The sequence below is a fragment of the Buttiauxella sp. AC142 genome (genome assembly GCF_979253435.1).
The window spans coordinates 4,254,908-4,370,250 of record NZ_CEEDCH010000001.1; the positions used below are offsets into that span (position 1 = coordinate 4,254,908).

Annotated in this window: 106 protein-coding genes (2 of these 106 running past the window's edge); 42 read left to right on the forward strand and 64 right to left on the reverse strand. The window is 50.6% G+C overall.

Features of this window, described 5'->3' with window-relative positions; translation table 11 throughout:
* The 8 genes from fucO to rhaB all read right to left on the reverse strand — a co-directional run.
* Positions 1-708, reverse strand: partial view of a lactaldehyde reductase gene (fucO, locus tag AC0IWZ_RS19865; RefSeq protein WP_471678640.1) — the 5' portion only. Its footprint begins 441 nt before the window's first position; 708 of the gene's 1,149 nt are visible here — the first part of the coding sequence; it begins with the start codon at positions 706-708; the stop codon falls past the left edge of the window.
* Positions 709-800: 92 nt separating this feature from the next.
* Positions 801-1,805 carry an ABC transporter permease gene (locus AC0IWZ_RS19870; RefSeq protein ID WP_034499319.1) on the reverse strand — a complete coding sequence of 335 codons (1,005 nt, stop codon included), beginning with the start codon at positions 1,803-1,805 and terminating at the stop codon, positions 801-803.
* The gene (locus AC0IWZ_RS19875) at positions 1,798-2,805 is read right to left on the reverse strand and encodes an ABC transporter permease (protein WP_034499321.1); all 1,008 of its coding nucleotides are present in this window, start codon (positions 2,803-2,805) and stop codon (positions 1,798-1,800) included. The genes AC0IWZ_RS19870 and AC0IWZ_RS19875 overlap by 8 nt, the downstream gene beginning before the upstream one ends.
* A complete protein-coding gene (locus AC0IWZ_RS19880; RefSeq protein ID WP_471678639.1) occupies positions 2,805-4,316 on the reverse strand; it encodes a sugar ABC transporter ATP-binding protein in 1,512 nt (503 codons plus the stop codon). The genes AC0IWZ_RS19875 and AC0IWZ_RS19880 overlap by 1 nt, the downstream gene beginning before the upstream one ends.
* Positions 4,317-4,411: 95 nt before the next feature.
* The gene (gene rhaS / locus AC0IWZ_RS19885; RefSeq protein WP_034499325.1) at positions 4,412-5,404 is read right to left on the reverse strand and encodes a rhamnose ABC transporter substrate-binding protein; all 993 of its coding nucleotides are present in this window, start codon (positions 5,402-5,404) and stop codon (positions 4,412-4,414) included.
* Between the two features lie 83 nt (positions 5,405-5,487).
* Positions 5,488-6,312: a rhamnulose-1-phosphate aldolase gene (gene rhaD, locus AC0IWZ_RS19890; RefSeq protein WP_034499326.1), complete on the reverse strand. Its 825-nt coding sequence runs from the start codon at positions 6,310-6,312 to the stop codon at positions 5,488-5,490.
* Between the two features lie 69 nt (positions 6,313-6,381).
* The gene (locus AC0IWZ_RS19895) at positions 6,382-7,641 is read right to left on the reverse strand and encodes an L-rhamnose isomerase (RefSeq protein WP_115626980.1); all 1,260 of its coding nucleotides are present in this window, start codon (positions 7,639-7,641) and stop codon (positions 6,382-6,384) included.
* Positions 7,638-9,110 carry a rhamnulokinase gene (rhaB, locus tag AC0IWZ_RS19900; protein ID WP_471678638.1) on the reverse strand — a complete coding sequence of 491 codons (1,473 nt, stop codon included), beginning with the start codon at positions 9,108-9,110 and terminating at the stop codon, positions 7,638-7,640. Before rhaB ends, AC0IWZ_RS19895 begins: the two co-directional genes overlap by 4 nt.
* A gap of 301 nt (positions 9,111-9,411) precedes the next feature.
* On the opposite strand from rhaB, the gene rhaS (AC0IWZ_RS19905) reads away from it, so the two are divergent.
* Both rhaS (AC0IWZ_RS19905) and rhaR read left to right on the forward strand, forming a co-directional pair.
* On the forward strand, positions 9,412-10,248 hold the full coding sequence (gene rhaS, locus AC0IWZ_RS19905; RefSeq protein WP_034499330.1) for an HTH-type transcriptional activator RhaS: 837 nt from the start codon (positions 9,412-9,414) through the stop codon (positions 10,246-10,248).
* Between the two features lie 75 nt (positions 10,249-10,323).
* Entirely contained in the window at positions 10,324-11,199 is an 876-nt protein-coding gene (rhaR, locus tag AC0IWZ_RS19910) for an HTH-type transcriptional activator RhaR (RefSeq protein ID WP_410373270.1), read from the forward strand.
* Between the two features lie 95 nt (positions 11,200-11,294).
* On the opposite strand, the gene rhaT is transcribed toward rhaR, so the two are convergent.
* Together rhaT and AC0IWZ_RS19920 are read right to left on the reverse strand one after the other, a co-directional pair.
* Complete coding sequence (gene rhaT / locus AC0IWZ_RS19915; protein WP_172892980.1) at positions 11,295-12,329, reverse strand: L-rhamnose/proton symporter RhaT; 1,035 nt, start codon at positions 12,327-12,329, stop codon at positions 11,295-11,297.
* Positions 12,330-12,520: 191 nt separating this feature from the next.
* Positions 12,521-13,942: an arabinose isomerase gene (locus AC0IWZ_RS19920; RefSeq protein WP_471678637.1), complete on the reverse strand. Its 1,422-nt coding sequence runs from the start codon at positions 13,940-13,942 to the stop codon at positions 12,521-12,523.
* A gap of 286 nt (positions 13,943-14,228) precedes the next feature.
* Here AC0IWZ_RS19920 and sodA point away from each other — a divergent pair, with 286 nt between their 5' ends.
* The gene (gene sodA, locus AC0IWZ_RS19925; protein ID WP_034460735.1) at positions 14,229-14,849 is read left to right on the forward strand and encodes a superoxide dismutase [Mn]; all 621 of its coding nucleotides are present in this window, start codon (positions 14,229-14,231) and stop codon (positions 14,847-14,849) included.
* A 70-nt stretch (positions 14,850-14,919) separates the two neighbouring features.
* Positions 14,920-15,594: a 6-hydroxyaminopurine reductase gene (gene yiiM, locus AC0IWZ_RS19930; RefSeq protein WP_471678636.1), complete on the forward strand. Its 675-nt coding sequence runs from the start codon at positions 14,920-14,922 to the stop codon at positions 15,592-15,594.
* 77 nt (positions 15,595-15,671) lie between these two features.
* Here the strand turns inward: yiiM and cspE are convergent, their stop codons facing one another.
* Together cspE and AC0IWZ_RS19940 are read right to left on the reverse strand one after the other, a co-directional pair.
* Entirely contained in the window at positions 15,672-15,884 is a 213-nt protein-coding gene (gene cspE / locus AC0IWZ_RS19935) for a transcription antiterminator/RNA stability regulator CspE (protein WP_034499351.1), read from the reverse strand.
* A 275-nt stretch (positions 15,885-16,159) separates the two neighbouring features.
* The gene (locus tag AC0IWZ_RS19940) at positions 16,160-16,870 is read right to left on the reverse strand and encodes a DUF3053 domain-containing protein (protein WP_034499352.1); all 711 of its coding nucleotides are present in this window, start codon (positions 16,868-16,870) and stop codon (positions 16,160-16,162) included.
* Between the two features lie 370 nt (positions 16,871-17,240).
* On the opposite strand from AC0IWZ_RS19940, the gene AC0IWZ_RS19945 reads away from it, so the two are divergent.
* The 3 genes from AC0IWZ_RS19945 to uspF all read left to right on the forward strand — a co-directional run bounded on the left by AC0IWZ_RS19945 (position 17,241) and on the right by uspF (position 19,791).
* The gene (locus tag AC0IWZ_RS19945; protein WP_471678635.1) at positions 17,241-18,623 is read left to right on the forward strand and encodes an aromatic acid/H+ symport family MFS transporter; all 1,383 of its coding nucleotides are present in this window, start codon (positions 17,241-17,243) and stop codon (positions 18,621-18,623) included.
* Positions 18,624-18,892: 269 nt separating this feature from the next.
* Positions 18,893-19,183: an HTH-type transcriptional regulator gene (locus AC0IWZ_RS19950; protein WP_034499356.1), complete on the forward strand. Its 291-nt coding sequence runs from the start codon at positions 18,893-18,895 to the stop codon at positions 19,181-19,183.
* Positions 19,184-19,356: 173 nt separating this feature from the next.
* Positions 19,357-19,791, forward strand: coding sequence for a universal stress protein UspF (gene uspF, locus AC0IWZ_RS19955; protein WP_034499358.1), 435 nt, complete (start codon positions 19,357-19,359; stop codon positions 19,789-19,791).
* A gap of 54 nt (positions 19,792-19,845) precedes the next feature.
* Here uspF and glyS read toward each other — a convergent pair whose 3' ends face one another.
* From glyS to AC0IWZ_RS19970, 3 genes are all read right to left on the reverse strand, one after another.
* Positions 19,846-21,915 (reverse strand): glycine--tRNA ligase subunit beta, encoded by a 2,070-nt coding sequence (gene glyS, locus AC0IWZ_RS19960; protein ID WP_034499361.1) that lies wholly within the window; start codon positions 21,913-21,915, stop codon positions 19,846-19,848.
* 9 nt (positions 21,916-21,924) lie between these two features.
* A complete protein-coding gene (gene glyQ, locus AC0IWZ_RS19965) occupies positions 21,925-22,836 on the reverse strand; it encodes a glycine--tRNA ligase subunit alpha (RefSeq protein WP_034499364.1) in 912 nt (303 codons plus the stop codon).
* A gap of 108 nt (positions 22,837-22,944) precedes the next feature.
* Positions 22,945-23,256 (reverse strand): YsaB family lipoprotein, encoded by a 312-nt coding sequence (locus AC0IWZ_RS19970; protein ID WP_471680519.1) that lies wholly within the window; start codon positions 23,254-23,256, stop codon positions 22,945-22,947.
* 144 nt (positions 23,257-23,400) lie between these two features.
* Here AC0IWZ_RS19970 and AC0IWZ_RS19975 point away from each other — a divergent pair, with 144 nt between their 5' ends.
* Both AC0IWZ_RS19975 and AC0IWZ_RS19980 read left to right on the forward strand, forming a co-directional pair.
* Entirely contained in the window at positions 23,401-24,399 is a 999-nt protein-coding gene (locus AC0IWZ_RS19975) for an acyltransferase (protein ID WP_034499366.1), read from the forward strand.
* Between the two features lie 57 nt (positions 24,400-24,456).
* The gene (locus AC0IWZ_RS19980) at positions 24,457-25,047 is read left to right on the forward strand and encodes a hypothetical protein (protein WP_471678633.1); all 591 of its coding nucleotides are present in this window, start codon (positions 24,457-24,459) and stop codon (positions 25,045-25,047) included.
* Here the strand turns inward: AC0IWZ_RS19980 and AC0IWZ_RS19985 are convergent.
* Together AC0IWZ_RS19985 and AC0IWZ_RS19990 are read right to left on the reverse strand one after the other, a co-directional pair.
* The gene (locus tag AC0IWZ_RS19985; RefSeq protein WP_471678632.1) at positions 25,044-25,964 is read right to left on the reverse strand and encodes a GlxA family transcriptional regulator; all 921 of its coding nucleotides are present in this window, start codon (positions 25,962-25,964) and stop codon (positions 25,044-25,046) included. The genes AC0IWZ_RS19980 and AC0IWZ_RS19985 overlap by 4 nt on opposite strands.
* Positions 25,961-26,503, reverse strand: a complete 543-nt coding sequence (locus AC0IWZ_RS19990) for an isochorismatase family protein (RefSeq protein ID WP_172892973.1) — start codon at positions 26,501-26,503, stop codon at positions 25,961-25,963. The genes AC0IWZ_RS19985 and AC0IWZ_RS19990 overlap by 4 nt, the downstream gene beginning before the upstream one ends.
* 246 nt (positions 26,504-26,749) lie before the next feature.
* Between AC0IWZ_RS19990 and AC0IWZ_RS19995 the strand changes: the two genes are divergently transcribed.
* The 5 genes from AC0IWZ_RS19995 (at position 26,750) to ghrB (ending at position 31,974) form a co-directional block, all read left to right on the forward strand.
* Positions 26,750-27,769 (forward strand): LacI family DNA-binding transcriptional regulator, encoded by a 1,020-nt coding sequence (locus AC0IWZ_RS19995; protein ID WP_410373261.1) that lies wholly within the window; start codon positions 26,750-26,752, stop codon positions 27,767-27,769.
* Between the two features lie 110 nt (positions 27,770-27,879).
* Positions 27,880-28,629: a sugar phosphate isomerase/epimerase family protein gene (locus AC0IWZ_RS20000; RefSeq protein ID WP_471678631.1), complete on the forward strand. Its 750-nt coding sequence runs from the start codon at positions 27,880-27,882 to the stop codon at positions 28,627-28,629.
* 3 nt (positions 28,630-28,632) lie between these two features.
* Positions 28,633-29,571: a sugar kinase gene (locus AC0IWZ_RS20005; protein WP_410373259.1), complete on the forward strand. Its 939-nt coding sequence runs from the start codon at positions 28,633-28,635 to the stop codon at positions 29,569-29,571.
* 68 nt (positions 29,572-29,639) lie between these two features.
* Positions 29,640-30,938: an MFS transporter gene (locus AC0IWZ_RS20010; RefSeq protein ID WP_034499379.1), complete on the forward strand. Its 1,299-nt coding sequence runs from the start codon at positions 29,640-29,642 to the stop codon at positions 30,936-30,938.
* A gap of 61 nt (positions 30,939-30,999) precedes the next feature.
* Entirely contained in the window at positions 31,000-31,974 is a 975-nt protein-coding gene (gene ghrB, locus AC0IWZ_RS20015) for a glyoxylate/hydroxypyruvate reductase GhrB (protein WP_471678630.1), read from the forward strand.
* Positions 31,975-32,073: 99 nt separating this feature from the next.
* Here ghrB and AC0IWZ_RS20020 read toward each other — a convergent pair whose 3' ends face one another.
* The 4 genes from AC0IWZ_RS20020 to AC0IWZ_RS20035 all read right to left on the reverse strand — a co-directional run bounded on the left by AC0IWZ_RS20020 (position 32,074) and on the right by AC0IWZ_RS20035 (position 36,353).
* Complete coding sequence (locus tag AC0IWZ_RS20020; RefSeq protein ID WP_034499383.1) at positions 32,074-32,436, reverse strand: YibL family ribosome-associated protein; 363 nt, start codon at positions 32,434-32,436, stop codon at positions 32,074-32,076.
* An 83-nt stretch (positions 32,437-32,519) separates the two neighbouring features.
* Positions 32,520-33,047, reverse strand: a complete 528-nt coding sequence (locus AC0IWZ_RS20025) for an MltR family transcriptional regulator (protein ID WP_034499385.1) — start codon at positions 33,045-33,047, stop codon at positions 32,520-32,522.
* A gap of 65 nt (positions 33,048-33,112) precedes the next feature.
* Positions 33,113-34,258, reverse strand: a complete 1,146-nt coding sequence (gene mtlD, locus AC0IWZ_RS20030; protein ID WP_471678629.1) for a mannitol-1-phosphate 5-dehydrogenase — start codon at positions 34,256-34,258, stop codon at positions 33,113-33,115.
* 175 nt (positions 34,259-34,433) lie between these two features.
* A complete protein-coding gene (locus tag AC0IWZ_RS20035; protein ID WP_034499395.1) occupies positions 34,434-36,353 on the reverse strand; it encodes a PTS mannitol transporter subunit IICBA in 1,920 nt (639 codons plus the stop codon).
* Between the two features lie 491 nt (positions 36,354-36,844).
* On the opposite strand from AC0IWZ_RS20035, the gene AC0IWZ_RS20040 reads away from it, so the two are divergent.
* The 3 genes from AC0IWZ_RS20040 (at position 36,845) to AC0IWZ_RS20050 (ending at position 38,945) form a co-directional block, all read left to right on the forward strand.
* A complete protein-coding gene (locus AC0IWZ_RS20040; RefSeq protein ID WP_471678628.1) occupies positions 36,845-37,453 on the forward strand; it encodes a glutathione S-transferase in 609 nt (202 codons plus the stop codon).
* Between the two features lie 171 nt (positions 37,454-37,624).
* Positions 37,625-38,104 carry an Hcp family type VI secretion system effector gene (locus tag AC0IWZ_RS20045; protein WP_471678627.1) on the forward strand — a complete coding sequence of 160 codons (480 nt, stop codon included), beginning with the start codon at positions 37,625-37,627 and terminating at the stop codon, positions 38,102-38,104.
* A gap of 1 nt (position 38,105) precedes the next feature.
* The gene (locus AC0IWZ_RS20050; RefSeq protein WP_034499401.1) at positions 38,106-38,945 is read left to right on the forward strand and encodes a DUF4225 domain-containing protein; all 840 of its coding nucleotides are present in this window, start codon (positions 38,106-38,108) and stop codon (positions 38,943-38,945) included.
* Positions 38,946-38,955: 10 nt separating this feature from the next.
* On the opposite strand, the gene AC0IWZ_RS20055 is transcribed toward AC0IWZ_RS20050, so the two are convergent.
* Together AC0IWZ_RS20055 and AC0IWZ_RS20060 are read right to left on the reverse strand one after the other, a co-directional pair.
* Positions 38,956-39,276 carry a hypothetical protein gene (locus tag AC0IWZ_RS20055; RefSeq protein WP_471678626.1) on the reverse strand — a complete coding sequence of 107 codons (321 nt, stop codon included), beginning with the start codon at positions 39,274-39,276 and terminating at the stop codon, positions 38,956-38,958.
* Positions 39,277-39,299: 23 nt separating this feature from the next.
* Positions 39,300-39,662 carry a hypothetical protein gene (locus AC0IWZ_RS20060; protein WP_471678625.1) on the reverse strand — a complete coding sequence of 121 codons (363 nt, stop codon included), beginning with the start codon at positions 39,660-39,662 and terminating at the stop codon, positions 39,300-39,302.
* 221 nt (positions 39,663-39,883) lie between these two features.
* On the opposite strand from AC0IWZ_RS20060, the gene selA reads away from it, so the two are divergent.
* The 3 genes from selA to AC0IWZ_RS20075 all read left to right on the forward strand — a co-directional run bounded on the left by selA (position 39,884) and on the right by AC0IWZ_RS20075 (position 44,430).
* Positions 39,884-41,272 carry an L-seryl-tRNA(Sec) selenium transferase gene (selA, locus tag AC0IWZ_RS20065; RefSeq protein ID WP_471678624.1) on the forward strand — a complete coding sequence of 463 codons (1,389 nt, stop codon included), beginning with the start codon at positions 39,884-39,886 and terminating at the stop codon, positions 41,270-41,272.
* Positions 41,269-43,116, forward strand: coding sequence for a selenocysteine-specific translation elongation factor (gene selB / locus AC0IWZ_RS20070; RefSeq protein ID WP_471678623.1), 1,848 nt, complete (start codon positions 41,269-41,271; stop codon positions 43,114-43,116). The genes selA and selB overlap by 4 nt, the downstream gene beginning before the upstream one ends.
* Before the next feature lie 234 nt (positions 43,117-43,350).
* On the forward strand, positions 43,351-44,430 hold the full coding sequence (locus tag AC0IWZ_RS20075; RefSeq protein WP_034499410.1) for a type I restriction endonuclease: 1,080 nt from the start codon (positions 43,351-43,353) through the stop codon (positions 44,428-44,430).
* Positions 44,431-44,485: 55 nt separating this feature from the next.
* On the opposite strand, the gene exaC is transcribed toward AC0IWZ_RS20075, so the two are convergent.
* Complete coding sequence (gene exaC / locus AC0IWZ_RS20080) at positions 44,486-46,024, reverse strand: acetaldehyde dehydrogenase ExaC (protein WP_034499412.1); 1,539 nt, start codon at positions 46,022-46,024, stop codon at positions 44,486-44,488.
* Positions 46,025-46,213: 189 nt separating this feature from the next.
* Between exaC and AC0IWZ_RS20085 the strand changes: the two genes are divergently transcribed.
* The gene (locus AC0IWZ_RS20085) at positions 46,214-47,083 is read left to right on the forward strand and encodes an ROK family protein (RefSeq protein ID WP_034499414.1); all 870 of its coding nucleotides are present in this window, start codon (positions 46,214-46,216) and stop codon (positions 47,081-47,083) included.
* 150 nt (positions 47,084-47,233) lie between these two features.
* Here the strand turns inward: AC0IWZ_RS20085 and ompA are convergent, their stop codons facing one another.
* Both ompA and AC0IWZ_RS20095 read right to left on the reverse strand, forming a co-directional pair.
* On the reverse strand, positions 47,234-48,280 hold the full coding sequence (gene ompA / locus AC0IWZ_RS20090; RefSeq protein ID WP_471678622.1) for a porin OmpA: 1,047 nt from the start codon (positions 48,278-48,280) through the stop codon (positions 47,234-47,236).
* Between the two features lie 223 nt (positions 48,281-48,503).
* A complete protein-coding gene (locus AC0IWZ_RS20095; RefSeq protein ID WP_034499418.1) occupies positions 48,504-49,133 on the reverse strand; it encodes a helix-turn-helix domain-containing protein in 630 nt (209 codons plus the stop codon).
* Between the two features lie 262 nt (positions 49,134-49,395).
* On the opposite strand from AC0IWZ_RS20095, the gene AC0IWZ_RS20100 reads away from it, so the two are divergent.
* Positions 49,396-49,740, forward strand: a complete 345-nt coding sequence (locus AC0IWZ_RS20100) for a DUF3302 domain-containing protein (RefSeq protein ID WP_172892958.1) — start codon at positions 49,396-49,398, stop codon at positions 49,738-49,740.
* Positions 49,741-49,760: 20 nt separating this feature from the next.
* Positions 49,761-50,900 (forward strand): HlyD family secretion protein, encoded by a 1,140-nt coding sequence (locus tag AC0IWZ_RS20105; protein WP_410373247.1) that lies wholly within the window; start codon positions 49,761-49,763, stop codon positions 50,898-50,900.
* A gap of 45 nt (positions 50,901-50,945) precedes the next feature.
* Here the strand turns inward: AC0IWZ_RS20105 and AC0IWZ_RS20110 are convergent, their stop codons facing one another.
* Entirely contained in the window at positions 50,946-52,913 is a 1,968-nt protein-coding gene (locus tag AC0IWZ_RS20110) for a glycoside hydrolase family 127 protein (protein ID WP_471678621.1), read from the reverse strand.
* Between the two features lie 9 nt (positions 52,914-52,922).
* A complete protein-coding gene (locus tag AC0IWZ_RS20115; protein WP_471678620.1) occupies positions 52,923-54,326 on the reverse strand; it encodes an MFS transporter in 1,404 nt (467 codons plus the stop codon).
* Between the two features lie 236 nt (positions 54,327-54,562).
* Here AC0IWZ_RS20115 and AC0IWZ_RS20120 point away from each other — a divergent pair, with 236 nt between their 5' ends.
* Positions 54,563-55,387, forward strand: a complete 825-nt coding sequence (locus AC0IWZ_RS20120) for an AraC family transcriptional regulator (protein ID WP_410373244.1) — start codon at positions 54,563-54,565, stop codon at positions 55,385-55,387.
* A gap of 57 nt (positions 55,388-55,444) precedes the next feature.
* Here the strand turns inward: AC0IWZ_RS20120 and AC0IWZ_RS20125 are convergent, their stop codons facing one another.
* From AC0IWZ_RS20125 to hypA, 17 genes are all read right to left on the reverse strand, one after another.
* Positions 55,445-56,884: a capsule assembly Wzi family protein gene (locus AC0IWZ_RS20125; RefSeq protein WP_471678619.1), complete on the reverse strand. Its 1,440-nt coding sequence runs from the start codon at positions 56,882-56,884 to the stop codon at positions 55,445-55,447.
* A 102-nt stretch (positions 56,885-56,986) separates the two neighbouring features.
* Positions 56,987-57,799, reverse strand: a complete 813-nt coding sequence (locus tag AC0IWZ_RS20130; RefSeq protein WP_471678618.1) for a glycosyltransferase — start codon at positions 57,797-57,799, stop codon at positions 56,987-56,989.
* 63 nt (positions 57,800-57,862) lie between these two features.
* Complete coding sequence (locus AC0IWZ_RS20135) at positions 57,863-58,915, reverse strand: glycosyltransferase family 4 protein (protein WP_471678617.1); 1,053 nt, start codon at positions 58,913-58,915, stop codon at positions 57,863-57,865.
* Entirely contained in the window at positions 58,908-59,825 is a 918-nt protein-coding gene (locus tag AC0IWZ_RS20140; RefSeq protein ID WP_410373240.1) for a polysaccharide pyruvyl transferase family protein, read from the reverse strand. The genes AC0IWZ_RS20135 and AC0IWZ_RS20140 overlap by 8 nt, the downstream gene beginning before the upstream one ends.
* A gap of 59 nt (positions 59,826-59,884) precedes the next feature.
* Positions 59,885-61,087 (reverse strand): hypothetical protein, encoded by a 1,203-nt coding sequence (locus tag AC0IWZ_RS20145; protein WP_471678616.1) that lies wholly within the window; start codon positions 61,085-61,087, stop codon positions 59,885-59,887.
* Positions 61,088-61,164: 77 nt separating this feature from the next.
* Complete coding sequence (locus AC0IWZ_RS20150) at positions 61,165-62,157, reverse strand: EpsG family protein (RefSeq protein ID WP_410373238.1); 993 nt, start codon at positions 62,155-62,157, stop codon at positions 61,165-61,167.
* Between the two features lie 22 nt (positions 62,158-62,179).
* On the reverse strand, positions 62,180-64,327 hold the full coding sequence (locus AC0IWZ_RS20155) for a polysaccharide biosynthesis tyrosine autokinase (RefSeq protein ID WP_471678615.1): 2,148 nt from the start codon (positions 64,325-64,327) through the stop codon (positions 62,180-62,182).
* A gap of 23 nt (positions 64,328-64,350) precedes the next feature.
* Complete coding sequence (locus AC0IWZ_RS20160) at positions 64,351-64,785, reverse strand: arsenate reductase/protein-tyrosine-phosphatase family protein (RefSeq protein ID WP_410373236.1); 435 nt, start codon at positions 64,783-64,785, stop codon at positions 64,351-64,353.
* Positions 64,786-64,787: 2 nt separating this feature from the next.
* A complete protein-coding gene (locus AC0IWZ_RS20165) occupies positions 64,788-65,921 on the reverse strand; it encodes a polysaccharide export protein (protein WP_471678614.1) in 1,134 nt (377 codons plus the stop codon).
* 74 nt (positions 65,922-65,995) lie between these two features.
* A complete protein-coding gene (gene wecA, locus AC0IWZ_RS20170; RefSeq protein ID WP_471678613.1) occupies positions 65,996-67,087 on the reverse strand; it encodes a UDP-N-acetylglucosamine--undecaprenyl-phosphate N-acetylglucosaminephosphotransferase in 1,092 nt (363 codons plus the stop codon).
* Positions 67,088-68,355: 1,268 nt separating this feature from the next.
* Entirely contained in the window at positions 68,356-68,703 is a 348-nt protein-coding gene (gene yajD, locus AC0IWZ_RS20175; protein WP_172892934.1) for an HNH nuclease YajD, read from the reverse strand.
* Between the two features lie 41 nt (positions 68,704-68,744).
* The gene (gene flhA / locus AC0IWZ_RS20180) at positions 68,745-70,829 is read right to left on the reverse strand and encodes a formate hydrogenlyase transcriptional activator FlhA (RefSeq protein ID WP_034499449.1); all 2,085 of its coding nucleotides are present in this window, start codon (positions 70,827-70,829) and stop codon (positions 68,745-68,747) included.
* 140 nt (positions 70,830-70,969) lie between these two features.
* The gene (gene hypE / locus AC0IWZ_RS20185) at positions 70,970-71,980 is read right to left on the reverse strand and encodes a hydrogenase expression/formation protein HypE (RefSeq protein ID WP_034499451.1); all 1,011 of its coding nucleotides are present in this window, start codon (positions 71,978-71,980) and stop codon (positions 70,970-70,972) included.
* Between the two features lie 99 nt (positions 71,981-72,079).
* Positions 72,080-73,201, reverse strand: coding sequence for a hydrogenase formation protein HypD (hypD, locus tag AC0IWZ_RS20190; protein ID WP_471679111.1), 1,122 nt, complete (start codon positions 73,199-73,201; stop codon positions 72,080-72,082).
* Complete coding sequence (locus AC0IWZ_RS20195; RefSeq protein WP_471678612.1) at positions 73,201-73,461, reverse strand: HypC/HybG/HupF family hydrogenase formation chaperone; 261 nt, start codon at positions 73,459-73,461, stop codon at positions 73,201-73,203. Before AC0IWZ_RS20195 ends, hypD begins: the two co-directional genes overlap by 1 nt.
* A complete protein-coding gene (hypB, locus tag AC0IWZ_RS20200; RefSeq protein ID WP_034499456.1) occupies positions 73,452-74,315 on the reverse strand; it encodes a hydrogenase nickel incorporation protein HypB in 864 nt (287 codons plus the stop codon). Before hypB ends, AC0IWZ_RS20195 begins: the two co-directional genes overlap by 10 nt.
* Positions 74,308-74,667, reverse strand: a complete 360-nt coding sequence (gene hypA / locus AC0IWZ_RS20205) for a hydrogenase maturation nickel metallochaperone HypA (protein ID WP_034499458.1) — start codon at positions 74,665-74,667, stop codon at positions 74,308-74,310. The genes hypB and hypA overlap by 8 nt, the downstream gene beginning before the upstream one ends.
* 319 nt (positions 74,668-74,986) lie before the next feature.
* Between hypA and hycA the strand changes: the two genes are divergently transcribed.
* The 9 genes from hycA (at position 74,987) to hycI (ending at position 82,804) form a co-directional block, all read left to right on the forward strand.
* The gene (hycA, locus tag AC0IWZ_RS20210; protein WP_034499460.1) at positions 74,987-75,442 is read left to right on the forward strand and encodes a formate hydrogenlyase regulator HycA; all 456 of its coding nucleotides are present in this window, start codon (positions 74,987-74,989) and stop codon (positions 75,440-75,442) included.
* An 87-nt stretch (positions 75,443-75,529) separates the two neighbouring features.
* Entirely contained in the window at positions 75,530-76,135 is a 606-nt protein-coding gene (locus AC0IWZ_RS20215; protein WP_034499462.1) for a 4Fe-4S dicluster domain-containing protein, read from the forward strand.
* Positions 76,132-77,940 carry a formate hydrogenlyase subunit 3 gene (gene hycC / locus AC0IWZ_RS20220; protein ID WP_471680520.1) on the forward strand — a complete coding sequence of 603 codons (1,809 nt, stop codon included), beginning with the start codon at positions 76,132-76,134 and terminating at the stop codon, positions 77,938-77,940. Before AC0IWZ_RS20215 ends, hycC begins: the two co-directional genes overlap by 4 nt.
* A 10-nt stretch (positions 77,941-77,950) precedes the next feature.
* On the forward strand, positions 77,951-78,877 hold the full coding sequence (locus AC0IWZ_RS20225) for a respiratory chain complex I subunit 1 family protein (RefSeq protein WP_034499466.1): 927 nt from the start codon (positions 77,951-77,953) through the stop codon (positions 78,875-78,877).
* Positions 78,878-78,894: 17 nt separating this feature from the next.
* Positions 78,895-80,604 carry a hydrogenase large subunit gene (locus tag AC0IWZ_RS20230; RefSeq protein ID WP_471678610.1) on the forward strand — a complete coding sequence of 570 codons (1,710 nt, stop codon included), beginning with the start codon at positions 78,895-78,897 and terminating at the stop codon, positions 80,602-80,604.
* An 11-nt stretch (positions 80,605-80,615) separates the two neighbouring features.
* Positions 80,616-81,158, forward strand: coding sequence for a formate hydrogenlyase complex iron-sulfur subunit (locus AC0IWZ_RS20235; protein WP_034499470.1), 543 nt, complete (start codon positions 80,616-80,618; stop codon positions 81,156-81,158).
* Complete coding sequence (locus AC0IWZ_RS20240) at positions 81,158-81,922, forward strand: NADH-quinone oxidoreductase subunit B family protein (protein ID WP_034499472.1); 765 nt, start codon at positions 81,158-81,160, stop codon at positions 81,920-81,922. The genes AC0IWZ_RS20235 and AC0IWZ_RS20240 overlap by 1 nt, the downstream gene beginning before the upstream one ends.
* The gene (locus AC0IWZ_RS20245; protein WP_471678609.1) at positions 81,922-82,332 is read left to right on the forward strand and encodes a formate hydrogenlyase maturation HycH family protein; all 411 of its coding nucleotides are present in this window, start codon (positions 81,922-81,924) and stop codon (positions 82,330-82,332) included. Before AC0IWZ_RS20240 ends, AC0IWZ_RS20245 begins: the two co-directional genes overlap by 1 nt.
* The gene (hycI, locus tag AC0IWZ_RS20250) at positions 82,325-82,804 is read left to right on the forward strand and encodes a hydrogenase maturation peptidase HycI (RefSeq protein WP_471678608.1); all 480 of its coding nucleotides are present in this window, start codon (positions 82,325-82,327) and stop codon (positions 82,802-82,804) included. Before AC0IWZ_RS20245 ends, hycI begins: the two co-directional genes overlap by 8 nt.
* A 63-nt stretch (positions 82,805-82,867) precedes the next feature.
* On the opposite strand, the gene AC0IWZ_RS20255 is transcribed toward hycI, so the two are convergent.
* Positions 82,868-83,152 carry a helix-turn-helix domain-containing protein gene (locus AC0IWZ_RS20255; RefSeq protein ID WP_034499474.1) on the reverse strand — a complete coding sequence of 95 codons (285 nt, stop codon included), beginning with the start codon at positions 83,150-83,152 and terminating at the stop codon, positions 82,868-82,870.
* Positions 83,149-83,463, reverse strand: coding sequence for a type II toxin-antitoxin system RelE/ParE family toxin (locus AC0IWZ_RS20260; RefSeq protein ID WP_034499476.1), 315 nt, complete (start codon positions 83,461-83,463; stop codon positions 83,149-83,151). The genes AC0IWZ_RS20255 and AC0IWZ_RS20260 overlap by 4 nt, the downstream gene beginning before the upstream one ends.
* A 250-nt stretch (positions 83,464-83,713) precedes the next feature.
* On the opposite strand from AC0IWZ_RS20260, the gene hydN reads away from it, so the two are divergent.
* The 4 genes from hydN (at position 83,714) to AC0IWZ_RS20280 (ending at position 89,810) form a co-directional block, all read left to right on the forward strand.
* Complete coding sequence (hydN, locus tag AC0IWZ_RS20265; RefSeq protein WP_034499478.1) at positions 83,714-84,259, forward strand: electron transport protein HydN; 546 nt, start codon at positions 83,714-83,716, stop codon at positions 84,257-84,259.
* Between the two features lie 35 nt (positions 84,260-84,294).
* Positions 84,295-86,445, forward strand: coding sequence for a formate dehydrogenase subunit alpha (fdhF, locus tag AC0IWZ_RS20270; protein ID WP_471678607.1), 2,151 nt, complete (start codon positions 84,295-84,297; stop codon positions 86,443-86,445).
* 118 nt (positions 86,446-86,563) lie between these two features.
* Positions 86,564-88,783 carry a carbamoyltransferase HypF gene (gene hypF / locus AC0IWZ_RS20275; RefSeq protein ID WP_471679110.1) on the forward strand — a complete coding sequence of 740 codons (2,220 nt, stop codon included), beginning with the start codon at positions 86,564-86,566 and terminating at the stop codon, positions 88,781-88,783.
* A 4-nt stretch (positions 88,784-88,787) separates the two neighbouring features.
* Positions 88,788-89,810, forward strand: coding sequence for a HoxN/HupN/NixA family nickel/cobalt transporter (locus tag AC0IWZ_RS20280; RefSeq protein ID WP_034499624.1), 1,023 nt, complete (start codon positions 88,788-88,790; stop codon positions 89,808-89,810).
* A gap of 81 nt (positions 89,811-89,891) precedes the next feature.
* Here AC0IWZ_RS20280 and avtA read toward each other — a convergent pair whose 3' ends face one another.
* Both avtA and AC0IWZ_RS20290 read right to left on the reverse strand, forming a co-directional pair.
* Positions 89,892-91,145 carry a valine--pyruvate transaminase gene (gene avtA / locus AC0IWZ_RS20285; RefSeq protein ID WP_034499481.1) on the reverse strand — a complete coding sequence of 418 codons (1,254 nt, stop codon included), beginning with the start codon at positions 91,143-91,145 and terminating at the stop codon, positions 89,892-89,894.
* A gap of 203 nt (positions 91,146-91,348) precedes the next feature.
* Positions 91,349-93,367, reverse strand: a complete 2,019-nt coding sequence (locus AC0IWZ_RS20290) for an alpha-amylase (protein WP_471678606.1) — start codon at positions 93,365-93,367, stop codon at positions 91,349-91,351.
* A gap of 314 nt (positions 93,368-93,681) precedes the next feature.
* Here AC0IWZ_RS20290 and AC0IWZ_RS20295 point away from each other — a divergent pair, with 314 nt between their 5' ends.
* Positions 93,682-94,515 carry a protein bax gene (locus AC0IWZ_RS20295; RefSeq protein ID WP_034499485.1) on the forward strand — a complete coding sequence of 278 codons (834 nt, stop codon included), beginning with the start codon at positions 93,682-93,684 and terminating at the stop codon, positions 94,513-94,515.
* An 80-nt stretch (positions 94,516-94,595) separates the two neighbouring features.
* On the opposite strand, the gene xylR is transcribed toward AC0IWZ_RS20295, so the two are convergent.
* The 4 genes from xylR to xylF all read right to left on the reverse strand — a co-directional run bounded on the left by xylR (position 94,596) and on the right by xylF (position 99,616).
* Positions 94,596-95,774 (reverse strand): D-xylose utilization transcriptional activator XylR, encoded by a 1,179-nt coding sequence (gene xylR, locus AC0IWZ_RS20300; protein ID WP_034499487.1) that lies wholly within the window; start codon positions 95,772-95,774, stop codon positions 94,596-94,598.
* A 93-nt stretch (positions 95,775-95,867) separates the two neighbouring features.
* Positions 95,868-97,049 carry a xylose ABC transporter permease XylH gene (gene xylH, locus AC0IWZ_RS20305; protein ID WP_471678605.1) on the reverse strand — a complete coding sequence of 394 codons (1,182 nt, stop codon included), beginning with the start codon at positions 97,047-97,049 and terminating at the stop codon, positions 95,868-95,870.
* Positions 97,027-98,568, reverse strand: a complete 1,542-nt coding sequence (locus tag AC0IWZ_RS20310) for a xylose ABC transporter ATP-binding protein (RefSeq protein ID WP_471678604.1) — start codon at positions 98,566-98,568, stop codon at positions 97,027-97,029. Before AC0IWZ_RS20310 ends, xylH begins: the two co-directional genes overlap by 23 nt.
* Before the next feature lie 55 nt (positions 98,569-98,623).
* The gene (xylF, locus tag AC0IWZ_RS20315) at positions 98,624-99,616 is read right to left on the reverse strand and encodes a D-xylose ABC transporter substrate-binding protein (RefSeq protein ID WP_034499627.1); all 993 of its coding nucleotides are present in this window, start codon (positions 99,614-99,616) and stop codon (positions 98,624-98,626) included.
* Between the two features lie 382 nt (positions 99,617-99,998).
* On the opposite strand from xylF, the gene xylA reads away from it, so the two are divergent.
* Together xylA and xylB are read left to right on the forward strand one after the other, a co-directional pair.
* Positions 99,999-101,321, forward strand: coding sequence for a xylose isomerase (gene xylA, locus AC0IWZ_RS20320; protein ID WP_034499493.1), 1,323 nt, complete (start codon positions 99,999-100,001; stop codon positions 101,319-101,321).
* A 96-nt stretch (positions 101,322-101,417) separates the two neighbouring features.
* Positions 101,418-102,872 carry a xylulokinase gene (gene xylB, locus AC0IWZ_RS20325; protein ID WP_471678603.1) on the forward strand — a complete coding sequence of 485 codons (1,455 nt, stop codon included), beginning with the start codon at positions 101,418-101,420 and terminating at the stop codon, positions 102,870-102,872.
* A 52-nt stretch (positions 102,873-102,924) separates the two neighbouring features.
* On the opposite strand, the gene gntU is transcribed toward xylB, so the two are convergent.
* From gntU to AC0IWZ_RS20350, 5 genes are all read right to left on the reverse strand, one after another.
* A complete protein-coding gene (gene gntU, locus AC0IWZ_RS20330; RefSeq protein ID WP_034499497.1) occupies positions 102,925-104,265 on the reverse strand; it encodes a gluconate transporter in 1,341 nt (446 codons plus the stop codon).
* Positions 104,262-104,795 carry a gluconokinase gene (gene gntK / locus AC0IWZ_RS20335; protein ID WP_471678602.1) on the reverse strand — a complete coding sequence of 178 codons (534 nt, stop codon included), beginning with the start codon at positions 104,793-104,795 and terminating at the stop codon, positions 104,262-104,264. The genes gntU and gntK overlap by 4 nt, the downstream gene beginning before the upstream one ends.
* 149 nt (positions 104,796-104,944) lie before the next feature.
* Positions 104,945-105,940 carry a gluconate operon transcriptional repressor GntR gene (gene gntR, locus AC0IWZ_RS20340; RefSeq protein WP_034499500.1) on the reverse strand — a complete coding sequence of 332 codons (996 nt, stop codon included), beginning with the start codon at positions 105,938-105,940 and terminating at the stop codon, positions 104,945-104,947.
* Between the two features lie 105 nt (positions 105,941-106,045).
* The gene (locus AC0IWZ_RS20345; RefSeq protein WP_034499502.1) at positions 106,046-106,741 is read right to left on the reverse strand and encodes a pirin family protein; all 696 of its coding nucleotides are present in this window, start codon (positions 106,739-106,741) and stop codon (positions 106,046-106,048) included.
* A gap of 124 nt (positions 106,742-106,865) precedes the next feature.
* A complete protein-coding gene (locus AC0IWZ_RS20350) occupies positions 106,866-107,903 on the reverse strand; it encodes an oxidoreductase (protein WP_471678601.1) in 1,038 nt (345 codons plus the stop codon).
* Between the two features lie 416 nt (positions 107,904-108,319).
* On the opposite strand from AC0IWZ_RS20350, the gene AC0IWZ_RS20355 reads away from it, so the two are divergent.
* Positions 108,320-108,817 (forward strand): GNAT family N-acetyltransferase, encoded by a 498-nt coding sequence (locus AC0IWZ_RS20355; protein ID WP_034499507.1) that lies wholly within the window; start codon positions 108,320-108,322, stop codon positions 108,815-108,817.
* A gap of 89 nt (positions 108,818-108,906) precedes the next feature.
* On the opposite strand, the gene ggt is transcribed toward AC0IWZ_RS20355, so the two are convergent.
* Entirely contained in the window at positions 108,907-110,673 is a 1,767-nt protein-coding gene (gene ggt / locus AC0IWZ_RS20360; protein WP_471678600.1) for a gamma-glutamyltransferase, read from the reverse strand.
* 123 nt (positions 110,674-110,796) lie between these two features.
* Between ggt and AC0IWZ_RS20365 the strand changes: the two genes are divergently transcribed.
* Positions 110,797-111,249 (forward strand): DUF2756 family protein, encoded by a 453-nt coding sequence (locus tag AC0IWZ_RS20365; protein ID WP_471678599.1) that lies wholly within the window; start codon positions 110,797-110,799, stop codon positions 111,247-111,249.
* Between the two features lie 91 nt (positions 111,250-111,340).
* Here AC0IWZ_RS20365 and ugpQ read toward each other — a convergent pair whose 3' ends face one another.
* The 5 genes from ugpQ to ugpB all read right to left on the reverse strand — a co-directional run.
* On the reverse strand, positions 111,341-112,081 hold the full coding sequence (gene ugpQ, locus AC0IWZ_RS20370; RefSeq protein WP_471678598.1) for a glycerophosphodiester phosphodiesterase: 741 nt from the start codon (positions 112,079-112,081) through the stop codon (positions 111,341-111,343).
* A complete protein-coding gene (locus AC0IWZ_RS20375; RefSeq protein WP_471678597.1) occupies positions 112,078-113,148 on the reverse strand; it encodes a sn-glycerol-3-phosphate import ATP-binding protein UgpC in 1,071 nt (356 codons plus the stop codon). Before AC0IWZ_RS20375 ends, ugpQ begins: the two co-directional genes overlap by 4 nt.
* A gap of 5 nt (positions 113,149-113,153) precedes the next feature.
* The gene (gene ugpE / locus AC0IWZ_RS20380) at positions 113,154-113,999 is read right to left on the reverse strand and encodes a sn-glycerol-3-phosphate ABC transporter permease UgpE (protein ID WP_034499515.1); all 846 of its coding nucleotides are present in this window, start codon (positions 113,997-113,999) and stop codon (positions 113,154-113,156) included.
* Positions 113,996-114,883, reverse strand: a complete 888-nt coding sequence (gene ugpA / locus AC0IWZ_RS20385) for a sn-glycerol-3-phosphate ABC transporter permease UgpA (protein ID WP_034499517.1) — start codon at positions 114,881-114,883, stop codon at positions 113,996-113,998. Before ugpA ends, ugpE begins: the two co-directional genes overlap by 4 nt.
* A gap of 107 nt (positions 114,884-114,990) precedes the next feature.
* Positions 114,991-115,343 carry the final stretch of a sn-glycerol-3-phosphate ABC transporter substrate-binding protein UgpB gene (ugpB, locus tag AC0IWZ_RS20390; protein WP_034499520.1) on the reverse strand. It continues 967 nt past the right edge of the window, so only the last 353 of its 1,320 coding nucleotides appear in the window; the start codon falls outside the window, past its right edge; the stop codon is at positions 114,991-114,993.

Here is a 115,343-nt window from a genome sequence, read left to right on the forward strand (position 1 = left end):
GAGGTTGTGCCCTTCGTCGACTGCTTTTGGCAACCACTGGCTAATCAGGCGGATAGACTCCAGTGCGTTAGCATCAGTTAACGGATGAGCTGCAACGGAAACATAGGCTTCAATGGCGTGAGTCAGCGCATCCATGCCGGTTGCGGCGGTCACGCTTGCCGGGATATCGAGCATCACGCTGGCGTCATCCACGGCGATATCCGGGATCAGATTGGTGTCGATAATCACTTCTTTCACGTGGCGCAAAGAATCAATGATTACCGCATTGCTGGTCATCTCCGCTGCGGTGCCTGCGGTGGTGTTAATCGCCACCAGCGGTACGCCAGGGTTGGCGACTTTGCCTACGCCAGAATATGCGGTGGATGGGCCAGGGTTTGCCGTCAGGATTTTCACCGCTTTGGCGGTATCAATCGGACTGCCGCCACCGAAGGCAATCAGGTAATCGCAACTTGCCGCCTGGTACGCGGCAAAACCTTTCTGCACCAGTTCTTCGGTCGGGTTCGGGAACACTTCGTCGAAAAGTTCGTAAGAAAGTTGATGTTCATCGAGCGCACTAAACAGGCTGTCGAGCAGGCCCATTTTCACCAGTTGCCCGTCGGTAATAATCAGGGCTTTTCCCCAGGGTTTAGCGGCAATTAATTTCACCATATCGCCGATGGCACCTGCGCCGTGAAGGCTGATTTTTGGTAAAGCCAACATAAAGCTCATTACTATTCTCCTTAATATTGATGTTTTATAAATCCATACCCTCACCCCGGCCCTCTCCCCCAGGAGAGGGGGAGAACCAGGGAGGGAAAAAATCAAACTCGCCGACGACCTAAAAAACGCCGGGTAATAATCGGTAGTGAAATCACGGTAATCAGCATCGCGCCGACAATAATCGACATCACGATGCCCGGCACATTCAAAAGACTGAGCCCGAAGGTGACGAGGCCCATCAGGAACGCGGCAATGATCACGCCCGCCATGCTGCCAGAGCCGCCCAGAATATTGACGCCGCCCAGCACCGCCATGGTCACCACGCTTAACTCCCAACCCATAGCAATAGTCGGGCGTGTGCTGCCAAGACGCGAGGTCAGCAACACGGAGGCAAGCCCTGCCATCACGCCCACCAGCACAAACAACATCAGGTTGTGGCGTTTCACGTTGATGCCGGAATACCACGCGCCGGTAGGGTTATTGCCGATGGCGTAAGTCCGGCGGCCAAAGTTAGTTTTATGCAGCAGGAAGGCGAAAACCGCCCCCAGCACAATGAAGAGCGCAAATTCAAACGACAATGCCCCCCAGACATAGCCCTGCCCAAACCAGGCAAAACTTTCGGGGTAGTGGTTTAGCGCCTGGTCGCCCAGCAAAATGTAGGTAATGCCGCGATACAGACTCATGGTGCCGATGGTGATAACAATTGATGAAAGGTTAAAACGCGTGACCAGCAGGCCATTGAACAAACCGCACAACAACCCGACGCCAAGCCCGATGCACACCAGCCCTGCGGTATCGACACCTGCCTGAGCGCAAAAGCCCATGGCCGTTGAACTGAGCGCAATGGTTGACGCTACAGACAAATCGATTTCACGGGCGATAATCAACATCGCCATCGGCAAAACGATGATCGCTTTTTCCGTGAAGTTAAAGGTGGCATCTGACAGGTTCCAGATGTTGAGGAAATACGGTGAAGCCAGCGCATTTACCACAAAGACAGCCAGCGTTACCGCCAGTAAAAATGACTCCCAGCACAGCAAACGGCGCAACAGCGGAGCCGCTCCAGCCTGCGATGGCACAGATTCAGAGATCAGCGTTTTATTCATGGCTCGCTCCCGAAGTTTGTCGCGCAAGCGCTGCGTCGCGCAGAATCAGCCGCCCTTTGCGTTTATTGCCGCGTTCGTTAAGCAGCACCGCAATCACAATCACCGCACCCGATATCGCCATTTGCCAGAATGGCGATACGCCAATCACCGGCAGCGCGTTGTTGATCACGCCGAGGAACAGAGCACCCAGCAGGCATCCAAGCACACGCCCGATTCCACCCATGGTGCTAATTCCACCAATCACACAGGCTGCGACGATTTGCAGTTCAAAACCGTTAGCGACATCGACATACGCAACGGCAAATCGAGAAATCCACAAATAGCCGCAAAAACCGGCCAGCGCTCCCGAGAGGCTAAAACTGATGAACTGCATTTTCCCGGCATTGATTCCGGTGTAATACGCCGCCGTCGCGTTGCCGCCCGCGGTGTACATCGCCCGCCCGGTGCGGCTGTAACGCAAGAAATACCCCACCAGCAAAAGGGCCGCGACCGCACACCAACTGAGCAACGGCATGCCCAGCACTACCGCTCGCGGCAATCCGAGAAAATCGCTACTCATCTGATGCGCATTAATCCAGCCGCCGTTTGAGAGCAGGAAGATAATGCCGCGATAAATACTCATGGTGCCAAGCGTGACGACAATCGCCGGAATGCCGAGCTTCCAGACCAGCAAACCGTTAATCACCCCCATCACCAGGCCAAGAACGGTCGCCAGGGATAGCAGCGCCCAGACCGGGATTTGCGGATAGTGGAAGTTAAGCAAGGCGACAATCATGCCGGTGAGCGCCAGGTTCGCCGCCATCGACAAATCAATGCCTTTGGTCAGCAGCACCATCATCTGGCCGAGGGCGAGAATGATCAGAATCGAGGTGTCATTGAACATTTCTACGAGGTTGCCGGGCGCCAGGAACGACGGCACGCGGCTGCCAATCCCCAGAATCATCAGCAAGATGACGCCCGCCAGCAGGAATTCGCGATGTTTGAGAAGAGATTGCCACATTATGCTGCCTCCTCATGGGAACCGCTGGCGGCGCTAACAATCATCTCAGCACTCGCTTCACCTGCCTCAAATTGCGCCACCATCAGCCCCTCGTGCATCACGATAATTCGGTCGGCCATGCCCATCACTTCCGGCAATTCTGACGACACCATGATCACCGCCAGACCGTGGCCAACCAGCTCGGACATAAACTGGTGCACCGCCGCTTTCGAGCCGATGTCGATACCTTTGGTCGGTTCGTCGAGAATGATGACTTCCGGCTGAGTTGCCAGCCATTTGCCGATCACCACCTTCTGCTGGTTGCCGCCGGAAAGCGTTTCAACCGGCTGTTTCCAGCTAAAGGCTTTTACCTGTAAACGTTTGGCGTATTCGTCCGCCAACGCCCATTCGCGCGCATCGTTTAAGATACCGCGCGGGTTAAGGCGGCTCAGTTGGGGCAGGCTAATGTTTTGATAAATCGGCAGTTCGATAATCGCGCCCTGCTTCTGACGCTCTTCCGGCACGCAGACAATCCCGGCTTTGATCGCGTCCGCTGGCTGGCGGAACTGCATCGCCTGGCCGTTGAGCAAGATTTCGCCGTGGGACGGGCGCGAAATACCCGATAGCGCCTGCATTAATTCGGTACGCCCGGCACCGACTAAACCGTAGAAACCAAGGATTTCCCCTTTGCGTAACTGGAAGTCAATATGGGCAAATTCGGTTGGATGGCAGAGGTCTTTCACCTCCAGCACCACCTCGCCTGGCTCGCAATTCACTTTCGGGAAGGCGTGAGTGATTTCGCGCCCGACCATCATGGTGACCATCCGCTCTTCGGTTATCTCGCTGATTTGCCCGGAACTGATATAGATACCGTCGCGCAAAATGGTGTAGTGATCGGCGATGGCAAAAATCTCGTCGAACTTGTGCGAGATAAACAGTATCGCTTTCCCCTCGGCTTTCAGGCGCTCAACGATTTGATAGAACTCGACGATTTCATGCTGCGAAAGTGCGGCGGTTGGCTCATCGAGAATCACGACCTGCGCTTCAAACGACAGCGCGCGGGCAATCGCCACCATGTGACGTTGGGCAATACTCAGCGTTTTGAGTGTGGCGCGAGGGTTAATTTGCACTTCCAGGCGAGTGAGGATGTCTTGCGCTTGTTGGTGCATGGCGGGCCAGTCGAGCTTCTTGAAGAAGCCGCGATAAATATAGTGGCCGACAAAAATGTTTTCGGTGACGGTCAGTTCATCGAACAGCACCGTTTCCTGATGAATCGCCGTGATGCCGACTTTGTGCGCCGCTTCCGGGTTTGGCAGCGTTATCGGTATCGCTTTATAAAGCAGTTCGCCCTCTTCCGGCTGATAAATCCCGGTCATGACTTTAACCAGTGTGGATTTACCTGCGCCGTTTTCACCGATTAGCGCCGTGACTTTTCCTGGCCACAAATCGAGGTGGACGTTTTCAAGCGCGCGCACACCGGGGAAGACTTTCGTTATCCCCTTCAGGGACAGCAATGGTGTAGTGAGTGTCATGGTAAATTCCCCATTAAATCAGATCGCCCTCACCCCGACCCTCTCCCCCAGGAGAGGGGGAAAACAGGTTAGGGTGAGGGTTGTTTAATAGCCAATCAGAATATTTTGGAGAATTTATCGATGTTGCTGGCATCGTAAACAAACGGTTCAGCCATCGCGCCGCTACCGTCTGCATCCAGTTTCACTTTGCCCAATTTGCCCATGCTGGCTTCATCTTTGGTGGCGGTTCCTTTGACTAAATCATCCGCCAGATAAGTTGCGGCGTAGCCCAAATCAATAGGGTTCCAGATAGCGAAGCTTTTCGACGCACCAGATTTCACCGCACCCGCCATTTCTGACGGTAAACCCAGGCCAGTCACATAAACTTTGCCGATTTTGCCCTGGTCTTTCACCGCTTGCGCCGCGGCAACAATCCCGACGGACGACGGCGAGACTATCACTTTCAAATCCGGGTAGGATTTCAACAGGCCGACGGTTTCGCGGTAGCTTTTATCAGACAGATCATCGCCATAAGCGACTGTCACCAGGTTCACGGAAGGATATTTCGGCAGCACCTTTTTCATCTCAGCAATCCAGATATTCTGGTTAGTTGAGGTGGGTGTGGCGCTCAGAATCGCGACGTCGCCCTTTTCCAGGTTCATCGCTTTTAATGCATCAGCCGCCAGCTTGACGTTGGTTTCGCCAATCAATGCGTTATTGGAAGGATTAAGGTGAATCTGGCGGCCCTCTTTTGCCACGCCGGAATCCCAAGAAACCACTTTAATGCCGCGCTGCATGGCCTTTTTCAGCACCGGAACCAGCGCGTCTGGGTCATTGGCAGAAATAGCAATGGCATCAACACCCTGAGCGATCAAGCCGTTGAGAACTTCAATTTGTGCTTCGGCGGTTGTCGTGGTTGGGCCGGTATAAATAACTTTTACATCCCCCAACTCTTTGGCGGCTTCCTGCGCCCCGACGTTTGCGGCTTCAAAGAAACCATTCCCGAGGGATTTCGCCACCAGCGCGATTTTCACTTCAGCAAGGGCAGAGCTGGACAGAGCCAGTGCGACAACGGTGAGCGTACAACCTAATATTGCTTTAGTTTTCATTGCTTGTACTCCGATGTATGTAGGGTTTGCAGGTGTTTTTTATTTTTGTCATAGAGCGGGTTAACCCGCTCTATGTTTACGACTTAAAGCTCTAAAGCACTGGCTAATGGGGTGACGCCAAAACGCTTGCCCAGCGCGATAAGCTCATCACGAGAAATGGTTTGTTTCATGCCACCCATCGAAATGACTTTTACCAATACTTCGGCAGACTTCTCAGCGGTATCAATCAGACCAAACGCTTCATCAAGCGTTGGGCCACTACCAAATACCCCGTGGAACGGCCACAACACCAGCGAGTGTTTTGTCATCTCGCCCGCGGTCGCCGTGCCAATTTCATCGGTACCCGGCACCATCCACGGCAGAATGCCCACGCCGTCCGGGAACACTACCAGGCACTCGGTGCTGCCTTCCCACAATTTGCGGGTAATCACGTCGGTCGTGTTTTCCAGCACGTAAGTCAGGGCAATCAGGTTGGTGGCGTGGCAATGCATAATGACGCGATCTTTTCCGCCGGTGGTTTTGATACGCACGATATGTGACTGGAAATGCGAAGCCAGTTCAGACGTCGGCACCGCTTCGTTCTCCAGCCCCCACAAAATGTGGTAGCCCGTACCGCGATTGTCCACTTTCACCACGCCAATATTTGCCGCCGGGTCGAGCTGCACGTTACGGAAGAATTTTCCGGAACCGGTCACGATGAACGGCGTGTTCGCCAGTTCAGGCATCGGCTGGCTTAGGGCGATATAACGCGGAGCGGCATGGAATTCAGCCTGGAATGGCGTGATATCCGCTTCATCCAGACGCATGGTGATGTTACCGCCATTGCGCTCGTCCCAGCCTTTCAGCCAAGCGTCGCTCGTTGCTTTGATCATGCCTTCTACAAACCAGGCGTTAAGGATGTTCTGCATAGTCTTGTGGTTCCTGTTGTGTTCGTTTTTCCCCTTCTCCCTCTTAGGAGAAGGCCGGGATGAGGGTGGTTAAGCGCGTTGACTCAACACGTCTTTTTCATAAGTCCGCACTGTTTTCAGCCACTGGGCATCAACCGGCGTGTCGTTGCGCTGGCAATACATTTCCCAGACCGCCGCCCACGGCAGCGATTTTTGCTCTTCGAGCAATGCCAGACGCGCGGTGTAATCGCCTTCCAGCTCCAGCTGACGCAGAGTTTCGGTAGGTTCGAGCAATGCACGCAATAGCGCTTTCTTCATGTTGCGGGTGCCGATAACCCATGCGGCGATGCGGTTAATGGAGGCGTCAAAGAAATCCAGGCCGATGTGCACGCGATCGAACAGATCGTGGCGAATAATCTCGCTGGCAATCGCCTGAGTTTCATCATCCAACAGCACCACGTGGTCGCTGTCCCAACGCACCGGGCGGCTCACGTGCAGCAGCAGGCGCGGCACATACAACATCGCGCTGGAGATTTTGTCGGAGATAACTTCGGTCGGGTGGAAGTGGCCGGCATCCAGACACAGTGCGGTCTGGCGGCTGGTCGCGTAACCAAAATAGAATTCGTTGGAGCCGACGGTATAGCTTTCTGCACCAATGCCGAACAGTTTGCTTTCTACCGCGTCGATGTGATGCTGCGGATTGAGTTTTTCGCTCATCGCTTCATCAAGTGCGGCGACTAAACGCTGGCGCGGGGCCAATCGATCAACGGTGATATCTTTCATGCCATCCGGGATCCAGATGTTCATGACTGACGGCGTGCCCAATTGTTCACCGAAGTACGCGGACACTTTGCGGCTGGCCTTAACGTGGTCAATCCAGAACTGGCGGATTTCATCGTTAGCGTGCGAAAGCGTAAAACCGTCGGCGCTTAACGGGTGCGAGAAGCAAGACGGGTTAAAATCCAGCCCTAATTTGTTGGTTTTCGCCCACTCAACCCAGTTTTTAAAATGTTCTGGTTTGATTTTGTCGCGGGAAACCGGCTGTTCAGACTCCAGATAAATCGCGTGCAGATTCAGGCGTTTTGGCCCAGGGATCAGGCTTAATGCGCGTTCCAGATCCGAGCGTAATTCAGCGGCGTTGCGCGCTTTACCGGGGTAATTACCCGTCGCCTGAATCCCGCCGCTCAACGCGCCTTCCGGGTTTTCAAATCCGGCAACGTCATCGCCCTGCCAGCAGTGCATAGAAACCGGTAAACGGTCGAGCTGTTGCAGTGCGGCTTCAACATCAACACCGACCGCAGCAAAGCGCTGTTTCGCCAGTTCCCAGGCTGTTTCAAGAGATGTGGTCATGCGCAAAACTCCTTTCGTGTTTGAATGTTCAGCGGAAACCGCGCGATATAACGGGCAATTTCGCTTTCTGTTTCGGGGGAAAAAGATTTCAGTTCATAGTTGGCGGCGACTACTTTGCGGAAGTCATCGACATCAGTGATTTCGTCCAGCGCCATTAACTGGCAGCCGATATTGCCGAGCGTTGAGGCTTCAATCGGCCCGGCGAACACCGGAATACCGCAGGCATCGGCGCATAGCTGATTGAGTAAGGCATTCTGGCTGCCGCCACCGACAATGTGCAGGCAGCTAAACGGGCGGCCACGGACGGAGGCGAGTTCTGACAGCGTTTTGGCATACAGCAGCGCCAGGCTGTCGAAAATGCAGCGCGCCAGTTCGTTGTCGGTGAACGGCACCGGCTGGTTGCTTTCGCGACACGCCGCCTGAATCTCGCGGCTCATGCTTTCCGGATTAATAAAACGATCGTCATTCGGGTTGATCACAAAACGGCAGGCCGGTGTTTGTCTGGTGCGATCGATAAGATCAGCCAGATCGGTGATGTCCAGTTCGCGTGTCACGCGCTGCAACAACCACAGTCCCATAATGTTTTTGAGCACCCGATAGCGCCCTTCCGCACCACCTTCGTTGGTGATATTGGCGGCCAGCGCCGCGCTATTGGCATAAGGCGTTTTGCTCTCAAAACCCATCAGCGACCAGGTGCCGGAAGAGAGATACGCGGCATCTTTGTCTTTCAGCGGTGCACCAATCACCGCGCTGGCGGTGTCATGCGTGGCAACCGAAACCACCGGGATTTTGTTGCCTTCACGGCAAATCCACTGCCCGATAACGTTGCCCGGATGCGTCGGTGTGCCGAACCATTTATGCGGCACGCCCGCCCAGTCGAGCAGCGTTTCATCCCAGTTGTCGCTGTTGATATTCACCAGTTGCGTGGTGGTTGCGTTGGTGTATTCCCAGTTCAGTGCGCCAGTCAGGCGGAAGCAGAAATAGTCCGGGATCAACAGGGCGTGCTCGACGTTATCGATCAGTTCCGGCTGCTGTTCCACCAGCGCACGGAACTGATAGAGCGTGTTAAATGGCAGGAATTGAATGCCGGTGCGGCGGTAAATATCTTCACGGCCCAGTTGCTTGAGCGCGATGTCCATCACGCCATCGGTACGGCTATCGCGGTAGGAAATAGGCTGCCCGACGCGCTTGCCTTCGCGGTCAATCAGCACGTAATCCACACCCCAGGTGTCGATGCCGATGCTGTCGATAGCAATGCCTTCGTCGCAGGCTTTTTGCAGGCCGATACGGATTTCATCTTCCAGCGCGTCGACATCCCAGATGGTGGAAGTTTCGGCCAGTTTTAAGCAGTTAGTGAAACGATGAATTTCGCGCAGGCAGATACTGCGAGTGTCGCTATCAAAACGCGCCAGCATGACACGGCCGCTTGATGCGCCCAGGTCTACCGCAACACTATGGCGTAGAGTCATTTTGGGGGTCCTTGCTAAATTAATTGCCCCCACTCTAAAAAGTAACGCCGTCGTCCACCTTCTCGACACTGACAGTGCCTATCAGCCATTGGCAAAAAGGCAAAGGTGAACGTGAGTGATGTCACAGATTCATGTTTATCCCCCATAAAGCTGCCCTGTGACGCTCTCCGCATTTCCTGATAATTCCCGTCCGTTCTTAAAAAACGAGCAAGTTTTAACTGATTTCGTGTCGAAACTTTAAGGTGCAGATGAGAATCGTTACCTACTATCTGCCCATGTTAAAAAAAGCTTGGGGGTAATGATGACGGTATTACATGGTTTTGACTTTTTCCCATCTGGACATTCATCCGTGGCGATTGAGCCGCGTTTACCCCAGGCTGCATTCCCTGAACATCATCATGATTTTTATGAAATTGTCATTGTGGAACATGGCACTGGAACGCACGTTTTTAACGGCCAGCCCTACACATTGAGTGGCGGTTCGGTCTGCTTTGTACGTGACCACGACCGCCATTTGTACGAGCACACCGAAAATCTGTGCCTGACCAATATTCTGTATCGCGCCCCGGATGCGTTTTGCTTTTTGTCCGGCCTCGATAAGCTGCTGCCGCAGGAACTAGACGGCAATTATCCGTCGCACTGGCGTGTAAACCAGCCGGTGCTGCAACAGGTACGCGGCCTGATCGATCAGTTTGAGCAAATTGGCGAAGCGGCGGACACGCACGCCGTCGCCAATCGTGAAATTCTGTTTATGCAGCTTCTGGTGTTGCTGCGTAAAGGCAGCATGATGGAAGGCGTAAGCAACTCGGAAGGCCGCTTAAATCAACTGATGGCGTGGCTGGAAGACCATTTTGCCGAGGAGATTTGTTGGGAACAGTTAGCCTCACAATTCACTCTTTCCTTGCGCACGTTGCATCGGCAGCTTAAACAGCAAACCGGCATGACCCCGCAGCGTTATCTCAACCGTTTGCGCCTGATGAAAGCGCGTCATTTGCTGCGTCATGGCGAGGAGAGCGTGACGGAAATCGCCTTCCAGTGCGGTTTTGGCGACAGTAACCATTTTTCGACACTTTTTAAGCGTGAGTTTTCCTGGTCCCCGCGTGAGATTCGCCAGGGGCGCGACACGCAACTTCAGTAATCGCGAAGGCAGTCACCGTTTTTTTAGCCAAAAAAGCCAATACTTTCTGATTCTTTCGGTTTTTGAGGCATCACGGTGGCGGGTCATTTAGTTCTCAAGAAAGCAGATTTTTTCGCCTCTGCCACGCAGCCCGTGGCGGTGGCTGACCGCTATCCGCAAAACGTCTTTGCCGAACATACCCATGATTTCTGCGAGCTGGTTCTGGTGTGGCGCGGCAACGGCCTGCATATTCTCAATGACCGCCCTTATCGCATTACCTGCGGCGACCTGTTTTACATTCGTGCCGAAGACCGCCACAGCTACGAATCCGTCAACGGCCTGGTACTGCATAATATTATTTACTGCCCGGAACGGCTGAAACTGAACGTCGACTGGAAGGATTTGCTGCAAAACACCACGGTGGCAGGGAAGGACCCGCGCTGGCGACTGAGCAGCCACGGTATGGCGCAAGCAAGGCAGTTAATCGCCCAACTGGAACACGAAAGCGTGAAGCCCGATGCGCTATCGTTATGTTTGACGGAAAGCCTGTTTCTGCAACTGTGTATTTTGCTGCGTCGCCACCGTTATCAATCCCAGGACTCCGCCGGGCCTGACAGCAACGAAACCCTCGATTTACTGATGGCAGCCCTGGGAAAAAGTCTCGATGTGCCTTTTGAGCTGTCGCAGTTTTGCCAGCAGCATCAGGTGGCAGAGCGCCAATTACGCCAGTTCTTTCGCCAACAAACCGGCATGACGATTAGCCAGTATTTGCGTCAGTTAAAGATTTGCCAGGCCCAGGATTTGCTGCGTCATAGTGAACTGTTGATTGGGGATATCGCCACGCGCTGCGGCTTTGAGGACAGCAATTACTTTTCGGTGGTGTTTACGAAAGAAACGGGGATGACGCCACGGATGTGGCGCCAACGATATACCCTTCAATTGGATACCCTAAATAATTCAAGTTGCAGGTAGGAGGCAAAAGAACTTATCCCCAGGAGCTTACTGAAGTAAGTGACTGGGGTAAGTGAGTGCAGCCAACGCCCCTGCGGCTTGAAGTATGACGGGTATTACGCAGCCATGCCCAAACCGACGATATTCGCAGCAATAATAATCACCACGCAACCGATGCTCAACACACCAACCGGCCTTCTGCCTGCTGATTTCCACTCTTTCATGATCAAGCCAACCAATCCGCCGCACAACACGTAGAAGCTCATGTGCAACATCCAGCTCATGTAGTCGTATTGTGCCGGGATTTTGGCGTGGCCCCAGGCGTAAAAGAAGAATTGCAGATACCACATCAAACCGGCAAGGGCTGCGAACAGCACGTTGCTGATGATCAGCGGTTTTGCCAGCGAGAAGTCGGCTTTTATCGACAAACTCTTCATGTTTGCCAGACGAATGAAGCAATAACCGAGGTTAATCACCGCCCCCCCGCCCATGATGATTACGTAGCTTGGCAGCGCGACATACAACGGGTCAACGCCTAACGCGGCAGCAGCTTCATGCATTGGTTTTGCTGCGTCCATCGCAAAAGACATACCCGCCGAGAAGATGCCGCACATCACCGCCAGAACCAGCCCTTTTTTCAGGTTGAACTCTTCGGCTTTGATACCCATTTTGCGTTCTTTGAGTTGGCCTGCGCGGGTCACAATCGCCACACCAACCAATGCCACCAGCACGCCCAGCAGGGTCATGCGCCCGCCAGGTGTTCCCACTAAGACATCAAATTTACCGGCAATAATGGGTGTCATTAACGTGCCGACAATCAGCGTGATACCAATCGCAATACCGATGCCCATCGACATGCCGAGATAGCGCATCGTCAGGCCGTAGTTGATGTTACCAATGCCCCACATCGCGCCGAACAGGAATACCGGCAGCAGCGTGGAAGCATTGAATGAACCGTAATAAGCCCAAAAATCAGGAAGCAGAATGTAACTGACCAGCCATGGCAAAATTATCCACGAGACGAAACCGCCAATTGCCCACATGGTTTCCCAGGACCAGTGCTGAACTTTCTTAAAAGGGGCGTAAAAACAGGCGGCGCTTGCAGCACCCACCAGATGCCAAATTATCCCCATTGTTATTGCATTACTCATTATCCATCCCTCTGTTTTAACTAAAAAACGCAGGGGTGACAGCGCATTACCCCATTGCGAGTAAGTCTAAAGAGTGAGCAACTTGCGAACCTTCTATGTGCTGCCGTAACGGGGGGGAAACTGGCAAAATTCAGGGGGTACGATTGACGGCGGTCACAGTTCTTTATACCCGCCGTCGCTCGTTTTTCGGGTTAACAGATTTTCACGCTTTGCACATCCAGGAGCCAGGCGAGCTTTTCCAGAACCTCGCCCTGATGGCCAAGCCCGATCGCGCAATGATGCGCAGGCCCGCCGAGGCACCATTGTGTGGTGAAATCACGCGCGGATAACGGGAAGCGATAGCGGCTGTTGGTGTTGCCGATATCCAGCACTTCCCCTGCAACAGCTTGCCCTTCGGCATACTGCAAACGCACGCCGTTTTTCGCATCCTCCACAATAGACAGGAAAGTGACCGGGCCGGGTTTTACCGTCATCTGAATCGACACGCCTTTGCCCGGTTTGCCGTGATAAACCGGCAGCGGGACGAGGCGCACGTCACCTTGCGCCATCAATGGATGCGCCGGGCCATCATGCCCCCAGAGCACGACATCGTCGGCAAATTCAATGCCGTAGGGTTCTGAAAACGAGCCACCCGCCCCCAGCAACTGCTGGATTTTCATCGCCAGCACGTTTTTGATTTCATACTCTCCGGCGACCGGCATACCGCGCTGGGTCAGCAGCGTGTTGCCGAGAATAATCGAAGTAATAATATTTTCGTAGGCGTTGCCGTTGCGCCCTTCGTAATAGTAAGCCAGCGCCCCGAGGTGATTGTTTTCGATGAGTTTGTCCATGGCGCAGGCGGTTTGTACGGCACGCTCCAGTTCGGCTTTTTCACAAGCCGGGTCGATTTGCAGTGAGGCTTCCACCTCCTGCCATTTTTGCGTGCTGGTGTCCGCCGCCACCTGTTCGCGATATTCCGCCAGTTCGCACATTTCCAGCGGTTTGAAGCGCACGCCGAGTCTGGCGCTCAGGTTAGTCATGTTGCTGTAAACATCGACCATACCGTCGTAATAGTGGCCAAGCACACCCACCTGGCAGGCCGCTAACCCCTTCTGCACCTCCAGCGCTTGCAGCCACTGTTCCGTTTGCTGCCAGACGTATTCATCGCCCTGCAATGCGCCCACAAGCAGCTGGTAGCGAATCCCCGCCCGATTAAACACGTTCGCCAGTTCAGGTGCGCTACACGCCTGGCAATGGGCCAGCCATTCGCCGGTGCGTTCGCCACGATCGGCCATGTCGCGGATTTTCCCGTACGGCAAACCCAGCTCGGGTTGCAGGGCGAGGATAATCACCGGCTTGTTGATCTTTTGTACCAGCGGCAGAACCGTGGAACTCAGCGCGTAGGTGCTGATATAAAGCACAATGGCATCGACCGGTTGGCTTTGCAGGTGCGTGGCAAAAGTATCGGCTTTGGTCACGCTATCAATCAGGCCGCCGTTGATCACCGTGGCATTCAGCTTCGTGAGGCGTTGGTCGATGTGCTGCAAGTAACCCGTCAGACGTTGTTCCAGACCAGAAAACTGCGGCCAGTAAGTATCAAGGCCAATACCAAAAAGGGCGACATTAAGCGACATGATGGTGCTCCAGGATTCAAAGAAACGCCGACTATCACCCTAATTTTGCTGCACTGCCTTTGCCGTAATGCCAGTTTCTGAACAGCGTGGCAAAAAACGATTTATCCGCCTGACAATGCTCACATTTTCGCCAACATGCCGAAAAGCGATAACCTTATAAAAAGTACGGCATTGATAATCATTTTCAATATCATTTAATTAACTATAATGAACCAACTGATTACGCGGCGTTAACAGGTTGTTCGCCGCTCATTTATCTATCCACCCCTTCGAGGAGATAATGAATATGAGCTATACCCTGCCATCCCTGCCTTACGCTTACGACGCCCTGGAACCTCATTTCGACAAGCAAACGATGGAAATCCATCACAGCAAACACCACCAGGCGTATGTTAATAACGCGAATGCAGCGCTGGAATCTCTGCCAGAGTTCGCAAGCCTGCCAGTTGAAGAGCTGATCGCTAAACTGGATCAACTGCCAGCTGACAAAAAAACCGTTCTGCGTAACAACGCGGGCGGCCACGCTAACCACAGCTTCTTCTGGAAAGGCCTGAAAACTGGCACCACCCTGCAAGGTGACCTGAAGGCGGCAATCGAGCGTGATTTCGGTAGCGTTGACAACTTCAAAGCAGAATTTGAGAAAGCAGCAGCAACTCGCTTCGGCTCCGGCTGGGCGTGGCTGGTTCTGAAAGGTGACAAACTGGCTGTCGTTTCTACTGCAAACCAGGACAGCCCGTTGATGGGCGAAGCAGTTTCTGGCGTTTCCGGCTTCCCAATCGTGGGCCTGGACGTTTGGGAACACGCTTACTACCTGAAATTCCAAAACCGTCGCCCTGACTACATCAAAGCATTCTGGGATGTCGTGAACTGGGACGAAGCAGCAGCACGTTTTGCCGCTAAAAAATAAGTTGCATTGCAGCTGACGAGAGGCGAGCCTGATGGCTCGCTTTTTTTATGTCTGTTGCAGGGAGGTTCAGATGCACTATCCGCTAAACATTTATCTTGGCAAAGTCCGCGAATACGAAGGCAGCAAACCCAGCGCTATCGCCAAATATGAGGTGGACGGTGAACTTAAACTCACCGAACTGGGGCTGGAAGGCAATCAGCAGGCTGAAAAAGTTGTTCACGGTGGGCCAGATCGCGCGTTGTGCCACTATCCACGTGAGCATTACATCTATTGGGCACGTGAATTCCCTGAGCAGGCAGAACTATTTACAGCTCCGGCCTATGGTGAAAATTTATCGACCGAAGGCCTGACCGAGAAAGATGTTTATATCGGCGATATTTTCCGTTGGGGCGACGCACTGATTCAGGTCACGCAGCCGCGTTCGCCGTGCTACAAGCTGAATTACCATTTTGGCATTCATGATATGTCGTCCTTGATGCAGGAAACGGGTTATTGCGGTTGGCTGTATCGGGTGGTTTTGGCGGGAAATGTATCGACGGAATCACCGCTGGAGCTGGTTTCTCGTCTGAGTGATGTGACGGTGGCAGAAGCGATTGCTACGGCATGGCATATGCCGTTTGATGATGAGCAGTATCACCGATTGCTGTCGGCGGCGGGGTTGTCCGTTAGCTGGACGCGCACCATGCAGAAACGGCGCATTTCCGGGAAGATCGAGGATAATTCGCGGCGTTTATTTGGTAAGTAAGTTGGGTAAGTAAACCCCAGATACGAAAAAACCCGCCGAGGCGGGTTTTTAAATTCTTAGCTTTGCTAACGCTAACCTTACAGGCTAGTTACGTTACCAGCAGCTGGGCCTTTAGCACCACTTTCGATGGTGAAAGACACTTTCTGGCCTTCGTCCAGAGACTTGTAGCCATCGTTCTGGATAGCAGAGAAGTGTACGAACACGTCTTTTGAGCCATCGTCAGGAGTGATGAAGCCGAAGCCTTTGTCAGAGTTGAACCATTTTACGAGACCAGTCATTTTGTTAGACATAGATATTACCTTTTAAATTAAATTTGCCTTCCGGCGCAATTGGAATGTTTTACAGATTTTTAAAGCGATAAAGGAAGGTAGATCACGTCGAAGGGTATCTATGATAACTCTTTGAGGACTGCGCTACTAAACTGCTTAAAGGTTCTGTGCTTCAAACCGATGGATGTATTAACTCATATAAGCAGGGTGAATAACAAGGTTTATTTTAGCCGTCCACAGGGCTGGAGCTCAAGCCACCTCTGGGATCCCCCGCAATTAAGCGGGGGAAATCGCCATTACTGCATGGAGTTTTTTGCCGTTGAATATGCCTGCATAAACGCCTGATGCTGTGACGCCAGCGGCGCAATCAGCGAATTGTACTGGCTGGCTTGCTGTGACGTTGGGAACTGAATGCCACCCGCGGTGAAACCAACTTGAGTCCCCTGCTGCTGGATGAAATCACCCACTTGCACCAGTTGCGCAGTAAAGGTTTGTGCCGCTGGGATCAACGGAGCCATGGCTTCTGCCGGAGCAATAACCACTTTCTCATAAACCTTGTCGTACACCACTTTCAGATCGTCTGGTTGTTTCAACGTGGAACGTGCGCTGTCAGCCTGCATTTTTGCATTCTGGACTTGCTGGCCTAACACATTCAGAGAACCGTTCGCCTGACGCAGTGGACCGCTCTGGGTCATGTAATCCTGCGGTACACGAATGCTGTTTACGCTGTCGGCTACCGGACGCATGCCATCGTCCATCGCCTGGTTCACCTGCTGGGAGAAACCATACAGAATCGCGTAATCAGAAACCAACGGGCCAAACTGCTTTTTCTGGTCGGTTGTCAGCGTCGGCAAACGTTCACCGCTGCGCATCGCCGTATTTTGCAGGAAATCGATAAATGCCTTGCGCTGATCGCCTTCTTTATCGAAGCAACCGCTCAAGCTCACTACCATTAAAATTGCCGCAAGCGGCGCAAACCAGCGTGACCAGGACTTACCTGTCGCCATCTTTTCTACTCCTTTCACCATTCAGTGCCAAAGCACAAATGCGTACCCAATAATGCTGCTAAGGATAGTCCAACCTGACTTTGCAAGATACCCTTTCGCATTAATCTCTTAAGGCGAATTGATGTTGCATGATTGTTATCTTTCTCACAAATTCGGCGTCGCTTTGTCGCCGAGAAATCACTACCAAGCTATTAATATTAAAAGATTAATTCCAATATTTCCGTCAACACTCACGTAATCAGTACGATAATCGCACACTAACACTGGAGGGATGATTGCCCAATAGCCTGCTGAGTGGTTTGATTTAACGAACGATTAACGAATTATTGTTCGATAATCGAACATCTCTGTATCCTACAGGACATGCCTTATGACAAAGACAACAACGACTGATATTCAGGCATTTATAAACAACAATCGCTTTTCCAGATACCAATGGATGATCCTCGTTCTCTGTTTTATTACCGTAGCACTGGACGGCTTCGATACCGCAATCATCGGTTTTATCGCCTCTGATCTGGTGCAGGAATGGGGTGTGCAGAAATCCGATCTTGGCCCGGTAATGAGTGCGGCTCTGGTTGGGCTGGCGGTGGGCGCGTTAACCGCCGGGCCAATGGCTGACCGCATCGGGCGCAAAAAAGTGTTAGTGCTCTCGATTCTGGTTTTCGGCGGATTTAGCTTGCTGACCGCCTTTGCCACCAGCCTGACGTCCCTCGCCCTGCTGCGTTTTTTAACCGGTCTGGGTCTTGGTGCCGCCATGCCCAATGCCGCAACATTGATGTCTGAATACGCACCCGAGCGTAAACGTGCGCTGTTGGTGAACCTGATGTTCGTCGGCTTCCCGATTGGGTCATCAATGGGCGGTTTTGTCTCCGCGTGGATGATTCCCCACTACGGTTGGCAGAGCGTTTTAGTGCTCGGCGGTGTGATGCCGCTGATTCTGTCCGTGGTGCTAATGATTTGGCTTCCTGAATCAGCCCGCTATCTGGTGGTAAAAAACAAGCCGCAAAAAGATATCGCCACGATTATGCGGCGTATCGCCCCGTTACCGTCGGGTGAAAATCTGCGCTTCGTGCTGAACGAAGTGGGTGGTCATATCAAAGATAAAACCGCGCTTGGCGTGATTTTCTCACCGCGTTATCTGGTGGGAACATTAATGCTGTGCATCACCTACTTCATGGGCTTGCTGATTTTCTATCTCCTGACCAGTTGGCTGCCGCTGTTGATTCGTGAAACCGGAGCAACACTGAGCCAGGCGTCAATTATCACCGCGCTGTTCCCGCTGGGCGGTGGCATTGGCGTGCTCATTATTGGTGCGCTGATGGACAAGCTAAACCCGAACAAAGTGGTCGCGATGGGTTATTTGCTGACAGGCGTGTTCGTCTGCCTGGTCGGTTTCTCGACCTCAAGCCTGGTGTTAATGGGTGTGATGGTGTTTATCGCAGGCACCATTATGAATGGCGCACAATCGTCGATGCCTGCGCTGGCAGCGGGCTTTTATCCAACGCAAGGGCGTGCAACCGGCGTGGCGTGGATGTTAGGGCTTGGGCGTTTCGGCGGTATTCTGGGGGCATTTAGTGGTGCATTCCTGATGCAGGCCGAGCTGTCATTCAAAACTATTTTCATGTTACTGGCGATTCCGGCAGTGCTTTCTGCCACTGCGCTGATGGTGAAATCCTGGGCGGGCCTGCGAGCGCAGGGAGCAAATCGCGTAGAAAATCACGAGCTGGAAAAAGCTACGCAAAAAGCATGATGGCAAATTTTTTTACTTAAACAGGTACACGGCGGGCTAGCCCCGCCGTTTTGCATAATTTGCATATCTATTTACAAATTTATACTGACTCCCCAACTCCACCGAGTTTTCAATTCGTTATGCCGCTTAGTTTTTTTGCTGAAACGCATAAGCCGCTGCCAGTAAAAAAATAGTTAGCCTGAAAATCATCGGCCCGCTTTTTTTCGAACTACTCTTAATGAGCTTCTTACGTGTTCACTGTCCATTGTGTGATTTATGAGGAGTACTCGATGGAATATAAAGATCCAATGATTGAGCTGCTGAGCAACCTTGAGCAGATTGTGTTTAAAGACAGGCCACAAATGATGGCTCTTAGTGATAAGCCCAATGCATTTTCTGAATTTGAACAACTAAGAAAAAGTACCGGACTTAAGATTGATGATTTTGCCCGCGCAATGGGTGTTAGCGTGACGATGGTACAGGAGTGGGAATCAAAACGACTCAGACCCTCCAATACCGAACTGAAGTTGATGCGCTTGATACAAGCGAATCCAACCATCAGTAAGCAGTTGATGGAATAATTTGATCATTTGTACCCTGATTGCCTTAACCAAAACCCCGCCTGATGCGGGGTTTGTTGTTTTTGCATGAGCGCCGCGACAATTTCCCAAATTTAGACCCAGGTCACTACAGAAATCGCAAATATTAACCATAAATTAAAGAGGGTTATCACAAGCAATCAACAGGAGGTTGTATGTCTAAGAAAATCCTCGTTCCTATCGATATCTCTGAAATGGAACTGACCAAACAGGTCATTCCGCATGTTGAAAACTATGCAAAGCTCGACGATGCCACAATCCACTTCCTGGCCGTTATCCCCGACTATACCTATTTTGCCTCTTACGGCCTGGGTTATGCTTCGATTGCGCCGGATGCCAGAGAAAGGGAGGCGGCTGCCCTGGAAACACTGAGCGATATCATCGCTAAGTTTAAGATTCCGGACGACCGTATCGAAAAGCATGTTCTGAGCGGTACACCAAAAGATCATATCCTCGGGCTTGCCGAAGATATTGATGCCGATGTGATTATTCTCGCCTCTCACCGACCTAGCATGTCGACTTATTTACTTGGTTCAAACGCTGCAGCCGTGGTTCGCCACGCGAGGTGTTCTGTGCTGGTTGTTCGCTGAGTTTTAGCCATAAAAAAACCCGCCGAGGCGGGTTTTTTATTCAACGCTATACCGTCACTGAAGCAACGAAATATCTGCAACCTGCAAGAACAGCTCGCGCAGTTTAGCCAGCAGCGTCAGACGGTTGATACGCAGCTCTTTATCTTCTGCGTTCACCATCACTTTGTCGAAGAACTTATCGACTGGCTCACGCAACGCGGCCAGTTCGACTAACGCTTCCTGATAGCGGCCTTCAGCGAAGAACGGCTCCAGTTTATCGCGCAGGATAACCAACTGACGGGCGAGATCCATTTCTTCCGCTTCTTTCAGAACAGAAGCGCGTACGTGGTCTTGCAGCGTTTCGTCTGACTTCGCCAGAATGTTAGATACACGCTTGTTCGCAGCCGCCAAAGCTGACGCCGCTTCCAGGGTACGGAAGTGCGAAACCGCTTTCATGCGCGCATCGAAATCAGCAGGTTTGGTTGGACGACGCGCCAGTACGGCCTGGATAGTATCCACGCTGTGGCCTTCTTCCTGATACCAGGCGCGGAAACGGCCCAGCATAAAGTCGATGACTTCGTCGACAACCTTCTGGTTAGTCAGCTTCTCGCCGTAAAGGCGCACGGCCTCTTCGGTCAGAGTTTGCAGATCCAGCGGCAGATTTTTCTCAACGATGATGCGCAGAACACCCAAGGCGGCACGACGCAGAGCAAACGGGTCTTTGTCGCCTTTTGGATGCTGACCGATACCGAAGATGCCCGCGAGGGTATCCATTTTATCGGCAATCGCAACTGAGCAAGCCACCAGGTTAGACGGCAGTTCGTCGCCCGCGAAACGCGGCTGATACTGCTCGTTGAGCGCAACAGCAACGTCTTCGGCTTCGCCGTCGTGACGCGCATAGTGCATGCCCATCACGCCCTGGGTGTCGGTAAACTCGAACACCATGTTGGTCATCAGGTCGCATTTAGACAGCAAACCGGCGCGAGTGGCGTGGTTAACATCAGCGCCAATCTGGCCAGCAATCCAGCCTGAAAGGGCTTCGATGCGGTTAGTTTTGTCACGCAGCGTACCGAGCTGTTGCTGGAACAGGACGGTTTCCAGACGCGGCAAGTTGTCTTCGAGGCGCTTTTTACGGTCGCTGTTGAAGAAGAACTCTGCATCTGCCAGACGCGGACGCACAACTTTCTCGTTACCAGAGATAATCTGAATCGGGTCTTTCGACTCGATGTTGGCAACAAAGATAAAGTTCGGCAGCAATTTGCCGTCGTTGGCGTACACCGGGAAGTACTTCTGGTCACCTTTCATGGTGTGAACCAGCGCTTCCGCAGGAACGGCGAGGAATTTCTCTTCGAATTTCGCGGTCAGAACAACTGGCCATTCCACCAGAGAAGTCACTTCTTCAAGCAGGCTTTCGCTCAGATCAGCATTACCGCCAATCTTGCGAGCCGCTTCTTCAGCGCCTTCTTTGATCACCGCTTTACGCTGTTCGTAGTCGGCAATAACTTTGCCGCGCGTGAACAGAATTTCAGGGTACTGGTCGGCGTTATCAATTGTGAATTCCGGCTCGCCCATAAAGCGGTGGCCGCGAATAACACGGTCAGATGCGATACCCAGAATAGTGGCTGGAATCACTTCATCGCCCAGAAGCAGAGTCACGGTGTGAACCGGACGCACGAATTGGGTGTTGTTATCGCCCCAGCGCATCAGTTTTGGAATCGGCAGTTTGGTCAGCGCGGTGGCAATCATCGCAGGCAGCAGGGCTTGCGCACTTTCGCCTTTAACATGGGCGCGGTACATCAACCACTCGCCTTTGTCCGTTGCCAGACGCTCTGCCTGTTCAACCGTAATGCCACAACCACGCGCCCAGCCTTCAGCGGCTTTGCTTGGCTTGCCTTCTGCGTCAAATGCCGCAGAAATTGCCGGACCACGTTTTTCAACTTCACGGTCAGGCTGAGACTCAGCCAGGTTGGAAATTTTCAGCGCCAGACGGCGTGGTGCCGCAAACCATTTTACTTCGCCGTGAGCGAGATTCGCCGCATCCAGTTCCGCTGTAACGTTCGCAGCGAAGGATTCAGCCAGGCTGCGCAGGGCTTTTGGTGGCAGCTCTTCAGTGCCAATCTCCACCAGAAAAGTTTTTTCAGACATGGCAGCCTCTTATTTATTCTTATTGCACATCGGGAAGCCAAGCGCTTCACGAGAAGCGTAATAGGCTTCGGCCACGGCTTTGGTCAGAGTACGAATACGCAGAATGTAGCGCTGGCGCTCGGTAACCGAGATGGCCTTGCGGGCATCAAGCAGGTTAAAGCTGTGCGCGGCTTTCAGAATGCGTTCGTAAGCAGGTAGTGGCAGCGGGTTTTCCAGCGCCAGCAGGTGCTGCGCTTCTTTCTCATACTGCTCGAAGCAGGAGAACAGGAATTCCACATCGGCGTGTTCGAAGTTGTAAGTTGATTGCTCAACTTCGTTCTGGTGGAACACGTCGCCATAAGTGGTTTTACCCAGCGGGCCATCGCTCCAGACCAGATCATAAACGCTGTCTACGCCCTGGATGTACATCGCCAGACGCTCTAAACCGTAAGTGATTTCACCGGTTACAGGCTTACATTCCAGGCCGCCAACTTGCTGGAAGTAAGTGAACTGCGTCACTTCCATGCCGTTAAGCCACACTTCCCAGCCCAGACCCCAGGCACCCAGCGTTGGGTTTTCCCAGTTGTCTTCTACGAAGCGAATGTCATGAATCGTTGGGTCCATACCCAGCTCTTTAAGCGACCCAAGGTACAGCTCCTGAATGTTGTCAGGAGAAGGCTTGATCACCACCTGGAACTGATAGTAGTGCTGTAAGCGGTTCGGGTTTTCACCGTAACGGCCATCGGTAGGACGGCGAGATGGCTGCACATAAGCAGTCGCCATCGGCTCTGGCCCTAAAGCCCGCAGGCAGGTCATTGGGTGAGAGGTGCCGGCGCCGACTTCCATGTCCAAAGGTTGAACAATGGTGCAGCCCTGGCGAGCCCAGTAGTCCTGTAAAGTCAGGATCAGGCCTTGAAAGGTCTTGGTATCAAACTTTTGCATGTTGATTTCGCACGCGTTCGAGAGGGTTAAAAAGAGAAGCGGTCAGTATACCTTTTGATGGCAAGATATACAGCCCGAATGCACGTGCGTTTGCCTTGCGTTGCGGCTTTATGTCGTCGAAAGGTGCAAGAATTGACCACTTTCGTCGAAGGAGCAGGTGAATCCTTCCCGGCGCGTGGTGCTGCCAAGAATCTCATAGCTCCCCTGATACTGTTTAAAATCCACCACGCTGATGCGATCGGCGCGCGTGTTGTAACGATGCGCCGCTTCTCCTTTGCAGGTTTCGATCATCGCTTCGCCCTGGATGGCCGGATGCTGAGCGACTTGCGCGTATTGTGGGTGTTGTTCCGAATGACTACAGGCACTGAGTAACACGGCGGCAAAAATCAGCAGCCAACGGCAATTTTTTATTTTTGGCATCATCATTAGTTATGTGTACGTTAAAATCGTTATTGTTATTCAATAATTAACAGGTATTCCGCATTCTGCAAATCCACTTTATATCTGGCAAGAGCACGAAGACAAAACTCAGATAAATCACCGTCAACAACACCAGAGGAACCCATGCAGCAGCAAAAAATTAACTGGATTGACAACCTGCGTGGGATTGCATGCCTGATGGTCGTCATGATTCATACCACGACCTGGTACATCACCAACGCAAATATCGTCAGTCCGTTTAGTTGGGATTTATCGAACGTACTGAATTCGGCATCCCGCGTCAGCGTCCCGCTGTTCTTCATGATTTCAGGTTATCTGTTTTTTGGAGAGCGCAGTGCGCAGCAGCGTCACTTTTTGCGCATCGTCACATGCTTGTTGTTTTACAGCGTGATTGCGCTTATCTACATCAAACTCTTCACGCCAATTAATGCCGGACTTTCCCTGCGCTATATCCTGCAAAAACCGGTGTTTTATCACCTGTGGTTCTTCTTTGCGATCATGGTCATCTACCTTCTTTCGCCTCTGATTCAGGTGAAGAAAGTCAACGCGACGGTGATTCTTGGGCTGATGGTGTTACTCGGCGTTGTCGCCAACCCCAACACCGTGCCGCAAACGCTCGACGGCTTTAAATGGCTGCCGATTAATTTATACATTCGCGGCGACACGTTTTATTACGTGCTGTATGGCCTGCTGGGGCGTGCGATAGGCATGTTTGAGACGGACAAACGCTGGATTAGCGGGCTGGCTGCCGGAATTTTTGTGCTGTGTATTTTTTCGATTTCGACGGGCACGCGCCACCAGTTAGAAGTGAACGGTAATTTTGCCGATACCTTTTATGTTTATTGCGGGCCGCTGGTGTTTATCGCCGCGATCGGTTTGCTGGTGCTGGTAAAAAATTGCCTGAACAGCCGCCCGTTGCCGGGACTGACATTAATCTCGCAACACTCGCTGGGAATTTACGGCTTCCATGCGCTGATAATTCACTTCCTGCGCACACACGGCTACCAAATCACAAGCTCTCCGGTGCTCGATATTCTGTGGATTTTCGGCGTCACGCTCGCCGGAAGTTTGTTACTTTCCATGGTATTGCAACGCATCGACACCCGAAAAATGGTGAGCTAAATAAAAGACGGGAGTAAAGTAAGCGCACACAAATTGTGGATATCAATGGATGAAGCAATGAATTATCAAGTGACGTCGCTTTACTTCTATTCCGTCAAATCTTTGCTGTGGGAAACTCTATGTTGTGGGCTGAATTTTTTCGGCTGCCAGGCACCGTTTCTTTACCTGATGGTTATCGGTATTGTTTTCCCGGTTTTAATTTCCATCCGGCTTAACACATTGACCGAACAGGGAGCAGTGCGCAGTAACCGTGAGACGCATGACTGGCTGGTTTTCGTGAGAGGCATCCCGGTTCAGGAAAAACGTCGGCACTTAAGCAACCCATTTTTCTACAGTACACAACGGGCAACGCAGTTCTTCCTGAAAGGCTTTTTACTTCGCGCGGCGCTACAGGCATCTATCATCGGCTGGACGATATTTCGCTGGCCGCCTGCCCAGGAATGGTGGGTCTACGCCGCAGTCGTGGTGGCCTTGCTGGTGATGCTTTACAGCCTTTGGCATACGCTGTGCAATCTGTATGCTCTGTATAAAGATAACTGGGAAGTCGAGAGCTTCACATCGCCGACCGAGAGTCAGTGGTTCCGCGCTTTCTTTAGCTGGGGCAAGAACAGGCAAGGTGCGCTGGAAAACTTGCTCACTCAGTTTTAATGAGGCTTACGCATCCGGGCGCGATGCAACTGGCGGGGTGACGAAAACCCCGCCGCAATCGCCGCCTGCTCCATACGCTGCCCTTGTAACAAGCGCTGTTCGGCCACCGCCAGGCGCAATTGTTCTAAATAGTCCCGCACTGAAATTCCCAAATGCTGCTGAAAAAGCCGCGCCAAATGGCGTGAGCTGACATGAACTTTGTCGGCAATTTCCTGCACATCCCACGCCGATTCGGGTGCTGCCGAAAGCAAATCCTGAGCACGATGCACTGCCGGATGAATATGGTTACGGTAGCGCAGCCACGGCGATAGTTGCGGGTCGTCGCCCGAACGGCGGAACCACACCACCATCTCACGTGCCACATCCAGCGCGGCTTTCGGCCCGCAATAGCGGTTAATCAGATGCAGCGAGAGATCGATGCCGGACGTAATTCCAGCGCTGGTCCAGATGCCCCGATCTTCGATAAAAATGCGGTTCTCTTTCACCTGCGCGGTGGGTGCCGCAGCGCGTAATCGCGCCAGCACATCGTGATGGGTGGTGCACTGCACGCCATTCATCAGCCCGGCTTTCGCCGCCAGCAACGAACCGGAACAGACGCACATTAAATTGAGTTGCTGGCTGTGAATCTGCGGTTGCAGGCGCATCAGCCAACGGCGCACCGCTTCAGCCTGCGGCGTGTCAAAGTAGCGGTTTGAATCACAAACCCCAGGCAATACCAGCAAACTGCCTGGCGGGAAACTTTCTGGCAGCGGTTCGATGCCAGAAAAGTTCAGTCCGATGGAGGTGGAAACGTGTGGGTCCGGGCCAATGAAATGCAGGTGAAAGGCATCCCCCGCCAGCGCCAGCGTTTCCGCAGGGCCGGTTAAGTCGAGTGACAAAACACCAGGCAAAACAACGAACCAGACCCCAATACTCACGATAATGACTCCAGGCACTCGGCAACGGTTTGAATTTGCGCAAATCGCCCTGCCAGCACGGTTTCAGTGCGGTGGCGCAGGGTTTGCGTATCCAGCGTAACCCCTTTCCAGCTCATCGGGAAGGTGAGCATCGCCTCACTGACAAATGAAACGCGATAACCCAAATCCGACGCCACTCGCGTGGTGGTTTCGCAGCATTGTTCGGTGCGAATCCCGCAGATAATCAGGTGGTTAATATCACGGCTACGTAACCAAAGATCGAGGCCAGTATCAGTAAATGCGTTATGCACGTGTTTCTGGAATGTCACATCAGCCTGATGCTGCAAGAAAGGCATCGGTTTAACGTAGCCTGATTCAAGTGAAAACGGGCTTTGATCGTCAACATGGAAGATATCCACCACAGGAATTTTCAAATCCTGGCAGCCAGAAATGAGTTGCGAAATGGCCTGCTGGAAAGCCGGAAAGTCATCTTCTTGCCAGTAATCGCGATGGAAAAAAGATTGCTGCGTGTCGATATTGATCAGAGCGGAACGGGACATTTTCGGACTCCTTCACTTTGGGTGTAAAGCCATTGTGGCAGGGGTTAGCGTGGTTGCTAATACCAAAAACGGACAGAGTGAGGCTGATAAAGGACCAGTTGAGATCTTTGGATGGGTGCCGGATGACGCTTACGCTTATCCGACCTACGAAACACCAGGCCTTTGTAGGGTGGATAAGCGCCAGCGCCATCCACCAGCGGGTGTAAATTATGTTACTCTCCAGAAAGTTACCCTTCGGAGAAAACCATGAACAGCAAGGCTGCGCGCCCCACGATAAGCGACGTCGCGAAAGCGGCAAAGACCGGAAAAACCAGTGTTTCCCGCTATCTTAACGGCGAGCAAAATGTGCTGTCAGACGATCTTCGTTTGCGCATTGAAACGGCGATTGCCGAACTCGATTACCGCCCAAGCCAAATGGCTCGCGGCCTAAAACGTGGGCGAACCCGCTTAATTGGCCTGATCATCGCCGATATCACCAATCCCTACTCCGTCGATGTGTTGAGCGGTATCGAAGCCGCCTGCCGTGAAAAGGGCTTTACGCCGCTGGTCTGTAACACCAATAACGAAGTGGATCAGGAGCTGCATTATCTCGATTTGCTGCGCAGTTATCAGGTGGAAGGAATTGTGGTGAACGCCGTGGGCATGCGCGAAGAAGGGTTAAATCGCCTGCAACAATCGGCCTTGCCGATGGTGCTGATTGACCGCAAAATTCCCGATTTTGCCTGTGATGTCGTAGGCTTAGATAACACCCAGGCGGCAACTACGGCGACTGAACACCTGGTCGAACAAGGGTTTGAAGCCATTCTTTTCCTCAGCGAACCGCTCGGCACAGTGAACACTCGCCGCGAGCGTCTGAATGCGTTCCGCGCCACTCTCAAACGCTACCCTGGCATTGTTGCCGAAAACGCCGAAGTGCCTTTGCACGAAGCGGATTTGATGGACAATACCCTGCGCCAGTTCCATTCCGCGCACCGTGGCATGCGCAAAGCGGTGATTTCAGCGAATGGTGCGCTTACCCTTCAGGTGGCCCGTTCACTGCGCCGCATCGGCCTGCACTGGGGCAGCGATATTGGCCTGCTTGGCTTCGATGAACTCGAATGGGCGGAGCTTGCAGGAGTCGGCATCACCACTCTTAAACAGCCAACCTGGCAGATTGGTTACGCCGCGCTTCAGCAGGTCGTGAAGCGCATTGAAGGCGGCAGCGATACCGTTTATGAACAGGTCTTTTCCGGCGAATTAATCGTTCGCGGTTCAACCGTCCGTTAATCAATGTTCGTGATAGCGATCATAAATTGAACATGCCTGGCTTTTCTTTGGAACCGGTTCCATCTAGCGTAATAGTTATATTAGGTAGATGAACCTGGCCGGAGAAACGAATGCCGAGAAAAATTATTGTCGTCACCGCCGCTTACGGGCATGACCGCATCGCCGCAATGGGCGGCCAACAAGCGCTGTTGCCGATTATCGCCAGTGCCGGAGCTGACGGTGTTGAAATCCGTCGCGAATTATTAAATCACATTCAGCTTGATGCCTTGCCTGCGCTTGCCCAGCAAATTGCTGAACACCGGCTCGATGCCTGTTATTCCGCGCCGGAACCGCTGTTTGTTGAAGATGGCAAACTCAATCCGTTGATCCCTTCTTTGCTGCTCGAAGCCCACCAGCTCAACGCGAGCTGGTTGAAACTGTCTCTTGGTCACTTCCGTGGCAGCCAACAGTTCTCACTTTTACAACAGTGGCTTGAGAAAACAGACGTGCCTCTGGTCGTCGAAAACGATCAAACAAATTGCGGAAAACTCGCGCCAATGCAGCGCTTCCAGGCCGCCTGTAATGTGCTAAACCTTCCAGTGACGCTGACATTTGATATGGCCAACTGGCTGTGGGTGGATGAATCCCCAGAAGCCGCAGCCCGCGTGCTGGCGCCGTCGGTCAGCTATATCCACGTCAAAGCCGCCGTGGCACACCATTACCACTACCGGGCGATCGCGCTCGATGACGCGGAACCGCGCTGGCTTGAATTACTGAACAACCTGCCAGCCGATGCGCCGCGCGGAATTGAATTCCCGCTCGAAGGCCGAGACCTGACGGCTGTTACGCGCCATTACGTCAACTTATTACGCGAGGAGTAAGCGATGTCGACCCAACTTGATGTCATCACCATAGGTGAAGCGATGGCGATGTTTGTCGCCAGCCAAAGCGGTGATTTAGCCGCCGCAGAACAGTTCGTTAAGCGCGTGGCGGGAGCGGAGTTAAACGTTGCCACGGGGCTTGCGCGTCTTGGCCTGAAAGTGGGCTGGGTCAGCCGGGTGGGCAACGACTCTTTTGGTCGCTATGTGCTGCAACAACTGGCGAAAGAGAATATCGACAGCCGTGGCGTGACGACAGACGAGCGCTTTGCTACAGGCTTTCAACTTAAATCTAAAGCAGAAAATGGAACCGATCCCATTGTGGAATACTTTCGTAAAGGATCGGCGGCCAGTCATCTTTCTACCGCTGATTTTGATGAAGAGTATTTTGGCTCGGCACGCCATCTACATTTAAGCGGCGTGGCGGCAGCGCTGTCGGATAGTTCATTAGAACTGCTCAATCACGCTGCTCGCGTGATGAAGCAGCAAGGGAAAACCATTTCGTTCGACCCTAATCTGCGCCCGGTTCTCTGGAAGAGTGAAGCCGAAATGGTGAAACGATTGAATCAACTCGCCTTCCTGGCAGACTGGGTGCTGCCTGGATTAAGCGAAGGCGCGATTCTGACCGGCCACAAAACACCAGAAGCAATTGCCGATTTCTATCTCGACCACGGCGTTAAGACCGTGGTGCTGAAAACGGGCGCTGACGGCGCATGGTACAAAACGGCCTCAGGTGATAAAGGGGCAGTAAGTGCGGTAAAAGTCGAGAACGTCGTCGATACCGTCGGCGCAGGCGACGGTTTTGCGGTGGGCGTGATAAGCGCCCTGCTTGAAGGGAAAACCTTAGAACATGCCGTCAGCCGCGGGAATAAAATCGGCTCACTGGCAATTCAAGTCATCGGCGATAGCGAAGGGTTACCGACCCGTAGCTCGCTTGGCGAATAAACAAAGACTGCATCAGCTGTGCCCTACACCCGGCATGATGCGACTCTCCTCAACATAGAGGCAAGCCCATGAAAACCCATTCCCTTGCATCAAAGACAATCGCGCCAAAACGTTGGTGGTACATCATGCCAATCGTGTTTATCACGTACAGCCTGGCGTACCTCGACCGTGCCAACTTTAGTTTTGCTTCCGCCGCAGGTATCAACGACGATCTCGGTATCACCAAAGGGATTTCCTCCCTGCTTGGAGCGCTGTTTTTCCTCGGTTATTTCTTCTTCCAGATCCCCGGCGCGATGTACGCCGAACGCCGCAGCGTACGCAAACTGATCTTCGTTTGCCTGATTTTGTGGGGCGGTTGCGCGTCACTCACCGGCATGGTTAGCAATATCCCCGCGCTGGCGGCGATTCGCTTTATCCTCGGCGTGGTAGAAGCGGCCGTGATGCCCGCAATGCTGATTTACATCAGTAACTGGTTCACTAAGTCTGAACGCTCACGGGCTAACACCTTCTTAATACTCGGTAATCCGGTCACGGTGCTGTGGATGTCGGTGGTTTCGGGCTATCTGATTCAGGCCTTTGGCTGGCGTGAAATGTTTATCTTCGAAGGTATCCCGGCCGTTATCTGGGCATTCGCCTGGTGGATGCTGGTAAAAGATAAACCTGCGCAAGTTGGCTGGTTGTCTGATGCAGAAAAATCCGCGTTGCAGGCTCAACTGGAAAAAGAACAGCAAGGGATTAAAGCGGTGCGCAACTACAGCGAAGCGTTCCGTTCGCGTAATGTCGTGCTGCTGTGTATGCAATATTTCTGCTGGAGTATTGGTGTATACGGCTTTGTATTGTGGCTGCCGTCAATCATCCGAGGTGCAGGGACGGCAGGCATGGGCATGGTGGAAGTTGGCTGGTTGTCATCGGTTCCTTATCTGGCGGCAACTATCGCGATGATTGTGGTCTCCTGGGCTTCGGACAAAATGCAGAACCGTAAGCTGTTTGTCTGGCCGCTACTGCTGATTGGCGCGCTGGCATTTCTCGGCTCCTGGCTGGTTGGTGCCGATCATTTCTGGGTTTCCTACACTTTGCTTGTGATTGCCGGTGCCGCCATGTATGCGCCGTATGGCCCATTCTTCGCCATTATTCCTGAAATGCTGCCACGCAATGTTGCAGGTGGCGCGATGGCATTAATCAACAGTATGGGTGCGCTCGGTTCGTTTGTCGGCTCCTGGTTTGTTGGCTACCTCAACGGGGCAACCGGCAGCCCGTCTGCATCCTACATTTTTATGGGGGTAGCATTGCTCGCGTCAGTGTGGCTAACTCTGATAGTGAAACCTGCGACAAACCAACAAGTTCCAGCGGCAGCACACCACGCCTGATCGCTCAATCCGGGCGGTCGTTGCACCGCCCGGTTGTATTTAACTGTTAACGGAGAACGTCATGAAGCCGTCCGTCATCCTCTATAAAACGTTACCTGACGACCTGCTTGCCCGTCTTGAAAGTCACTTCAGCGTCACTCAAGTCAGTTCCCTCAGCCCTGAAAATCTCCAGCAACACGCCGATGCTTTTGCCAATGCTGAAGGGATTTTGGGTTCCAGTGAAACGGTGGGTAAAGAGTTTTTGTCTCATACACCTAAGCTGCGCGCCGCCTCTACCGTTTCCGTTGGCTACGACAATTTTGATGTGGACGCGCTGACCTCACGCGGTATCGCACTGATGCATACGCCAACCGTGCTGACTGAAACCGTCGCGGATACCATGATGACACTGGTGTTGGCGACCGCTCGCCGTGCGGTAGAAGTGGCAGAACGTGTCAAAGCTGGCGAGTGGACAGGCAGCATCGGCGCGGACTGGTTTGGAATCGACGTGCACCATAAAACGCTGGGTATTTTAGGCATGGGCCGTATTGGCCTTGCGCTGGCGCAACGTGCGCACTTTGGCTTTAACATGCCGATTCTGTATAACGCGCGTCGCCATCATCAGGAAGCTGAAGACCGCTTTAACGCCCGTTATTGTGACCTCGACACCCTGCTGGCCGAATCCGATTTCGTCTGTATTTCCCTGCCGTTGACCGATGAAACGTATCATCTGATTGGCGCTGAACAGCTGGCGAAAATGAAATCTTCAGCGATTTTGATTAACGCCGGACGTGGCCCGGTGGTTGACGAAAAAGCGTTAATTCAGGCACTGGTTGACGGCAAAATTCACGCCGCTGGGCTGGATGTCTTTGAGCAGGAGCCGCTACCGGTGGACTCACCTTTGCTTAGCTTGCCGAACGTCGTGGCGCTTCCGCACATCGGTTCTGCGACGCACGAAACTCGCTACAACATGGCTGCATGTGCGGTAGATAATTTGATTGCGGCGCTGACAGGAGATGTGAAAGAGAACTGTGTGAACCCGCAGGTATTGAAGTAATTGATTGTTGGCGGATGACGCTTGCGCTTATCCGCCCTACGAACGATAACCAGTAGGTCGGGCAAGCGCAGCGCCCCCGACATATTGACTAAAGCCAGATTAGAAATCAGTCTTAGAAAAACCAGTCATTTCTTCGAGACCCATCTCACGGCCTAGCGCCGTCATTGGATGGACGATAACCAGGCCACGTACCGCTTTTTTCAGAGCGCCCATGTTGGCTTGTTCTTTCTTGGTGATTGGACGTTTGTACGGCAGTGCCATCAGTTTTTGTGCTTCTTTGCTCAGCTTCTGGTTGCGCACCGCTTGCAGGCGCACGATCTCAATTTCCAGCTTCGCTTTCTCTTTTTCCATCTCAGCGTACTTTTCAGCGTCGTTGATCAGATGCAGTTCTGGCATCTCGTGACGGATAAGATCGAGGCGATCGCTCAGGCGTTTGATTTCTGCTTTTTCGATTTCTTTCATTTTTGATTAACCGTGAATAACTTTCATTGCTGGCAAGGATACACCATTCGGCGTAAGAGGGCGAAAAGGGAGTTCGGTCAGAATTACTTCTGGAAGGCTTTTTTTAAGCTGATCCGCGAGATCAGCTCGGTCAAAGAGAGCACCATCGTCGAACGAACGATTTGCTGGTAACGCTGTTTTTGCATAGCAAACAGCTCAGGATCGCTGCCATCCACAAACTTTGGCGTTGGCGGCAGGGCTGAAACACAATGCAATTCACCGAACGGGCCGAGCATCTCATCATCGGTAAAATTATATTCGTTACCGTCGTGATTCAACTCTTCTCGCAGTGCCATTATCAACTCACAATCTTCGTACTCGACGCGATTGAGCACGCCAAGACCGTAGATAAGTTTGAGACGCACGGAAAGATCCCCTAACGGGCCATCGCCATCCAATAACGGTTCAACCGCGTATTTCACTGCATAATCGTCTTTACGGAAGACCTGCAACACCAGAATATTCACCGCTTCGGTAAGAAGTTCGACAGCGGCAATCAGCAGGCTACGTACGGTTTTCCCGGCATTAAGACGCTCAAGCACACGGTTTTCAAAGGCTTGGGTTTCTTCCATCTTTGCCTACATTACTAAAAGTATTATTGGGTGCAGCCACTACTTGCTGCACCCGCTTTCCATCACTATTTGTTGCTGTATGCCTTCACCGCTTCTGCCACCACATCGCTGTTAGCATCAAGGCCGGAGATTTCGGCAAGTGTTGCTTGCGGGCCTTTTTCTGCCAGCAACTTCTCCAGCTCCTGCGCCTGTGGATCTTGCTCGCTACGGTAATGCATCGCCGCGGCAATACCTTCAACCAGGAATTGGTGCGGCAAACCGTATTCGATAGTGCCCAACAGCGGCTTAATCAGACGGTCGCCCGCACTTAATTTACGCAGCGGCTGGCGGCCTACGCGCTCCACATCATCTTTCAGATACGGGTTCTCGAAACGACCAAGGATTTTCTGGATGTAGGCTGCATGCTTGTCTGCATCAAAGCCATAACGCTTGATCAGCACCGCGCCGCTTTCATCCATCGCACCCTTCACGACCGCCCGGATTCTCTCATCGAGAATGGCATCGCGAATGGTCTGATGACCGGCCAGTTGACCAAGGTATGCGGTTATAGCATGCCCGGTATTCAGCGTGAAGAGTTTGCGCTCAACAAACGCCATCAGGTTATCAGTCAGTTCCATGCCAGGAATGTTAGGCAGCTCACCTTTGAACTGGGTTTTATCCACAATCCACTCGCTGAAGGTTTCAACAGTCACTTCAAGCGGGTCATTGGTGGCAGATTCTGACGGTGGAACGATACGGTCCACAGCAGAATCAACGAAACCTACATGCTGCTCAACCCAGGCCTGATCATCTTCAGAAAGTGCCTTCATCACGTGAGCTTTCAGCTGGCTGGTGCCGCGCACCATGTTTTCGCAGGCAATAATATTCAGGGGTTTTTCATTGCCGTTAGCACGACGCAGAACCAGACCTTTTGCCACGGCTGGCGCGATGCGCTCCAGCACAACCGGGCCGACGGCGGTGGTCACCAGGTCAACGTCGGCAATCAACGTAACAACATCGTCACCAATGCTGCTGACGGCATTCACATTAGAAACAGTATCGATTTGCTCTTGCTCACCCACCACATGAACCTGATAGCTGTGGCGCTCGTTGAGCGCGTCCAGCACGGTTTGGTTAACGTCAGCGAAGGTCAGTTGAATACCCGCGTCTGCCAGCAGTTTCCCGATAAAGCCACGGCCGATATTACCTGCGCCAAAATGTAATGCTTTCATGTCGTTCACCTTCTTAAATTTGAATTACCCGAGAGGGTTCGGGTGAGGTTATTTTGATTTAAACAACCCTCACCCTAACCCTCTCCCTGAGGGAGAGGGGACTAGATCGGTGTTCACCCTCTCCTGGGGGAGAGGGCCGGGGTGAGGGCGACCGTAGCCACCCGCACCACCACTGCTACTTCTTACCGGCCAGCAAATCGAGAACTTCCTGAACGCTGGTAGTATTCGCCAGGCGATCAATCACCGACTCATCATCCAGCGCGTTGGTCAGGCTGGTGATAACCTGGATGTGTTCGTTATTGCGAGCGGCAATACCGATAACCAGGCGGGCAATATCTTCACTTTCTTCACCGAAGTGAACACCGTGTGGATACTGGCAGAATACGACGCCGGTTTTCAGTACGCGGTCTTTCGCTTCAACCGTACCGTGTGGAACCGCGATACCTTCGCCCAGATAAGTTGGGGTCAGTTTTTCACGCTCAAACATCGCATCCACATATTCAGGCTGAACGTAACCGCCATTCACCAGTTGCTCACCGGCAAAGCGAATGGCTTCTTCTTTGGTGGCAGCCGTCAGGCCGAGGAACACGTTGCCAGCGCCCAGACGGAACAGCATCTCTTCGTCAGCAACGAAGCTGTCTTCCAGGCTGCTCATGACCTTAACTTCTTTCTCGCTCAGGTTATGAGAGGCCACCAGACGCTCGGTCAGGTTGGCGTACAGGCTGCTGTCGAGGAAGTTGGTCAGGGAAATATGCTGTGCCTGTGGCACCTGGCGCATAGCGCGCTCAGTCAGGTCACGGTGCGTGATAACCAGGTCAACATCGTCTGGCAAGCTGTTGATTGCACAGTTGGTTACAGAGATATTTTTCAGGCCCGCATCGTTCACTTTCTTGCGCAGCACACCCGCCCCCATCGCACTTGAACCCATGCCTGCATCACATGCCACGATGATTTTGCGCACGTGGCTCAGGTCGTTAGACAAACCTGCACCTACCGCCAGTGGCGCTGTAGCCCCTTTGGATTCTGCTTTCATCTCAGCCATACGGCGAGCTGCTGCTTCGATATCATCTTCTTCTTTCACTTTGCTGGTTTTCAGCAAGATTGCTGATACCACGAAGGAGACTGCGGTTGCTGCAACGATTGCTGCAATGTTCGCGAAGTACGCACCTTTTGGTGTCATCGCCAGAACTGCCAGGATGGAACCCGGGGATGCCGGGGAAACCAGGCCGCCGTTCAGCAGAGTCAGAGTGAACACGCCAGTCATACCGCCGAGGATAACGGCCAGGATCAGACGTGGGTTCATCAGCACATATGGGAAGTAAATTTCGTGGATACCGCCCAGGAAGTGGATGATTGCCGCGCCGCCCGCAGACTGCTTAGCATTACCACGACCGAAGAACATGTACGCCATCAGCACGCCCATACCTGGACCTGGGTTAGCTTCAATCAGGAAGAAGATTGATTTGCCCAGTTCGTGGGACTGCTGAATACCCAGCGGCGAGAAGATACCGTGGTTGATTGCGTTGTTCAGGAACAGGATTTTCGCTGGTTCTACGAAGATAGAAGCCAGTGGCAGCATGTCATGGACAACCATGAAGTTAACGCCTGCCGCCAGAACCTTGGACAGGACTTCAACCGCAGGGCCGATACCCATGAACGCCAGAATCGCCAGAATCATACCGATGATGCCAGCGGAGAAGTTGTTCACCAGCATTTCAAAGCCGGATTTAATCTTGCCGTCTACCCAAGCGTCGAAATGTTTAATCGCCCAGCCGCCCAGAGGACCCGCAATCATCGCGCCGAGGAACATCGGCATATCCGCACCGACGATAACACCCATGGTTGTGATTGCGCCGACCACACCACCACGGTCGCCACCGATTAAGCGACCACCGGTATAACCGATGAGCAACGGCAGCAGGTAAGTAATCATCGGGCCGACCAGTTTCGCCAGCGTCTCGCTTGGCAACCATCCGGTTGGAATAAATAAAGCGGTGATAATACCCCAGGCGATGAATGCGCCGATGTTTGGCATTACCATGTTGCTCAGGAAACGACCAAAGCTTTGCACTCTGATCTTGATATCGGATGACATACGCACACCCCTTGTTGTGTTTACGTGCTGGGAAAGCAGCCCGAGGTTTATTGTTAATGTGGTGGCAAGCAGTGCTGCCAGATGCTCTAAGTGAGGCAAATCTGGCACTGAATCGTTAAGGTGTCCAGCGCATGGAAATTAGTGTGATGGAGATCACTCATTACAGGGTGTGACGAGTCATGATCTGGCGATCCAGATCACATAATTAGTGTGTAAAAAAAACACAGTAGCTAATTTTTGCGCATCATTGACACCTTTATGTGATAAGAGTCACATTTACTTGCTGAGACTTTGTTATTTAAATGTGATGTGATTCACAAAATATTTTACGTGGATTTTCGCGAGTGTGATCCAGGGCAGCTCCACCTGCCAGAAGCCTTTCGTTTTGTCAGAAAATTACAGCGCAGCGGCAAACAACATCGCGCGACCCCAGGCGTCTTCATAATTCCTGAACCATACTTATGCTTTGTCGATTGAAAATGGACGATGTAATGAAACTTATCGGTAATTACACCAGCCCGTACGTGCGCAAAATATCCGTCATACTGCTGGAAAAGGGCATCACGTTTGAATTTGTGAACGACAACCCGTGGACGTCTGATAGCGTCACTCCGCAATACAACCCGCTGGGCAAAGTTCCGGCGCTGGTGACGGACGATGGCGAGTATTGGTTCGATTCCCCAATTATTGCGCAATACCTCGAGCTTTTGGACATCGCCCCTGCCCTTATCCCCCGTGACCCAAAAGCCGCCCTGCAAATGCGCCAGATTGAAGCGCTGGCAGACGGTGTAATGGACGCCGCCCTGGTTTCAGTGCGCGAACGCCAGCGCTCGATCGAGCAACAATCTGAAACAGAACTCCTGCGCCAGCGCGAAAAAATCAGCCGAGGCCTGACACTGCTCGAACAATACGCTGCGGATAAAAAACTCAATGCCGATGAACTTTGCGTGGCGACCATCGCGGTGGCTTGCGCGGTGGGCTATCTCAACTTCCGCCGGGTTTCCCCTGGCTGGTGTGTCGACCGCCCACATTTGGTAAAGCTGGTCGAAAAACTCTTTGAACGTGAAAGTTTTGCACGGACAGAACCGCCAACGGCATGATGTTCCGTTATTAAATAGCCTCTGAGAGTTATTTTGCGGAAGAGGCTATTTATATTAATAAAAGTCCGATTTCCTATATTTAAAAACTTTTCATTTATTGTTCCTGACCCTAAGGCGTAAAAAGAAAGTTATTCACTGTCTGTAATAACTCTTAGGAAAGGAATAATAACAATGTCGAATAATATCTATCTATCATTAACTGGTGAGAATCAGGGATTAATTTCAAGCGGCTGTTCTTCATATGATTCAATTGGCAACGCTTATCAGGCTACCCATCGTGACCAAATTCTTATTTACGAACTGGCCTATGCGATATCCCGGGATCAAAATGTTAACCACCAACCATTAACTTTTAAAAAGCCAATCGATAAATCCTCGCCGCTGTTAGCCTTCGCTATCTCTAACAATGAAAAGATGGATGCAGTATTTGAAGCCTATAGAACGGATAAGTCTGGCACACAATCTCTCTTTTATAGAATAAAGCTGATTAAAGCGACAATTGCAGACCTGAGTTTAGTTTCACCAAACTCACTAACCCATAATGATGCTCAACCCATCGAGAGTGTCTCATTGAAATATGAAAGTATTACTTGGGAGCATTTATCGGCGGGAACATCAAGCTATAGCTTATGGGAAGATAGGGTGTTCTGAAATGGATTATATCTTTGGTCATGATAAAGATCGCATGGATGATTACTACAGAACCATGGGGGGACTGGAAGCTCGCGCGGTTACTGAAAGTGGCCTTACCGCCGCTCAATTCATACAAAACCCCAGAGTGAGAATAGACTTTAAAAATAATCTATCTCTTTTCATCACAAATACACTAGAGATAATTGATGGTGATTACAGCTCTCAACAAAAAGCGATGGCAATAAATGAATTAAAACAAGAACGGGACTACTTAATCAAACAAGAAGGTTTAATCAGGCAGAAAAAAGCAAAGCAGTATGCTGTTGTAGATATTCAAAAAACCCAAGGCATTATGTTTTATTTTGTTAAAGAAGTTGGATTCGCCGGCGGTATAGCTGAAGTTGGAGTTGGCATTGACATGATTGGAACTGGCGTAGCGCTTAGTAGTACAGGATTGGGAGCAGTTATAGGAATTCCGGTCATCTTTTGTGGCCTAATTATCACGTTCCATGGATTTAACGCTATGCAGGAAAACGCTGGAGCTTTTATCAACTCAGACCCAGATTACAAAGGCCTGTTATCCAAAATGTATGAAGGAGGGGCTGAAATGTTAGGTTACCCCAGACAATATGGAGATCTTGTATATGGAGGCGTAGATTTAGTCACTTCAGCTAAAGGCCTATTTTCATTTGTCACCAAGCCAGATGCATGGCGATTGTTTAAGTATTTAAATGCTGATTTAGTTATGGGATTCAGAGCCATGAGCATTCCTGCCCTGACTCTTGAATTAAGTGCAGATGGATTAACGATACAAAGCATTCAAAATAACACGCCATCCAACCCAAGAAATGAAAAATAATTACACAACATCATTCCTCCATATCTCTGACAACTCTCCTTGCTTTAAAACATAGATCTAAGCCAAGGAGTTTCATCAAAAAGAACAAAGGAACTATCATTATGCACGTTATTTGGAGTGGGTTCTTATCTTCATTTAAAATTGGGGCTACAATAGAAAGTATTAAAAATAAAAAAAATATCACAGATAATATTACAAATCTCTTTGAAAGCTGAATAATGGTTATCTCAAGAGATAAATGATCTGTAATGGAAGCTTCTTCTATTCTGGCAATCTGTTTGTCAGAAAATCCATTTTTCTTCATAAGTTCGATTACGTTGGTATTTATCATATTCTCTCCTGAATCAAAAACATTTATGATGAAGAACTCTCACACTGCTCGGCTTCTGCATATTTTTGCTTAATGACGCACATAATTTTTCGGCATTTTATAACATAAGTCATTGCGCTTGATTTATAAATTAAAAACAATCCGGTTAAGTAAACACAGAAAATGATGCTTTCCAAAATAATACTATTTATAGGCATAATTATAAAATAACAAAAAACTGTAATAATTAACAAAGAAAGAATTATGTTTTTGAAGTGTCGAGCAAACTCACCCATAACCCATCCAAGCGTCGCCGGATACTTTTCAGCAGTAAGGAGTAATTTCCTTACTTCCTTTTTTGTAAAACCATTATCATTCATCAGCTTTATTAATTGTTCTTCATCCATGTTAAATTCCAATATATAAATATCAGAAAACAAATTGTAACGCTCTTTCTTAATTCAGAGAAAGATCAATGTTTAATTCATTTCGTTCCAAAAGAATTAACTCATATTAAATTTATATCCTTACTTGCAGCGCACACCCGCATTCCGAACCTAAACTCCCATGACAGAGAGCCAACTCCCCCTGTAAACTAAGGCTATATTTCACCACTCAGCGGCTTGCCATGACACCCGATCGCAACTTGTACAGCCAGCTTCCAGCTATCGATAAACTGTTACGTGACGCTTCTTTCAGCGATTTGCTACGCAATTTCGGCCACACGCAAGTGGTCAGCACCTTACGTGAAATGCTGGAAACCGCCCGCGAATACATCCGAACCCAACAACAGCTCCCGACATGGAATGGAAATTGGGCGGCTCAGGCACAAGTACAGTTGGAATCTCACCAGCGCAGTGCTCTCCAGCCCGTGTCTAACCTGACAGGCACCGTGCTGCATACCAATCTGGGCCGAGCATTGCAGGCGGAAGCGGCAATCGAAGCTGTGACCAACGCGATGCGCTTCCCGGTGACTCTGGAATATGATTTACACGGTGCAGAACGTGGGCATCGCGATAAAGCGCTGGCAGGCTTGCTTTGCGAGCTGACCGGTGCGGAAGACGCCTGCATCGTTAATAACAATGCAGCAGCGGTGTTGCTGATGCTGGCAGCCTGTGCAAGTGGTGAAGAGGTGGTTGTCTCGCGCGGTGAACTGGTTGAAATCGGCGGTGCATTCCGCATTCCGGATGTGATGCGCCAGGCGGGCTGCAAATTAGTGGAAGTCGGCACCACCAACCGCACGCATCTTAAAGATTATCGTCAGGCCGCGGGTGAAAATACGGCGCTATTGATGAAAGTCCACACCAGCAATTATCAGGTGGCGGGCTTTACCAAAGCCGTCACCGAAGCCGAACTGGTGGAGCTTGGCAACGAGCTGAACATTCCGGTAGTGACCGATTTGGGCAGCGGTTCGCTGGTTGACCTCACTCAATGGGGATTGCCAGAAGAACCGATGCCGCAACAACTGATTGCCGCAGGCGTAAGTCTGGTGAGCTTCTCTGGTGATAAACTGCTCGGCGGCCCGCAAGCGGGCATTATTGTCGGCAAAAAAGATCTCATCGCCCGCATTCAAAGCCACCCGCTAAAACGTGCATTACGCGCCGATAAAATGACGCTGGCAGCCCTTGAAGCGACCTTACGTTTATATCAGCATCCGGAAACGCTGGTTGAAAGATTGCCGACGTTACGCCTGTTAACGCGTGATGCGAATGAAATCACAGAGCTTGCACAACGTCTGCTGCCTGAATTTCAGAGCCAATACGGCGAGCAATTCACAGTCTGTGTTGAGCCGTGTTTATCGCAAATTGGCAGCGGATCTTTACCGGTAGACCGATTACCAAGCTCGGCGCTGACATTCAGCCCGAAAGATGGCCGAGGCTCCACGCTTGGCGCACTCACTCAAAGCCTACGCGAATTACCCAAACCCATTATTGGCCGTATCAGCGACGGGCGTTTATGGCTGGATCTACGCTGTCTTGAAGATGAAACAGGCTTCATGGAGAACCTGAAACCATGATTATTGCGACCGCCGGGCACGTTGACCACGGCAAAACCACCCTGCTACAAGCTATAACTGGTGTGAATGCTGACCGTCTGCCGGAAGAGAAAAAACGCGGTATGACCATCGATCTCGGTTACGCCTACTGGCCGCAACCCGATGGCAAAATTCCCGGTTTCATTGATGTTCCGGGGCATGAAAAATTCCTCGCCAACATGCTGGCAGGCGTGGGTGGCATTGACCACGCGCTGTTAGTCGTCGCCTGCGACGACGGTGTGATGGCGCAAACTCGCGAGCATCTCGCCATTTTGCAATTAACCGGCAAGCCATCGTTAACCGTCGCCTTAACCAAAGCCGACCGGGTGAGCGAAGCGCGTATCAATGAAGTCCGTGAATCAGTGCTGGAAACAGTCAAAGAATTTGGCTGGCAAGATGCTGCTTTGTTTGTCACCGCAGCCACCTGCGGCACAGGGATAGATGAACTACGTGAGCACTTACTTTCACTGCCAGAGCGAGCTCATCCTCGCCAGTACCGTTTCCGGCTCGCCATTGACCGTGCTTTTACCGTAAAAGGCGCAGGTTTAGTGGTGACGGGAACCGCACTTAGCGGCGAAGTAAAAATTGGCGATTCACTTTGGCTGACAGGTGCCGATAAACCCATGCGCGTGCGCGGTTTACATGCCCAAAATAGCAAAACAGAAAGCGCATTTGCCGGGCAGCGTATCGCACTCAATATCAGCGGCGATGCCGAAAAGCTGGATATCAAACGTGGCGACTGGTTATTGGCAGAGCAACCGCTCCAGCCAGTTGAACGCGTGATTGTTCAGTTGCAAAGCCACGCACCGTTACAGCAATGGCAGCCGTTGCATATTCACCACGCCGCGAGCCACGTCACCGGGCGTATTTCTCTGCTGGAAGACGATCTCGCTGAGCTGGTCCTGGATATGCCGTTGTGGCTTGCTGATAACGACCGCCTGGTGCTGCGCGATATCAGTGCTCGCGTCACATTGGCCGGTGCGAGAGCGATTCTTCTGCACGCGCCGCGCCGTGGTAAACGTCAGCCTGCATTTTTGGCCTGGTTACAGCAGCTAAAACACGCTGAAAACGACCAACAGGCGCTCGACACCCATTTGCAGCGTAGCGCTGTGACATTGAGTAATTTTGCCTGGGCGCGCCAGCTCACCGCTCAGGGCTTGCAGGAACTGCTAACCCGACCGGATTATCTGCGCGCGGGCAACAGCTTGCTGAGTGATGAAATGGCAACGCGCTGGAAGCAAAAATTGCTCGATACGCTCGAGCGTTATCATCAGCAGCACGATGACCAACCCGGCCCTGGACGCGAACGCTTACGCCGTATGGCGCTGCCTGGCGAAGACGAACCGCTGGTTCTGGCGTTAATCGAGAAAATGCGTCAGGAAGAGTTGCTTGCAAGCCGCCAGGGCTGGCTGCATCTTCCAGACCACAAACCGGGCTTCTCCGCCGAACAACTGGCGATATGGGTAAAAGTAGATGTGCTGTTTGGCGATGACCCGTGGTGGGTGCGCGATCTTGCGCGGGAAACGCAGCAAGATGAACAAACCATGCGCCAGTTACTGCGCTTTGCCGCGCAGCTTGGGCTGGTGACAGCTATCTTAAAAGACAGGTATTACCGGAACGACAGGATTCAAACCTTTGCTAATTTGATCCGCGAACTGGATCAAACGCAAGGCGCCACCAGTGCTGCCGATTTCCGTGACTGCCTGGGCGTCGGTCGCAAACTCGCGGTGCAAATCCTCGAGTACTTTGACCGAATTGGCTTTACCCGCCGCCGTGGGAACGACCATTTACTGCGTGATAAGGCGTTGTTTCAAGCCGATAAGTAGAGAGTAGCGGGTGCGCAGGTCTGCATCGAAGCGATTCACGCTGAGATTATGGCGATTTACCTGGCCGCGATGTAATTGCCCTGACAGGCAGCCTCTTGTAATGAGAGGCTTTCAGAGAAAATAATTTAAAATTCGTCTAAATGTCTAATTCCGTTGAGCTTACTGACGCACTTCACGTTTTTTTCTTTGCGCATAAAGGAGTATTAATGAATCTCAATGAAGGAGGTTTACTCAATGGATTTTATGGAAAAATTAAACACATTATCAGCAAAAATAAAGCAGCAAGCTGGTGCGATTCAAACTGAAGAAGCAACGAAAACCGCGTTTGTCATGCCATTTATCCATAACGTATTGGGCTACGACGTCTTTGATCCTACAGAAGTTGTGCCAGAGTTCATCTGTGATGTGGGAACTAAAAAAGGTGAAAAGATTGATTACGCTATTTTTAAAAATGGCGAGGTTCAGATTCTGATTGAATGTAAAAAAATTGGCGATGACCTTAATCTAAATCATGCCTCACAGTTATTCAGATATTTCCACGTTACAAATGCGCGCATATCCATTTTGACTAATGGTCAGGTTTATAAATTTTTCACCGATCTTGATTCACCTAATAAGATGGATGAAAAACCCTTTCTTGAATTTGATTTACTCGATATTGATGAATATGTTTTGCCGGAATTACGTAAACTCACTAAATCCGCATTTGATGTTGAATCCATAATTAATGCCGCAGGTGAGTTGAAGTATGTAAGTCAAATTAAGAAGATAATTAATACTCAATTTACCACTCCAGATGAAGATTTCGTAAAATTCTTTGCCTCACGAGTTTATGACGGAATCATCACGCAAAAAGTTCGGGACTCATTCACAGAGTTAACCAAGAAAGCCACCAGTCAGTTTCTTAATGACCAGATAAATGAAAGGCTGAAATCAGCCATGAGCGGTGTACAAATCCCTGCAGTGACACAGGATACTGTAACGGGTTTGGAACCTTCCGAACCTGAGGTTTCTGATGAAAGTGAAATCCAGACCACAATTGATGAACTGGAGGGTTATCACATCGTTAAAGCTATTGTGCGAACAGTTGTTGATGCGGGTCGCATTAGTCAGCGAGATACGAAAAGCTATTTTGGTATTTTACTTGATGACAACAATCGCAAACCTATCTGTCGTCTGCATTTCAATCGCACTCAGAAATACATCGGCATTTTTGATGGGGATAAAAATGAAACACGCCATCCAATTTCAACCCTGGATGAGATTTATCAGCACGCCGATATTTTGAAATCAACAGCCAGTTTGTACGATTAAATCCATTTCAATTGATGTCCTTTCCCTGTTCAGGGAAAGGACATCTCGCTTCTCGCTAGAACAACCCTAACGGCTTCTCGGAATAACTCACCAACAAGCATTTAGTCTGCTGATAATGCTCCAGCATCATTTTGTGAGTTTCACGCCCGATACCGGATTGTTTGTATCCCCCGAACGCGGCATGTGCCGGATAGGCGTGATAGCAGTTGGTCCACACGCGCCCGGCCTGAATTCCGCGCCCCATTTTGTACGCCAGGTTGCCGTTACGGCTCCAGACGCCTGCACCCAGGCCATATTCGGTATCGTTCGCCAGTTCCAGGGCTTCCTCCATGGTTTTAAACGTCGTCACGGCGAGTACCGGGCCGAAGATTTCTTCCTGGAAAACGCGCATGTTGTTTTTACCGAACAGAATGGTTGGCTCGAGGTAATAACCGGCTTTCAAATCCCCTTCCAGCGCTTTGCGACGTCCGCCGGTGAGCACATCAGCGCCCTCCTTTTTACCGATATCAATGTAGTTCAGAATGGTTTCCATCTGCCCTTGCGATACCTGCGCGCCCATCTGTGTGTTCACATCCAGCGGGTTGCCGCTGCGGATAGATTCCACGCGGCGGATGGCGCGTTCCATAAAGCGTTCGTAAATGGATTCCTGCACCAGTGCGCGGCTCGGGCAGGTGCAAACTTCGCCCTGGTTGAAAGCAAACAGCGCGAAACCTTCCAGCGCTTTGTCGAAGAAGGCGTCCTCTTCGTCCATCACATCAGCAAAGAAGATGTTTGGGGATTTGCCGCCCAGTTCCAGCGTGACTGGAATAATGTTTTGCGTCGCGTACTGCATGATTTGCTGGCCAACTTCGGTCGAGCCGGTAAACGCGACTTTGGCGATGCGTTTAGACGTCGCCAGATATTCACCGATTTCACCCCCAGCGCCGTTCACCACGTTGATGACTCCCGGCGGCAGTAAATCGCCCACCAACTCCATCAATAGCAGAACAGACAGCGGCGTTAATCGTGCCGGTTTCAGCACTATACAGTTCCCCGCAGCCAGCGCCGGAGCCATTTTCCAGCTTGCCATTAGCAACGGGAAGTTCCACGGAATAATTTGCGCGACGACACCGAGCGGTTCGTGGAAGTGATACGCCACCGTATCGCCATCAACTTCACTGATCCCGCCTTCCTGCGCGCGAATACAGGATGCAAAGTAGCGGAAATGATCGATGGCCAAAGGCACGTCAGCGCCGCTGGTTTCACGAATCGGTTTGCCGTTATCCCAAGTTTCTGCCGCCGCCAGCAGCTCAATATTCTGCTCCATACGGTCGGCAATTTTCAGCAGGATATTGGCGCGATCCTGAATGGACATGCCGCCCCAGCCTGCTTTAGCTTCGTGCGCCGCATCCAGGGCAAGGTCGATATCGCCTTTGCTGGAACTGGCGATTTCACAGAGCGGTTGGCCGGTGACAGGCGTCAGGTTTTCGTAGTATTTCCCGTCGACCGGCGGCACCCATTGGCCCCCAATAAAGTTGTCGTAACGAGGCTTAAGTTTGAGCGGGAAACCATATTCGCCGGGAATAATTCGGGTATCGGGAGGATTATTTGTCATGGGGTTCTCCTTGTCGGTTTGCACTCTCAAGCGTAGACGCCACAGGTGATTTCTTCGCCAGTGTTTGGAGGCTTTACGACACCGATCACGGATTAAACATCTGCTGATTCGGAGTAATCAATCAGCAGGTTATTGGTTTTGATACATACTTAAAGATTCATTTTTCCCGTTACACAATTAGGAATGCTTATGCGGCTGTTTATAGGCTTCGATGTCGGAGGTACTCATGTTAAGCACGGTTTGTTCACTGAAGAGGGAGAGGTGCTTATCGCCGAAGAATATGACACTCACTACGACAAGCAGCTGTTTCTGGATGCATGGCAAAGCGTGGTGGCGGGGTATCGGCAGCATAATGAAATTGCCGGTATTGCTATCAGCTTCCCCGGATACATAAACCCGCACACAGGTAATGTCCCCAAGGCTGGCGCCCTGGAGTTTCTGGATGGTAGCAATCTTCTGGAAATTTTTGGCGCACTGACTGACCTTCCAGTCACCGTTGAAAATGACGCCAACTGTGCTGCACTCGGTGAAATGTGGCTGGGTGCGGGCAACGAATACGACTCCCTGGTTTGCGTCACTATTGGTACGGGCATCGGCGGCGGCATCATTGTGAACCGCGAGCTAATGCGCGGCTCGCACTTTCGGGCCGGTGAATTTGGCGTGCTGCCGGTGGGCAAATATGGCGAAGACATGCACCAACTGGCATCGGCCAAAGGGCTGATGGACGCCTGTCGCCGCGAGATGAATATCCCCGCCGATGAGAAAATCCGCGGCCAGGATATTTTCGCCCGCGCCGAAACCGATCTTCATATTCAGGGCGTTATCGACAACTGGGTAAAATACCTGGCACGTGGCATTTATAGCGTGGTGTCGCTGTTTGACCCGCAGGCTATTTTGCTCGGCGGCGGCGTCAGTACGCAGCCCATGCTGTACCCGATGCTTGAGCGGCATCTGGAAGGTTTCAAATTCTGGGACGTGCTGAAAGTGCCAATTCGCCCCTGCAAACTGGGGAATAAAGCGGGCATGTTGGGTGCCGTATGGCTGGCAAAACAGAAGTAGTCCAGACGCAAAAAAGCCCGGCGAAGAGACCGGGCAACGGACGATAGTAAAACTTTTTATTTTATATGCTGCACATCAAGGTTCTGTTTACCCAAAATAATTCAAGTCTTTGTAGGGTGGATAAGCGAAGCGTCATCCACCAGATTTGAATTATTTTTCGCCAGCAATCTCAACCACTACGCGGCGATCCGGTGCCAGGCAGTCGATAAGCTGTGATTTTGACATGTTGTTATCGCAGCTATTGCCGGTAACAGGATCACTCTCACCACGGCCTTCAGCACGCACGTTTTGAGCAGGCATACCTTGTTCCACCAACGCATCAACCACGGCTTGCGCACGCTGAGAAGAAAGCTGCTGATTGTAGTTTTCTGAACCCAGGCGATCGCTGTAACCGACTACCGTCGTCGAGCTGTTTTTCGCCGCCTGCATTTCCGGGCTGCTATACAGCTGCGAAATTGCCGCGTGGCCTTCTGGCGTCAGTTCTGCGGAATTAAAGCCGAACAGCACATCAGATTTCAGATTGAATTTTTTCACTTCGGGCGCTGCTGCCACTGGTGCAACAACAGGTGCCAGAACAGCGTCATCATGCTGGCCGAAACGGTACACAATACCCGCTGAAACAGAGCTTACATCGCTGCTAATACCAATCTGGTTGGAGTTACCGACGTTGCTCACCCATTGGTATTCCAGGCGACCCGCCCAGTTTTTAGTGAAGGCATATTCAGTACCGACTGCGGCCAGTGGGCGCACGCCAGTTTCAAAATCGCTACGACCTGCGCCGCTGGTTTCTGCGCGATAACCCATCGCACCAGCACGGCCATAGATATCCCAGCTATCAGTCAAACCGTAACTGGCTTTCAGAGACAGTTGCAGGCCCTGGCTTTTCATTTTCGCGCCAGAAACGCCGTTATTACCGTTAATACCCATGTTGCCGAGGTAGTCATAACCCCCTTCCACCGCTAACCATGGCAGAACCTGATAACCTGCAAACACACCACCGCTGACATTATCTTTATCGAAATCGAAGTCAGTCGCGTTGCTCACGTTATCGTTGAAATCTTTGTTGCCGCTGGCATCAAAATAGTGGGACCAGCCCATTTTAGCGCCGCCGTACCAGGTGTTCGCGTCTGCCGCAGCAAATACGTTAGAAACTGCGCAAGCATTCAGCACGATTAAAGCCACAAGAGTCTTTTTCATATATTCCCTAACATATCCAGTTTCTGAGCAAACGACTCAGAATTAAAAACCATAAGTTTGTCGACACGGATAATAGAGAGATAGTTCACTCATTTGAAATTATAATAAGTTTATTTTTAAACGTTTTATTTTCAACGACGTTAATTACCAGACACCATCATATAATGGAGCATGGTAATTAACATAAAGTGCTAAAGCCACATGCTTATTTCTTTCGCACGCGTCAAATCTTCTCGGGCAATTCATTCATTTCAATTAAATAGCCGCCTCTTTTCAGAGAGAGATAATTGGCTTCCTTTAACGCAAACAAAACATTAAGCACGCTGCTGCGTGATAAGTGCGTTCTTTCCTGAATATATTCAAGGACGGAAACACGCATTCTTGTTTCCAGCGGTAACTGAATGATTTCCTGTAAATGGTTGCAAATAACGGAATAGGTACGCTGTTGAACAACCAGATCGTCACGATAAAAGAGGTAACTATTAAAGTAAGCTAAGGTAATAGAAACGTCACGCCACAGGTTTTGTTGGTCGAATATTTCCATGGCTTTTTTAGCGCTGACTCGCAATATAGTGGAATCAACATCAACGCGCAGAATATGGCAGCGTGAAGGTTGAAGCGCCTCCGCTAAGCCAAACAGATGCGGAACGTAGGCACCGGCAATCACCAGCCCGTCTGTTACGCGCAACACGGACAACTCACCTTGCATAAAGAGATATAACTGCGCTTCGCCCTTGTATTCCCAGTGCAATCTTTTACGTGGTACCACGCTCATTTCTGTACTGAAAGGCTTCAGTGCTTCAAGTAAACGCCCAATTGATTCATCCGGTCTGACGGGGGCAGATAACGGCATAGTTTTTCCTCAGTGAATGACTTCAATATGATTATATACATTTTTCCATAAATTTATAAATAAATAAATAAAAGTCACATTGAGCAGCATGCGTTATCCGGGCATCATCACAAACGTAACAAATGAATATCCAGAAACAATTTATCCTCAGTTAAAATAATAACATACGCCCTCAAAATTTAATTTTAATTAAATTATCAGTAGCCAATTCCACTATTTACCCCTACCTTTTCCGGTCCCCATTTCACCGGAAATTATTCTTATGTTTTTAGATTATTTCGCGCTGGGCTTATTGTGCTTTGCCGCTCTGGCCGTGTTTTACGGAATAATTGTCATTCACGATATTCCCTACGAAATCGCCGTTGAGCGCAATCACCCTCATCAGGACGCTATTCACGCCGCCGGATGGGTCAGTCTCTTAACGCTACATGTGTTATGGCCTTTTATTTGGATTTGGGCAATGTTGTACCGCGAAGACCGGGGCTGGGGCTTTAGTGCTAAAGAAAGCGATAACATGGCACAACTGCAAGCCCGTCTAGCGCTGCTTGAGCAACAACTCGCGGCGCAAAGCGTCAACAGCCAGAAAGATTTACCCCATTCAGACTAATTAAATGACCAGGAAATATCGTGGAATTATTACTGCTCCTTATTTATGCTGCCATTTGTATTTGTATATTTAAACTTTTTAAAATACCTCTTAATAAATGGTCAGTGCCAACGGCAATATTGGGTGGGGTTATTCTGTTAAGCAGTCTGGTCCTGACGATGAATTATAACCATCCGTACACTGAACGAGCACAGATGCTGACCGTAACAGTGCCGATTATTCCTGAAGTTCAGGGAACGGTAACCAGGGTCACTCAGGACACGAATAAGATGCTGAAGAAAGGAGATTTTCTTTTCAGTATTGACCCCACGCCTTACCAGTCAAAAGTCGATGTGATTAAAGGCGAAATTGAAACTGCGCAGCAAAATGTCGAAGTTCTCAAAGCCCGGCTCGCCTCGCAAACCGCCGATATCGAACAATACAAAGCCAACCGCGACCTGGCGTTAAAAGATGCCAACCGTTATCGCGAAGGCAGCCGCGACCGCATGAAAAGCCCATTTACCGATCAAGAAGTCGTCAGCGCGCAGGAACACGCACTGGCGGCACAAGCACAATGGCGTTCGGCACAGGCGAAACGTGAGCAAACCAAAGCGCAACTGGATGCATTAGTGGGCAGCGAAAACGCCACGGTCTATAAGCTCGAATCGAGCCTGAAAGAGGCGCAATACTACCTCGACAGAACCACCGTTCGCGCACCTGAAGCGGGTTATGTTACCCAGGTCTTACTTAAACCCGGCATGTTCTTACGTCCACTGCCGCTTCGCCCGGCAATGGTATTTGTCCCTGAGCAAAAAACCGATATTTATGCGGCATTCCGCCAAAATTCAGCGTTACGTTTACACGCAGGCGACAAAGCCGAGGTGGTGTTTAACGGTCTGCCGGGCAAAGTCTTTCCAGGCACGGTGAAGCAGATACTGCCTGTGGTCGCTAATAGCAGCTTCCAGGCACAGGGGTTCTTGCAGGGGTTGAGTCAGAATGCAGGGCTAGACGGTATTTATGCGGACATTACCCTGGAGCCGAATTCCGCTATCGACGCGCTGCCGAAAGGGACGACCGCCCAGGCGGCGGTGTACACCGAGCACGTGGAGCACTTGTCGATTCTGCGCAAAATCCTGCTGCGCATGACAAGCTGGACGCACTACCTTTATATCGATCACTGACCGATCGACGGGATCTCTGGCAGCAGAGATCCCGTCGATCGCGGATTACTCGCCGTTAACCCAGATCCGCATTTCCCCTTCCCCACGGTTCGCCCAACTAAACCACGGAATAAAGGTCAGCTTTTTCGCTGCGGTTTTTACTGGCGAATTATCATAGTGATACAACGCCTGTGAAGATGCCTGCTCACATGACTTACGCTCGCCGTCAGCCTGAATCAGCACTTTGTGGGCGAACAAACCTTTGCCTTCAATCAGGCTGAAAGTGCTCTCTTTCGGCAAATACAGGTTATGCAGTTCGGCACCGTTATCCGCCTCTTCCAGGCAATAAACCAGCGGCCCACGTTGCACCGCGACTTTGCCTGCAATATGGCGCAGCAGCGGATTGCCGTAAACGCGACGAACCGGCATCGGCAGCGTCAGGCTGATGCGGTCGCCCTCCTGCCATTCGCGGTTAAGATGCAGATAACCTTTGCGAATTTCCCCTTCACAGTTTTCGCCATTCAGCAGAACCTGCGGGTTTTCGCACCAGTCCGGTAAACGCAGCGCAATAGTATGCTGCACGGTTTGCGGCGACGTCACGGCAATGTCTATCTGCTCATCCCACGGATAATTACCGCTGATTTTCAGGCGCAGTTCTTTATCACCCACCGGAACGGCCATTTCGTTGCCGACATACAGATGCACATACAGCGCTTCCGGCTGCGGCGTATAAATGTAGTGGCCGAGCGAAGTCAGCACGCGCGCGATGTTCGGCGGGCAGCAGGCGCAACCAAACCAGCGTTGGCGAACCGGTTTTACATGGTCGTAAATATGGTTGAAGGCCAGCGTTTTCGGGTGCACTTCCAACGGGTTCACATAGAAGAAATGTTTGCCATCCAGCGCCATTCCACCAAGAACCGTGTTGTATAGCGCGCGTTCCATCACGTCGGCAAAGCGGCTGTCGGCTTCCATTTGTAGCATGCGGCGGGCGTACATCATCAGCCCAATGGAAGCACAGCTTTCGGCGTACACCGTGTCATTCGGCAGATCGTAATCAGAGCTGAACGCTTCGCCGCTACTTTGCGAACCGATACCGCCTGTAATGTACAGCTGGCGCTGCACCATGTTGTCCCACAGGCGCAGGCAGGTCTGGCGTTTTTCTTCATCTTTATGCAGCCGCGCCAGGTGCGCGACGCCTGCCATTAAATAGACAAAACGCACCGCATGGCCGATAGCTGTTTGTTGCAACGCCAGCGGTTCATGCGCCTGGCTGTAGGCTTTGTCTTTCACCATCCAGGCTGGGCCGTGAATGTTCCAGTGCGAGGTACGCCCACGTTTTTCATATTCAATATCGTAAAAATGCGGCTGCGCTCCACGTTCTTCAACGAAGTAATTCACCAGATTTAGATAGCGCGGATTGTCCGTCACTTCATATAAACGCATCAGCGCCAGTTCGATTTCCGGATGGCCTGGATAGCCATGAAGCTGATTAACGCCAGGGCCAAACACGCGGTCGATATGGTCAGCCAGACGGCATACCACATCCAGCAGGCGGCGTTTTCCGGTCGCCTGAAAGAACGCGACACCCGCTTCAATCATGTGCCCGGCGCAGTAAAGCTCGTGGCATTCAGCGAGGTTCGTCCAGCGCTCATCCGGGGCTTTTACGGTGAACCAGGTATTCAGATAACCGTCTTCGCACTGCGCCGCCTCCACCAGTTCGATAACGTCATCGGCAGTTTTTTCAAGCTCCGCATCCGGCTTCTGGCACAGCGACCACGCCACCGCTTCGAGCCATTTCGCCACGTCGCTGTCCTGGAAAACCATGCCGTAGAACTCGCCTTCTTTGCGCCCCGCCGCGATTTCAAAGTTTTCGATGGCGTGGCTCGGGTCCGCTTCGGGAATGCGGTCGTTCAGGGCATCCCACTGATACGGGATCACCACGTCGCGCACCAGACGCTGGTACTGGCCTAAAAACGCATCGGTCACTTTCAGTTGGTGCAGGTCTACTTCCTGTAAAATATCAGGCTGATTCATAACAACTCCTCAGGCGGTCTGGACATGGCGCTGACGTAAGTCAGTGGAAATCTGCGCCATCATAGGATTATTCAAACGGCAACGGCGAATCGCCAGAGCCAGTAACAGGTGGAATGCGGCTGGCAGCAGGGTTTCCAGCGCGGTAATGCCAGAAAGTGAGGCCGCCGTCTGGTGTTCCGGGCCGGGTTGATAGGCCACGAAAATAAACACCAGGCTGATGATCCCGGCGCTGGCAGCCCAGGCTAATTTGATGAAGAAAAGATTGAATGCGAAGTTCATCCCCGAGGAACGCACGCCGGTTTTCCACTCGCCGTAGTCATCGGCAAACGCCATGATTGAAAAGTGCAGTGGCAGAGTGAATCCAAGAATGATGCCGTTAGCCAAAATCACCAGCAGCCATAAGGTCTGGAACGCCGCGCCCGTTGGCAAAAGCCACATCCCCGCAGCCAACACCGCTAAAACCAGGTTGGTGTAATAGTAGAGTTTTACGGTATCAAAGCGTTTGGCGAGCGGGTTCACAATCACCGCCCCGAGAATGGATGCGAATGTCACCATCGTGAAGAACAGCGAGGCAAACCCAGCGCTGCCTTGCAGCACATAAGTAATGAAATACATGTAGCCGCCGCCGCGCAGGTTAAACACGTTAATCAGCAGGAACGACATCACCAGGCTCAGTAATAGCTGGTCGTTTTTACGCAAACCCACCAGGTGTTCGCGCAGAGTAAATTTGCCCATCAGCGCCAGCGGCACTCGTTCGCGCACCCAGAAGAAGCAGCACAGAAACATCACCACCGCCACAGCACACAAAATGCCAACGCCCATCTGGTAGCCCTTCGCGGCGTTTCCCTGGCCGATGATTTCCACCAACCACGGCAGGCCAACCGACACCAGGAAGCCCGCCACACCGCACAACACAAAGCGCCAGGACTGGCAGGAAATCACTTCATCGTGGCGCGTGGTCATGGTGTTGATTAGCGCGCAATAAGGCACGTTAATGGCGGTGTAACCCACTGAAAGCAGGAGATAAGTGCCGAACGCCCAGAGGATTTTCATATTGGCGCTAAGATCCGGCACGGTAAACGTCAGCACGCCGATCACGCCAATTGGCACTGCAACCCACAACTGCCATGGGCGGAAGCGACCAAAACGGCTTTGTGTACGGTCAGCCAGAATGCCCATCAGCGGGTCAGAAATCGCGTCGAAAACACGTAATGCAATAAACAACGTGCCGACAATCGCAGGGGTTAAACCGAATACGTCGGTGTAGAAAAAAGTCAGGAAGTTCATGATAAGGCAGGTAATAACCGTTCCGCCTGCATCACCTAATCCGTAACCTATTTTCTCACGAATCGAGAGCCTGTCATTTAAATCTGTAGCCGCAATATCAGTATTATTTATAGGGGTAGAGGTCATGATTTATTTACACCTCGTTTCAGATTAAGAACCGGAAGTTTTTATTATTGATTTAGTACCCCAATAAATTGGCACCCAATCTAAATACCAACAAGGCGATAGAAAAGTATAAAAAGATGACAATTCCGACCTGAGGATAAAACTGTGAAGGAGATCGCCAAACGCCTGCGACAAATCCACCGCCCGGTTTATTTTATCTACACTATCGCGGGAGAATGGATTTGAGGATTACGTAATTGTTTGATTTAAAAATATCTTTACCACTTCGCGTGCAAAACGGCGGTTTGTTTATTTCACGTGGCGTGGGCAGCCATCCACAGCGGGAACTGGACTCGTGGGAGCTGATTTTCGTTGAAAAAGGGACACTTACGATCAGAGAAGAGGACGCGCTTTTTAGCGTTAAGGCGGGGGAAAGTTTATTGCTCTGGCCACATCGGAAACATGTCGGGGTAGGCAACTTCCCGGCGGATTTAAAATTTTACTGGCTGCATTTTGAACTCAACTCACAGGGTGATAATCCATCAGACTACCCGGTTTCATTAATTTCTATGCCACAGCATGGGCAAGTGATTAATCCACAATATGTTATTTCTTTATTTCGCCAGTTTTTAAGCGAACAGGAGACCATTAACCGCAGCGACTCGCTGGAGCTCATTTTATTGTTGATCATGCAGCAACTTTCAGTGGCAGCGAATGACAATCCCCAGGCTGACAACAGCGGCGTGGCGTTGGCGTATAAAGCCCAGCAGCTAATCCGTACACAATTTCATCTGCCAGTTTCGACGTCATCACTCGCCAGTCAATTACATTGCAATGCGGATTATCTTGGCCGTGTTTACCGGCAGACATTTGAATTAACCATCACCGAGGCTATTCACCGCCAGCGCGTACTCAGTGCAGAGAAAATGCTGATTAGCGATTCATGTTCGTTAAGCGAAGTGGCGCAGCGCAGTGGGTTTCAGGATGTGGGATATTTCAGGAAGGTGTTTCGTAAAACGATGGGATTGACGCCCGCGGCATGGAAGCGGCGCTATTGTAAGGTGCATATTAATTCGGATTAGAGGCGAGTAACGTTGCATTACCCGCCTTTATATTTTACCGACAGTTTAGCGTGCTGATTACCAGTTGAACGGGATTTCCGCCCCGACGCCCACACCGGCATCGTTATCACTGTGTTTTGCTTCGGTGTACCAGATGCCCATTTTCAGCCTCGCCGAGCGATAAACATCTCCGCTCCAGCCGAGTTGCAGCCCTGTCAGAGTGTCTGACCGAGGGAAAGCCTGGTTAATTTCCTTACTTTCAGGATTGACCCTCGCGTAAACCAAACGAGCACTCCAGCGCTGGCTGTCTTCAGTAGCCAGTTCCACCTTGCCCGCAAGTAGCCGCCCATCGCCACCAATAGCATCACCCAACGGATATCCCTGCTGATAATAGCCATCGGTGTAAATATGATGGGTGTAGCTGGAACCCAGGCGCCCGAAGTTTCTGCGCGTATCATGAGCTTCGACATACCAGTTAATGGCATCTTTTCCGACTATATGATGGCCTTCTACGCCACCGAGGAAGAGATTTCCGCTAGGCATGAAACCGGCTTCGTCTTCTCCAATAATCTGACCATAAAAGTTGACTGGCCACCCAAGCGAGGGTTGAAGCTTCAATTTGAAATCAAAACCGGCCAACTGGTTGCCCGGTTCATTACCGGTTCCGGTGTTATCTTGCCCGGTTATACCATCCATAAATGTACTGAATGACTTTGGTCTCCCATCCCCTCCCCACTGCATCATGCGCGACGCACCAAGTTCAAGTGAAGACAGCGGGGTAAAAGTCACTCGTCCACCGGTGAGTAGCGTATGGGGAACCGCGGTGTATTGATTGAGTTCGCCTGCAGTCAGTTGATATTGCCATGGCCCAATCCAGTTCAACCACCAGGTTTCGGGGGCAGTTTGTTCTGCACGCTGCATTAAAAACCCTGTGACCGGACGTGCTGCATCAGAACGAATAAGGCTGCCTTCATAGCCCGGCCCCCACCACTGTGGGATCTGCCCGAAAGCTAACCACTGATTAAAAAACTTCATTCCGGCATAAGAACTGTTGAGGTTGAAACGGGAACCATTGCTTATCTGCATGTCCGCTTCTGCGTTGCCCTGCAAATGCACGTCCCATTCTTCGCCACCGAGATTCAACGCCAGCGAAAGATCTTGTCCAGCATAAACTGAATCGGCAAATCCTTGCGGTGTACCAGTCTCATGGCTAAATGAGTGAGCGGTGATTCGCGCGTTGGATTTCAGGGCTGCCAATCGATGATCGACTCGTTGTAGGACCACGCGCTCAGATGCATTTTGCGTTCGGGCATTTTTCAGCGCCCTTTCAACCTCATCCTGGCTAAGAGGCCAGGTGGAAAGTCCGAGGTTGATAATTCCCCTTTCGGACAAAAAGGCCAGATCGTTGCGCAGCATTTCATCGGGTAAAAGTAATCCCGATGCATTTGCTGTGATGCTGATACTTAATAAGGTAATACTGACTGTGACACGAATAACATTATCTTTGAACGAACCCACGGGATATCCTTTCTGGTATATTCAGAAACTCCATTAATAAACGAAGGGGCTTGACAGGAACGCTATCTATTAAATAATTATAATTAAAAAGAGTTTGTTAACTTATCTCGCCCATTTATAAGCAATTCGTAAAAGGTGGGCTGGCATTAAATGGAATACGATGCGAGAATATATCAATAAAATATTTTTTATTGAGGTCTGCTTTAACATCCACATATATTTACTTCTTAGCTTGATTTCACTTAACGCTTTACTAAATCCTTTTCTGCGATGAACCGTATCCTCATCAAGCCGATAGTCCAGCAGTACGTCTTTGATATTGGCAAATCTAAAGCCGTTATGTAGCAGGTAGAACCATAATGCCATGTCTTCAGTTAACGTAGTATCCACCGGATAACGGAAACCTTTCTCGAAAACTTTGCGGCGGAACATGACGGATGGATGAATAAAAGGACATCTGATAATGCTGAACTTCAATAAATCATTATGGCAAAGAGGAAGATGTTTTTGGTCTAAAGCAAAATTAGCGCCAAATTCATGGCAAGACGTTCCCAATACATCAATATCACTACATGTTTTCATATAGTTCATTTGTTTAAGGAGTCTATCAGGATGCGAAATATCATCACTATCCATACGAGCAATAAACTTATAACCCCCCTCCAGACATCGCTCAATTAAATAATTTAACGCAGTTGCCAGTCCTTTATTTTCATCAAATTCGAATATTTTGCATCGCGTGTTTTCAGAATAACCATCAAGTACCGCCTGCAAGGCATCACTTACCTTACCATCGCGATAAATCAATATATCGCAATAAACATCTTGTGATAATAAACTTTCTATCGCAGCAGTGGCGTACTCAGGTGTATCATTTTTATATAAACTCATAATAACTGATATTTTATTCTTCATATTAGTCCATTCTCAATATTAGAAAGAAATTAATCAAATTTATAGATACCTGCTATACGACGGTTATTTCATTAAAATCCCGTAATAGGAACTCGCCATGACCTCTGAAGATAAGAAAAGATCAAAGTCACGCTTTATATCAAGCGGATTTAAATTTAAGCAGTATTTTATCGCATCGCTAAGGGACCTGGGATCGTTAATATCACAAATACAACCAAAGTTCGGGCTTATTCCAATGATCTCTTTATGCGGTGGAATATCTGACAAAATGCAAGGAGTACCCGTCGCCAATGCTTCTAATGCAGCCATTGGTAGCCCCTCGAAAGCCGAAAAAGAAACAAAGATATGGTGCTGTGAAAGAAGTTCAGGAATATCATTTCTTTGCCCAAGATATGTTGCGTACTTGTCTTTTTTATTCAGATCATTACTCTCACAACTTCCGACAATGCTTAGGGTAACATTGTCGTGTTCTAACTGATTACAACACTCGACTAACTCTTTCACTCTCTTTCTTTTATTAACTACACCAACATAAATCAACTTGATGGGCGGGTGTTCAGCTGTAGAAGGAGTGTAATCAACAGAACGCACACCATTTTTTATAGACGTGCTTGTAAGATTATAATTTTGTTTCACATAGTCTGCGACGCTTTGTGAAACGGAAATTACATTTAATCGCCTCAATGCATATAAATGAAAGTTAATCATCAATCTCGATAACAACTTACCATATGTTAACTTATAGTCCGGTCCTATATAATTATGCAAAATACAATAACATTTTGCTTTTATCTTATTGATAACGAGCGATAAAGAAACGTCAGACCTAATCCCTTGTGAAACAACGACATCAATGTCATTAATTTTTATATATGAAACCATTTTTCTTGAAAGTTTCAAAAAATTATAAGAATCATCGTTAAATGACTCTACATGACACCCCAATTTTATGAAATCCAAAGCGCGAGATCTTTTTACATCCAAAGAAGATAAAGAAATTATTGAAATTGTGCTGCGGCAATCCTGAAATGCTTCACTGCTAATAAGTTCATAAAGTTGATTTATTGGCCCTCCTCTTGTTAAAGAAGAGACCAAAAAAAGAATGTTTTTATTCAAATTGAGATTTCCATAGCTCAATCGACTTAAGCGGCAAAGAAATATTAGCGCTATGTTCCTCGTTGAAAATACTCACATATTCATCAACACAAAGATCACGTGAGATTACATGCAGATTAAAGTCTTTTCTTTTTTCTTCTGCCCGGTTATCAACAGAAATAATGATGCTTCTTCTTAATTTCTGTAAAGCTCGGATACCCGCATGCAAACGTGTTCCAACATAATCTATAGACGGAACATTCTCTAAGACGTAATCGAAGTCGGAAAGGTTTGCTGGTACAACTTTAATACCATTAATTAAACAACCAAATGACTGGAAGTACTCATAATCCTGAGAGCCTTGTACCCAAAAGTAGACATCATCATATGATTTCTTTAACGCTTCAATCAGGATCAAATCTTTTGCATAATCTTTCCTATAATCAGTCAGCGTAAATATTACATCCTTAGATTTTTTAGGAACGATTTGTGCGCAGTGATCTTCTGTTAAATCCCACATTGTCGCACAGGCAGTATTGACAACATTCGTTATGCCGGCACTTTTCAAAAGCTTTTCGGTATATGAATCCCGGACAGAATGCATATGGGTGTTACTGAGAATATGCCTCAATAAAAAAGAGGTGTAAGGACCAGGCTTATCCTGATAATTAGTCCAACCAACACCTAAAGTAATCACTTCTTTCATAAAGAAGGCGTTATAAAGATCAACATTCCATTGTCTGTGTAATAACATAGAGGAATTGAGACAATTAGTACCGCAAAGAATATTGATTGAGATTTCTTTTTGTCTTTTCATTCCCACACGAGTAATTCTTTCATGGGTAGGGAAATGCACTTTCTGTGACTGAGGAAACAGTTTTGAAATTTGTTTATATGCCGAATCCATGATGATGAAATCACCAATATTCATTGAACAAATACTTGTGTTCAAAATCCCTATTTTTGATGATGCGTTATCAAAAAACAATGTTATACACCTCGGTTAATATGTAAAAAATAGCTATACAATAAAGAACTTACAATCCCGTTAGCTAATATAATTAATGGCAATGAAAATGAGTTATCTGTGCCTACACCCATATAAAATAAAACTACAATTATTACTGAAATAAGATTACAGAAAAATACAGATCGATGAAGCTTCTTAGCTTTAAGGTGGAATGAACTAAATTTAAAAACACCGCTAATGGATTGATACAAACACATAAGCAATATGATAGACAATTGATATTGATTGATGTCGAAAAATATCATATAGAACAAAACGACAAATAGAGTGCATACGAATGAAATAATCAACCCGTTTTTAAAATAACATCTCCAAAGGGAGAACAGTAGATTTGAATCTCCACTGTATACTATCCCTCTAATTTCAGGCATGAGCTTATTTTCTACAGCTGAAAAGTATATAGCTATTATTCCCGCCAGGCTCAATGCAAGCCTGGTAAACACCAACTGTTCATTATCAATTACTTTTTCAAGGTAAATAAAACTGCCTTGCGTAATAATCCAAAAACAAAGCATTGAGGCTGCCGACCATTTACCTATTGTCCAGTATTCAAGGAGTATTTTTTTAAGATCCTCCTCAAAAGGATATGAATGATAGTTTTTATTATTAATGATCATTATTATCAAAGATATAATGCTCATTATGAAGATGAGAGCTGAAAGATAATCTCCAGCTTCACGCGCGCCACAAAAATACATCAGGCAATAACTCAGGGTTGAAACCAACAATAGTAACGCCGAAAGTATTGCTGAGATAAATTCCTTCTTAACAATATAGAGACTACGGCGCAAAAAATCATACAATGGATAGCAAACTGATAAACCAAAAATTAACAGACCGTACCTCCAGTCTTGTTCCCTATAGAACATGAATGAGGAGAGTAATGTCGCTGATATAAAACTTATCAAAATCGTCAATTTTAAAGACAGTCTATAATGATAACCTTGAGTTTTTCTCTCTACACTAAAAACCCAAAATGGTGAAATTACTAGTGATACAATTACCACCAGACTAAAAGAAGAGTAAGAATTTATAATTATATATTTTGCTGCTTGGGAATTATCAAGGAATCGGGATGCAAAGAAAATCATTCCAACATTTAAAGCTGCGAAAGAAAACTGATCAATATATTTACAAAGTTTACTTAATTTGACTAACATCATTTATACACTTGTTTGTTTTTATATTAATTTAACATGCCACTTTGCATGTATTATAAAATAATGCATTTTGTTTAAAGCTATTTAATAATTGCTGTTAGTAACATATCACGAGAGGATGAAAATATATAAGTTGGTAATATTGCCACTATAAAAAATGCAACTCTAACAATTTTCTTTTCCTTGTAATTTTGTTCTATAGCAATAACCGTTGGGATTAACATTAATACCAAGCAAAACATTCCTATCCGCTTGGATTGTCCACCACCCATCAAACTAATTGAAACGACAATTAATGAGATAAAATAAACCTGTAAATGCATAACTTTTTTACTTAGATCATCAAGTTTGAACTGGTATGAGACACAGTAAAAACCTAATAGAGCTAATGACATTGCCAAGTAAACCCCTGCCCCTAACTCCCCTGTTTCCGAATTTGATTTAGTGGATAATACAAACTGTATTGCGAACAGAAAAACTATGCTGATTAATATAAAAACCAGACTGTTTTTTTTCTTTTTATTGAATAATAAATAAATTGTAAAGAACAAGAAAAATACATTATGAGTCAATCCGGCCAACAACCCAACACTCATTTTCTTTTTGAATGAATCATCAAGCATGCACATTGCCAGAAATGACGATGACAACACCATAGATAAATACTGCCTGTATATATTTTCCATCCCCATTAACGATGGGAAAAATAATAAAAACAAGTATGGATAGTAGGTTGGTAGATTTAGTTTTCTTGTTGTCCACAGCACAATTATAAATGATAGAGCATCATATAATACAAAGACAACCTCATCAGAGTGGATAAGCTTATAAACATATCTGGATGACAACCAAAACACAGGTTCCTTTAAATAATATAGATCTAAAGACTCTAACTTAAAGTTTACGGCATAAGCATTGATATCCAAATCAAACCCGGATGTTCTCATTATTATTGAGAAGACAAGAAACAATGAGAACGTAATGAAATAATATGTCTTTGTTCTATTTTCAATAAAACAACTCACTATTCCTGCAACAAATAAAATGCTATAAAAAATCAACTCTAAAGTCATTAGACATTCTCATCAAAAATATTCACGATGAATAATAATTATAGGCCCCATACTCATAATAATTACTGGTACGTTTTTCAACACCATTAAATATTATTCCGCTCACAGTAAGGTTATTTTGTGCAAACCGTTTTGCTGAAATATCCATTTCTTTCAAGGTGTTTTGCTGAAAGCGAGCAACTAACATTATTGTGCCCGCATATTTAGCGGCGATGCAAGCATCACTTACGGCAAGGACGGGAGGAGTATCAACAATAACAATGTCATATTGACTAGCAGCCCAAACCATCAGATGTTTAAAGTTTGCATTCATCAGCAGTTCAGAAGGGTTTGGTGGCACCTGTCCTCTTGAAATAAAATGAAGATTATCAACCTCTGTTTTTTTAATAATTTCATCAAAGGATTTCCTACCAATTAACATATCGGAAAGGCCATTCTTTTCATTACATCCAATAACATGATGAACCTGGCCTTTACGCATATCGGCATCGATCAAGAGTACTTTTTTATCGGACTGCGCGATAACAGCAGCAAGGTTACAACTGACAAATGTTTTTCCTGCTTCGGGTGTTGCCCCAGAAATAAGCAAAATATTATTCTCGGCCTGCATCATTGCAAAGTGAAGGCTGGTTCGCAGACTACGAATAGCTTCGACTGAAAGGTCTGTTGGATTATCTTTGGCAAGTAAATTGATTGAGCGAACCGTTTTGCGTTTGCTTTTATCCATTTTCTGGTTTCGGTCTTTTAACCATTTAGAAGCAGGAATAGCCGCATACACGTTTAGGCCTAACCCTTCAATTTGCTCGCTGCTCTCAATACCGTTATGCAAGAATCGACGTGTTAAACAAAATGCTATTGAAATGAATAACCCAACTGCAAAACCTAAAAATACAATTATCACTATCTTTGGTGAGACCGGTTTTGTATCAGTAACTGCCATATCGACAATACGTACGTTACCTACAGTACTCGCTTTATTGATATTCAATTCCTGCTGTTTATTTAATAGCAACATATACACTTCCTGCCCGGACTGCACATCACGAGTAAGACTCAATATTTCCTGTTGAGTTTTAGGCATGTTACCAATACGGACATTCAGTTTGTCTCGTTCTTTTAATAAGATTTCTTTCTTTTCCAATAATGTACGATAAGCGGGGTGATCTTTTGTATAAAGCTTTGATATTTCCGCTTCTTTAAAGGTTAACTGGTTAATTTGCGCATCTAAAGCAACGGTATTATCAAGGACAGATTTAGCTTCTAATGATAAATCAACTGATTCATTTTTCTGCCTGAATACGTTCAATCGGGTTTCAGCTTCATCTAATTGTGAGCGCACCAGAGGTAACTGCTCTTTCAAAAAATCAAGGCTCTTAGCAGCTTCTTCAGATTTACGGCCAACGTTCTGTTGCAGGTAATTGTTGGCAATACTATTCAATACCTCAGTGGCTTTCTTAACACTATCTGCTTTAAAAGTGAGTTGTAACATACCGCTGTCTTTACTTAGATCAGAAACAGCGAAGTTATCCAGCAAATTATTAATAGCTGTGAGTTTTGCCAATTTGGTTATAACAAAAGTTGTATCTACGGGTGCTTCAATATCACTCACGAGTATACGTATGCCATTCTTTTCTAATAGCGTCCCTGTCTTTCCTGTCAGACTTAAGCCATCGATTGATACGCTATATTTATCTGTTGAAAGCACCGTGAGAGTAAATGGAATATCTAATAATTCATCTGGTACATTTAATCTCGAAATAGCAATATTCCCATCATGATTGCCAAAAACTCGAGACAACCCTTTTCCAATTAATGGGAAATGCTTTTGTTGAACAATCATATCTAGCCCTAACTGTTCAACCGTTTGTCCTAGTACCAAGCGAGACTGCAATAACCCTATTTCGGTCTGTGACTCAGGTTTATTGTCCGGCAAAATGTCTGAAAGTTTACTCAATACGCTGCTACTCGTGCTTTGTTCAACTTGCACTAGCGCATTTGCGCTATAAATTGGAGTTGCCAATAAAGAATAAGCGATACTCATAATAGTAAAGACGCTGGTAACGATCACTATCTTCCATTTATTATCAAGCAACACGCCTAATAATTCGCGCAAGTCAATTTCTTCATTTCGATTATTGTTTTTATTAAAACTAGAGGTTACTTCAGACATTTAACGACATCTCTTTACGGTATCTATTTCTTTAATGCCAGAACCCAACGCGCGGTGCTTTGAGCCAGCTGTGTATAAACCAGTTGATACATTTCTCGGCTTTTTTTGTAGGGGTCGCCAATTTCAAGCTGGTTCTGCCAGTGACCCATTAACATGGTTTTGCCACTCGCTTCCGGGTAGTTTTTTTTAATGCGCTCAAGATGGGATTTTTCCATCACCAGAATCAGGTCATATTGCATCGCAAGCTCTGAAGAGAATGCCTGGGCGCAATGCCCATCAAGCGTTAAGCCATTTTCCGCAGCAACTTGTGCCGCTATTGGGTTGGCAACTTCACCAACCAGCGCACCTAATCCAGCAGAATCAATCTTTATACCCGGCAGAGCTTTTCGTAATAACCGCTCCCCGGTTGGGGAGCGGCAGATATTGCCGATGCAAACCACTAATATTGAATCAAACATAATTACCAGTTCTTAATCATGCGGACGGTTTCAGTCATGTCGTTAACCCCTGTAATCGTTGGGACTAACTGACCCAGCACGCGATTCCAGCGAGTAATTGGTGCGGTGGTGACATACACGATGTCATAAGGTTGCAGTTTGAATTCAGTGCCCATCACCAACGCTGTCGCATCGGAAACATCCAACTGATAGACGTTGGCAATTTTGCCGCTATTTTCTTTAGCGCGTGTCGAGCGAATAACGAAAATACCCGTCGCATCGGATGTCATCTGGTCGATGCCTTCCGCATTACCCAGCGCTTCGGTCAGTGTCATACCGCTGCGGTCCATTCTGAGCGTGGTTTGCTTTTTCACTTCTCCCATCACGAACACTTTCAGGTCATCGTTACGCGGCACATACAGAATGTCGCCGTTGTACATCAGGCGGTTTTGTTGAAGATCGCCGTTTTTCATCAGCGCCTGCAGGGAAATTCGCTCGTCTTTACCGTTGTGGGTCAGCACCGCGTTATTCCAGTCGGCGTTTTCCCCCAGGCCACCGGCCTGATTGATCGCATCCATGATGGTTAGCGGCACATTAGAAATTGCCAACTGGCCAGAGCGGGCGACTTCACCCGTTACATAGGCTTTTTGGGAACGGAATGCGGCGACACTGATGTCGATTTGCGGCGTTTCAATGTAAGCCGCCAGTTTGTTGGTCAGCTCCTCGCGCAACTGGGCGAGTGTACGGCCCACCACTTTTACCTTGCCTGCGTACGGGTAGAAGATCGTGCCGTCGGATTGCACCCAGTTACCGGTGTCGGAAGCACTGCGATACTGGCCCGCTGGCGTCGTCAGTTCCGGGTGATCCCACACTGTGACCATCAGCACATCGCCTACGCCAATTCGGTATTGGTAATCCTGAACTTCGCTTTCTAACTGCGGGTTAGTCCGTGCCACTACGGGTGCGGCAGTGAGTGACTCAATCAATTTTGGCGTCACGCGATAGACATTGACTTTGTCATTGATATTCACGGTGTCGTCTTTATTGACGATGGTTTTACCGGAGGTCGTGAGGTTGCTGCCAGGCACAATCGTACAGCCACTGAGTAAAACAGCTGAAATCATAAGCGGAACAGCTGCTAATTTTACAGTCATCATGTTGGTCACTTACTTCATCAAAGAGTGTAAAACCCAGACACGCTGGGGTTTACGCCAGGAAAATAGAGGGGGTGTTAACGATTACTGGCAGTGAACGTTGCGGTTCCTGGCCGGCTAAATTGCGCTCTCATATCTGGGTTAAGGGACTGCAGCCGATTGTTCGCTAACAAGTAGCTGATAAATAACCCAAAGAAGAACACTAAAGAGAGCCATTCAGGCGTCCCTAAAATGGAAAGCACAATGCCGAAACCTGCAATAGTGGCCGTGAGGATCGTCATCACTAATACCGTCTGGCGAGACGTTAGCCCGCTGCGCAGTAGGATGTGGTGCAAGTGATCGCGATCCGGGTGGAACGGGCTGTGTCCACGGCGCACTCGACGAATCATGATGGCAACCATGTCCATCAACGGCAGAGCTATCAGCCACAATGCAATAACCGGCGCCATTTCGGCGTTCTCACCCTGGCTACTCAGCATCACGAGCCACAACACGGTAAAACCAATCACCATGCTGCCTGCATCACCCATGAATACTTTCAGCCGTTTGCTGCCGATTAACCCCATGTTGAGCATCAAATAGGGGATTAAGGCGACTATCATTAACAGACACCACATTGCGCGTATTTCTGAACCGGCCAGAAGAAAGACCACCATCAGCGCGGCAAAGGTTGCACCCGCTACCGAACCGAGTAATCCATCAATGCCATCAATCATGTTGTAGGCATTGATTGCCGCCCAGGTCGCTAACAGCGTGACCAAATAGCCCACCGGCCCTAACACCAGTTCGAAAGACCCCAGCACATGCCCAAACGTGTGCAGATACAGGCCATCAACCATCAAAATAATGGCGGACATGGCCTGAATAACCACGCGCGGCACGACGGGAAGGTCAAAGCGATCGTCAGCAATGCCTACCAGCAACAATAAAGAGATGCTGAGTAGGTAAGTCAGGAAATGCGCTTCGCTGTAAGGCAGCGTTTCAGGCATGAAGATGTAAAACATCGCAATTGCGCAATAGAAAGAGATACCGCCCACCAGAGGAACTTCACCTTTGTGCTGTTTACGCCCACCGGGTTTATCGACCAGACCACACTTCAAGGCCACCACGCGAGCGATAAGGAGAGCAATCATCGCTGTTATAAACATGATGAAAATATCTTTACTCATGATGGTAATACCTTATTTATCTTCAAGAACGCTACCGCCCATGGCGAAAGCGAAAATATCCACTTGCCATTCAAAAAATCCATTTCTCATATACGCGAGCAGCACTACCCATGTAACATTATTAATGTATGGAATAGTGAAGTCGGACGAATCATATGACATCGTTTTTATCATCGCAAAAAGACATGTTTTTACTTTCATTCATATCTGAAAAGTTTCGTAGCGTTATTAGTTTTTTGCAATAATATTAAAACACATTAAAAACAACAAGATACGAACAATTTCGTTATAATAAAAAGCCAGGTTTAATTTAATTAATTACTACCAAGATATTTGAAATTATTAATATATTACTAACTCCCACGTTGATCATGATTTATTTCTTGGTGTATTTTTGTTTATTACGCAGCAGAAAATACGCCCTTTAATAAAATGTTTATCGTAAGACTCACTTTATTCAATTAATGATTGATTAATTTTCATTGATATCGATATTTAAAATCCTGCCATATATAAGAAATAACGTTCGAGGATGAAACGGATGAATATTGAGTTAAAAGTGCTGACTGTTAACTGACTTTAAACCCAACATCTTGTGCAAGAAGTGCTTTTCTTGACCTTTCATGCGGTCAATAAATGCTCCAGGAATTTTCTGATACAGCATAATGTGAAGTGTATTTCTCTCCCATAAAAACGGTGAAATCCAGTTGTAACCCCCATTTAAAGAAACACAGTAACAATCTGAAAAATAATGATTTTTATCGAGAATATCGTGCATTTCTCTGGTCCGAAATATTTCTATTCGGTAATGTCCAAAGTCTGCGGAGGTTTTAGGGGATTTTTGGCGGGCATTTTGGCGTTTCGGGTAAAAGCAAAAACCCTATCTTCAGCGTCTCCGGCTACCGTCAGAAGGAAATACCACAAAATCCGCGGCTGAATTTAGGCGCTGAAAAGGGCAGAAGGCACTGTTTATAAGGTTAAAAAGTAATAGCTATATTGGCGTGTTGGGTGTTTTTTATTCCGCTGGCACAAATGCCGTGCCGAATTTTTGCGGAATCAGCATGATTTGTGAGCGCGTAATTTCAAGCGGTGATCAATCAAGCAGTGAGGCGGAAATTTGAAAAACTGCGAAAATTCCGTAAACGGCCCGAGATTATTCTGAAAGGCCTGAAATGGAAAGCTACAAGGGGGAATCAAAGAGTTAAGACGCTAAAAGGTGAGTAACGGTGCGTTACCCACCTGAATGCATTGAAAGGTGGTGCGCCCGACTACTTCTTCTTGTTGAGCATCGACTTTAAGTCTGCGAATGGGTTGTATGTTGCTTCCCCAATATCCTTCTGCGCGTCATCGCCCGCAATGACAGTCGAACCGTACTGGTCAGCTTCGGTGTATTTTGAGTGCTCGTGATCGTGACAATACAGGCATAACAACTCCCAGTTACTGCCATCTTCCGGGTTGTTGGTATGGTCGTGGTCCATGTGGTGTACGGTGAGTTCGCGCAAATTAGAATACACAAACTCACGCGAGCAGCGTCCGCATACCCACGGGAACAACTTCAGTGCTTTCTCACGGTAGCCGCTTTCCAGCCGCGTGTAGTTTTTTGGGATCAGAGCCATAATCGCTATTACCTGGTAAAAAATGTAGGGTTATAACTAGTTTATATTCCCTCTTTATCAATCCCCAAACGTTTCATGCGAGAAAGCAGCGTGGTGCGCTTTAATCCCAGGCGTTGCGCGGCACCACGCGGGCCAGCCACTACACCGTTAGTTTCTTTAAGCACACGCATAATTCTCTGGGCTTCATCTTCGCCTTCACGAACCTCTTCGCTCGCCACCAACTGCATCGGTTTTTCTTCCGGCACGCAGTAGTCCATTTCCGGCAGGGAAAGATGCAATACATTGCCGCGAGTCAGCAGCACCGCGCGTTCAATCACGTTTTCCAGCTCACGCACGTTACCCGGCCAGTCCATACGGCTGAGAGCGCGCAACGTTTCTGCCGGAATACTGTCGATATTGCGGTTCATGCGATGGGCGATTTTAAAGGTGAAGGATTTCACCAGCAGCGGGATATCTTCCGGGCGCTCACGCAGCGGCGGCAACATAATCGGGAAGACATTCAGACGGTAATAGAGATCACTGCGAAACTCGCGCTCCAACACCATCTCCTTGAGATTACGGTTGGTCGCAGCGATTAAACGCACGTCCACTTGCTGAACTTTGTTGCTCCCGAGGCGTTCAAATTCTTGTTCCTGAAGCACGCGCAACAGTTTGGGTTGCAGCTCCAGCGGCATATCGCCGACTTCATCAAGGAACAGCGAGCTTTTATCCGCCAGCTCAAAACGGCCGATGCGCTGAGTGTTAGCACCCGTAAAGGCACCGCGCTCATGGCCGAACAAGTCGCTTTCCAGCAATCCGGCAGGCATCGCCGCACAGTTAATTTTTACCATCCGGCGGCTGTTACGCTCGCTCAGATTGTGAATCGCCCGTGCAATCAGCTCCTTGCCCGTCCCCGTTTCACCGAGGATCAGCACCGTACTGTCACTTTTCGCGACCATCTCAACCTGTTTGAGCACATTTGACATCACGTCGCTGCGGCCAATAATCTCACCAAAATCGCTGGCGACATTATTGATTTGCTCGGTCAGATACAGATTTTCGTCCACCAGGTTTTCTTTCAGACGATTGATTTCCTGGTACGCCAGGGCGTTATCCACCGCAATCGCAATACGTTCTGCAATCTGCCGTAGCAGCTTGAGGTTTTGTGGGGTGAATACGCCCGCCTCGCATTGCGCCAGTTTCAACACGCCCAGCATGTTATTGCCGAAAGTCAGCGGCAACAGGCACAGCGTTTGAATTTGGTTGCCCCACATCTCGAACAACATACGTTCATACGGCGCAAGTTGATCGCCGTGATGCAAATTCAACAGCAGCATTTCGCCGCTTTTAAACACCCGCTCTGAAAGCGTGCCCGCCAGAGCGACATCACTGTGATCATGGATTGGCGATTGCTCTTCCACAAAGTGGGTGGAATAGATATTGAGGCGGTCTTTGCGGTTGGTCCGCAGCACGATACTGATGGAATCGATAGAGAAATAGTGGTGAATCTCACGGGCGATTTCGCTGATCAGTTCGTCGAGATCGAGCTTGGAAAGCACGGCGTTAGTGACCGCCACCAGAATACGGAAATCGTCGCGTTCGCGGCAAAGCTGCTGATAACCCAGGTTTGAGTCGAGGCGGCTCTGAATTTGTTCCGCCACCAGCGCGACAACCTGTGCCATGGTGTGTAAGCGGTTAAGTTCTTTATCTGTCCATTCAGCGTCGTTATTGCGAATAAACTCGCAGCCACCAAAAATTTTACCTTCGGCAGCCAACGGCAACAGGCAATAACGACCAAACGGCGCATATAGCTCGAGATTCAGTACCTGCGGCCAGGTATCACTAAATTCTTCATGGGTGCAGATCAGCGCTTCCGGGCGTGAGAGCACGCGCCGCACCGGGCCATTTGCCAACACCATTTCATCTTCGTAATGCCATTCCTTGCCATGCTTATCCGTGCCAAAAAAGGACACACGCTGATGCAGCGGATGATAAAGCAGAATATTCACTCTGTCTGCCAGCGCACCTTGCTTTGCCATTTGCGTCAGGCAGTTAGCAAGTGCCGGGAGATCAGGTTGCTGCAACAGGGTGCGCGTTATATCAAATAGACCCTGTTGCCCGAGATCGCTCATCGGTGTGTATGGCATTGTGCTTATCCAATTGGTGGTGCGGAGGGGGTGGATGAAGCTGGCGCTTATCCACCCTACAAAATCTAAACGCCTAGCGATTTGTCATATAAATAGCGCTTAAGTGTAGCCAGGACAGCACACTGCGTTTATGGCTCAGGTCAACAAATACGCGGGAGTGGCTCTGAATGCGGCAAATCCAGCGTCCGTTTAACGCCATATAATCCGGCGACCCGGACACCTTTGCGCTCAACCACTTCACCGATAATAGCGGCATCTTGCCCCAATGGATTTGCCTGTAAAGCGGCAAGAACACTTTCTGCGGCGCTCCTCGCAACCGCAATCACCAGTTTGCCTTCATTGGCAAAATTAAGCGCATCGAGGCCGAGCAGTTCACACACGCCACGTACCGCATGATTTAACGGGAGCTGGCTTTCAGCGACTTCCATTCCACATCCGCTGGATGCGGCAAACTCATGTAACACGGCATTCACGCCACCGCGCGTGGCATCGCGCAGCGCTTTTACACCGGGGATATTCACCAGCGGCGCAATTAACGGTGCCAGCACCGCACAATCGCTGATTAACGCCCCTTCCAGCCCCAATGATTCGCGCAGGTTGAGGATTGTCGCTCCGTGATCACCCAGCGTTCCGCTAACAATAAGCACGTCGCCTGCGCTAATTTGCTGCGCACCCCAGCTCAAACCTGCCGGAATCGCGCCAATGCCCGCGGTGTTGATAAACAGCTTATCCGCCGCCCCGCGCTGTACAACTTTGGTATCGCCCGTCACCACCGCGATGCCCGCTGCTTTTGCCGTAGCCGCCATACTGCTGACCACGCGCTCCAGCGTTTCAAGGGGTAAACCTTCTTCAAGAATGAACCCGCAGGATAACCAGCGAGGAGTCGCGCCACTGACTGCAACATCGTTGGCGGTTCCGCAAACCGCGAGTTTGCCGATATCACCACCGGGGAAAAACAACGGGTCAATCACGTAACTGTCGGTTGAAAAGGCTAAACGATCGCCGCTGGCCGTGAGTTCAGCCAACGGTAAACGCGCCTGATCTTCCTGCTCTGCCAGCCACGGATTATCAAACGCTTGTACGAACAAGTCAGCTACCAACTTTTGCATTGCCTGGCCGCCACTGCCGTGGGCGAGTTCGATAGTTTTCATGATTTTTTACCTGTGTCGGATGACGCTGCGCTTATCCGACCTACATTGGACTCGTTTTTGTAGGTTGGATAAGCGTTAGCGTCATCCAACGAAAAGGTTTTATGCCTCGCATTCATGGCTGCGATATTGGTACCATGCGGCGCAGGCTCCTTCGGAGGAAACCATCAACGCGCCAAACGCATTTTGTGGATTGCAGGCTTTGCCAAACATCGGGCACTGATGGGGTTTGCAACGCCCAGTGAGCACATCGCCGCAGCGGGCGAGCGGGTCGTCGTAAACCTGCTGCGGAGCCGGTTTGAAATGATCTTCCGCATCGAACTGGCGATAGCCATCGGTCAGTTGCACGCCAGAATCACTGATGGTGCCAAGTCCGCGCCATTCAGCATCACCACACACGGTAAACACCTCTGAAATCGCCTGCTGGGCAAGATTATTGCCCGCATCGGGCACCACACGTTTGTACTGGTTTTCCACTTTGCTGTGCTGATGAATTTTTTGCTCCACCAGCATCACCACGCCCTGCAATAAATCCAGCGGCTCAAAGCCAGCCACCACCAACGGGCGCTGATGCTGTGTCGCAATAAAATTATAGGCAGCCGTGCCAATCACCATGCTGACATGACCGGGAGCGAGGAACGCATCAATGCCGTTATCCGGCTGCTCGAGCAGGCTGCGCAACGTAGGAATCAAAGTAATGTGCTGGCAGAAAAAGTAAAAATTAGTGATGCCCTGCGCTTTCGCCTGTTGCAGCGTGATGGCTGTCGTCGGCATGGTGGTTTCAAAACCGAGGCCAAAGAACACCACTTTTTTGTCCGGATTCTGGCTGGCTAAAGCGAGCGCATCCATCGGCGAATACACCACGCGCACATCCGCACCGCGTGCTTTGGCCTGCATCAGTGACCCATTTTTACCCGGCACCCGCATCGCGTCGCCAAAGGTGCAGAAAATCACTTCAGGGTGGCTGGCGATTTCAATACAGGCATCAATGCGCCCCATCGGCAACACACACACCGGGCAGCCAGGGCCATGAATAAATTCGATATTCTCCGGCAGAAGCTGGTCGAGGCCAAATTTAAAGATAGCGTGAGTATGGCCGCCGCAAACTTCCATAATGCGCAGTGGACGCTGTGCGGTGTACGGCAGTTTAGGCGCGCGTTCACGCAGCACATCAATAAGCTGCATGACTTTTTCCGGAGCGCGATATTCGTCTACGAAATGCATCATCTGCGTTCTTCCCCAAACAGCAGGCCACCGACGTCAGGTTCCACTTCAAACATATTCTGTAGCGCGTCGAGCGTGTCGCGAGCTTCGGCTTCATCAATAATAGCCATCGCAAAACCGACGTGAACCAGCACCCATTGGCCGATTTGCGCGTCGCCCACCAGCATCAGATTGACGTCTCGCTTGATGCCACAGACATCGACTTTGGCGCTACCGTCTGGCAAACGCTCGACGATTTGGCCCGGAATGCCTATGCACATCGTTCAACCTCCAGCCAGTTCAGCCACTCTTCCATGCCTTCACCGCTGGTCGCAGAAACCAGAATGATTTCAATATCAGGGTTCACCTGGCGGGCGTAATCGAGGCATTTATCGACGTCGAACTGTAAGTACGGCAGCAGATCGATTTTGTTGAGCAGCATGAGGGAGGCCGCAGCAAACATATGCGGATATTTTAGCGGCTTGTCTTCGCCTTCGGTAACCGAAAGCACCGCCACTTTATGACGCTCGCCGAGATCAAAACTCGCCGGGCAGACCAGGTTGCCGACATTTTCGATAAACAGAATGCCATCGCGTTCAAGCGGCAGACGCTGCATGGCATCACGAATCATCTGCGCATCAAGGTGGCAACCTTTGCCGGTATTCACCTGAATGGCTGGCGTGCCGGTGGCGCGAATACGCGCGGCATCGTTCACGGTTTGCTGATCGCCTTCAATGACCGCACAAGGCACACGCCCAATCAGGCGTTTTAGGCTTTCGGTCAGCAGCGTGGTTTTACCGGAGCCTGGGCTTGAAACCAGGTTCAGCACCAGTTGTTGCTGTTTCGCGAACTGTTCGCGGTTATATACGGCGAGCTGGTTGTTTTTATCCAGCACGTTAAGTTCGATTTCCAGCATCCGGCGTTGCGTCATGCCCGGTGCGTGAGTGCCTGCGGCACCGTGACCATAATGCAAATCGCCTTGTTCATCGGCGGTTGGGGCAAACTTCACGCCGGTGATTGGCGTTAGCGCTCGCGCGGCTGGTGCGAAAGGTGCGCTACGGAAACCCGAGTGCGGGTTGCGCTCGTCGCCTTCTATATACAAGTTGCCTTCAGCGCAACCACAAGTACTACACATGATTTGTCTCCTCGACTTCCAGACGTTTAATCTGCACGCCATCATCCGCCACGATGCGTAAATTGCTACCTTCGCAAAGCGGGCAGCGCCGAACCAATTGCGTTAGCAAAGTGATGTGCTGTTCGCAGTCGTAACACCAGCATTCCGCTTCTTGTTGGTGAATATGAAGCTGACAGCCTTCGGCTAATGTGTCGCGGCACACTAATTCGAAACAGAACTCCAGCGCGCTTTGCTCAACGCATGAGAAAGCGCCCACTTCAAGCCAGACTCCGGTGACGCGGGTCGCGCCATGTTGGCGGGCTTGAGCTTCGATGAGTTCCAGTGCGCGTTGGCAGAGGGTGATTTCGTGCATATTACCTCCGGGGATATCTGGGGGAGGTAATGCAAGGATAATGCCAGGGTTTATATCCATTTCTCTGACAGACCGAATTTATTCCGTTCACTGAAAGTTTACCGACACCTGAACTTACCGAAACGGTGAACGGAAAATCACCATTCCAGGCATAAGCATAAACAATGCTGACATTCCCCCGTCAAACATGTCGAAATGACATGTCATTACTGTGGCTATTTGCTGACAATTAATACAAAACTCAATAATTTCAATAAAATACAATATTGGCACGAAACGTGCTCTGTAGACGCATCAGCAAAAACAGAGTGATTTAAAAATGAACATTTGGGAACTGAGCGAAAAAGCCGAATACATTGCCGACAAGCATCAGCGCTTGCTCACGCAGTGGCAACATTACTGCAATAGCTTGATTCAGGGCATTACCCTTTCTAAAGCGAAGCTGCATCACGCAGTCGGGTGCAATCCAGATGATTCCCTGCGCTTCTTCTTATTTGACCATTTCGTCATTCACGTACGCCTGGCTGAAGGCTTCAACAGCCACACCATTGAGTACTACGTTGAGAAACGTAACGGCGAAGACAGAGTATTGATTGCTAAAGCAATGCTCGATGACGAAGGCCGCGTAGACAACAGCATCAGCAACCGTAACCGTGAAAGCGTTCTTGAGCATTACCTCGAAAAAATCCATCCGGTATACGAAAGCCTGTACAGCGCAGTTAACACCGATACACCGGTATCGATGGGCCAACTGCAACAAAGCGCTCAGGTCTGATAGCCATGTTGGGTGTCGAAAACTGTCGAAACGGCAGCCGTCGGCACAGTTTCGTCAAAAATGATGATGTGATCTAAGGAAGACCTGGTGAATCGCTTTATAATCGCCGACTCCAAACTTTGCATGGGTTGCCATACCTGTGAGGCGGCCTGTTCTGAAACGCACCGCCTGCATGGATTGCAATCCATGCCACGCCTGAAAGTGATGCGTGACGCGAATGATTCCGCGCCGCAAATGTGCCACCAATGTGAAGATGCGCCTTGCGCGGGCGTTTGCCCCGCTAACGCCATTACCCGCGTCGATGGGGCTGTTCATCTGAATGAAAGCCTGTGCGTCAGTTGCAAACTGTGCGCCATCGCCTGCCCATTCGGTTCGATTGAATTCTCCGGCAGCCGTCCTATTCATATCCCGGCAAATGCCAACAGCCCGAAGGCACCACCAGCCCCTCCTGCACCTGCTCGCGTCAGCTCGCTAATCGACTGGGTGCCTGGCGTTCGTGCCATTGCGGTGAAATGCGACCTGTGCAGCTTTGATGAAGATGGCCCGGCGTGTGTTCGCACCTGCCCGACCAAAGCATTGCGCGTGGTTGATAACAACGACATTGCCCAATCAAGCAAACGTAAACGTGAACTGACTCTGGGCGCGACGCTTGGCGATCTCACCCTGTTTACCCAGCCTGAGGTGAAAAAATGAGTGCTTTTATCCTGATTCATTGGGCGCTGATAGGCTTTGCGCTCAGTGCAGTTCTGGCAGGTATCACGGCATTTAATAAAACCCTGAGCGGCGTGATTGCCGGCCTGGGTGGCGCGATAAGTTCGGTTCTGGTGCTGATTGCCGGTTTCGATGCGTTAACCGGATTTACCGGTATGGCGCAAGTCTGGCAGCTGCATTTACAGCTCAATGCTTTTAATGGCGTGTGGCTGGTGACGCTGGCTCTGCCTGGCCTGTTCATCTCTTTGTTTAACATCGACTGGCATTGTCATCACGCTGTAAAAGCCAATGGCTTGCTGGTGAACCTGGTGATGGCGGCGGCGGTTGCAGCTGTGGTTGCTGATAACCTCGGCATGTTGGTGGTGCTGGCAGAAATTGTCGCGTTGAGCGGCTACTTCCTGACAGGCTGCCAGAAATCCGGGCAGCTTTGGTTCGCACTGGGCCGCATCGGCACCGTGCTGCTGGCAATTGCATGCTGGATGCTGTGGAAACAGTACGGCACGCTGAGCTATTCCGAATTGCACCTGATAACCAACGGCGCACCGATTAGCTCCGTAGTCTGGCTGCTGGGTCTGGTGGGTTTTGGTTTGCTGGCTGGCATTATCCCGCTTCACGGCTGGGTGCCGCAGGCACATGCCAACGCTTCTGCTCCGGCAGCGGCGCTGTTCTCCGCGGTGGTGCTGAAAATTGGCCTGTACGGCATCATGAGTTTCTCGCTCATCAGCAATGCAATGCCGTTGTGGTGGGGCATTCTGGTCGTCGTTCTGGGGATGATTACGGCGTTTATCGGCGGCCTGTACGCGCTGATGGAGCACAACATCAACCGCCTGCTGGCTTATCACTCGCTGGAAAACATCGGCATTATTCTGCTTGGCCTCGGCGTTGGCCTGATGGGCCTGGCATTAAACGAATCTACGCTGGTTGCGCTGGGCATGATTGGTGGTTTGTATCACCTGTTCAACCATAGCGTATTCAAAACCACGTTGTTCCTCGGCGCAGGCGCAGTCTGGTTCCGTACCGGTCATCGCGACATCGAAAAACTGGGTGGGATTGGCAAGCGTATGCCGCTGATTTCTATCGCCATGCTGATCGGCCTGATGGCGATGGCGGCTCTGCCTCCGCTGAACGGCTTTGCTGGCGAATGGGTGATTTACCAGTCGTTCTTCCATCTAGGCACCTTGCCGCTGTTTATCACTCGCTTCTTAGGCCCGATGCTGGCTGTAGGTCTGGCGATTACCGGCGCGCTGGCAGTGATGTGTATGGCGAAAGTGTATGGCGTCACCTTCCTTGGCGCACCGCGCACTCCGGAGGCTGAAAACGCCACGTCCGCACCGTTCCTGATGAACCTGAGCGTGGCTGCACTTGCGGCATGTTGCGTGATTGCTGGTGTTGCAGCGCCATGGCTGATTCCGCTGTTGCAGAACGCTATTCCACTGCCGCTGGAAACCGCAAATACCACCGTTTCACAACCGATGATCACCCTGCTGCTGATTGCCAGCCCGCTGCTGCCATTCATTCTGATGGTGATTTTCCGTGGCGATCGTCTGCCAAACCGCTCGCGCGGCACGGCCTGGGTTTGTGGCTACGACCACGAACAAGCGATGGTGATTACGGCGGGTGGTTTTGCTCAACCAGTAAAAGCGGCGTTCGCGCCACTGCTGAAATTGCGTAAAACCCTGAACCCGGTGAAGTGGATGCCTGGCTGGCAGTGTGATTGCCTTGCCGGTACGTTCCGTCGCCTGGCAATGATCGAACTGGCCGTGTTGCTGGTTGCGGTCTGCGCTTAAGGAGCCTGAGATGAATACCATTTTCTTTTCGTTGATTCAGGCGCTGGTGTTATTTGCCGTCGCGCCGCTGTTGTCCGGTATCACCCGCGTCACTCGCGCCCGCATGCACAACCGCCGTGGGCCTGGCGTGATGCAGGAATATCGTGACCTGTTCAAATTGTTCAGCCGCCAGAGCGTGGCACCAGCCGCATCCGGCTGGGTGTTCCGCCTGATGCCGTTTGTGATGGTTGGCGTGATGCTGACGATTGCCACCGCACTGCCGGTGGTGACGCTGTATTCACCGCTGCCGTCGCTGGGCGATTTGATAACCCTCATCTATCTGTTCGCCATCGCCCGTTTCTTCTTTGCGATTGCAGGTCTCGACACCGGTAGCCCGTTTACCGGCATCGGTGCCAGCCGTGAAGCAATGCTCGGCGTGTTAGTTGAACCAATCCTGATTCTGGGACTGTGGGTTGCCGCGCAAGTGGCTGGCAGCACGCACATCAGCAATATCGCTTCCACCATTTATCACTGGCCAGCCGCACAAAGCTTAACGCTGATTCTGGCGCTCGCCGCCTGCGCCTTCGCCACATTTATCGAAATGGGCAAACTGCCGTTTGACCTCGCAGAAGCCGAGCAAGAATTGCAGGAAGGCCCATTGACCGAATACAGCGGTGCGGGTTTTGCAGTGCTGAAATGGGGCATTTCCCTCAAGCAATTGGTGGTGCTGCAAATGTTCGTCGGCGTGTTCCTGCCATGGGGCCAGATGAGCGAATTTAGCTGGGGCGGCCTTGTCATCGCGCTGGTTCTGGCAGCCGTCAAACTGGTGCTTGGCGTGCTGATTATCGCGCTGTTCGAAAACAGCATGGCGCGCTTACGCATGCTGGAAACTTCGCGCATTACCTGGGCCGGTTTTGGCTTTGCCTTTTTAGCCTTCGTCTCCTTGCTGGCGGCGTGATTTAAGAGAATTTATCAATGTCTGAAGAAAAGATTGGCCAACATTATCTCGCGGCGCTGCATAAGCAATTTCCTCATGCGGTGATCGACGAAGCGTGGCAGACCAAAGACCAAATCACCGTCACCGTGAAGCTCAATATGCTGCCAGAAGTGGTGGAATGGCTTTACTACCAACAAGGCGGCTGGTTATCCGTGCTGTTCGGTAACGATGAGCGCCAACTGTGCGGCAACTATGCGGTGTATTACGTGCTTTCGATGGAAAGCGGCGTGAAATGCTGGATTACCGTGCGCGTAGAAGTTGACGCCGACAAACCGGAATTCCCTTCTGTTACGCCACGCGTGCCTGCTGCGGTTTGGGGCGAACGTGAAGTGCGCGATATGTACGGCCTGCAACCTGTTGGCCTGCCGGACGAACGCCGTTTAGTGCTGCCAGATGATTGGCCAGATGATCTGTATCCACTGCGTAAAGACAGCATGGATTACCGTCAGCGCCCGGCGCCGACCAGCGATCAGGAAACTTACGAGTTCATCAACGAACTGGGCAGCAAAAAGAACAACGTGGTGCCGATTGGCCCGCTACACGTAACCAGCGATGAACCCGGCCACTTCCGTCTGTTCGTTGATGGCGAAAACATTATCGACGCCGATTACCGCCTGTTCTACGTCCACCGTGGCATGGAAAAACTGGCTGAAACCCGCATGGGCTATAACGAAGTCACCTTCTTGTCTGACCGTGTTTGCGGTATTTGCGGCTTCGCCCACTCCACCGCGTATACCACGTCGGTAGAAAATGCGATGGGTATCGTGGTGCCAGAACGCGCCCAGATGATCCGTGCCATCTTACTGGAAGTTGAACGTCTGCACAGCCACCTGCTGAACCTCGGCCTGGCTTGCCACTTTGTCGGCTTCGACTCAGGCTTTATGCAGTTCTTCCGCGTGCGTGAGATGTCGATGAAAATGGCAGAAATCCTCACCGGTGCGCGTAAAACTTACGGCCTGAACCTGGTCGGCGGGATTCGCCGCGATCTATTGAAAGACGACATGATCCAGACGCGCCAGCTCGCCCAGCAGATGCGCCGCGAAGTGAAAGATCTGGTCGATATCCTGATGAGCACACCAAACATTGAACAACGCACCGTCGGGATTGGCCGCCTGGACCCGCAAATCGCCCGTGATTTCAGTAACGTCGGCCCAATGGTTCGCGCCAGCGGTCACGCCCGTGACACCCGCGTCGATCACCCGTTTGTCGGTTACGGTTTGCTGCCAATGGAAGTTCACAGCGAAACTGGCTGCGACGTGCTTTCGCGCCTGAAAGTCCGTATCAATGAAGTGTATACCGCGCTGAACATGATTGATTTCGGTCTTGATAACTTGCCTGGCGGCCCGCTGGCCGTAGACGGTTTCACTTACATTCCAAACCGTTTCGCGCTTGGTTTCTCCGAAGCCCCACGCGGCGATGATATTCACTGGTCGATGACGGGTGACAACCAGAAGTTGTACCGCTGGCGTTGCCGTGCGGCGACGTATGCCAACTGGCCGACACTGCGTTACATGCTGCGCGGCAATACCGTTTCTGATGCACCGCTGATTATTGGCAGCCTGGATCCTTGCTACTCCTGTACCGACCGCATGACGGTGGTCGATGTGCGTAAGCGCAAGACCAAAGTGGTGCCGTACAAAGAGCTTGAGCGTTACAGCATTGAACGCACCAATTCGCCGCTGAAATAGACGGAGTCACCATGTTTAACTTCATCAAAAAAGCCATTAAAGGCGGCGTGGCCACCGAGTCGTACCCGCTACAACCGATAGCCGTGGATCCAAACTTCCGTGGCAAACCGGAACACAACCCGCAGCAATGCATCGGATGTGCGGCCTGCGTTAATGCTTGCCCTTCCAACGCGCTGACGGTGGAAACCGATCTGGTGGCGGGGCAACTGGCGTGGACCTTCAACCTGGGGCGTTGCATTTTCTGCGCGCGCTGCGAAGAAGTCTGCCCAACGGCGGCCATCAAGCTTTCTCAGCAATACGAACTGGCCGTGTGGAACAAAGCCGATTTCCTGCAACAGGCGCGTTTTGACCTGTGCAATTGCCGCCAGTGCCACAAGCCTTTTGCGGTGCAAAAAGAGATTGATTACGCCATTGCGTTGCTTGAGCACAACGGCGACAAACTTGCCGAAGCGCACCGCGTCTCGTTTGAAACCTGCCCGGAATGCAAACGCCAGCAAAGCCTGGTCTCTTCCGACCAAATTGACCTTAGCCGCCAAATTAGAGAGGCCAGCTAATGAGTATGTTACTCGGCCCACGCGACGACAACGGCATGCCAGTGCCAATGACGGTGGATGAGTCCATCGCCGCAATGAAAGCGTCGTTGCTGAAAAAGATTAAACGTTCCGCCTATGTTTATCGTGTTGACTGCGGTGGCTGTAACGGTTGCGAAATCGAAATTTTCGCCACCCTTTCACCGCTTTTCGACGCAGAACGCTTCGGGATCAAAGTGGTTCCGTCGCCACGTCATGCGGACATTTTACTGTTTACCGGCGCTGTGACTCGCGCTATGCGTTCCCCCGCGCTGCGCGCATGGGAATCAGCGCCGGACCCAAAAATCTGTATTTCCTACGGCGCATGCGGCAACAGCGGCGGCATCTTCCACGACCTGTATTGCGTCTGGGGTGGCACCGATAAAATCGTTCCTGTCGATGTGTACATTCCGGGCTGCCCGCCAACGCCTGCCGCAACGCTGTACGGTTTTGCGATGGCGCTGGGTCTGCTTGAGCAAAAAATTCATGCCCGCGAAGCCAGCGAAATGGATGCTCAACCGGCGCAGATTCTCCACCCGGATATGGTTCAGCCATTGCGTGTACGAATTGATCGCGAAGCACGTCGCCTGGCGGGTTATCGCTATGGTCGCCAGATTGCAGACAGCTATATGGAAAACCTGACCGCCGGTGGTGGCAGTGTTCAACAATGGCTGGCACACGAGAACGATCCGCGTCTGACGGAGATCGTCAGCAATCTGGAAGCACTAGTGAAGCAGGAGCGCGTGTAATGAGCGAGTCGGTGGTGTTTTGCCAGCTTAGCCGTAAGTTTGTCGATGAAAACGACAACACACCGAGTGATGCGCAACAGGTGGTTTATTACAGCCTGGCAATCGGCCACCATCTCGGCGTTATCGACTGCCTGAAAGAGAATTTAGTCTGTTCATTTGAGCCTTACAAAGCGTGGATTGCCACGCTTGAAGAGGGCAGCGAAGCGCGGCGCAAAATGGAAGGCGTGCCGCGTTACGGTGAAATCGTTATCGACCAGAACCATGTCGTTTTACTGGCGAAAGCGTTCGATGCCGCAAAACCAACTCAAACTGAACAGCAGCAAGAATGGAGCCAGGAATTGCTCGATATGCTGCAAGCTATTCAACAAGAACCCGCTATTTATTTGATGGTTCGGAGGCGTTATGACTAACAGAAACGTACTATTGTGCGTCGGCAACACCATGATGGGTGACGATGGCGCAGGTCCATTACTTGCCGAGAAATGCCAGGCCGCCCCACAAGGCGACTGGATTGTTATCGACGGCGGCACCGCCCCTGAAAACGATGTGGTCGCGATTCGTGAATTACGCCCGGATAGATTGCTGCTGGTCGATGCGACGGATATGGGCCTGAACCCTGGCGAAATCCGTATCATCGATCCGGACGATATCGCCGAAATGTTTATGATGACCACCCACAACATGCCACTCAACTACCTGATTGATCAGTTGAAAGAAGATGTTGGCGAGGTGATTTTCTTAGGTATTCAGCCCGATATCGTCGGCTTCTACTACCCAATGACCGACGCGGTAAAAGCGGCGGTTGAGACGGTATATCAAAGCCTGGCTGGCTGGGAAGGAAAAGGCGGTTTCGCGGATTTGGAAGCGCCAGAGTTCGAGTAACCGTTGCCGGATGACGCTGCGCTTATCCGGCCTGGGGGTCTGGCGTCATCCGACAAGCAGATATCAGACGTAATGAATATCCAGTGAAATCCTTGCACCACAGGCCGCGGCATAGCGTTCAAGCATTTTGACACTGGCACTAAGCGGGTTTTTCTCAAGACGGCTAATACCTGACGAGTTTGTTCCAAGCTTATTTGCCAGCTCTGTTTTCGTCAGCCCGGCGCGTTCACGCATCTCGTATAACGCCTGAATGAGCGCGAGTTCTCTATCCGCTTCATGGTAAGCCTGCACAGATTCATCATCACTGAGCATTTTCGTTTTCAGTGCATCAAGACAGACGGGTTTCACTTCATAAACTCCTTCAACCTTATACGTGCAATTTCAATGGCGTTAACCGGCGTTTTAAGCGTCTTTTTAGTAAAAGCATGCAGGATATAAATGGTTTGCCCGTAGCTAAAAGCATAGACCGCGCGAGCAATATCTTTATCACCCACTCGCAGTTCAAAAAGCCCGTTACCCAGCACCCGACTATGAGGCATTCGCAGTTGATTTCCTTCGGATTCGAGTCGTTCAATTAAGCGAAACATTCGGCCTCGCAATTGCGAGGGTAAAGCCACGAGTTCTTCGGCTGCCGCTTCATGCGTCAATATTGTATACATTCTAACCCCTCCGTCCGTTGAAACATAACAAGAGAGGAAACTTTCCCTAACGCATTTTTGGTTTCACGTACAGAGATTGCGAGGCGCTTTCCAGAACCCCTCTGTCATCTGCCCAAATGACATCGTCAAATGTGTCGATGTCACTGTCATCCCTTCCCCGATCAATGCACAACCCCTTGAATCACGCTAGTTTCAAAGTTGGCACACTTTATGTATGTCTATCGCCGACTTATAAAAACAGGAGTCTCTGATGAACCGCTTCATCATTGCTGATTCGAGCAAATGTATTGGCTGTCGCACTTGCGAAGTGGCCTGTGTCGTGTCCCACCAGGAAGCGCAGGATTGCGCGGCATTAACACCGCAAACTTTCCTGCCACGTATTCACGTGATTAAAGGCGTGAATGTTTCTACCGCGACGATGTGCCGCCAGTGCGAAGACGCACCGTGTGCCAACGTCTGCCCTAACGGCGCTATCAGCCGCGAGCATGGGTTTGTGAATGTGATGCAAGAACGCTGCATCGGATGCAAAACTTGTGTGGTTGCTTGCCCGTACGGCGCAATGGAAGTGGTTGTTCGTCCGGTTGTGCGCAACAGCGGCGCGGGTCTTAACGTGATGGCCGAAAAAGCCGAAGCGAATAAATGCGACCTATGCCACACCCGCGCATCAGGCCCGGCCTGTATGGAAGCCTGTCCAACTAACGCCATTATCTGCGTTGATCGCAACAAACTTGAACAAATGAGTGCCGAAAAACGCCGTCGTGCTGCGTTTGATGCCACTTCATCTTTGATTTTCTAATTACACTGAATTCACTTTTAACAGGTCTGTTACTGATGAAAAAAATTACCAGTGTCTGCCCTTATTGTGGCGCAGGCTGCAAACTGAAACTGGTTGTTGAGAAGAACAAAATTATCCGTGCTGAAGCGGCTGATGGCGTGACTAACCAAAATGAACTCTGCCTGAAAGGCTATTACGGCTGGGATTTTCTCAATGACACTAAGCTGCTCACACCGCGTCTGACGCAGCCGATGATTCGTTACGAAAAAGGCGGAAAACTTCAGCCAGTAAGCTGGGAAGAAGCCATTAGCTATACCGCGAAACGCCTGAAAGCGATTAAAGAACAATATGGCCCGCGCTCAATTATGACCACGGGTTCTTCGCGCGGTACGGGTAACGAAACCAACTATGTGATGCAGAAGTTTGCACGCGGCGTCCTGCATACCAACAACGTCGACTGCTGTGCGCGTGTTTGCCACGGGCCGTCGGTTGCGGGTTTGCAAGTGACGCTGGGAAATGGTGCGATGAGTAACTCCATCGGCGATATCGAAAACTCAAAATGTCTGTTGGTGTTTGGCTATAACTGCGCTGATTCGCACCCGATCGTGGCGCGTCGCGTGATTAAAGCGAAAGAAAACGGCGCAAAAATCATTGTTTGCGATCCACGTCGCATCGAAACCGCGCGCATTGCCGATCAACATTTACAGCTGAAAAACGGCTGCAATATGGCGCTGGTGAATGCGTTTGGCTACGTGCTGCTCGAAGAGAATCTCTACGATACACAGTACGTTGCGAAGTTTGCCGAAGGGCTGGATGCTTACCGCGAGGTGGTAAAAGGCTACGCGCCAGAAGACGTTGAACACCTGACCGGCGTGCCTGCGCAACAGGTGCGCCAGGCGATGCGCACATTTGCCGCAGCCCCTTCAGCCACCATTATGTGGGGCATGGGTGTAACTCAATTCGGCCAGGCGGTGGATGTCGTCAAAGGTCTTTCAAGCCTTGCGCTGCTGACCGGCAACCTGGGCCGCGAAAACGTCGGTGTTGGGCCGGTTCGCGGGCAAAACAACGTGCAGGGCGCGTGCGATATGGGCGTGCTGCCAAACCAGTTCCCGGGTTATCAGGATGTCGTTGACCCGCAAGTGCGTGCCAAGTTCGCCAAAGCCTGGGGTATCAACGTTGATGATATGGACGACAAAGTCGGCGTGCGTATCACCGAAGTGCCGCATATGGCGATTCACGGCGAGATGAAAGCCTACTACATCATGGGTGAAGATCCGTTGCAGACCGAAGCCGATCTCGGCCTGGTGCGCAAAGGTTTTGAAGCGCTCGATTTTGTGGTGGTGCAAGACATCTTCATGACCAAAACGGCAGAAGTTGCCGACGTTATTTTGCCAGCGACTTCCTGGGGCGAACACGGCGGCGTATTTACCTGTGCCGATCGCGGTTTCCAGCGTTTTGAAAAGGCCATCGAGCCGAAATACAACGTCAAACGTGACTGGGAAATTATCAGCCTACTCGCCACCGAGATGGGCTACCCGATGCACTACGACAATAACCAGCAAATCTGGGATGAACTGCGCGAGCTTTGCCCGCTGTTCTACGGTGTCACCTGGGAAAAAATGGGTGATATGGGTCACGTGCAATGGCCGTGCCCAACGCTTGATCATCCAGGAACACCTTATCTCTACAAAGACAGCAAGTTCGATACCCCAACCGGTAAAGGCCAGCTCTTTGCTGCCCAGTGGCGTGCGCCTGCTGAAGTGCCGGATGCCGAATATCCGCTGGTGCTGTGTACCGTGCGTGAAGTCGGCCACTACTCTTGTCGCTCGATGACCGGCAACTGTGCGGCGCTGCAAACCCTGGCCGACGAACCTGGATTTGTGCAAATCAACCCGACGGATGCCGAGCTGCTCAACATCAAAGATAAGCAACTGGTGTGGGTGAGTTCGCGCCGTGGCAAAGTCATTAGCCGTGCGGAAGTGAACGAGCGCATTAACCTCGGCTCGGTTTACATGACGTATCAATGGTGGATTGGCGCGTGTAACGAACTGACGCAAGACAACCTCGACCCGATTTCCAAAACACCGGAAACCAAGTATTGCGCGGTTAACGTCAGCCAGATTGCCGACCAGCAATGGGCGGAAAATTACGCCCAGACAACCTATAGCGATATGAAAGCGCGTTTGCGTCAGGCGGTAGAGGTTTAAAACAACCCTCATCCCTGCCTTCTCCCTGAGGGAGAAGGTGTATTTCCCCCTCTCCTGTGGGAGAGGGGGTACGGGGGTAAAACATAAAACAGGAAAAATAGTGAATCTTAACGGCGTGATGCTACGCATTCGCGGCAAAGTGCAGGGCGTTGGCTTCCGGCCATTCGTCTGGCAACTGGCGCAAAAGCTCAACCTGACCGGCGACGTCTGCAATGACGGCGCGGGGGTGTTGGTGCGCCTGGTGTCACTGCCCGATACGTTTATCAGCGAGCTTCACGCCCATTGCCCACCGCTGGCTCGGATTGATAGCGTTGAGCAAACCCTGATGCAATGGGAAACACCGCCGCAGGATTTCACCATTCGCCACAGTGCGGGCAGCAAGATGAACACGCAAATCGTTCCCGATGCTGCGACTTGCCCGGATTGCCTGCGCGAAATGAACGATCCAACCGACCGTCGCTACCGCTATCCGTTTATCAATTGCACCCATTGCGGCCCCAGATTCACGATCATTAAAGCAATGCCATACGACCGCCCTAACACGGTAATGGCAGCATTTCCGCTGTGCCCGGCGTGTGAAAGCGAGTATCGCAATCCCATGGACAGGCGCTTCCACGCTCAACCAGTGGCCTGCCCGGAATGCGGGCCGCAAATTAGCTGGCAATGTGGCGAGCAAAAACTTGCGCGCGAAGAGGCGTTAAAAGCAGCCATTGCAGCGTTAAAAGACGGGAAAATCGTCGCGATTAAAGGGCTGGGTGGTTTCCACCTGGCGGTTGATGCAAGTAACGATGCCGCCGTTTCGCGCTTACGCGCCCGCAAACATCGCCCTTCTAAACCGCTGGCTGTCATGCTGCCCGATTCACATCGGTTGCCCGCAGAGGTAACGGCACAGCTCAACACGCCAGCGGCACCGATTGTGCTAATGGCGAAATCTGCTTTGCACGGATTAAGCACGTTTATCGCCCCGGGCCTGAGCGAAGTGGGCGTGATGCTGCCCGCCAACCCGCTACAACACCTGCTGTTACAGGATTTCGGCGGCCCTTTGGTGATGACATCCGGCAATCTGAACGGCAAACCACCCGCCATAACCAATCAGCAGGCGCTTGAAGAGTTGGCTGAAATTGCCGACGGTTGGCTGCTGCACAACCGCGATATCGTGCAGCGCATGGATGATTCGGTGGTGCGTGCTGATGGCGAAGTGCTGCGCCGGGCGCGAGGATTTGCGCCAGATGCGCTGCCCTTGCCGCCAGGCTTTGACGCGCTGCCACCCATTTTTGCGGCCGGTTCCGACCTGAAAAACACCTTCTGTTTACTCCGTGGCAACCAGGCGGTACTCAGCCCGCATTTAGGCGATCTGGCTGAAGATGGCGTGGAACAGCAGTGGCAAAAAGCGCGTGAGTTGATGTTTGACGCGTGGGATTTCACGCCAGTGCGCGTCGCGGTGGATGCGCATCCCGGCTATCACAGTTCGCGCCTTGGGCGTGCCATGGGGCTACCGGTGAGCAAAGTTTTGCATCATCACGCTCACGCTGTGGCATGCCTGGCAGAGCACGCCTGGCCGCTGGACGGTGGCGATGTGATTGCGCTCACCCTTGATGGTATGGGTTATGGCGAAAACGACCAGCTTTGGGGCGGTGAGTGCTTACGCGTTAATTATCGCGATTGCGAGCATCTCGGCGGCTTACCGGCAGTAGCGCTGCCCGGTGGCAATCTCGCCGCGCGCCAACCGTGGCGTAATCTGCTCGCCCATTGCGAGGCGTTTGTCCCGCATTGGCAACAGCGCCCGGAAACAGCCGTCATTCGCGCACAAAACTGGCCATTGCTGGCCACCGCCATTGAACGTGGCATTAATGCGCCGCTCGCTTCATCCACTGGCCGTTTGTTTGATGCCGCCGCTGCGGCACTGAACTGCGCGCCGCTACAACAAAGTTATGAAGGTGAAGCCGCTTGCCGCTTTGAAGCGCTGGCATTGCAAAGTAGCCAATGTCTCCATCCCGTCACTTTACCCATTATCGACGGCAAACTGGATCTTGCGACCTTCTGGCAACAGTGGTTGAACTGGAACGACTGCGCTGCCGCTCGCGCCTGGGCATTTCATGACGCCCTGGCGAAAGGCTTTGCCGATTTGGCACGCACTCATGCGCAAAGGCTCTCGATTCGCACCATCGCATTCAGCGGCGGCGTGCTGCATAACCGCCTGATGCGCGAAAGATTTTCGTATCATCTCGCAGATTTCAATCTGCTCTTCCCGACACTGTTACCGGCCGGTGACGGTGCACTAGCATTGGGCCAGGCTCTGGTTGCCGCTGCCCTTTTCACCCTTCCTTCACAAGGATAAAATGATGTTATTGCGTGTTCTTCGTGACAATCCCCGCGCCGCTGTTTTGCTCGTGGTGTTAGTCGCCGCCAACCTGGCCGCCTGGGCCTGGGCGCTGGTTTCGTTCCACCACAGCACCGCGCTGATGGCCGCGAGTTTGCTGGCCTGGTGCTACGGATTACGCCATGCGGTCGACGCCGACCATATCGCGGCGATTGATAACGTGACGCGCAAGATGATGCAGCAAGGGAAACGTCCGTTCGGTATCGGCGCCTGGTTCTCCCTCGGCCATTCCAGCATTGTGGTACTGGCTTCCATCGCGATTGCTGCCACAGCGGCGGCATTTCAAAGTGATATGGACTGGTTCCATGATGTCGGCGGCGTGATTGGTACGGCCGTTTCAGCGTGCTTCTTGCTGGCAATGGCGCTGGTGAATCTGGTGATTTTACGTGGCGTGTGGCGCAACTTCCGTCAGCTAAAGCGTGGCGAAGCGCTGTCTGCTGAAGCGACTGATTTCAACGGCGGCGGCATGATGAGCTGGCTGTTCCGCTCCACGTTTAAGCTGATCAACAAAAGCTGGCATATGTATCTGGTCGGTTTTTTGTTTGGTTTAGGATTTGATACTGCGACAGAAATTGGCGTGCTCGGTATTTCTGCTGCCAGCGCATCCAGTGGCATGTCGATATGGTCGATTCTGGTGTTCCCGGCGCTGTTTGCCAGCGGCATGGCGCTGATTGATACGCTCGACAATATGATTATGGTTGGCGCGTATGGTTGGGCGTTCAACAAACCGCAGCGCAAACTTTATTACAACATGACGATCACCGGCACCTCGGTTGTGGTCGCGCTGTTTATTGGCGGCATGGAAGCATTAGGGCTGTTGGCCGATAAATTCGACCTGCATAACGGCATGTGGAAATGGGTTGATGCGCTTAATGAAAACCTCGGCAATGCGGGCTTTATCGTGGTTGGGCTGTTTATTGCCTGCTGGATTGTGTCGATGCTGAATTACCGCTGGAAGGGGTACGACTCTTTGGTGGTTCGCTAATTCGGTTATAAATTGTCGGATGACGTGATTGCATGCTTTTGTAGGGCGGATAAGCGCAAGCGCCATCCGCCATTTCACAAATTACTTCGACTCAGCCCACGCGCGTTCAATCTCTTCGGCCAGAATTTTCACTCCCGCCTCGATTTTCTCCGGCTCCGGCACGTAATTCATACGCATACACTGATGCGTATGCGGCCACGGCTTATCAAGGCCTGGGAAGAAGTAATCCCCAGGAACCATCAAAACGCCGCGCTTTTTCAGGCGCTGGTACAACAACTCGGTCGAAATCGGTAAATCCTTAAACCACAACCACAGGAAAATCGCCCCTTCTGGTTTGTGGATCAAGCAGCGTTCTGGTGACAAATAGCGGCGAATGGTCGCGATTGTGTCCTGAACACGCTGGTAATAAAACGGTTTGATCACGGTTTCAGACAGACGCAGCAAATCGTTACGCTTAATCATCTCGCACGCCATCGCCGGGCCGACACCGCCCGGTGCCAGGCTGATGATGCCGTTCATGTTACTGATAGCTGAGATGATTTTTTCATTGGCGATGATGATGCCGCAACGGCTGCCCGGCAGGCCGAGTTTCGACAAGCTCATGCACAGAATGATATTTGGATTCCACAGCGGGCGCGCTTCGCTGAAAATAATGCCCGGGAACGGCACGCCATACGCGTTATCAATCACCAGCGGAATACCGTGCTGATTCGCCAGCGCATCAAGCTTAATCAGCTCTTCGTCGGTGATGACGTTGCCCGTCGGGTTGGTTGGGCGCGATACGCAAATCATCCCGGTATCCGGGCCGATATGCAGGTGCTCAAAGTCTACGTGATATTTAAACTGGCCTTCCGGCAGCAGTTCGATGTTCGGTCGCGTCGAGACAAACAGGTCTTCCTCAAGGCCGGAATCCGCGTAGCCAATATATTCAGGGGCCAGCGGGAACAGCACTTTTTTAGTGCTGCCATCGGCATAACGACCGGCGAACAGATTAAACAAGTAGAAAAACGCGCTCTGACTGCCATTTGTCAGTGCAATATTCTGCGGGGCAATATCCCAGCCTAATTCTTTGCGCAGCATTTCCGCTAGCGCGTCAAGCAAGTCACTTTTCCCCTGCGGGCCGTCGTAATTGCACAGCGCATCGGTCATTTTCCCGTTTGCCAGCATATCTGCGAGCAACGCCTGGAAGTAGTCATTCATTGCAGGGATTTGCGCAGGATTACCGCCACCGAGCATGATTGCTCCAGGTGTGCGTAGACCATCGTTGAGGTCCTCCATCAGGCGTGTGATGCCTGCATGGCGGGTAAATTTGTCGCCGAAAAGTGAAAACGTCATAACGTAGATCTGTCTTTGACCATCAAAAAGAGGCTAACCATAACGCCGGATAAGACGTGGTGCAAACCCATTAAGATTAGTCTCTCGTGGTCAATATGCTGCCTGAAACTAACATCCCAGCATTTTATGTTGGATGACGCTGCGCTTATCCAACCTACGGGGGAAGTTGTAGGGCGGATAAGCGCAGCGTCATCCGCCGTTATTTATGGGTTGCCAGCCCAAACTACCAGTACTTTGTCATCGCCGAATTCACGAGTAAAACCATAACCTTGCTTGATGCTTAATATGTTCTGTTTACCCGCGCCAATGGCCGGGTGACGGGCGCGGAACTGGCTGATTTTTTGCCAGTGAGAAAGCGTTGCGACGTTTTGCCCCCAATTCATGTCAGAACGCGTACCCTGAAGCGGGTCGGAACCCGTCGGGCCAAACGGACGCTCGGTTTCATCACCATAGAAAATCTGCACAGCTCCCGGCGCCAGCAGCAATAATTCAGCCGCCCGTTGCCCGCCTTCGCGGAACAATCGAGTATCATGCGATGAAAGGTAGCTAAGAACGTTAAACTCCTGCAATTTAGTCGCCATTTGCTGCCAGGTGAGATCCATATCGGCCAGACAATTGACTGCTTTTGCTGCTTGCTCCTGGTAATCAAAATTGATCATCGCGTCAAAGCCGCTGCTGTAGTAATCGCTTTCCATCACGCCGTGGCCCCAGGATTCGCCGGTCATCCAGAACGGAGCATCATCCAGCTTTTTGTCCGGGTTAGCTTTCTTCCATTCGGCCAGGGCGGCAACCGACTGCTCTTTAAGCTGCTGCCAGCCTGCTTTTTCGACATGCTTCGCGGTATCGACCCGAAAACCGTCGATGCCGTAATCACGCACCCATTGACTGAGCCAATGAGTCAGATAATCGCGCACGGTAGCGTCGGCGATTTCTTTGGCGTGGGTATCAGGCTTATGGCGATAAAAAACAGGTAAACCGGCGGGTTGTGTCGATTCGGTTTTCAGGTCAGGCAGGAAGGCCAGGGACATGGTTAAATCATCAAAACCCGGCGTGTCGTAATCACCGATATCCGTACGAATCCAGTTTTCCCCCCACCAATTCTGCCATGCCGCTTTGTCACCAAAGTTGATGTAATCATTGAAGGAATGCCAGCTTTGACCGGGACCGGGTTTCCAGTCGGTCCAGTGTTTTCCGAGCGTTTTCGTCAGCTCGTCGCCTTTGAGGTACAGCGCGCCAAACTGATATTCCTGCATATCGGCAAGTGTTGCGTATCCGGTGTGGTTCATTACGACGTCGAACAAAATGCGGATCCCGCGTTTATGCGCTTCATCCACTAAGGTGCGTAATTCATCTTCGGTACCCATATTGGCGTCGAGTTTTGTCCAGTCCATGGTGTAGTAACCATGGTAGGCGTAATGCGGGAAGTCCCCTTTTGTCCCGCCACCGACCCAGCCATGAATTTGCTCTAGTGGCGAGCTAATCCATAACGCGTTAACGCCCAACTGCTGCAAATAATCGAGCTTGCGCGTTAAACCCGCCAGATCGCCACCGTGAAAAGTGCCGATTTCTTGCATGCCATCTTTATGACGACCATAGCTGTTGTCATTTTTTGGGTTACCGTTTTCAAAACGGTCGGTCAGGACAAAATAGACGGTGGCATTGTGCCAGCTAAAGGGGGCGGCCTTTGTGGTAGCGGCGGATTCCAGTAGCAGCAGGCCGTTACTGTTCGCCGCAGGCATCAGGGTAATCTGGCCATGCTTCACCGTGGCCGTAGCGCCGCTGTAAAAATCGCGCACTTCACTACCTTCGGCGAAAGTTTTGCTGACATCGAGCGTGAGCGGTTTACCGTCCCATTTTGGGCACTGACGCGTAACATCGACCGGAGCGGCTTGAGGTGCGCTATTAACGCTCAGGCTGAGCGTAGGCGTCCCGCTGCGCGTATCAATTTGCATCCGATACTCGCCTTCACGGAATAATCGCCAGACTGGACTCTCGCCCTCACAGGGTTTTAGCGAAAGCGCCTGATTCAACTTGATAGACTCGGCGGGCTGCCAGCAAGCGTCCCCAAGCTTGAGACTGAGCGGCAGCGTCCCCTTCGCAAGCTTTGCCTCGCTGACAAATAACCCCGGATTTTGCTCTTTAAAAGCGGGTAAACCGGGTGCGACCCACGCTGCATGTGCAAGGCCTGGGAACAGAAGAAATAACAGAGGTAATGTTTTCATAGGGTTGAGCCTGTGATTATCTTTTATCCAGTGTGGCACTGTTTTAATTAACTGAATTCCTCCCAAAAATGGATAATCGGGGATGAGTTAAAAGGGTGAGTGATGGCGTTATCAATTTACTGAAATATGAGATAACCATCGCATATCACAATACTTTTTGCCGTCATAAGAAGATCGTACGTGACTTCGTTTCAGAATCGGATTATTTCTTTTGGTGCTCTGAAGGTCTATTTTTGTTAGTATCTGCGTTTGCTTTATTCAAAACCTTTGACAATTAAGGCACTGGAAACGTAACGATCCGACCAGGAGATCTAATGATATCAACCCCAATCCGACGATTTGGGGCTGCGATACTAATGTTACTGACCTTCAGTTTTTCAACTGGGGTATTAGCAAGTAAACATGAGCCAAAATCGCATAAAGCCCAATTAACAACGACGAAAAGCACGACGACACACAGTAAGAAGCTGGCAAGTAGTAAAAAAGAGTATTCTCGCAATAGTGAAATAGCATCGCTCCCTGATTTGCGAAAATACCCTTCCGGAACACCTAGAAAAAAAGCGTTTCTCCGGACGGTCATGCCATATATTACAAGTCAAAATGCAGCGATCACGGCTGACCGTAACTGGCTGGTTTCTAAGCAGTATGAGCAACGCTGGTCACCGTCAGAGCGTACACGCCTGAAAGATATCACTAAGCGCTATAAAATTGCGTGGAATGGTAATACTAAGCGTGTGCCGTGGAATACGCTGATGGAAAAAGTCGACATCATTCCTACCAATATGGTGGCAACGATGGCCGCAGCCGAGAGTGGCTGGGGTACGTCTAAACTTGCGCGTAGTAATAACAATTTGTTTGGCATGAAGTGCAGCAAACGCCATTGCAACAGTGAACCAGGCAAAGTAAAAGGCTATTTGCATTACGATTCGGTTAAAGAAGGTGTTAACGCCTACGTAACAAATCTGAATACGCATCCGGCCTACAAATCTTTCCGTAAATCACGTGCTCAATTGCGTAAAGCGGATCAAGAAGTGACTGCCAGCAATATGATTCATAAGCTGAAAGGGTATTCCACACGCGGTAGTAGTTATAACAACTATCTATTTGCGATGTACCAATCCAATCAGCGTTTTATGGCACCGAACTAAATAATTAAAATAGATTGTTAATAATAAGTAATAATTCACGCCTTCAATTAGAAGGCGTTTTTTTTATTAAAAATTAGCATTCAAACCAATATCTCGCTGTGTCGCTCCCGATGTTCCTTCGGCGTTGCGTCATACTCTTTCTTGAAGACTGAATAGAAATATTGCAATGAAGGATAACCGCACATTTGCGATATTTCGTTAATAGACAACGACGTAGAAACCAGCAAGCTGCGCGCCTTTTCGAGCTTTTCAGCGTGAATCATTGCATGAATTGTTTCGCCGACTTCCTCTTTAAAACGCTTCTCAAGGTTCGACCGCGAAATCCCCACAGAATCCAATACCTGTTCTACTTTGATGCCTTTGCAGGCATGGTTGCGAATGTAGTGCATCGCCTGAATGACGGCCGGGTCATGCAAAGAACGATAATCCGTTGAACGACGTTCAACCACGCGCACCGGCGGCACCAACACGCGTTGCAGGGCAAGCGGCTCGTTATCCATCAAACGGTGGAGCAATTTAGCCGCCTGATACCCCATTTGCCTTGTCCCCTGCGCGACTGACGAAAGAGCGACGCGCGACAAGTATCGCGTCAGCTCTTCGTTATCAATGCCAATCACGCAGAGCTTTTCCGGCACCGGAATATGCAGATGTTCGCAGACTTGCAGTAAATGGCGGGCGCGAGCATCGGTGACGGCGATAATCCCGGTTTGCGGCGGCAGCGTTTGGACCCAGTCTGCCAGGCGGTTTTGGGCGTGTTGCCAATTTTCCGGAGCGGTTTCTATCCCTTGATATACCACGCCACGGTATTTTTCTTTCGCGACCAATTGGTTAAATGCATATTCGCGCTCCATCGCCCAGCGTTTGCCGCTTGAATTGGGTAAGCCATAGAAGGCAAAACGCTGCACGCCTTTTTCTTTAAGGTGCAAAAAGGCACTCTCCACCAGCGCATGGTTGTCGGTGGCTATGTAATGCACGGGTGGATAGTGTTCAGGCAAATGATAGGAGCCGCCAACGCCGACAATCGGCACATCTGCCCCATCTAACAAACGCTGGATTTCAGTATCGTCAAAATCGGCGATGACGCCGTCGCCTAACCACTCCTTGATGTTATCGATACGAGCACGAAAATCTTCTTCAATAAAAATGTCCCACTCGGATTGAGACGCCTGCAAATATTCGCCTACCCCTTCCACCACCTGGCGGTCATAGGCTTTATTGGCATTGAATAACAACGTAATGCGATGACGTTTCTCAAACATGCTTTTATTTCCTGATAACAAAACCTTAAGTGCAATACCATAACGGCAACCATGCCGGGCAACCTTCCCCCGGCATTGTGATCATTTGCACATTTATGCTCTACGCTTGGTCGCCGAATCCATCCATACGGCCAGCAATAAAATCGCGCCTTTAACGATGTACTGCCAGAACGTTGGCACATCCATCATGCTCATGCCGTTATCCAGCGAAGCCATGATAAATGCGCCCATCACCGCCCCAGCAACGCTTCCCACGCCGCCTGCAAGGCTCGTGCCGCCGATGACACAGGCTGCGATAGCATCAAGCTCAGCAATGTTGCCAGCGGAGGGAGAACCCGCCCCCAGACGCGAACTGAGAATCAAACCGGCAATGGCCACCATTAATCCATTGATAGCGAAGACGGCGAGTTTTGTGCGCTCAACATTAATACCAGAAAGTCGTGCCGCTTCGATATTGCCGCCAATCGCATAAATGCGCCGCCCAAACGCAGTACGGGTCGCCATAAACATGCCAGCCAGCAGCAATAGCGTCAGGATCAACACCGGGGTTGGCACGCCACGATAATCATTGAGTAACCAGATTGCCCCTAACACGATCACCGCCGTGATGGCCTGCCGCCCGACGACGCCTGTAGATGCGGGAGTTGCCAGTCCTAACGCCTCGCGGCGAGTGCGCATACGCCATTGCCAGGCCACAAAAATGACCAACCCCAAAGTGCCGATACCAAAACCAATTCCGTCCGGAAGGTAGCTTTGGCCGATTTGCGACATCGCCGCGCTGGTTGGCGAAACGGTGGTGCCGTTAGTAATACCAATCAACACACCGCGAAACGCCAGCATTCCGGCCAGAGTGACGATAAATGACGGCACTTTGCGATACGCCACCCACCAGCCATTCCATGCTCCCAGCACCAGCCCGAGAACCAGCGTAACGGCAATCGTCAGCGGTAAAGGCCAACCGAGCCAGACATCAAAGATCGCCGCTACGCCGCCGAGCAAACCCATCATAGAGCCGACGGAAAGATCAATTTCTGCCGAGATAATAACGAACACCATGCCTACGGCCAGAATCCCGGTAATGGCTGTTTGCCGCAGTAAGTTAGATACGTTTCTGGCGCTGAGATAAGCACCCTCTGTGGTCCAGGTGAAAAACAGCATGATGACAACAATCGCCGCAATCATGACAAAGACCTGGAGATTCAGCGCCCGTAAAGCGGCAAAAGGCGAAGCTGGGGGTGCCGTAAGTTTCATTTCAGACTGGTTGCTTTTCGACATGCTTTTCACTCCTCAGTGCGGCTTCCATGACCTGCTCCTGGGTCAGGTTGTGGTTTATCAGGTCAGCTTTGATTCGCCCCTCGTGCATCACCAGCACTCTGTCGCTAAGACCGAGCACCTCTGGCAATTCCGATGAGATAACAATGACCGCAATCCCTTGCTGAACCAGCTGATTGATTAATTTGTAGATTTCATATTTCGCGCCGATATCAATGCCGCGCGTAGGTTCATCAAGGATCAGGATGCGTGGGTTGAGCAGCAGGCAACGCGCCAGAATCGCCTTTTGCTGATTACCGCCGCTAAGGCGGCCAATCGCCAGTTCAGGCGAAGAGGTTTTTACTTTCAGGCGCGCAATAGATTGCAGGACGCAGTTTTGTTCGGCGGCATCATCCAAATGCGAGAGCGCACCTGAGAATTGGTTTAGCGCGGCCAGGGTGATGTTTTGCCCGACGGCCATCACCGGCACGATACCGTCTTTTTTACGATCTTCCGGCACCATGGCAATTCCGTGAGTAATAGCTTGCTGGCAGTTATCAATAATGACCGGCTGGTTATCAATAAATATCCGGCCTTCAGACCTCCCCGGCCAGACGCCAAATAAGCACTGCACCGCTTCGGTTCGCCCGGCCCCCACCAACCCTGCAATACCCAGGATTTCGCCCTTGTGCAGTGAAAACGAAATATCATTTACCCGCTTGATATGCCGGTTAACCGGGTGCCAGGCCGTTAGATGTTCGACACGCAGAATTTCTTCGCCAGTCTGGTGTGGTTCATTGGGGTACAGCGCGGTCAGCTCACGCCCCACCATCATGGTAATAATGTCTTCTTCACGCATTAACGCGGCATCACGCGTACCGATGGGCTGCCCGTCGCGGATAACACAGACGGTGTTGGAAATGGCTTTAACTTCATTGAGTTTGTGAGAGATATAAATGCAGGCGATACCATGCGCTTGCAGATCCCGGATGATCTCTAACAGCACTGCGGTTTCTTGCTCGGTAAGCGATGCTGTCGGCTCGTCGAGAATCAACAAGCGCACCTGTTTATTCAGCGCTTTAGCTATTTCCACAAGCTGTTGTTGCCCAAGCCCCAGCGAGCCAACACGGGTATCGGGAGAAATATTTAAGCTCACCTGTGCCAGCAGTTTTTGGCAGCGTAGTGTCATGCTGTCGTAATCCAGCACGCCATATTGTGAAAGCTCGGCACCGAGGAAAATATTCTCAAGCACTGTCAAATGCTTAACCAGCGCCAGTTCCTGATGGATGATTGCAATGCCTTTGCGTTCAGTATCGCGAATATGACTCGCCTGGAGTTTTTCACCCGCAAACCAGATTTCACCTTCGTAACTACCGTAAGGATAAATCCCGCATAACACCTTCATCAGCGTCGATTTTCCCGAGCCATTTTCGCCGCAAAGTGACATGACTTCACCGGCATCAACTGACAAGCTGACGTTATCCACGGCCTTCACGACACCAAAGGCTTTGGTGATATTTTTCATTTCCAGTAAACAAGGCATAGCCCCTCCTTTACCTGATTAAGGGTATGCCCGTGCCATGCACGGGCGCAGTGGGTTATAGCTCGCTCTTTTTATGGAAACCGTCTGCCACAACGGTTGTGTCGATGTTGGCTTTATCGACCTCGACTGGCGTCAGGAGACGTGAAGGGACATCTTTGACGCCATTATTCAACGTGGCGTCAGAAGCGGGTTGTTTGCCCTCACCGAGTTCCACGGCAATTTCGGCCGCAGTATTGGCAAGCTGGGTGATAGGCTTGTATACCGTCATGGTTTGCGTACCGGCGATAATGCGCTTCACACCGGCTAAATCAGCATCCTGCCCGGAAATGGCGACTTTGCCCGCCAGGCCTTGCGCACTCAGCGCCTGAATAGCGCCGCCCGCGGTTGCATCGTTTGAGGCCACCACCGCGTCAATTTTATTGTTATTTGCCGTCAGCGCATTTTCCATAATTTTCAATGCGTTTTCTGGCAACCAACCATCAGCCCATTGATCGCCGACGATTTTTATTTTCCCACTCTCAATATAAGGTTTTAATACTTTCATCTGCCCGGCGCGGAACAACTTGGCATTATTATCAACAGGCGAGCCACCCATCAAAAAATAATTACCAGAAGGTACTTTATTAACAATGCTTTGCGCCTGAAGTTCGCCGACTTTTTCATTATCGAATGAAATATAATAATCAATGTCGGCATTATTAATCATGCGATCATATGCTAATACTTTTATCCCCTCTCTTTTTGCCTCAGCAATGACATTACTTAATACCTGGCCGTTGTAAGGAATAATAACCAATACATCAACGCCACGGTTAATCATGTTTTCGATTTGCGACATTTGCGTTTCTTCGTTGCCGTTAGCGGATTGTACAAAGACTTTCGCCCCCAGAGACTCCGCTTTTTTAACAAAGATGTCGCGATCTTTTTGCCAGCGTTCAAGGCGTAAATCGTCTATCGCCATGCCAATTTTAACTTCTTTGGCGATGCCGCTGACACTGGTGAGAACGAGTGAGGCACACAACGTTAGTAAAAGGTTCTTAATCTTCATTTTCATATTTTTATACCTGTGTAGGGTGTAATAAATCGGATTAAAAATTATTAACATCTGTCGACCGGCTGTGATTGTTGTCTGTGAATGGCAATCCGGCAATTACAGATTTTTATCTTCCTATTACGTTTTTTTGTTTAATTGTTAATTTATGATGGCGATCTTCTTTTAAATTAGAAAAAACATTTGTTGCGTTATTTATTGGAATAACGCTCGAGATATTTCTTTCATTAATTCCTGCGTTTTTTGCGAGACAGCGCACATTTGAGCATTCTCTTAATCGCAGTGTGAAATAACGTAATTGAGCAACGCCAAAGGAAAATACAGGATGGTTACAGAATCGCTTACTTGCCGCCCCCTGATTAAGATTACGGAGTCAAATATGCAAGCCTATTTCGACCAACTCGATCGTGTACGTTTTGAAGGCACTAAATCCACTAATCCTCTGGCGTTTCGCCATTACAACCCAGATGAAATCGTTCTGGGAAAACGCATGGAAGATCACCTGCGCTTTGCAGCCTGTTACTGGCATAACTTCTGCTGGAATGGCGCAGATATGTTTGGTGTCGGTTCTTTTGAACGCCCATGGCAGCAGGCAGGTGATGCACTGGCGCTGGCAAAAGGCAAAGCCGATGTCGCGTTTGAGTTCTTCCACAAACTAAACGTACCGTATTACTGCTTCCACGATGTTGACGTATCGCCAGAAGGCGCGTCACTGAAAGAGTATCTGAATAACTTCGCGCAAATGACCGACGTGCTGGCGCAAAAACAGCAAGAAAGCGGCGTGAAGTTGCTGTGGGGTACGGCTAACTGCTTTACCAATCCACGTTACGGTGCAGGTGCCGCCACCAATCCAGACCCAGAAGTGTTCGCATGGGCGGCAACACAAGTCGCCACCGCGATGAATGCCACGCACAAATTAGGCGGCGAAAACTATGTTTTATGGGGTGGGCGTGAAGGTTACGAATCTCTCCTCAATACTGATTTGCGCCAGGAACGCGAGCAAATTGGCCGTTTCATGCAGATGGTGGTTGAGCACAAACACAAAATTGGTTTCCGCGGAACGCTGCTTATAGAACCGAAACCACAAGAGCCAACGAAACACCAATATGACTATGATGTTGCAACGGTTTACGGCTTCCTGAAGCAGTTTGGTCTGGAAAAAGAGATCAAAGTGAACATTGAAGCGAACCACGCAACACTAGCCGGTCACTCCTTCCACCATGAAATTGCCAGCGCGATTGCGTTGGGTATCTTCGGCTCTGTTGATGCGAACCGTGGCGACCCGCAGCTGGGCTGGGATACCGACCAGTTCCCGAACAGCGTTGAAGAAAACTCACTGGTGATGTACGAAATTCTGAAAGCGGGCGGCTTCACTACAGGCGGCCTGAACTTTGATGCCAAAGTTCGTCGCCAGAGCACCGATAAGTACGATCTGTTCTATGGTCATATTGGTGCCATGGATGTCATGGCGCTGTCGCTGAAAATTGCCGCACGTATGATTGAAGAGGGTGAACTGGATAAACGTGTTGCCAAACGTTATGCCGGCTGGAATGGTGAAGTCGGCCAGCAAATTCTGAAAGGGCAAATGTCTCTGGCGCAAGTTGCGCAGTACGCTGAACAACATAACCTGGCGCCGCAGCACCAAAGTGGACATCAAGAGTTGCTGGAAAACCTGGTGAATCATTATTTGTTCGACAAATAAATCTAAGCCGTAGCTGAAATGGTGGATGACGCTTCGCTTATCCACCCTACGAATTCCCGCGCCACGTTTTACGTGGCGCGTTTGTAAGGAGTCGGTATGTACATCGGAATCGATCTCGGCACCTCGGGTGTAAAAGTGATTTTGTTGGATGAGCAAGGCGAGGTGCTGGCAACACGTACTGAAGCACTGACGGTGTCGCGCCCGCATCCGTTGTGGTCTGAGCAAGATCCAGAGCACTGGTGGCAAGCGACAGACAGAGCAATGAAAGCACTTGGCGAGCAGCATTCTCTTCAGGGCGTAAAAGCGCTGGGGATTGCCGGGCAAATGCATGGCGCAACCCTGCTTGATAAGCAGCAGACCGTTTTACGCCCAGCGATTTTGTGGAACGATGGCCGCTGCGGTGAAGAATGTGTGCTGCTGGAAGCCGCCGTGCCTGAATCTCGCAAGATTACCGGCAACCTGATGATGCCAGGTTTTACTGCGCCGAAGCTGTTATGGGTTCAACACCATGAGCCTGAGGTTTTCGCGCAAATAGATAAGGTCCTGTTACCGAAAGATTACCTGCGTTTGCGCATGACCGGTGTGTTCGCCAGCGATATGTCTGACGCCGCCGGCACTATGTGGCTGGATGTCGCGAAGCGCGACTGGAGCGACAAAATGCTCGACGCCTGCCAACTCAGCCGCCAGCAAATGCCTGATTTATTCGAAGGCAGTGAAATTACTGGCAAGCTGAAAGCAGACGTGGCGCAGGCGTGGAATATGCCTGCGGTGCCGGTGGTAGCCGGTGGAGGTGATAACGCAGCAGGCGCAGTGGGTGTCGGCATGATGGACGCAGGCCAGGCGATGTTGTCGCTCGGCACCTCGGGGGTTTATTTTGCCGTAAGCGAAGGTTTCCTCAGCAAGCCGGAAAGCGCCGTACATAGTTTTTGCCACGCATTACCTAACCGCTGGCATTTAATGTCCGTGATGTTGAGCGCGGCGTCCTGCCTTGACTGGGCAGCAAAGCTGACCGGCCTGGATACCGTTCCGGCGTTACTGGCAGCGGCTGAACAAGCCAATGAAGAAGCGGGCGATGTCTGGTTCCTGCCTTACCTTTCAGGCGAACGCACACCGCACAATAATCCGCAGGCAAAAGGTATTTTCTTTGGCCTGACGCATCAGCACGGCCCGGCAGAACTGGCTCGCGCGGTACTTGAAGGCGTGGGTTACGCGTTGGCGGATGGCATGGACGTGGTGCATTCCTGTGGCGTCACACCGCAAAGCGTTACGCTGATTGGCGGCGGGGCGCGGAGTCCGTACTGGCGGCAAATGCTGGCGGATATTAGCGGGCAAACGTTGGATTACCGTACGGGGGGGGATGTCGGCCCGGCATTGGGTGCTGCACGACTGGCACAAATCGCCATGGCGCCAGAAAAACCTTTGCAATCCCTGCTTCCTCAGTTGCCACTTGAGCAGCAGCACAAGCCGGATATGTCACGCCATGAACGTTACAAATCTCGTCGCAAAGTGTTTAACCAGATTTATCAGCAGCTGTTGCCGTTGATGTCTTGAGAGTATTTTCAGAAACATGACGCTCTGGTTTTCCAGAGCGTCATCCACCATTTCAGGAGAGCAGCGTAAAAGCAATCATCCCGACCAGTGCACCGGTGGTGCCGAGGATGGTTTCCATCATGGTCCAGGTTTTCAGGGTTTGCCCTTCGGTAGCGCCCGTAAACTTACCGAACAACCAGAAACCGGCGTCGTTTACGTGGCTCACCACAATGGAACCGCCCGCGATGCAAATCGACAAGGCTGCCATTTGCGCGCCGCTATAGTTCAATTGCTCGATAACAGGCATCACCAGACCCACTGCGGTCAAACAGGCGACTGTTGCAGAACCCTGGATAATGCGCACCGCTGCCGCCAGCACAAAGCAGGTTAACGCAATCGGAAGACCTAATCCGGTTAACGCTTCACCTAAAGCCGGGCCAACACCTGAGTCCACCAGCACTTGCTTGAACACACCGCCCGCGCCGATAACTAAAAGAATGATGCCTGCAGGTTGCAGCGCGTGGCCGCAGATTTCCATGACTCGCTCTTTCGCCATACCCTGGCGGTACGCAAGGCCGTAAATCGCCACCAGACACGCGACCAGAATCGCGGTGAACGGGTGGCCGACAAACTCGAGCCATTCGTACAGCGTGGAACCCTGTTCAACGAAACGTGCAGCGATGGTTTTCATGCCCACCAGCACCAGCGGCAACAGGATCAGCGACAGGCTGAAGCCGAAAGATGGCAGTTTACCTTCGCCCAGATGCGGTTCGGAGATATCGTCAGGAATATGCAGCTCGACATATTTGCTGATGAAGTTACCAAACAGCGGCCCGGCGATAATCATGCTCGGAATTGCAGCGCATAAGCCGAGCAGAATCATCCAGCCAAAGTCGGCATGCATCTGGGAGGCAAGTAACATAGGCGCAGGCCCAGGCAGCAGAAACGCTGCGGCAGCGGCGACGCCCGCAAACAGAGGGATAACCAGCTTAACGAGGTTAGTTCCGGTGTGGCGGGCCATAGAAAACGCCACGCTAATCAGTAAAACGATCGCCACTTCGAAGAACAATGGCAGGGCGCAAATCAAGCCAGCCAGGCCAATCGCGTAATGTGCGCGACTGTGGCCGAAAGACTTCAGCATTTTGACGGCGATTTGGTCTACCGCGCCCGTTTCATGAAGAATCTTACCGAACATCGCGCCAAGCGCGACGACGATGGCGAGGAATCCGAGTGTCCCGCCCATTCCTTTTTCCATGGTTGCCGCGATTTTATCGAGCGGCATTCCGGAAAAGATCCCTGCACCAATTGAAACAACCATCAAAGCAACGAAGGCGTGCATACGCGCCTTCATCACTAAAAACAGCAACAGTAATACTGAACCCACTGCTGTTAAAACAAGAGTTAATGTACTCACTGCGCACTGCCTTTATTAATCACATCAATCGTGCTGGCGACTACGCCTTCAAGCGTTTGGTCGATATCCACCACCAGCACATCAGGTTCGTCAGATTGAGGTTCCTCCAGCGTTTCAAACTGAGTGACCAGCATCTGCGTTTTGAAGAAGTGACCTTTACGGGCTTTCAGTCGGTTTTCAATCACCTCGAAATCCCCTTTCATGTAGATGAAGGAGAGGTTCGGATTACCTTCGCGTAATTGGTCGCGATAAACTTTTTTCAGCGCAGAGCAAACAATCAGGGAAACTTTGTTGGTGCGTTGCATCGCGAAAGCTGCATCGTTCAACGCTTGCAGCCACGGCTTACGATCTTCATCGTTCAGCGGCTCGCCCGATGCCATTTTCATGATATTGCAGCGCGGATGAAGGAAATCGCCGTCGAGGAACGCGGCTTTGAGTTGATGAGCAACTTCACTTGCAACAGCAGATTTACCGCTGCCAGAGACGCCCATCAGGACGTAGATGTGGTTTTCGTGGTTGGTAGTGCTCATAGCGTAGCTCCGACTAGCGCAACAATTTGTTATAGTAAATTGTTACGGGTAACTGTTATCGGTAACATTGTCTAAGCTGCCTGCGCAATAAGCAATAACCATTAGCTTGCAAAGTGTATAACTGTGAGCTAAATCATATTTTGGGACGGTTAAATTGAACCGCCAGGAGAAAGCGTAAAGCCTAGATCGAGCATTTGCGGAGTGACCTCTTCACCGCGAATTCTCGCCAGCAAACGCTCGGCACCAATGCGGCCCATTCGTTCACGCGGCGTCAGTACGCTAGCAAGACGCGGCTCCATCACCTGGCCGATATCGTGACCGTGGAAACCGGCAATCGCCATATCTTTCGGGATGCTCAAACCCTGGCGCTGGCATTCAAACGCCGCACCGATCGCTAAGTCATCGTTGGTGCAGAAGATACTGTCGAGCTGAGGATATTCACGACGCGCCTGACGGAAGAGTTCAATACCTGTTGAGTACGAAGAAGATTGTTCAACCATCACGCTGTAAGGCACGAGGCCTGCATCAAGCATCGCTTGTTCGTAGCCCTTTTTCTTAATCACGGTACGTTCATCAAGACGAGCACCGAGATACGCGACGTGGCGGTGGCCGCGAGCAATAATCGCCGCAGTCATCTGGCGTGCAGCTTCGAAGTTATCAAACCCGACGGCGATATCGAGGCACGGAGAAATGCTGTCCATCAATTCCACAACGGGGATCCCCGCCACTTCAATCATTTTTAAAGTGCGTGGGGTATGGGTGCGTTCGGTGAGGATAAGTCCGTCGATATTCCAGGAAAGCATTGATTCCAGACGCTCTTCTTCCAGCTCCGGCTTATAGCCGTAGTGGGCGAGCATGGTCTGGTAGCCGTAAGCATCAATGACGTTTTCAATGCCACGCAACACTTCGGCAAATACCTGGTTGGTCAGCGAAGGCAGTAAGACGCCAATGGCGCGACTGGTTGAGTTGGAAAGAATGTCAGGGGCGCGGTTAGGAATGTAGCCAAGTTCATCAAGGGCGGCGGCAATTTTTACCTGTAACGCAGCGGAAACCTGGTCAGGGTTACGCAAAAAGCGGCTGACCGTCATTTTTGTTATGCCGACGCGATCTGCAACGTCCTGTAATACCGGTCTTTTCTTTTTCATTATCTTGCTGTGCGGGTTAACTATCGACAGCGAAGTTTAGCACGGACAAAGCACAACCTTCCCCCGGTTTCGAGGAAGGTTGTGACCGGTAACTATCGGTATTTATTAGACTGGAGGTAAATCGAACAAAAGAATCTCACTTTCACTATTGGCGTGAATCGAAATCGCTTGTTCATCCCATACGGCAACCGCATCGCTGGTTTTAGCCTGAGTACCGTTGATAGAGACATCACCTTTCACAACCTGCACCCAAATGCGGCGATCTGCCGGGATCTGATAGACAGATTGTTCGTCTTTCGCTAACGCCCAACGCGACAGCTCCATATCCTGGTTCACTTTCAGAGAACCATCACGCGCATCTGGCGACAACACCAGCTGGCGGCCCTGTGGCGCATCAAAACGACGCTGATCGTAACGCGGCGTGATGCCTGTTTTGTCTGGAATAATCCAGATTTGGTACAAACGTAGGCGCTCGGTGTCATTTGGGTTGTACTCGGAGTGAGTAATCCCGGTCCCGGCACTCATAATCTGGAATTCACCCGCAGGGACTTTCTCTTCGTTGCCCATGCTATCGCGGTGTGCCACGGCACCTTCGAGCACGTAAGTCAGGATTTCCATGTCTTTGTGCGGATGGGTACCAAAACCTTCACCGGCTTCCACCACGTCTTCGTTAATCACACGTAATGCCGAGAAACCCATGAAATTGGCATCGTAATAGTTAGCGAATGAGAAGGTGTGCCAGCTATCCAACCAACCATGATTCGCGTGACCACGTTCTTCAGCTTTTCTTAAAAAGATCATCTTCATTTCTCCGCAATTCGTTTGATGGACTAAGTGTGGACTCGAATCGGAAATGATCATAGAGGGTGAAAATTGACGCCTCTGTTCAAAAAAAGTGAACGAGTTTACGGCGTCAATTTTCAGGTCAGGCGAGAGTGATTGTTGAAGGCGAAGCCTGCTCGAAACCGCGTTCGAGGATCTCAAGGTTGGTCAGTGCTTCAATTTCTCTGACGTAATTGGATTTGCCGTTAAGAATGGTTTCATAAAGCGCATCGTATACGCGCCCGTAGTCGCCCATTTCCGGTTTCAGCTCTTCGCGCACGGTTTCACCCGCATCGTTCACGTACTCAAGCACGCCCACGCTGCTATCAGCCGCAAAGCCCGGTTCACCCGGCATGATGTACGCCTTGAGGCTGGTTTCTTGCTGGTCGATTCCGTATTTAATAAATGAGCCTTTGGTGCCATGAACCTGGAATTTCGGGTAGTCGATTTTCACCAGATGGCTGGTTTTGACGATGGCTTTCATATCGCCATAGAAAAGCTGCGCTTCAAAGGTATCGTCCGGATTGGCTTTATTGCGCACGCTACGAATGTCGTAGGCGACATGATCCGGGCGGCCAAACAGCGAAATAATTTGGTCCATCGTATGCACGCCAAGACCGTAAAACGCACCGTCAGCCGGTAGACCTGGTTTGGTTTCGGCAACCGGGCGATACATATCAAAGTGGCTTTCTATTTCAACAATATCGCCAAGTTTGCCGCTTTCGATGGCTTTTTTCATGGTCAGGAAGCAGGAGTCAAAACGGCGGTTTTGATACGGCGTGACGGTCAGTCCTTTGGCTTTCGCCAGCTCGAACAATTCTTTCGCTTCAGCCAGTGTTGGGGTAAACGGCTTTTCCACCAGCACATTTTTGCCTGCTTCCAGCGCGCGTTTCGCGTAATCGAAGTGGCTGTCTGCATGGGTACACACCACCACCAGTTTCACCTGCGGGTCGTTCAGCACTTCGTCTAAATCGCTGGTGAAATGAATGTGGCTATATTCTGGCTGCTGCTCGATATCAGGCTTTTCATTGCGGCGGAAGATATGGGCAACGTGAAATTTATCTTTGCGAACCAGAACGTAAGGAAGGTGGTAGCGGGTGGTGCTTTTGCCAAAACCTATAAAAGCGCAGTGTAGGGTCATTGCTTCGTCCTTTTTGACTTTGAATTGCAATTACCATACTTGAGACGGAGGCGGATGGCACCGTGATTTTGCGGCTATGGAGTTGTTTGCTTTTGGCGGAGGACGCTGCGCTTTTCCGCCCTACATAAACCAAAACATTTTAGTTTGTTCACAGCCCGCGGACAAAATGGCAAGTAAGCCAGGCTGAAAAAAGGGCAAAAAAAAGCCAGCGCAAGGCTGGCTAAGTAATACTGGAAGCAATGTGAGCAATGTCGTGCTTTCAGGTTGTCTCCGTAAGGGTCTCCCCTGAACGCATGGCAATAATAATCATTATCATTCGCACTTGTCTACTATTTTTTAGAAATAATTGGCAGTTGACGAAAATTAAAAAGTCAATAATGTTGAAGGGGTTACCTAACCAATTGAGGAGAAAAGGAATGAGCGAAATAGTGATACGTCATGCTGAAATCGGCGATGCGGAAGCTCTGCATCAACTTTACTCTCAACAGACGCCGCAACGCGACACGCTACATATTCCTTATTCTCCGCAAGGGCAGTGGCTAGAACGGTTGAAGGAACCAAAACCAGGCAGCCGTAATCTGGTCGCATGTATTGATCGAAAAGTTGTTGGCCAACTGACGTTTGCGGTAGAACCATCACCGCGCCGCAGCCACGTCGCATCCTTTGGCATAGGTGTGGACAGTAATTTTCATGGCAGAGGCGTCGCCAGCGCGTTGATGGCAGCCATGACCGACCTGTGTGATAACTGGCTGCGCGTCGAGCGTATCGAGTTGACGGTGTTTGTTGATAACGCACCAGCCCTGGCGGTCTATCGTAAATTCGGTTTTGAGATTGAAGGTACAGGCAAGAACTACGCACTGCGTGACGGGCAGTATGTGGATGCGCATTTTATGGCGCGGTTTAAGCCGGAGTAAATCGCCCTCACCCTAACCCTCTCCCTCAGGAGAGGGGACTCTACGGCTTTCTCCCTCTCCTTTGGGAGAGGGCCGGGGTGAGGGGCAACTTAATAACCCGCCGTCAAATCATCCACGGAACGCGGGTCAGATGCACCATACAGCGTGCCATCCGGCGCAACCATAATGCTTTGCGTACTGCCCATCGCCTCTTTCACCTGCACATTCTGCCCTTTATCTTTCAGCAGTTTGATGGTGTCCGGGCTAAATCCTTTTTCGACACGTAACTCATCTGGCAACCACTGATGATGGAAACGCGGCGCGTTGGTCGCTTCGGCGACGTTCATCCCATAATCAATGGTATTCATCACCATTTGCAGCACAGTGGTGATGATTCGGCTGCCGCCTGGACTACCCGTCACCAACCAGGTTTTCCCATCTTTGACCACGATAGTTGGCGACATCGACGACAATGGACGTTTGTGCGGCCCTACCGCGTTGGCATCGCCACCCACCAGCCCGTAGACGTTCGGAACACCCGGTTTGGCCGAGAAATCATCCATTTGGTTATTCATCAGAATGCCGGTATTCCCCGCCACAATACCTGTGCCGAACACGGTATTAAGGGTGTAAGTTACTGCTACAGCGTTGCCGTCTTTATCCACCACCGAGAAGTGCGTGGTCTGGTTGCTTTCATACGGGGCAAGTTTGCCCGGTTTGATTTCGCTCGACGGTCGCGCCTTGTTGATATCTATCTGTTCTGCCAATGATTTCGCATAGGCTTTGTTGGTCAGCGCCTGCCACGGTACTTTCACAAAATCCGGATCGCCAAGATATTCCGAGCGATCGGCATAAGCATATTTTTCAGCCTCTGCGGTGAGTTGCATCGCATCGGCGCTACCAAAACCGTATTTGGCGAGGTCGAAGTTTTCCAGAATATTAAGGATTTGCACGATGTGAACGCCACCGGAAGACGGCGGTGGCATAGAGAAAATCTCATAGCCACGGTATTCGCCGCTAATTGGCGCACGTTCTACCGCCTTGTAATTCGCCAGATCCGCTTTGCTGATCAGCCCACCATTTTTTGCCATTTCGTCCGCAATCTGGTCAGCAATAGCCCCTTTATAGAAAGCATCCGGGCCATTTTCAGCAATCATTTCCAGGCTTTTGGCGAGATTCGTCTGCACCAGCTTGTCGCCCTTTTGCAGCGGTTCACCATCCGCTTTCCAGAAAATAGCTTTGCTGTTTGGGTGATTCGGGATCACTTCCGCGCCATACACTTTTAAATCTTCAGCCAGTGCATCGTTCACCGTAAATCCGTCCTGCGCCAGTTTAATCGCAGGCTGAATCACTTTGTTGAGCGGCAGAGTGCCGTATTTTTCCAGCGCCATTGAGAAGCCCGCCACGGTGCCAGGTGTGCCGGAAGCAAGATGAGAAGTGAGGGATTTTTTGCTGTCAGCGTTGCCTTGCGCGTCAAGGAACATATCGCGCGTGGCTTTTTCTGGCGCCATTTCACGGAAATCAATGGCGGTGGTTTTACCGTCTTTGGTGCGCAGCATCATAAAGCCGCCGCCGCCAATATTCCCGGCCTGTGGGTGTGTTACCGCCAGCGCAAAACCGACTGCAACTGCAGCATCTACGGCATTTCCGCCTTGTTTCAGAATATCGACGCCCACTTGTGTGGCAAGGGAATCTTGTGAAGCCACCATGCCATTTTCAGCACGCACCGCATGGTGTACGTCAGCTTCAACACCATAGGATACCGGGGGTGCCGCCGGAGGGGGCGCGGCATTAACAGAAAGGCAAAGTCCTATCATGAGCGCAGGAATGGTCATCCAACGCATTACTTCTGAACGAAAAGTTTTCCACTGCTTCATCGTTGTTTTCTCCATGTTTGTCCAGTCAATCGCCCAATAAGCCTGGTCTAAAACTCCTAAATAATCTTCGTAACTACGGAAAACGATTAAACTTAGTAGATCCCCCAAATGGAGGAAGTGACGATGAAAAAAATATTACTTGTGGCAGCTTTGCTGCCGTTGACCTGTTTGGCACAGCCGATTAATACCCTGAATAATCCCAATCAACCGGGTTACCAGATTCCCAGCCAGCAACGGATGCAGCAGCAAATGCAGACGCAGCAGATACAGCAAAAAGGAATGTTGAATCAGCAGTTACAAACACAGACACGCGTACAGCAACAGCATCTGGAATCGCAGATAAACAATAATTCGCAGCAGGATATATTTAAGGTGAAGAAAACACTGCCAAACGAACTGGATGTCGGGACGCAACAGGTGTTGCCGAATACGAATGGAGGGATGCTGAGTGGCAGTGGTTCGAACGTCAGCGGGCAGGATCACATGCTACAACCGAGAACCAATGGCAGCATGCTGAATTCTCATGGTAGCTCGACGTTACAGCCGAGCATTCCGCTGAAAACTATTGGGCCGTAATGAAAACGGTGGATGACGCTATCGCTTATCCACCCTACAACACCGCAACCGTAGGTCGGATAAGCTTGCGTCATCCGACATTGGTGAGGTATTAGCCCGTAAAGTCCGCACCAATTTGGTCGATGCGGTCAGTGCAAATAGTATCGACTCCCCAGCGCAGCAGCGTGGCTGCTCGTTGGGGATTATTCACGGTATAAACCAGAATAAATAAACCCGCCGCTTTGAGTTCCCGCACACGCGTTTCATCCAGCAATTTATGGTTCAAATGAAGTGATACGCAGCCCAGGCTAGTGGTCAGCTCGCGCCACTCATCACGCCATTCATCCAGCAACAAACCCCGAGGTAACTCTGGAACCGCATGTTGTGCCGCTTCCAGCGCGTCGATGGAAAAAGACGACAGCAATGGCGCGGTTTGCCCCTGCCATAATTCACGGGCGGCCAGCGCAATGAGTTTCCCGGTATCGGAATCAGTACCCGTTGTCGGCTTGATTTCGATATTGACCATCATGCCATGTTGTTTACAGCGCTCTGCAACCTGCGAAAGCAGCGGCAATGGCTCGCCTTTGAATTCATTGCTAAACCAGCTTCCGGCGTCAACGTTGAGCAGCTTATCCCACGGCAAATCGCCCGCCACTCCCCAGCCATTACTGGTGCGCTCCAGCGTGTCATCATGCAGCAGGAAGATTTGCCCATCTTTTGACAGCTTCGCGTCAAACTCAATCATGGTGTGGCCGTAGCGCGCACCAACATCAATGGCTGCCAGCGTGTTTTCCGGTGCCAGTTTTCCGCCGCCACGATGGGCCGCGACTTTTGGGTATGGCCAGTTACTCATAAACGTTGTCCATTTTCTTTATCAAAGAAATGCAGATGATTTTCAGGCAGATGCAGCCATAACGTACTGCCGGGTTGCGGGCGTTCCTGATGCCCAAGGCGCACCACCATTTTTTGCTCGCCCCAACGCCCATGCACCAGATTATCTGCGCCGAGCATCTCCAGCGTGTCGACCATAAAGGGGATTCCGCCTGCGGTTTGTGAGCTTAGCGCAATATGTTCCGGGCGGATACCCAGGGTAACAGCCCGGCCTCGTTGCAGATTTGCCGCATTTCCCAGCGGTAACTCCATGCCACCTGCCAGTTCAAAACGCGTCCCGTCAGCACTGATATTCCCTTCCAGCAAGTTCATGGCGGGCGAGCCAATAAAACTCGCCACAAAGCGGGTTGCCGGGCGCTCGTAGACTTCGACTGGTGTGCCGATTTGCTCTGCAACGCCTTTATTCATCACCATCACGCGCTGCGCCAGCGTCATCGCTTCGACCTGATCGTGGGTGACGTACAGACTGGTGGTTTTCAGGCGGCGATGCAGTTGCTGTAATTCGAGGCGCATTTGCACGCGCAGTTTAGCGTCGAGGTTTGATAACGGTTCATCAAACAGGAATACCGCTGGATCGCGCACAATCGCACGCCCCATCGCCACACGTTGACGCTGCCCGCCAGAAAGCTCACGCGGACGGCGTTTTAGCAAACCATCGAGTTCCAGAATACGTGCTGCCTCTGCCACTTTCTGCTGAATATGCGCTTTACCCATGCCACGGATTTTCAGCCCCCACGCCATGTTTTCTTCCACGCTCATATGCGGATAAAGCGCGTAATTCTGGAACACCATCGCAATACCGCGCTCTTTCGGTTCCATTTCAGTGACGCGCTGGCGATCAATCCAGATATCGCCGCTGGTGACGCGCTCAAGCCCGGCAACCATTCGTAATAACGTCGATTTTCCGCAACCCGACGGCCCGACCATCACGATAAATTCGCCATCCGCCACATCGAGCGTTAACGGTTGAATCACCTGGGTTTTGTTGTCCCAGCTTTTGCTGACTGCCTGTAATTTTAAACCTGCCATGGGGGTTATTTCTCACTATCAACAAGGCCACGCACGAACGCACGCTGCATGGCTAAAACGATTATTACCGGTGGAATAAGAGTCAGTAACATAGCCGCCATAACCTGATTCCACTGGGTAGAGCCTTCACCGGAAGACATCATGCTTTTGATACCCGCCACGGCTGTGCCGAGGTTGACGTCGCTGACAATCAGCAACGGCCACAGATACTGGTTCCAGCCGTAGATAAAGGTGATGACGAACAGCGCCGCCAGATTGGTTTTCGAGAGCGGCAGCACGATGTCGCGGAAGAAGCGCATCGGCGTTGCACCATCAATGCGAGCCGCTTCCATTAACTCATCGGGCAGCGTCATAAAGAACTGGCGGAACAAAAACGTGGCGGTCGCCGAAGCCATTAGCGGCAGCGTCAGGCCGGTATAGCTGTCGAGCATCTTGAGATTGGCGATGACTTCTACCGTTGGAAAAATTCGCACTTCGACCGGCAGCATCAGGGTGATGAAAATCATCCAGAAGAACAGGTTACGCAATGGAAAGCGGAACCAGACAATGGCAAAAGCGGAGAGCATCGACACCGTGATTTTGCCGATGGTGATAACCATCGCCATCACAAAGCTGTTTAGCAGCATCAGGCCAAACGGCGCACTGTTTGCACCCACGCCATGTACCCAAATATGGGTCATATTTTCCAGCAGATGGGAGCCTGGGATCAGCGTCATTGGCGTTTGAAACACGGCCTGGCTGTCCAGCGTTGCCGCCACAAATGCGACGTACAGCGGAAACAGAATCACGATGATGCCAAGAATGAGCATGGTATGGCTGAAAATCGTCAGTCCGCGGCGGTTCTCAATCATTGGTAGCGCACCTTACGTTCCACGAAGCGGAACTGAATGACGGTCAGGATGATGACCAGGAACATCAGCACTACCGATTGTGCCGCCGATGCGGAAAGGTCGAGACCGGCAAAACCTTCGCGATAAATTTTGTAGATAAGCGTGGTGGTGGCTTGTACCGGGCCACCGCCAGTTGCGGCGTCGATAACCGGGAAGGTATCGAAAAAGGCGTAAACCAGATTCACCACCAGCAGGAAGAAACTCACCGGAGCAATCAGCGGCAGCGACAATTTAAAGAAGCGGCGCACCGGCCCGGCACCATCAATGGAAGCGGCTTCGACCAAGGATCGAGGAATCGACTGAAGTGCAGCGAAGAAGAACAGGTAGTTGTAGCTGATTTGCTTCCAGACCGAGGCAAACACCACAAGGAACATCGCCTGACCGCTGTTTTGCGCGTGGTTCCAGTGATAACCAAACTGCTCCAGCAGGTGCGTTAACAGGCCGCGCCCAGGATTGAACAGGAAGATCCACAGCACGGCGGCAATCGCGGGCGCGACCGCATACGGCAGCAACATTAGGGTTTGATAAATACGGCTCCCACGCACGACATAATCTGTAAGGGCGGCGAAAAACAGCGACACCAGCAGCCCACTGCCTGCCACTAATCCACTGAAAATTAAGGTGGTGTAGAAGGAGTCGAGATAGTAGCTGTCGTGGAAAAGCTGTTTGAAGTTATCCAGGCCGACAAACGTGCTCGAAAGCCCAAACGGATCGACATTCTGAAGTGAATACCACAGCGCTTCGCCCGCAGGCCAGATGAAAAAGATAATGGTGATAACCAGTTGCGGCAGGACTAGCGCATACGGTAGCCAACCGGAACGGAATACAGGACGAGATGATGACATAAGTAATTCTTTTCCTGAACAATGTCGGGTGACGGCTTCGCCTTAACCGACCTACAAACAGCCATTCGTAGGTCGGATAAGCGAAGCGTCATCCGACACTGAAAAACTTAAGACTTAGTCGATTGCTCGAAACGACGCAGCAGCTGATTGCCACGCTCAACCGCGCTGTCTAACGCCTGCTGAGGGGTTTTCTTGCCGGTCCACACCGATTCCAGTTCTTCGTCCACGATGGTACGAATCTGCGGCATGTTGCCCAGACGCAGACCTTTGGTGAATGGCAATGGCGGCTTGTTCATCATCTGGCGCGTGGCGATGTCAGCACCCGGGTTTTTCTCGTAGAAACCTTGCTCGCGCGTCAGGTCATAAGCCGCTTTGGTAATCGGCAAGTAACCCGTTTTCTGGTGCCATTCGGCAGCGATTTCAGGCTGGGCGAGGAACTGCATAAACTCGGCAACGCCTT

Coding starts and splice junctions, on each gene's coding strand:
- ggt (WP_471678600.1), bottom strand. CDS start 110,673: ATGAAGCAGTGGAAAACTTTTCGTTCAGAAGTAATGCGTTGGATGACC.
- AC0IWZ_RS20010 (WP_034499379.1), top strand. CDS start 29,640: ATGAAAACCCATTCCCTTGCATCAAAGACAATCGCGCCAAAACGTTGG.
- AC0IWZ_RS20100 (WP_172892958.1), top strand. CDS start 49,396: ATGTTTTTAGATTATTTCGCGCTGGGCTTATTGTGCTTTGCCGCTCTG.
- hypA (WP_034499458.1), bottom strand. CDS start 74,667: ATGCACGAAATCACCCTCTGCCAACGCGCACTGGAACTCATCGAAGCT.
- rhaT (WP_172892980.1), bottom strand. CDS start 12,329: ATGAGTAATGCAATAACAATGGGGATAATTTGGCATCTGGTGGGTGCT.
- AC0IWZ_RS20075 (WP_034499410.1), top strand. CDS start 43,351: ATGGATTTTATGGAAAAATTAAACACATTATCAGCAAAAATAAAGCAG.
- AC0IWZ_RS20020 (WP_034499383.1), bottom strand. CDS start 32,436: ATGAAAGAAATCGAAAAAGCAGAAATCAAACGCCTGAGCGATCGCCTC.
- hycI (WP_471678608.1), top strand. CDS start 82,325: ATGACTAACAGAAACGTACTATTGTGCGTCGGCAACACCATGATGGGT.
- AC0IWZ_RS19920 (WP_471678637.1), bottom strand. CDS start 13,942: ATGTCGCTTAATGTCGCCCTTTTTGGTATTGGCCTTGATACTTACTGG.
- xylR (WP_034499487.1), bottom strand. CDS start 95,774: ATGTTTGAGAAACGTCATCGCATTACGTTGTTATTCAATGCCAATAAA.
- mtlD (WP_471678629.1), bottom strand. CDS start 34,258: ATGAAAGCATTACATTTTGGCGCAGGTAATATCGGCCGTGGCTTTATC.
- AC0IWZ_RS20110 (WP_471678621.1), bottom strand. CDS start 52,913: ATGAATCAGCCTGATATTTTACAGGAAGTAGACCTGCACCAACTGAAA.
- AC0IWZ_RS20000 (WP_471678631.1), top strand. CDS start 27,880: ATGCCGAGAAAAATTATTGTCGTCACCGCCGCTTACGGGCATGACCGC.
- AC0IWZ_RS20280 (WP_034499624.1), top strand. CDS start 88,788: ATGTTATTGCGTGTTCTTCGTGACAATCCCCGCGCCGCTGTTTTGCTC.
- AC0IWZ_RS20225 (WP_034499466.1), top strand. CDS start 77,951: ATGAATACCATTTTCTTTTCGTTGATTCAGGCGCTGGTGTTATTTGCC.
- yiiM (WP_471678636.1), top strand. CDS start 14,920: ATGCACTATCCGCTAAACATTTATCTTGGCAAAGTCCGCGAATACGAA.
- AC0IWZ_RS20155 (WP_471678615.1), bottom strand. CDS start 64,327: ATGTCTGAAGTAACCTCTAGTTTTAATAAAAACAATAATCGAAATGAA.
- AC0IWZ_RS20310 (WP_471678604.1), bottom strand. CDS start 98,568: ATGCCTTGTTTACTGGAAATGAAAAATATCACCAAAGCCTTTGGTGTC.
- AC0IWZ_RS20045 (WP_471678627.1), top strand. CDS start 37,625: ATGTCGAATAATATCTATCTATCATTAACTGGTGAGAATCAGGGATTA.
- AC0IWZ_RS20260 (WP_034499476.1), bottom strand. CDS start 83,463: ATGTATACAATATTGACGCATGAAGCGGCAGCCGAAGAACTCGTGGCT.
- AC0IWZ_RS20040 (WP_471678628.1), top strand. CDS start 36,845: ATGAAACTTATCGGTAATTACACCAGCCCGTACGTGCGCAAAATATCC.
- sodA (WP_034460735.1), top strand. CDS start 14,229: ATGAGCTATACCCTGCCATCCCTGCCTTACGCTTACGACGCCCTGGAA.
- hypB (WP_034499456.1), bottom strand. CDS start 74,315: ATGTGTAGTACTTGTGGTTGCGCTGAAGGCAACTTGTATATAGAAGGC.
- rhaS (WP_034499325.1), bottom strand. CDS start 5,404: ATGAAAACTAAAGCAATATTAGGTTGTACGCTCACCGTTGTCGCACTG.
- AC0IWZ_RS20165 (WP_471678614.1), bottom strand. CDS start 65,921: ATGATGACTGTAAAATTAGCAGCTGTTCCGCTTATGATTTCAGCTGTT.
- AC0IWZ_RS20235 (WP_034499470.1), top strand. CDS start 80,616: ATGTTTAACTTCATCAAAAAAGCCATTAAAGGCGGCGTGGCCACCGAG.
- yajD (WP_172892934.1), bottom strand. CDS start 68,703: ATGGCTCTGATCCCAAAAAACTACACGCGGCTGGAAAGCGGCTACCGT.
- AC0IWZ_RS20230 (WP_471678610.1), top strand. CDS start 78,895: ATGTCTGAAGAAAAGATTGGCCAACATTATCTCGCGGCGCTGCATAAG.
- AC0IWZ_RS20355 (WP_034499507.1), top strand. CDS start 108,320: ATGAGCGAAATAGTGATACGTCATGCTGAAATCGGCGATGCGGAAGCT.
- wecA (WP_471678613.1), bottom strand. CDS start 67,087: ATGAGTAAAGATATTTTCATCATGTTTATAACAGCGATGATTGCTCTC.
- glyS (WP_034499361.1), bottom strand. CDS start 21,915: ATGTCTGAAAAAACTTTTCTGGTGGAGATTGGCACTGAAGAGCTGCCA.
- xylA (WP_034499493.1), top strand. CDS start 99,999: ATGCAAGCCTATTTCGACCAACTCGATCGTGTACGTTTTGAAGGCACT.
- AC0IWZ_RS19945 (WP_471678635.1), top strand. CDS start 17,241: ATGACAAAGACAACAACGACTGATATTCAGGCATTTATAAACAACAAT.
- rhaB (WP_471678638.1), bottom strand. CDS start 9,110: ATGACTCTACGCCATAGTGTTGCGGTAGACCTGGGCGCATCAAGCGGC.
- AC0IWZ_RS19975 (WP_034499366.1), top strand. CDS start 23,401: ATGCAGCAGCAAAAAATTAACTGGATTGACAACCTGCGTGGGATTGCA.
- AC0IWZ_RS20295 (WP_034499485.1), top strand. CDS start 93,682: ATGATATCAACCCCAATCCGACGATTTGGGGCTGCGATACTAATGTTA.
- selA (WP_471678624.1), top strand. CDS start 39,884: ATGACACCCGATCGCAACTTGTACAGCCAGCTTCCAGCTATCGATAAA.
- AC0IWZ_RS20035 (WP_034499395.1), bottom strand. CDS start 36,353: ATGTCATCCGATATCAAGATCAGAGTGCAAAGCTTTGGTCGTTTCCTG.
- ghrB (WP_471678630.1), top strand. CDS start 31,000: ATGAAGCCGTCCGTCATCCTCTATAAAACGTTACCTGACGACCTGCTT.
- hycA (WP_034499460.1), top strand. CDS start 74,987: ATGAACATTTGGGAACTGAGCGAAAAAGCCGAATACATTGCCGACAAG.
- xylF (WP_034499627.1), bottom strand. CDS start 99,616: ATGAAGATTAAGAACCTTTTACTAACGTTGTGTGCCTCACTCGTTCTC.
- AC0IWZ_RS20140 (WP_410373240.1), bottom strand. CDS start 59,825: ATGAATATTGGTGATTTCATCATCATGGATTCGGCATATAAACAAATT.
- AC0IWZ_RS20025 (WP_034499385.1), bottom strand. CDS start 33,047: ATGGAAGAAACCCAAGCCTTTGAAAACCGTGTGCTTGAGCGTCTTAAT.
- exaC (WP_034499412.1), bottom strand. CDS start 46,024: ATGACAAATAATCCTCCCGATACCCGAATTATTCCCGGCGAATATGGT.
- AC0IWZ_RS19990 (WP_172892973.1), bottom strand. CDS start 26,503: ATGTCCCGTTCCGCTCTGATCAATATCGACACGCAGCAATCTTTTTTC.
- AC0IWZ_RS20115 (WP_471678620.1), bottom strand. CDS start 54,326: ATGACCTCTACCCCTATAAATAATACTGATATTGCGGCTACAGATTTA.
- fdhF (WP_471678607.1), top strand. CDS start 84,295: ATGAAAAAAATTACCAGTGTCTGCCCTTATTGTGGCGCAGGCTGCAAA.
- AC0IWZ_RS20240 (WP_034499472.1), top strand. CDS start 81,158: ATGAGTATGTTACTCGGCCCACGCGACGACAACGGCATGCCAGTGCCA.
- AC0IWZ_RS20095 (WP_034499418.1), bottom strand. CDS start 49,133: ATGCCGTTATCTGCCCCCGTCAGACCGGATGAATCAATTGGGCGTTTA.
- AC0IWZ_RS20055 (WP_471678626.1), bottom strand. CDS start 39,276: ATGATAAATACCAACGTAATCGAACTTATGAAGAAAAATGGATTTTCT.
- AC0IWZ_RS20350 (WP_471678601.1), bottom strand. CDS start 107,903: ATGACCCTACACTGCGCTTTTATAGGTTTTGGCAAAAGCACCACCCGC.
- AC0IWZ_RS19940 (WP_034499352.1), bottom strand. CDS start 16,870: ATGGCGACAGGTAAGTCCTGGTCACGCTGGTTTGCGCCGCTTGCGGCA.
- AC0IWZ_RS19995 (WP_410373261.1), top strand. CDS start 26,750: ATGAACAGCAAGGCTGCGCGCCCCACGATAAGCGACGTCGCGAAAGCG.
- ugpE (WP_034499515.1), bottom strand. CDS start 113,999: ATGATTGAGAACCGCCGCGGACTGACGATTTTCAGCCATACCATGCTC.
- hycC (WP_471680520.1), top strand. CDS start 76,132: ATGAGTGCTTTTATCCTGATTCATTGGGCGCTGATAGGCTTTGCGCTC.
- AC0IWZ_RS20365 (WP_471678599.1), top strand. CDS start 110,797: ATGAAAAAAATATTACTTGTGGCAGCTTTGCTGCCGTTGACCTGTTTG.
- AC0IWZ_RS20050 (WP_034499401.1), top strand. CDS start 38,106: ATGGATTATATCTTTGGTCATGATAAAGATCGCATGGATGATTACTAC.
- AC0IWZ_RS19970 (WP_471680519.1), bottom strand. CDS start 23,256: ATGCCAAAAATAAAAAATTGCCGTTGGCTGCTGATTTTTGCCGCCGTG.
- AC0IWZ_RS20160 (WP_410373236.1), bottom strand. CDS start 64,785: ATGTTTGATTCAATATTAGTGGTTTGCATCGGCAATATCTGCCGCTCC.
- AC0IWZ_RS20085 (WP_034499414.1), top strand. CDS start 46,214: ATGCGGCTGTTTATAGGCTTCGATGTCGGAGGTACTCATGTTAAGCAC.
- xylB (WP_471678603.1), top strand. CDS start 101,418: ATGTACATCGGAATCGATCTCGGCACCTCGGGTGTAAAAGTGATTTTG.
- flhA (WP_034499449.1), bottom strand. CDS start 70,829: ATGCCATACACACCGATGAGCGATCTCGGGCAACAGGGTCTATTTGAT.
- AC0IWZ_RS20150 (WP_410373238.1), bottom strand. CDS start 62,157: ATGACTTTAGAGTTGATTTTTTATAGCATTTTATTTGTTGCAGGAATA.
- AC0IWZ_RS19870 (WP_034499319.1), bottom strand. CDS start 1,805: ATGAATAAAACGCTGATCTCTGAATCTGTGCCATCGCAGGCTGGAGCG.
- glyQ (WP_034499364.1), bottom strand. CDS start 22,836: ATGCAAAAGTTTGATACCAAGACCTTTCAAGGCCTGATCCTGACTTTA.
- hydN (WP_034499478.1), top strand. CDS start 83,714: ATGAACCGCTTCATCATTGCTGATTCGAGCAAATGTATTGGCTGTCGC.
- AC0IWZ_RS20290 (WP_471678606.1), bottom strand. CDS start 93,367: ATGAAAACATTACCTCTGTTATTTCTTCTGTTCCCAGGCCTTGCACAT.
- AC0IWZ_RS19980 (WP_471678633.1), top strand. CDS start 24,457: ATGAATTATCAAGTGACGTCGCTTTACTTCTATTCCGTCAAATCTTTG.
- rhaS (WP_034499330.1), top strand. CDS start 9,412: ATGACGGTATTACATGGTTTTGACTTTTTCCCATCTGGACATTCATCC.
- ugpQ (WP_471678598.1), bottom strand. CDS start 112,081: ATGAGTAACTGGCCATACCCAAAAGTCGCGGCCCATCGTGGCGGCGGA.
- xylH (WP_471678605.1), bottom strand. CDS start 97,049: ATGTCGAAAAGCAACCAGTCTGAAATGAAACTTACGGCACCCCCAGCT.
- AC0IWZ_RS20130 (WP_471678618.1), bottom strand. CDS start 57,799: ATGAAGAATAAAATATCAGTTATTATGAGTTTATATAAAAATGATACA.
- ugpA (WP_034499517.1), bottom strand. CDS start 114,883: ATGTCATCATCTCGTCCTGTATTCCGTTCCGGTTGGCTACCGTATGCG.
- hypD (WP_471679111.1), bottom strand. CDS start 73,201: ATGCATTTCGTAGACGAATATCGCGCTCCGGAAAAAGTCATGCAGCTT.
- AC0IWZ_RS20145 (WP_471678616.1), bottom strand. CDS start 61,087: ATGATGTTAGTCAAATTAAGTAAACTTTGTAAATATATTGATCAGTTT.
- AC0IWZ_RS19880 (WP_471678639.1), bottom strand. CDS start 4,316: ATGACACTCACTACACCATTGCTGTCCCTGAAGGGGATAACGAAAGTC.
- avtA (WP_034499481.1), bottom strand. CDS start 91,145: ATGACGTTTTCACTTTTCGGCGACAAATTTACCCGCCATGCAGGCATC.
- AC0IWZ_RS20195 (WP_471678612.1), bottom strand. CDS start 73,461: ATGTGCATAGGCATTCCGGGCCAAATCGTCGAGCGTTTGCCAGACGGT.
- gntK (WP_471678602.1), bottom strand. CDS start 104,795: ATGAGCACTACCAACCACGAAAACCACATCTACGTCCTGATGGGCGTC.
- gntR (WP_034499500.1), bottom strand. CDS start 105,940: ATGAAAAAGAAAAGACCGGTATTACAGGACGTTGCAGATCGCGTCGGC.
- AC0IWZ_RS20060 (WP_471678625.1), bottom strand. CDS start 39,662: ATGGATGAAGAACAATTAATAAAGCTGATGAATGATAATGGTTTTACA.
- AC0IWZ_RS20345 (WP_034499502.1), bottom strand. CDS start 106,741: ATGATCTTTTTAAGAAAAGCTGAAGAACGTGGTCACGCGAATCATGGT.
- AC0IWZ_RS20245 (WP_471678609.1), top strand. CDS start 81,922: ATGAGCGAGTCGGTGGTGTTTTGCCAGCTTAGCCGTAAGTTTGTCGAT.
- AC0IWZ_RS19895 (WP_115626980.1), bottom strand. CDS start 7,641: ATGACCACATCTCTTGAAACAGCCTGGGAACTGGCGAAACAGCGCTTT.
- rhaD (WP_034499326.1), bottom strand. CDS start 6,312: ATGCAGAACATCCTTAACGCCTGGTTTGTAGAAGGCATGATCAAAGCA.
- AC0IWZ_RS19950 (WP_034499356.1), top strand. CDS start 18,893: ATGGAATATAAAGATCCAATGATTGAGCTGCTGAGCAACCTTGAGCAG.
- ompA (WP_471678622.1), bottom strand. CDS start 48,280: ATGAAAAAGACTCTTGTGGCTTTAATCGTGCTGAATGCTTGCGCAGTT.
- hypE (WP_034499451.1), bottom strand. CDS start 71,980: ATGAAAACTATCGAACTCGCCCACGGCAGTGGCGGCCAGGCAATGCAA.
- AC0IWZ_RS20005 (WP_410373259.1), top strand. CDS start 28,633: ATGTCGACCCAACTTGATGTCATCACCATAGGTGAAGCGATGGCGATG.
- selB (WP_471678623.1), top strand. CDS start 41,269: ATGATTATTGCGACCGCCGGGCACGTTGACCACGGCAAAACCACCCTG.
- AC0IWZ_RS20375 (WP_471678597.1), bottom strand. CDS start 113,148: ATGGCAGGTTTAAAATTACAGGCAGTCAGCAAAAGCTGGGACAACAAA.
- AC0IWZ_RS19875 (WP_034499321.1), bottom strand. CDS start 2,805: ATGTGGCAATCTCTTCTCAAACATCGCGAATTCCTGCTGGCGGGCGTC.
- hypF (WP_471679110.1), top strand. CDS start 86,564: ATGCTACGCATTCGCGGCAAAGTGCAGGGCGTTGGCTTCCGGCCATTC.
- cspE (WP_034499351.1), bottom strand. CDS start 15,884: ATGTCTAACAAAATGACTGGTCTCGTAAAATGGTTCAACTCTGACAAA.
- uspF (WP_034499358.1), top strand. CDS start 19,357: ATGTCTAAGAAAATCCTCGTTCCTATCGATATCTCTGAAATGGAACTG.